This window comes from Oerskovia sp. Root22, assembly GCF_001429135.1.
Lineage (GTDB): Bacteria > Actinomycetota > Actinomycetes > Actinomycetales > Cellulomonadaceae > Oerskovia > Oerskovia enterophila.
This window is the reverse complement of the sequence record NZ_LMIL01000014.1, coordinates 1-115,343: the sequence shown is the minus strand read 5'-3', so window position 1 is coordinate 115,343 and position 115,343 is coordinate 1. Positions and strand designations below refer to the sequence as shown.

The window sequence follows — 115,343 nt, the reverse complement described above, 5'->3', positions numbered from 1 at the left end:
GGAAGTTCGCGTCGGACTCGGTGACGGCGGTCGAGGTCGACTGCCAGCCGAACAGCGAGGCGTCGTACTGGTCCTGACCGGTGCCGAGCAGGGTGCCCCACTCAGCGGCCGGGCGGCCCGTGTCGACGATCTCGAAGCCGGCCTGCGAGGCGGTGTCCGTGATGAGCGCGAGCTCGTTGACGCGACGCGCGTTCTCGTTGTTGTACGCGAAGCGGACCTTGACCGGGGTGGTCACGCCGGCCTCGGCCAGAAGCGCCTTGGCTGCCTCGATGTCTGCGTCCGGCTTGAAGTAGTCCGAACCGTTCTCGGCGACCATCTTGTCGTAGTTGGGCGAGCCCGGGATGAGGATCTGCGAGTTGCGGACCTCGGCGTCGGGGTTCAGCGGGACGATCAGGTTGTCGACGATCGTCTGGCGCGGGATGGAGAGGAGGAAGGCCTGGCGGACCTTCTTGGCCTTCTCGGCGTCGCCGCCGTACGCCGCGGGGTCGAACGGGCCACCGTTCTGGAAGACCAGGTCGACGTGCTCGAACGTGCCCTCGACGCTGTTGTTGGTCTCGATGCCGGGCAGGGCCTCGAGGGCGCTGCGCACGTCTGCCGAGGCCTGCGGCCCGATGAGGTCGACCTCACCGTTCTGGAGCGCCTGGACCTGGGCCATCGGGTCGTCGATGTAACGGACCGTGATGGTCTCGACCGAGGCCTTGTTCTTGCCCTTGAAGTCGGGGTTCGCCTTGAGCGTCAGGTACTGGTTCTCGACGTACTCGTCGAGGAGGTACGCACCGTTCGAGAGGGTCAGCGCCTTGTCCTCGGGCATCGAGGTGAACTCGAAGCCCTTGTTCCAGAAGGTCGCGATCGGCGAGAGCTGAGCGACGTCGCCGTTCACGATGGCGTCGCGCAGGGCGTCCTTGGCCTTCTGAGCGTCCTCGATGCCGAGCGCCTTCTGGCCGACCACGTGCGCCGGGACGAACTGGTTGGTGAAGTTCAGGGCCCAGTCACCGAACGGCTTGTCGTACACGAAGGTGATCGACTTGCCGTCTTCGCTGATCTCCGGGATCGCGCTGATGAGCGAAGAGCCGGGGGTCGTGCCGTCGAAGTAGACGCCCGCGTCCAGGGCAGCCTGGTTGGAGACGTTGCCCTCTTCGTCGTACTCCGCCTCGACGTTGTTGTACTTGGCCGAGGTGGCGACCCACTGGAGCAGGATGTCCGTCGCGTCGAACGCGGTGCCGTCGGACCACTTGGTGTCGTCCGCGACCGTGTACTTGACCGTCAGCGGGTCGTCGGAGACCTTCTCGTACGTGCCGAACGAGGAGTCCTCGACCAGGTCGAGGTTCTCGTCGTAGTAGTTGAAGCCCGAGTTCAGCATGTAGCCGATGACGGCGTTCTGCGTCGCGTTGCCGTTCGTCGAGCTGAGGTTGAGCTCGTTGAGCGGTGCTTCCCAGGCCACGGTGACCGCGGACTCCTGGTTGATGCCTGCGTCGTCAGTGCTCGCGTCGTCGGAAGTGCCGCCGCATGCGGTCAGCACCAACGCGACCGAGGCCACGGCCGCGGTAACGGCACTTGTGCGCCTGATGTTCAATGTTCCTCCTCAAGGGGATGGCGACTCCCTTGCCCCGAAGGAACGCGCGGGGTGACCCGCAGGGCGTCCCTCGGCGGCGTCGTCAGGGAAGCCCACCATGGTTTGGGGCAACGGTACCGACCAAGATGGGCGACTTCACCCGGTTGCGCCTTTCGGGCAGCCGATCGTTACCGAGTTGATACTGGCCGGTACGGTCCTGTTTCCATCGTGATACCGGGAGAAACCGGTACGTAACACCCTGGACACGAAGAACGGGCACCTGCCGTGTCTCACGATACGGCGGCACGCGTCCCACGGACGGGCAGTGTGACCGGTCTCTCGGAGACCTCGGTCACGCTCCGCACCAGCGGCCCACGAGAGGCAGGAGCTCGTCGCCATAGGCTCCTCGTCGTGACCATGCCCCCTCCGGCGACAGCCGCCCTCCCCGCCCGGACGCTGCGCACCGCCTCGATCATCGTCCTCGCCTTCGCGGCCGTGCTCCTGCTGTTCGGCCTGAGCATGCTCAGGGCCGCGCTCGGACCGGGCCTGGAGGCCAGAGAGCTCGTCGCGTCGGGGCAGTCGGGGACCGTGACCGATGCCCGCGTGCACTCCTGGTCCGCGGACCAGCAGATGCACAGCTCGCTGGAGCTCACGTTCACCGGCACCGACGGAGAGCGGCTCGTCGCCGAGACCGACCACCGGCCGGAGTACGTCCGCGGTCGGTCCGTCACCGGGTGGGCCGACGAGTTCCAGGGGAAGGACCAGCTCATCGGCCGGCCTGTCACGTACCTGCTCGGCGACCCGCCGACCGTCGAGCTCACGAGCGAGCTGCCGGCCCTCGCGTCCGGCGGGTGGGGCTTCCCGCACTTCCTGGGACTGGCGTTCGTCGTGATCGGCTGCGGCGCCGCCGTGGGCGGGCTGATCAGCCTGCGCCGTGCCCGGCGGCGGATGGCGCTCGAACTGTCCTGAGCTCGCCGCGCACGAGGAGGCAGACCAGGTACCGGTCGGGCCGGACGCATCGAACGGGCTAGAGAACCTTCTTGACCACGCTCGACTTCAGCTGCATCTGCCCGAAGCCCGGCACCTTCGCGTCGATGTCGTGGTCACCCACGCCGTCGGAGATCAGCCGGATGCCGCGCACCTTGGTGCCGACCTTGACGACCCCGCCGCCCGCGCCCTTGACCTTGAGGTCCTTGGCGATCGTGACGTCGTCGCCGTCCTCCAGCGGATTGCCGACGGCATCCTTCACGACACGTGCGTCTGGCGCGTCGGCGTCGTCGGTCTCCTCGACGCTGCCGGGCGCCCACTCGTGGCCGCACATCGGGCACACCAGCAGCGCGCCGGACTCGTACGAGTAGTCGCTCGCGCACGAGGGGCACGGGGGCAGCTGATCAGACATTGGACCTCCAGGTCGTCGTGTGTCGTGGAATCGGCCTCGAGCCGACTCTCGTTCCTCGTCGAGGCGTGGGTGCGTCGAGCCGGGACTAGCGTGCGTCGCGCCGCCGGCGTGCACGCTCGAGCTCGGCGGCATCCGACATCCACGGGCCGTGCTGGTCGAGCCCGGCGCAGCCGCCGCGGACGAAGGCGCTCACCACGGTCCGGTACCCGCTCATCCCGTCGACCAGACCGTACTCGACCCGGTACTCCGGTTCCGCCCTGCCGACACCCTTGCGCAGCGTCGTGACCCGGGCGATCGAGTACGCGTAGAAGTGGAGCTGGATCCCTTCGCCCATCGTCTCGTCCTCGATGGTGAACACCTCGTTGTCCGAGGCCGACCGATCACCGACGAACTCCCAGAACTCCGCGTCGGCAGTGCGTGGGTCACCCTGCTGCCACCGCTTCTCGACCTCCTTGTCGTCCGTGAACGTCAGCTTCGTCCTTCTCGCGCCGGCATGGTCGCCCAGCACCACGGCTTCGTCCTCCACGGGCAGGTCCCGTGTGCGGTCCGCGACCTCCGAGCACATCAGGAAGCTCACGGTGCGTACCGCGTCGTCGACGAGCTCAGGGTGTGCGCCCCGCACCGCGGCCTCGACCGCCTCCGCCACGCGGTCCCACTCGCGCTTGTCCGTGGCACGCCTTCCCCGTCGCGGGTCGAGGCCGATCCGCATCCCGGAGCTCGCCTGCTCCGCGGTCGCGATCACGCGCATGACCTCGGAGAGCAGCGCAGGGTCGACGGCGTCCGGAAGGCGTCGCGGGATCGTCGCACCGTGCGGGTACTGTCCGGTGAAGCTCAGGATCGCGGCGTCGAGCGGGCCGAGGACCACCCCACGCCCGGCTCGACGACGGTCCGCCGAGTACGCCTGCGCTCGTCTCCCGTCGGGCGTCTCCGACGCCCCGCGCATCGAAGCGCAGACCTGACCGCGCTCGAGCAGATCGATGTGGGCCCCGTGCGCGACGAGCCGGCTCCTGTCCCACGGGATGCGCTCGAACAGCGCGTCGACGTCGGCGGGCAGCGAGAGGAGGACCGGGTCCAGGAGCGCGACAGCGGCGTCCTCGTCGAGGCGCCCCCGGGTCCCGGCCGCGTCGCAGAACGGAAGGACCGCGCTCCACAGCAGCAGGTGTCTCGCCAGGTCCTCGCGGATCACCGCCAGATGGGCTTCCCCGATCGGGAACGTGAAGGTCCGCGGATCGTGGTTGGCGTCGGCCCCGGCAGCGAGCATCAACCTCAGCTCGCCGTCCTCCCGGATCACGGTCGGGATCCAACCGCTCGCGCGCGTGAAGACGACGTCCCTCATGACCACTTCTCGAGCTCGACGTCGAGGCGTTCGTCGGTACGCACCCAGACCTCACCTGCGGCGGCCCCGGCCGCGGCATCGACCCGCTGGAGCCCGAGGAACGTGATCAGTCCGAGCAGCTCGGCTCGATCTGCCGGGGCATCGTCGAGAGCGTGCGCATCGAAGAAGACGTAGAACTGGTCGCTCGGGTCGACGATGCCCGAGTCTCCCCAGATCCGAGCGACATTCTCGATCGCCTCGGCTTCGGTCGTGATCGCCGCGGCGCGGGCGGCACCGCGAGCCTCCGGTGACGCGTCGAGGTCGTCGAGCTCCGGGAGCCACTGGCCGAAGCGGTCCAGGCCGGCATACCCGTTCTCGAAGAACAGCATGGCGCTCGGCAGGTAGCGATGGGGCCCGTCGACCGTGAGGTGCTCGCTCCGGGCCCGTCCCGTCACCTCGCTCCGCGCGATCACACCTCGACCGGGCATGAGCACCAGGCGTTGGCCTGCCGGCTCGTCGTCGACGGTGTAGGTGTCGGACTCTCGACCTCTGAAGAACGCAGAGAACACGACGTAGGCCTCCTGCGGGTCACCCACGGAGACCTCGTGGTCGTTGCCGTCGCCGACGCCGAAGACGAACTGCTTCGGTCCCGGGTGGTACGGGCGGGCCATGGCTGTCCTCCGTCGTCGTTCGTGCGGTCCCCACCGCCGTCGTCGAGCCGGCGCCGGGCCGGGCCGGCGCCGACCTGGCCCGGCCCGGTCCGGGCTTCCGAGCGACTACACGTTGAAGCGGAACTCCACGACGTCGCCGTCGACCATGACGTAGTCCTTGCCCTCGATGCGGGCCTTGCCCGCCGCGCGGGCCGCCGCGACCGAACCGGTCTCGACGAGGTCGTCGAACGAGATGACCTCGGCCTTGATGAAGCCGCGCTCGAAGTCGGTGTGGATGACGCCCGCCGCCTGCGGCGCGGTCCAGCCCTTGCGGATGGTCCAGGCACGCGACTCCTTGGGCCCGGCGGTCAGGTAGGTCTGCAGGCCGAGCGTGTCGAAGCCGACGCGCGCGAGCTGGTCGAGCCCCGACTCCTCCTGGCCCGTCTCGGCGAGCATCTCGGCCGCTTCCTCGGGCTCGAGCTCGGCGAGCTCGGACTCGAACTTGGCGTCCAGGAAGATCGCCTGGGCCGGCGCGACGAGCGCGCGCAGCTCGTCCTTGCGGGCCTCGTCCACGAGCCCCGCGTCGTCGGTGTTGAAGACGTAGATGAAGGGCTTGGCCGTCATGAGCTGCAGGCTCGCGATCTCGGCCAGGTCCAGGCCCGCGGCAGCGGCGCCCTGGAACAGCGTGATCCCCTGCTCGAGCAGGGACTGCGCCTTCTGCGCGGCCGCGACCAGGACGGGGTCGCCCTTCTTGATCTTGACCTCCTTCTCGAGGCGCGGCAGCGCCTTCTCGAGGGTCTGGAGGTCGGCGAGGATCAGCTCGGTGCTGATGGTCTCGATGTCGTCCGCAGAGTCCGTGGACCCCTCGACGCGGATCACGTCGGGGTCGTCGAACGCACGGGTCACCTGGCAGATCGCGTCCGCCTCGCGGATGTTCGCGAGGAACTTGTTGCCGAGGCCCTCGCCCTCGCTCGCACCCTTGACGATGCCCGCGATGTCGACGAACGAGACCGTCGCGGGGAGGATGCGCTCGCTGCCGAAGATCTCCGCGAGCTTGTTCAGCCGGGGGTCCGGGAGGGACACCACACCGACGTTCGGCTCGATCGTCGCGAACGGGTAGTTCGCTGCGAGGACCTGGTTGCGCGTCAGGGCGTTGAAGAGGGTGGACTTGCCGACGTTGGGCAGGCCGACGATGCCGATTGTAAGAGCCACGGGGCCTGAGTCTACGGGAGCGGCGCACGGGCCCGCTCGCGCTCTCGGTGACCCGCTGCCCGACGGCGTCGCCCACCCGGGTGCGCGCGTGCAGGACGGCGCGTGCGCACCCGGGCGAGAGCCGGCGTCGGGCCTGCTACTTGTAGCTCATGACCTGCTGGAGCAGCTCCGGCCCCCGCTGGTCCACCAGGCGGCCGCCCCAGCGCATGCCCAGCACCAGGAAGAGCCCACCCAGACCGATCCCCACGACCAGCGCGAGCCAGCCCCACACCGCGTCGCCCGTCAGGACGTTCGTGAGCGCCAGGCCAGCCGCCGGCAGCGACAGCGCGAGGAGCACGAGCATCGTGATCATCTGGGCGAACATGGTCGCCATCGCGGCCCCCTGGGGCGACTTGAAGGGGCTGTCCCCCGGCTTGGGCACCGGGTAGAGGAGCCGCGCCGAGACCACGCTCGACACGCCGAGCCCCGTCGCGAGCACGCCCAGGCTCAGCCCGACCGTGGCGACCAGGAGGTCCCACCGCCCCGTGAAGGCGACCGAGACGACCGCGAAGACCGTCACGACCGGGACCCCCAGCACGGCGGCCGCGAGCACACGACCCGCACGGTCCGCGAAGCCCGTGACCCCGGACGAGAGCTGCGTCCAGAACGCCGTGTGGTCGTAGGCGATGTCCGCCGAGATCGCGAACCCGAACGTGAACGCCGTGAGCGGCCCGAGCACGAGCATGAGCTCGCGGAACCCGTCACCGCCGTCGATCCCCATGCTCGAGCCGACGAACCACAGCAGGACCGGGAGCAGCGGGACGACCGCGATGGACCCCGAGTAGCGCGGGTCGCGGAACCAGTACGTGAGGCATCGCGCTGCGACGGCCCCGACCGGGGTCGCCGGGAAGCGGTCGAACCAGCCCAGGCCCTTGGACTTGCCCGCGCTCGCACCGCCGCGCGGGGCGACGAGCGCCTTGGCGAGCGCACGGTCCCACACGACCCACGCGAGCGCCACGACGACCACGGCGATCGCGAGCCGGGCGAGCGCGAGGCCCCAGGCGCCGTCGGCGACCGCGGACGCGACGGCCCACGGCGCCCCGAACGGCGTCCAGCCCAGGACGGCCGCGATGACCGGCAGGACGTCCTGACCGCGGGCGATCGCCGCGGTCGCCCAGCCGATGAGGGGGCCGGCGAGCATGAGCGGCACGAACGCCGCGATCGACAGGACCTCGCGGTAGCGACGCGAGTCGAGCAGGGGCGCGAGCGCCGTCGTGGTCGCGCGCGAGCCCACGACGCACATCGCGACCGCGAGCAGCCCGCCCACGACCGCGGCGAGAGCCGCGACGGGAGAGCGCCACCACGCGAGCGTCGTGCCGAGAGAGACCAGGAGCGTCACGACGCCCGGGATGCCGACCAGGCCCGCGACCGCGAGGCCCGCGAGGAGCTGACGCTGGGGCACCGCGAACGTCACGAAGCGCTGCGGGTCGAGCGTGGCGTCCACGCCGAACGCGAACAGCGGCACGACCCACCACGCGATGACCACGACCGAGCCGACGATCGTCACGATCTGCCCAGCGGTCTCCGGGGCCGTGGTACCCAGGACCGCGAGCCCGATCAGCGCCATGGTCGCGATGCCGAGCCCGTAGAGGATCCCGAGGGCCAGGCCGATCGTCTGCCACACGCTCTTCTTGAGCGTGTTGCGCATGAGCGTGAGCTTGAGCCTTACGAGGTGCGCAACCACGACAGCCCCTCCGTGGTGTGACGGCCGCCGACGAGGTCGACGAAGCGGTCCTCGAGGCTCTGGCCCGCGCGGACCTCGTCCACGGTGCCCGCCGCGAGCACGTGCCCGCCCGCGATGACCGCGACGTGGTCGCACATGCGCTGGACCAGGTCCATGACGTGCGAGGAGACGATCACGGTGCCGCCGCTCGCGACGTACCCGTTGAGGATCTCGCGGATGTTGGCCGCGGAGACCGGGTCGACGGCCTCGAACGGCTCGTCGAGCACGAGCAGGCTCGGCGCGTGGATGAGGGCCGAGGCGAGCGCGATCTTCTTGGTCATGCCCGCCGAGTAGTCGACGACGAACGTGTTCGCGTCGGCAGCCAGGCCCAGGGCCTCGAGGAGGTCCGCGGTGCGCTCGGCGACCGTCTGCCGGTCCATGCCGCGCAGCAGGCCCGCGTAGGTGATGAGCTGGGCGCCCGTGAGGCGGTCGAACAGACGCACGCCGTCGGGCAGGATGCCGAGCATGCGCTTGCCCTCGAGCGGGTTGGCCCACAGGTCCAGGCCGTGCACGTGGACCGCGCCGAAGTCGGGGCGCAGCAGACCGGTGGCCATGGACAGCGCGGTCGTCTTGCCCGCGCCGTTGGGGCCGACGAGCCCGTAGAACGATCCGGCCGGGACGTCGAGGTCGATCCCGGCCACTGCGATCTTCTCGCCGAACTTCTTCCACAGCCCGCGCACCGAGAGCGCGGGGGCCGCGGGCCCCTGCGTCGACGGGGCCGGGGGCGCTGCAGGGGCGAGCACAGGTGCGGTCGGGGCGGACGCCTCGGGGTGTCCGGGAGCGCCGTGCGCTCCCGTCGTCCCAGGGGTCGCGGGTGGGAACTGGTCGCGGGGCTCAGGATCGTGGGCCATACGGACAAACGTAGCGGAGCCGGGCCGCCGCTCCCCCTGTGAAATGTCACTACTTTCGAGGTGGGAGGCTCGTCCGCAGGCCCGACGGCGTCGCTCACCGGTCCTGTCGGTGGCACCTGGCAGAGTGCGGGCATGGACAACGCCTTGCCGTGGTTGATGCTCGTCGTCGGGCTCCTCGTGGGTGCCCTCCTGGGGTGGTTCGCGCGGCGGTCCGCGCCCGACTCGGGACGGGAGGAGATCGGTCGGCTCACAGGCCTGCTGTCCCAGGCGCAGCAGGAGGCCGCGCGCGGCGCCGGGCTCGCCGAGCGCCTCGCGGCCGAGCGCGAAGGGTTCGAGCGCCAGCTCCGCACCGAGCGCGAGGGGTTCGGACGTCACCTCGCGGGCGTCGAGCGAGCAGCGGACGAACGGTTCGACATCGAGCGCGCCAACCACGAACGGGCGATCGAGGAGCTGCGCGCGGGCTCGGAGAAGAGGCTCGGCGAGATCCGCGGCGACCAGGCCCGCCTCGAGGCGCAGTTCGAGGTCCTGGCCCGCAAGGCCCTCGCGACCAGCAGCGAGCAGTTCCTCACCCAGGCCGAGGAACGCTTCAAGCGCAGCCAGCAGGTCGGCGAGTCCGAGCTGGCCAAGCGTGAGCAGGCCGTCCAGCAGCTCGTCGAACCCCTGAGCAAGGCCCTCGACCAGGTCAAGGCCGAGGTCACGGCCGCCGAGCAGGCCCGTCGGGAGGCGCACGGCACGCTCACGGAGCAGGTGCGCAGCATGCGCCTCGACTCCGAGGCCCTGCGCTCGGAGACGGCCCAGCTCGTCACGGCCCTGCGGTCCTCGCAGGTGCGCGGGGCGTGGGGTGAGCTCCAGCTGCGCCGCGTGGTCGAGGCCGCGGGCATGATCCCGCACGTCGACTTCATGGAGCAGGACCAGGTCAGCACCGACGACGGCGCGCTACGCCCGGACATGGTGATCAAGCTCGCGGGCGGCAAGAACGTCGTGGTCGACGCCAAGGTCGCGTTCCTCGGCTACCTCGACGCCCAGCAGACCGCCGACCCTCGGGTGCGTGCAGAACGCCTGGCCGCGCACGCCCGCCACTTCCGCAAGCACATCGACGACCTGGCGGGCAAGCGGTACTGGGACCAGTTCAGCCCCGCCCCGGAGTTCGTGGTCATGTTCGTCCCCGCCGAGTCGTTCCTGTCGGCCGCGGTCGAGCAGGACCCCTCGATCCTCGAGTACGCGGTCGCCAAGAACGTCATCATCGCGGCCCCCATGACCATGATCGCGCTGCTGCGGACCGTCGCGTACGCGTGGCGCCAGGACGCCCTCGCGGCCAACGCCCAGCAGGTGCTCACGCTCGGCAAGGAGCTGCACGGTCGCCTCGCCGTCATGGGCAGCCACCTGGCCAAGCTGGGACGGTCCATCCAGGGCGCCGCCGAGTCGTACAACAAGACGGTCGCGTCGCTCGAGACCCGCGTCCTCGTCAGCGCCCGCCGGTTCGCCGACCTCAACGTCGTGGACGAGGACCTCGAGACCCCCGCCCCGGCCAACCCGCAGCTGAGCGCCGTGAGCGCCCCCGAGCTCCTCGCCTCGGTCAACGAGTCGGTCGTCGCGCTCGACGAGCTGAGCGGCCCCTCGGGTACGGGCGCGGAAAATGGCCCGCGCAGCGACAGCGGGACCGGCGTCCTCGACGCGGGCATGCTCGGGACGATCAACGGGCCCGGGCGGCACGAGCGCGACCGCGGGGCCGACGCGTCCTGACCCGCAGCGCGACCCGGGACACCGCGAGGCGAGCGTCCCGTGCCGTCGGCCTCCGCATGCCGTGAGCGGCACGAGCGGTGAGCGTCGCAGGGTGGGCGGCACGGTGCCGGACGCACCCCGGTGAGCGGCGCCGTCGGGCCGGACGACGAAGGCCCGCCCCCGGCATCGGGGGGCGGGCCTTCGTGCGGCTGCTGCGTGCGGCCGGAGCCTCGACGGGTCAGACGGGCTCGACCGAGAGCGACGTACGGTTCTCGCGGCGCGGGCGCGCAGGCGCGTTGCCCGCGGCCTTGAGGTCCGCGCGCAGCTCCTTGGGGAGGGAGAACATGAGGTCCTCGGTCGCGGTGCGCACCTCCTGGACGTCGCCGTAGCCGCGCTCGGCCAGGTACGCCAGCACGTCGTTGACGAGGATCTCCGGGACCGAGGCCCCCGACGTCACACCGACCGTCGTCACGCCCTCGAGCCAGGACTCGTCCATCTCCTGCGCGCGGTCGATGCGGTACGACGCGTCCGCGCCGGCGCCCAGGGCGACCTCGACCAGTCGCACCGAGTTCGACGAGTTGGCCGAACCGACCACGATCACGAGCTCGCACTCGGGGGCGAGCTTCTTCACCGCGACCTGACGGTTCTGCGTCGCGTAGCAGATGTCGTCCGACGGCGGGTTCTGGAGCGTCGGGAAACGCTCGCGCAGGCGGTCGACGGTCTCCATGGTCTCGTCGACCGACAGCGTCGTCTGCGAGATCCAGACGACCTTCTCCGGGTCGCGGACCGTGACGTTCGCGGCGTCGTCGGGCGAGTTGACGACCTGGACGTGGTCCGGCGCCTCGCCGGCCGTCCCCTCGACCTCCTCGTGCCCCTCGTGACCGATCAGCAGGATGTCGTAGTCGTCCGCCGCGAAGCGCACGGCCTCCTTGTGCACCTTGGTGACCAGGGGGCACGTCGCGTCGATCGTCTGGAGGTTGCGCTGGGCGGCGGCCTCGTGGACGGCGGGCGAGACCCCGTGGGCCGAGAACACGACGCGCGCGCCCTCGGGTACCTCGTCGGTCTCGTCGACGAAGACCGCGCCCTTGTCGCTCAGCGACTCGACGACATACTTGTTGTGGACGATCTCCTTGCGGACGTACACGGGGGCGCCGTAGTGCTCGAGCGCCTTCTCGACCGCGATCACGGCGCGGTCGACTCCCGCGCAGTAGCCGCGGGGGGCGGCGAGGAGGACACGCTTACCAGTCGGGGAAGTCACCCCACGAGTCTAGGCGACGGGCCCCCGGGGCCGGGCCGTGCGGGTGGGTCGGCGTGCGGTCCGGGCCAGGTCCTGGCAGCAACTCCACAGGATCCCCACGGGTCGGCGCGCACACGGTGGCCCTGTCAGTCCCATGAGGCAGTCTTGACCCGTGACCGACCGACCCGCCGACACCGCCGACCCCACGAGCCCCGCCCCGCCGCCCGCGCTCCCCGCCCGGGCCCTCGACACGACCGCGGAGAACCCGTGGCCCGTCCGGCTGCTGTCGAGCAAGATCACGGCCTACATCGACAAGATGGCCCCCGTCTGGGTCGAGGGGCAGGTCGTCCAGCTCAACCGTCGCCCCGGTGCCTCGATGGCCTTCCTGACCCTGCGGGACACCGACGCCGACATGTCGCTCCCGGTCGCCGCCCTCGCCAAGGTCTTCGAGGCCGCGAGCACGCCGCTCACCGAGGGCGCGCACGTCGTCGTCCACGCCAAGCCGGTCTTCTGGCCCAAGCGCGGGTCGTTCCAGCTCCAGGCGAGCGAGGTGCGCACGGTCGGGATCGGCGAGCTGCTGGCCCGCATCGAGCACCTCAAGCGGGTCCTGGCCGCCGAGGGCCTGTTCGACGCGGCCCGCAAGGTCCCGCTGCCCTTCCTCCCGGCGGTCGTCGGCCTGGTGTGCGGCCGCGAGTCCAAGGCCGAGCACGACGTCGTGGTCAACGCCCGCGCCCGCTGGCCCCAGGTGCGCTTCGAGATCCGCGAGGTCGCGGTCCAGGGCACGGGCGCCGTCGCGCAGGTGAGCGCAGCGATCGCCGAGCTCGACGCGCGCCCCGACGTCGACGTGATCGTGGTCGCGCGCGGCGGCGGCGCGGTCGAGGACCTCCTGCCGTTCAGCAACGAGGCCCTGGTCCGGGCCGCGGCGGCCTGCCGCACCCCGCTCGTGAGCGCGATCGGCCACGAGACCGACACCCCGCTCCTGGACCTCGTCGCCGACTACCGCGCCTCGACCCCCACGGACGCCGCCAAGCGCATCGTGCCGGACGTGGGCGAGGAGCGTGCGCGCGTCCTGCAGGCCCGGTCCCGGATCCGCGCCGCGATCACGCACCAGCTCCAGCGCGAGCAGTCCCGTCTGGACAGCGCACGCTCGCGCCCGGTGCTCGCGGCCCCCGAGACCATGATCTCGACGCGCGAGCAGCAGGTCCTCACCGCGAGGGACCGGGCCCGGCGCTCGCTCGACGCGATCCTGCTGCGCGCGCACGGCGAGGTCGACCGGCTCGCTGCCCAGGTGCGCGCCCTGTCCCCCGCCTCGACGCTCGAGCGGGGCTACGCCGTCGTGCACGGACCGGACGGGGCGATCGTCCGCTCCCCCGACGACGTGAGCCCGGGCGACGCGCTGCACGTCCGCCTCGCCCAGGGCGCGATCGACGCCACCGTGCGCTGAGACCGTCCGGCCACCAGCACCACCCCGCCCCACCAGACCAGCCCAGCCCAGGAAGGCCCACCACCATGACCACCACCCCTCCCCACGCCGACGTCGCGGACCTCACCTACGAGCAGGCCCGCGACGAGCTGGTCCAGGTCGTGTCGCGCCTCGAGGCCGGCGGCGAGCCGCTCGAGGCCTCGCTCGCGCTGTGGGAGCGAGGCGAGGCCCTCGCGGCCCGCTGCCAGGAGTGGCTCGACGGCGCCCGCGAGCGCCTCGCGTCGGCACGCGCTGCAGACGCCCCGTCCGCGACGGGCGGGGCCTCCGAGGCGACCGAGGACGACTGACCGGTACCGCTCAGGCGCTGGCCTTCTGCGCCTGAGCGTCGGCCTGCGCCTGAGCCCGCTCGAGCGAGGCGCGCCGGTCCTCCTCGTTCTCGCGGTCGAGCCGGTCCACCTCGTCCTGGTCGTGCGTGAGATTCTCCCCCGTCTCGGGGTCGAAGACCATCATCTTGTCGGGGTCGAACCAGAGCTCGGTCGTGTCACCGTCCCGCACGCGCGACGCCGAGTCGAGCGCGACGACGAACTGGGTGCGCAGGCCCTCCCCGTCGAGCTCGCGGTCGAGCTCCTCGAGCTGCTCGGCGACCGACGCGTGCATCTCGAACGGCACGTAGGCGTAGAGCTCGGCGCCGAGCCACTCCGTCACGTCGATCTGCGCGTCGAACGTCCGCCCCCGGTCCTTCTTGGTCGGGTCGACCAACCGCGCGTCCTCGAAGTGCTCGGGGCGCAGCCCCACGATCACGAGCTCGCGGCCACCGACGGCGCTCACGATCCGCTCGGGCATGTCGAACGTCCCGAACGGCAGCTCCATGCTGTCCCCCGAGACCTGCCCCGGGAGGAAGTTCATGGGCGGCGACCCGATGAACCCCGCGACGAACAGGTTGACGGGCTGCTCGTACAGGGCCCGCGGGCTCGCGAGCTGCTGCAGCTCCCCCTTGCGCAGGACCGCGACACGGTCGCCGAGCGTCATGGCCTCGGTCTGGTCGTGGGTCACGTACACGGTCGTGGTCGCGAGGCGGCGCTGGAGCCGGGCGATCTCGGTGCGCATCTGCCCGCGCAGCTTGGCGTCCAGGTTGGACAGCGGCTCGTCGAACAGGAACGCCTTGGCGTCCCGCACGATCGCGCGCCCCATCGCGACACGCTGTCGTTGCCCACCCGAGAGGTTCGCGGGCTTGCGGTCCAGGTGCTCGCGCAGCTCGAGCAGGTCCGCGGCGTGCTCGACCTTCTCGCGGATCTCGGCGTCGGTGAACTTCCCCTTGGTCAGGCGCAGCGGGAACGCGATGTTCTCCCCGACGGTCAGGTGCGGGTAGAGCGCGTAGTTCTGGAACACCATCGCGAGGTCGCGGTCGCGGGGCGCCTTCTCGTTGACGCGCTGACCGTCGATCATCAGGTCTCCCGAGGTGATGTCCTCGAGGCCGACGATCATGCGCAGCAACGTCGACTTCCCGCAGCCCGACGGGCCGACGAGGATCACGAACTCCCCGTCGGCGATGTCGATGCTCACCCCGTTCACGGCGGGGAACCCGTCGCCGTACTTCTTGACGATGTCCTTGAGGGTGATCGACGCCATCAGGTCTCTCCTCGGTCGGGGGTCGGGCAGCGAAGGGTTCGGGGGCGGGACGGGGTCTCACGCGGGTGCCCGACGGCGCCGCGCACCGCCGGGAGAGATCGCACCCGCGCGCGGCGCGCCGTGCGCAGGGTGCGGCGACCGCTCGGGGCGGGCGGCGCCGTCGGGCCGGTGGCTCTGCTCATCCCTTGACCGCCCCCTGCGTGAGTCCCGAGACGATCTGGCGCTGGAACAGCACCACGAGGATCACCACGGGGATCGTCACGACCACGGCAGCGGCCGAGATCGCGCCCGTCGGCTCCTCGAAGTACGACGCCCCCGTGAAGAACGCGAGGGCAGCGGGCACCGGACGGGCCGCGCTCGTCGACGTCAAGGAGATGCCGTAGATGAAGTCGTTCCACGCGATGAAGAACGCGATGAGCGCCGTGGTGAACACGCCGGGCGCCGCGAGCGGCACGATGACCTTGCGGAACGCCTGCCAGGGCGTCGCGCCGTCGACCTGCGCGGCCTGCTCGAGCTCCCACGGGATCTGGCGGAAGAACGCCGCGAGCGTCCAGATGGCGATCGGGAGCGTGAGCGACAGGTACGGGATGATGAGCCCGAGCCACGTGTCGTACAACCCGATGTTGCGCCACAGGTTGAACAGCGGTGTGACGATCGAGACCACGGGGAAGATCGACACCCCGAGCGCGGTCGTGAGGATCAGCCGCTTGCCCGGGAAGTCGAGGCGCGCGATCGCGTACGCGGCGAGGGTCGCGAGGACCACCGCGATGGCCGTCGCGATGAGCGAGATGCCCACCGAGTTCCGCAGGGCCGACAGGAAGAGCTCCTGCGCGGACCCGCTCGAGGACAGGATCTGCCCGTAGTTGTCGGTGCTCCACTGCGGGGGCAGGAACGTGCCCGAGTTGATGTCGCTCGGACCCTTGAAGCTCGTCATGAGGATCGAGACGACCGGGAACAGGGCTCCGACGAGGACGACGATCGTGATGACGGCCCACCACACGCGGGCCCGGGTGCTCAGGACGCTGCCCATCATCGCTCCCCTCTCGCGCCGGCCAGATCCACCTTGAAGAGCTTGATCGCGACGAAGCAGATCCCGATCACGCACAGGAACAGCAGGACCGAGATGGCCGAGCCCATGCCGATCTGGAGCTGGCCGATCGAGGTCCGGTACGCCAGCAGGGACAGGACCTCGGTGTTGTTCGCCCCGTTGGTCATGATGAAGACGTTGTCGAAGATGCGGAACGCGTCGAGCGCGCGGAACAGCACGGCGACCATGATCGCGGCCTTCATGTTGGGCACGATCACGCGCGAGAAGCGCTGCCAGGCCGTCGCCCCGTCCACCTTCGCGGCCTCCTCGAGGTCTCCCGGGACCTGGGCGAGGCCCGCGAGCAGCAGGAGCGAGATGAACGGCGTGGTCTTCCAGACCTCGGACGCGATGATGACGAACAGGCTCGTGCCCTGGTGCGCGAACCAGTTGAGGTCCGGCCCGATCCCGGGCACCCAGTCGAACCAGCTGTTGACGTACCCCGAGGTGATGTCGAACGCGTAGAACCACGCGAACGCCGAGACCACGGTGATGATCCCGTAGGGCACGAGGATCGCGGTGCGCAGCAGCCCACGGAGCCGCCTGATCGCGCGGTGCATGACCAGCGCGAGCGCGAAGCCCAGGACGAGCTCGACCACCACGGAGACGACCATGATGAAGAACGTCACGGCGAAGTCTCGCCACCACACGGGGTCGGTGAGGATCACGACGTAGTTGCCGAGGCCCACGAACGAGCGGTCGTCGGGGGCCGTGAGCTTGTAGTTGAACAGCGAGTCGTAGAAGGCCTGGAGGATCGGGTAGAGCGTCACGGCCAGCATCACGACGAACGCGGGTCCGGCGAGGTACCACCCGAGGCGGGCCTCGGCCCGGGCCCGGTCGCTGCGCGCGGCCCTGGCCTTCTTGTCGGGTCCGCGGTCCGCGCCGGGCGCGGGGTCCGGCGTGGGCCGGGCCGGGTGGGCGCCCCGGGTCTCGGTGCTCACAGGAGTCGCTCCCCTCGCAGGACGGCGGTGATGAAGTCGGTCGACTTCACGGGGGTACCGTCCTCGGTCACGCTCGACGGCGGGTACCAGGTCTGCTGCAGACCCGTCGAGACCTCGTTGTAGAACGGGGTCTGCGGCCGGGGTGCGGCCTGCTCGAGCGACTGCCGGATCACGTCGTACATGGGATAGGCCTCCTGCACGGCCGGGTCGTCGTAGGCCGTCGTGCTGGCCGCCGGGTTGCCGTCCGACACGAAGTACGCGGCCTGGTTCTCGGGGGTCACGATGCACTGCGCGGCCTCGTAGGCGAGGTCGGTGTGGTCGCTGAAGGCCCCGACGCCCAGGCTGATGCCGCCATAGGGCGGACGCGTGTCCTTGCCCTCGACGGTCTGCGGGTAGAGCGTCCAGCCGATGTCGTCGAGCAGCGACTGGTCGAGCGAGCCCGCCTCGACGCCGCCCTGCGTCGAGGACCAGACGAACGGCCAGTTGACCATGAACGAGCCCTTGTCCCCCTGGAAGAGCGTGAGCGAGGCCGACTCGTCGGCGCTCGGCAGGCCCGGTCCGCCGACGCCCGACGTCCCGATCTCACCGATGATGCGGGCCGCGTCACGACCCGCGTCGGTCTCGAGCCCGAGCTTCAGCTCGTCCGCGGGGGCCTCGGGGTTCTCGAGGATCTGACCGCCCGCCGACGCGACGAGGGCGTTGATCCACACGGTCAGCGACTCGGCCTTGGCGCCCTGGACCGCGAGGTACTTGTCCTGGGACTGCGCGGCGTCGATGAGCTGGTCCCAGGTCACGGGCTGAGCGAGGTCGAGCCCCGCGGCCTCGGCGACCGACTTGCGGTACCAGAGGAGCTGGGTGTTGGCCCAGAACGGGATCGCGACGAGCTCTCCCTTCCACGTCGAGCCGTCGATCGCGCCCTGCACGACGTCTGTGGTCGCGGCCGTCGCGACGTCCTCCGGCACGGGGGCGAGGAAGCCCGCCTCGGCGAGCTCGGGGATGAACGGCGGGTCGAGGCTCATCAGGTCGATCGACGAGTCCTTCGCGGCGAGGCGCCGCGCGAGCTGCTCGCGCTGGGCGGCGGCGTCACGCGGCAGGAGGGACGTCTCGATCGTGTAGGCGCCCCCTGCCGCCTCGGTGCAGGACGCCGCGATCGCGGCCTGTCCTCCGTTGTCCGGGTTGATGTACCAGGTGAGCACGGGCGGGCCGGAGCCCTCTCCCGTGCTGCACGCGGCGAGCGGCACGACGGTCGCGACAGCGAGTGCCGCGGCGAGTGCCCGGATGCGTCGGTGCACGGTCTCCCCTTCGTCCAACGGGCGCTGCGCCGTGCCCGTTCTCGGTTGGTTCACTCCTCCCAGGGCTACACCGTTCCCGGACGACTCGCCACAGGAGGGACATTCCGATGGGCCGTCGAGCCGCTCGTCCGAGGGCCCGACGGCGCCGCTCGCCCGCGCGGCCGGGTCGCCGTGTCCACGGCGAGGGTCGGATCGTGAACACCGCCGACGGGACAGGCCCCCATGAGCGAGCATGGAGGTTGTGACCACGACTGAGACGACCGAGCAGACCCCACCCGCGCTGACCCCCGCCAAGGCCTGGGCCATGCTCCGCGACGGGAACGGGCGCTTCGTCCGCGACGAGATGGAGCACCCCTCGCAGGGTGCCGCTCGGCGGGCGGAGCTCAGCGTCGCGCAGCACCCGCACACCGTGATCTTCGGCTGCGCCGACTCGCGTGTCGCCGCCGAGATCATCTTCGACCAGGGACTGGGCGACGTGTTCGTCGTGCGGACCGCGGGTCACGTCCTGGACACGACCGTGATCGGGTCGATCGAGTACGGGGTCAACATCCTGGGCACGCCGCTCGTGGTCGTGCTCGGCCACGACAGCTGTGGCGCGATCGCCGCCGCGGCCCACACGCTCGCGACCGGCGAGCAGGCCGACGGGTTCGTCCGTGCGGTCGTGGACCGGGTCATCCCCTCGATCGTCAACATCACGAGCAGCACGGGCAGCCTCGCGACCCTCGACCCGGACACGCTGCGCCGCGAGCACGTGCGCCACACGGTCGACATGCTCCACGGCTACTCGGCAGCCCTGGCCGACGCCGTGGCCGAGGGTCGGCTCGCGATCGTCGGCGTCGAGTACACGCTCGCGGACGGCCGCGCCCGGCTCGTCGAGGTCGTGGGCGACGTCGAGGACACGCCGGACGTCTGAGCGCCCGACTCCCGCACCGGAACCGGCCCGCGCGGGTGACGTGCAGCACGCACCCACCCCGCGGCCGGGTTCGAGATCACCCGCGCTCGTGCGGCACCATTAGCCCCATGACTTCTGCCGACGCTTCCGACTACCGCATCGAGCACGACACCATGGGTGAGGTCCGCGTCCCCGCGGCCGCCCTCTACCGCGCGCAGACGCAGCGCGCCGTGGAGAACTTCCCGCTGTCGGGCACTCCTCTCGAGCGCAGCCACATCGAGGCCCTCGCTCGTGTCAAGAAGGCCGCCGCGCGCGCCAACGCCGAGCTGGGGGTGCTCGACGAGGACGTCGCGGCCGCCATCGTGGCCGCCGCCGACGAGGTCGCCTCGGGCGCGCACGACGCCCACTTCCCGATCGACATCTTCCAGACGGGCTCCGGCACGTCGTCGAACATGAACACCAACGAGGTCCTCGCGACGCTCGCCACGCGCTCGCTGGGCCGCGAGGTCCACCCGAACGACCACGTCAACGCCTCGCAGTCGTCCAACGACGTCTTCCCGACGTCGGTGCACCTGGCCGCGACCGCGGGCGTCGTGCACGACCTGATCCCGGCCCTGACGCACCTCGCGGAGGCCCTCGAGGCCAAGGCGACCGAGTTCGCGACGGTCGTCAAGTCGGGCCGCACGCACCTCATGGACGCGACCCCGGTCACGCTCGGCCAGGAGTTCGGCGGGTACGCGGCAGCCATGCGCTACGGGATCGAGCGCCTCGAGTCGGCGCTCCCCCGTGCGGCCGAGGTCCCCCTGGGCGGCACGGCCGTCGGCACGGGCATCAACACGCCGGCCGGCTTCCCGCAGCGCGTCATCGCGCTGCTGGTCGAGGACACGGGCCTGCCGCTGACCGAGGCGCGCGACCACTTCGAGGCGCAGAGCTCGCGCGACGGGCTCGTCGAGCTCTCGGGCGCGCTGCGCACCATCGCGGTCTCGATCACCAAGATCTGCAACGACCTGCGCTGGATGGGCTCGGGCCCCAACACGGGCCTCGGCGAGATCTTCATCCCCGACCTGCAGCCGGGTTCGTCGATCATGCCGGGCAAGGTCAACCCCGTCGTCCCGGAGGCCGTCCTCATGATCGCCGCGCGCGTGATCGGCAACGACGCGACCGTGGCGTGGGCCGGCGCGAGCGGCTCGTTCGAGCTCAACGTGCAGATCCCGGTCATCGCGCTGGGCGTGCTCGAGTCGATCCGCCTGCTCTCGAACGCGTCGGTCGTCCTCGCGGACAAGACCGTCACGGGCATCACGGCCAACGTCGAGCGTGCGCGCGCGCTCGCGGAGTCCTCGCCGTCGATCGTCACGCCGCTCAACCGCGTGATCGGCTACGAGGCGGCGGCCAAGGTCGCCAAGCACTCGGTCAAGCAGGGCATCACGGTCCGCGAGGCAGTGATCGACCTGGGCTTCGTCGAGCGCGGCGAGGTCACCGAGGCGCAGCTCGACACGGCGCTCGACGTCCTGTCGATGACGCGCCCGCCGCAGGCGTGACCCTCCAGAACGACTGAGGCAGCGGCGCCCTCGGGACGCGTGCCTCGGCGAGGACGACGGACGGCGTGGGCCGGGTGACTGCACCCGGCCCACGCCGTCCGTCGTTGCTCCGTCCTCCGATGCCGGACGCCCTGTCCGCGGCGGGGCTGGGCAGGGCAGGGCCGGCTGCAGCAGGGGCCGAACCACGGGCCCGCCACGCCAGGCTCAGTACTCGACCGGGTCCACCCGGCGCAGCACGATCGCGAGCAGCTCGGCGAGGCGCTCGCGCTCGTCGTCGGTGAGCCCGTCGAGCGCGGCACGTTCGCGGTCGAGCTGGGCGGGGAAGAGCTCGTCGACGAGGCGCTCACCCTCCTCGGTGAGCGATAGCAGCACCCCGCGCCGGTCGCGCTCGACGACGGTCCGCTCGACCAGGCCCTCGCGCTGGAGGTGGTCGAGCCGCTTGGTGATCGAGGCGCCGGGCGCGCGCGTGATGGTCGTGACCTCGCGTGCGCGCAGTGGCCGCCCCGCGCGCCGCAGGGCCGTGAGCACCTCGAGCTCGGGCCGGGTCAGGGACCGCTGCGCGAGGGCGGCGTCGCTCGCCTCGGCCAGGAGCGCCGCGATACGGGTGATCCGGCCGATCGAGTCGGCGGGCGACACGTCGACGTCGGGCATCTGCTCTGCCCACTGCTCGCGCAGGCGCTCCACGTAGTCCACGGGACCAGCGTAGTGCCCGGCCCAATTAGTTCACTAGTGAAACATCTGCGAACGAGGCGTATCCTGGACGGGATGCCACTCTCCTCGTCGACCGCCACCGTCATGCCCGCCCACGCCACCACCGAGCAGCACTCACCCGACCAACGCACCCCGGTCCGCACCGCCGCGCGCGAGGTCCTCGACCCCGCGCACCTGCGGGCCGCCCTGCGCCTCACCTCGGTCGACGCGACCCTCGCGGCAGCCCTGCGGTGCGGGGCGAGCGTCGCGCTCACGCTCGTCCTCGCCGCGACGAGCGGTCACCAGGAGCTCGCGGGCTTCGCGGCCCTCGGCGCCCTGACCTCGCTCTACGGCCGGTTCGACCCGTACCGCCGTCGCGCCGCGCTGCTCGCGCTGGTCGGCACGACCATGATCGGCTCGATCCTGCTCACGACCGCGGTCACGGCCGCGGGCGCCCCCGCCGCGGTGACGCTCGGGATCGTCGCGCTGCTCGCCGGCGGCATGACCGCGCTGTGCCAGCTCCTGCGCACGGGCGCACCCGGCGCCACGATCGTCGTCTTCGCCGCGGGCGCGGGCCTGGCGGGATCACCCGCGTTCGCCGACCTGGCCCCGCGAGGCCTCGCCGCGCTCCTGGGCGTCGTGGTCGCCTGCGTCGTGTGCCTGGCAGGATTTCTGGTCCGGCCGAGCGGTCCGGCACGGCTGGCGGTGCGGCGCGCGACGCTCGCCGCCGAGGCCGCAGCCCTCGCACCCGACGACCGTGGCGCCGTCGGGCGGGCACGGGACGCCGTGGCCCTCGCCCGGACCGTCCTCGCCGACGACGCCTCGCACGGCCGCACGCGCGTGACCGCGCTGCGGCTCGCCGACGAGCTCTCCGGCGCGGCCGGGACGCCCGCCGACCTCCCCTCACGCCTCTCGTTGCGCGCGACCGCCCGCGCGTCGCTCACCGACGGAGGCTGGGGTCTGCGCGCGGCGCGCGTGACGCTCGCAGCGGCCGCCGCGGCGGGGCTCGCGCAGGTCGCCGGGTTCGGGCACCCGGCCTGGGCCGCGATGGGCGCCACCGCGACGCTCCAGGGCACGACGACGCAGCACGCCGTGGTCCGTGCGCTCCAGCGGGCGCTCGGCACGGTCGCGGGCGCCCTGATCGCGTGGCCGCTGCTCGACGCGCACCTCGGCTTCTGGGCGACCGCGGCGCTCGTCGTCGTGCTCCAGGTCGTGACCGAGATCGTCGTGGGGCGTCACTACGGCCTCGCGATGCTGACCATCACGCCCATGGCCCTGCTCATGACGTCGCTCGGCGGGTCGGGCGAGGGCATCGCGCTGGACCGGGCCCTCGACACCGCGGTCGGCGCCCTGGTCGGCGTGCTCGCCGTGGTGCTGGTCCACGCGCGGAGCCGTCCGGCAGCACCCCTCGCCGGAGATGCCGCGGTCTGAGCCAGGGGCTTCGAGCCTAGGCTCGCACCCGGCGCTCGATCTCGTCCTGCACCTCGTCGAAGAACACGGTCTTGGCTCGCGTGTAGTCGTCGTAGTCGCCGTCCTCCGCGTGCTCGCGAGCCAGCCGGCTCTTGAGGCGCTCGTACTGCGCACGCCGGCGCGGGTCGTCGCGCAGGAGGTCCCGGAGCGCGACGGTGTACGCGCCCCAGGGCGAGTCGGACCGCCGGACGTGCAGGATCGCGGCGGGCACGGCCGAGACGAAGAGGGACTTCCTCCAGAGGGTCTCGTCGTCGCGTCCCGTTCGCCCTCGCGGGAGATCGAACGTGACACCCGGGGAGTCGGGCCTGCTGCCGTGCGCCTGACGGAAGGTCGTCGACCCGAGGGCGTGCGCCCAGTCCTCGACAGGAAGCAGCACCGGGACACGCACCTGGAGATCGAGGAAGGGCTTGGCGGCGAGCCCGGGGACCGCCGTGGACCCGATGTGGTCGTAGCGCATCTCGTCCGCTCCCTCGAGGGGAGCGAACGCACGACGCACGTCCGCGAGAAGGGCCGCGGCCCGCTCGCCCCACGCCGGGTCCGAGGGGACGAGGACCGCGGGACTTTGCTGACCTGTGCTCATCGCACCGAGTATGCCGGTCGACGTCGGAGAGCCGACCTTCGGACGGGCCCGAGCGAGGCATCGTGCACGGTCGTGGCCCCCGGTCCGTGAGGACCGGGGGCCACGACGCACCGGATCCGGCGAGGTCAGACCTCGATGCTCTCCAGCATCTCGGTCACGAGCGCCGCGACGGGAGAGCGCTCGGAGCGCGTGAGGGTCACGTGCGCGAACAGCGGGTGCCCCTTGAGCGCCTCGATCACCGCGGCGACGCCGTCGTGCCGACCGACGCGCAGGTTGTCGCGCTGGGCCACGTCGTGCGTGAGGACGACCCGGGAGGACTGCCCGATGCGCGAGAGCACGGTCAGCAGGACGTTGCGCTCGAGCGACTGGGCCTCGTCGACGATGACGAACGCGTCGTGGAGCGAGCGCCCGCGGATGTGGGTCAGGGGCAGGACCTCGAGCACGTCGCGGTCCACGACCTCGTCCATGACCTCCTTGGACACGAGCGCGCCCAGGGTGTCGAACACGGCCTGCGCCCACGGGTTCATCTTCTCGGCCTCGGAGCCGGGCAGGTAGCCGAGCTCCTGGCCGCCCACGGCGTACAGGGGGCGGAAGACCATGATCTTGCGGTGCTGCCTCTTCTCGAGCACGGCCTCGAGGCCCGCGCAGAGCGCGAGCGCGGACTTGCCCGTCCCGGCGCGCCCGCCGAGCGACACGATCCCGATCTCCTGGTCGAGCAGCAGGTCGATCGCGATGCGCTGCTCGGCCGAGCGCCCGTGCACGCCGAACACGTCCTGGTCCCCCCGGACGAGCTGCACGTGCTTGTCGGCCGTGACGCGACCCAGCGCGGAACCCCGCGGCGAGTGGATCACGAGCCCCGAGTGCACCAGGAGCGGCTCGGCGGCCGCGACCGTGGCGGCGTCGAGAGCCGAGAGCTCGACCGACTCGTGCTCCCACAGGTCGGCCATCTGCTCGTCGCTCACGTCGATCTCGCCCATGCCCGTCCAGCCCGAGTCGATCGCGAGCTCGGCCCGGTACTCCTCGGCCCGCAGCCCCACGGCGGAGGCCTTGACCCGCATGGGCAGGTCCTTGGACACCACGGTCACGTCGCAGCCCTCGCTCGCGAGGTTGGCCGCGACCGACAGGATGCGCGTGTCGTTGTCGCCCAGGCGGAACCCGGCGGGGAGCACCGTCGGGTCCGTGTGGTTGAGCTCGACCCGCAGCGTCCCGCCGACGGCCCCCACGGGCAGCGGGGCGTCGAGCCGACCGTGCTTGACCCGCAGGTCGTCGAGCATGCGCAGCGCGCTGCGGGCGAAGTACCCGAGCTCGGCGTGGTGCCGCTTGGCCTCCAGCTCGGTGATGACGACGACGGGGAGGACGACGTCGTGCTCGGCGAAGCGCAGCATCGCTCGCGGGTCGGACAGGAGCACGGACGTGTCGATGACGAAGGTACGACGGGCCGCGGAGGTCGCGGGGTCGGGGCTCGTCGGGTCAGGGGACGCGACGCCCGTGACGTCGGGTGCAGCTCCAGAAGCAGAGGCGGTTCGGACCACAGCAGGCTCCCTCCGGCGCGCGGCGCCGTTCTCGCTGGGTGGGGCAGGCGACCGGCCGACGGATGGCCGGTGCCGGCCCTCCTGCGCGGAGCAGAAACTCCATCGGATGGCCTCCCGGAGGACGACGTGTGTCGTCCGTCACGCTCGAAACTACGCCCGTGAAGTTCGGCCGTGTCGACCTGACACGCCGCGCGTCCGAGATGTCACCTGCCGTTCACGCGAGCAGGGCTCGCCCACCCCCTGGGACGGGGCGGGCGAGCCCCGGGGGCCCGACGGCGGCACGTGCGCTCCGCCGTCGGGCACCGTCCGCGAGTGCTCAGTCCGCGTGCGCGACGTGCGTCGCGCGCATGGCGAGCGCCGCGACGAGCCCGATCACCAGGACCGCCGACGTGACGAGCAGCGTCTGCCCGACCGCGACCGAGAAGCCCTGGTGCAGCGCGGTCGTGGCGGCCTCGCGGATCTGCGCCGCGGCCTCGGGCGGGATGCCGGCGGGCAGCTCCATGGCCTGGGCTCCCCCGGTGAACGCCCCGCCGGCCGACGCGAAGCCGTCGACGAACGGCTGACGCAGGTCGGCGGGCAGGCCCGCCGCGGCGTCGCGCGCGGCCGCGGGCAGGGTCGCCGAGAGCCGGCTCGTGAGGGTCGCGACGATCGCGGCCGAGCCGATCACGCCGCCCACCTGGCGGAACGTGTTGAACGCGCCCGCACCGGCGCCCGCCGTGCGGTGGTCGAGCCCCGAGGTCGCGAGGTTCGCGAGCGGCGAGAACACGGCCCCGGTCCCGATCCCGAACAGGGTCATGGGCGCGACGATGGACAGGGTGCTCGCGTCGGGCGTGATCGCGACGCTCAGCCACACGACCGAGGCGGCGAGCAGCGCGAAGCCCGTCGCGACGACCCACTTGGCCGGGATCCGGTCGGACAACCTGCCGGCGAACGGCGCCACGACGCCGGACACGAGCGATCCCGGCAGGTTGATGAGCGCGGCCTCGATCGGCGAGAGCCCCAGGATCGACTGCAGGAAGATCGTCAGCGGGAAGAAGATCCCGATCATCCCGAACGACACGGCCATGCCGGACACGTTCGCGAGCGAGAAGTTGCGCGAGTGGAACAGCGTGAGCGGCAGCAGGGCGCGGTCGCCCAGGTGCCGCTGCCACAGCACGAACGCCGCGAGCACCAGGACGCCCAGGCCGATGATCGACCAGATGGTGAGCGGTCCCACGACGGTGCCCCAGTGGTAGGTCTCGCCCTCCTGCAGGCCGAACACGAACAGGAACAGGCCCACGATCGAGAGCGCGACGCCGATCATGTCGAAGCTGCGCTTGTTGGTGGGAAGCGACGGCAGGCTCCGCAGCGCCAGGACGAGAGCCACGACGCCCACGGGGATGTTGACGAAGAAGATCCACTCCCAGCCCCAGGTCTCGACGAACACGCCGCCGAGCAGCGGGCCCGCGATGGTCGCGACGCCCGCGACCGCTCCCCACAGACCCATCGCGGCCCCGCGCTGGCGCGGCGGGAAGACGCGCGTGATCATCGACATGGTCTGCGGGGTCATGAGTGCCGCGCCGACGCCCTGGACCGCGCGCGCCACGATGAGCATCTCGACCGATCCCGACAGCCCGCACCACAGCGACGAGAGCGTGAAGACCACGAGGCCCAGGACGAACACGGGCTTGGGGCCGAACCTGTCACCCAGGCGCCCGGCGAGCAGGAGGAGCACCGCGTAGCTGAGCAGGTAGGCGCTGTTGACCCAGCCCACCGCGGTCAGGGTCGTGTCGAACGTGTCGACCAGCGTGGGGACCGCGATGTTCACGATCGTGGTGTCGACCATGATCATGAAGAAGCCCAGGCACAGCGCGGGCAGGATGCTCCACGGGCTGCGCCCGCCGAGGTCGACGAGCGGTGGTCCGGCAGGAGCACCGGCCGGCGGGCCCGCGGGCGCGTCGGCGGGGGCGGGTGGCGTGGCGGGGTCCGTCCGGGTGCCGGCCGTCGGCAGGCTCCCGGAAGAGGGTGGCGTGGTCATGGGTGGTCCTCGGGGCTCGGAGAGGTGCGGGGGTGTGCGAGAAGGCTGCGCGAGCAGCGGTACCGGCGTGACGCCGGCGGCCCGTCAGGGCACGTGATCCGTCGCTGCCGCGTGCGAGCGGGCGGCAGCGAAGTCACGGAAGGACTGCGGGACGGACTCGTCCCAGTCCAGGGCTCCGGAGTCGAGGTCGGCGAGCAGGCCGTCGAGCCAGGCCAGCTCGGACTCGATCCGGTGGATGTCGTACTCGACGTCGAGCAGGAGGCGACGCGGCAGCCCGTGGTGCCGGACGACGTCGTACCTGCTGGTGTAGGAGGCGAGCTCGTCGGCCGTCGCGGTCCGGCGGGCACGCAGCGCGTCGACCGCGCTCTGGCGGTCGATCGCGTGGGCCTGGGACAGGGCGAGCGGGAAGCACGGGTGCTCGCGCCGGGGGTGACCGAGGAGCAGGGCCGTGCGGTCCGCGAACGCGTCCCGCCCGGCGTCCGTCAGCCGGTACGTGGTCCGCTGGGGCCGGTTGCCCTCGCGGTCGGTGCCGACCACCTCGACGTACCCGTCCGCCGCGAGGCGGTCCATCGCGTGGTAGACCGAGCCCGGCGTGATGCTCGCGAGCCGGTCGTCCCCGCGCTGCTTGAGCGTCTGGTGGACCTGGTAGGGGTGCATGGGCTGCTCGTGGAGGAGCCCGAGGAGGAGGAGAGCGGCGGCGGACAGCTCCTTGCGTGCCATGCTCTCGCCTCCTGACGGCGGTTCGTTCGTTCGTTCGTCGCTTGGTTCGGGCGGCCGGGCGGGCCGTGATGGTCGGCGGGGCCAACCGACCGACGGGCCGGGCGCTCGCGCCGAGCGCTCGGACGCGTTCGCTCCCCCAGGAATATTCCCGTCGGAATATACGCCCAAGCGACCGCCGGGTCGAGAGAGAAGCCCCCGCCGTGGGGCACGTCACGCGCCCGGGACGTGGTCCGCCGAGGTAGAGGGCCGGCGTCGAGGTAGAGGGCACGAACCCTCTACCTCGACGGCCGGCCTCCACCTCGCGTTACATGGCCCGACGGACACGACAGAGGTGCTCGACTGCTGCCGAGGTGTTGACTACTCCCGCCACCGCTCGCGGCACTAGGCTCGGTCGGGCGGGTCGTGCGAGCAGGCCGGGCGGCATCGCTGCAGGTCACAGCACACCCGACGGCCGCCCACCAGCGGCGTCGGCGCGGCGGCAGGCACACGCGGCGGCAGGCACAGCCCGCCACCGGAGCAGCACCGGGGCGGTATCAGAGCAGTATCGAGAACGAGCTCGACACGAGGAGACGCATGGACACGGCAGCGGGCACGTCATCGGCACCCGAGCAGGCACGAGGTCCGGTCGGCGAGACGACGGCGGGCGCCGCCCTGCCCGGCTTGATGCCGGGCCCGACAGCCCGCTCGACGACGGGCGGAACCTCGCCCCTCTCGCCCCTGGTCCCGCTGCCCGGCGGCACCTACCGGCGGGGATCGACCGATTTCTACCCCGACGAGGCCCCGGTCCACGAGGTCACGGTCGGCCCGTTCGAGATCGAGCAGCACCCCGTGACCAACGCGCAGTTCGCGGCGTTCGTCGACGCGACGGGCTACGTCACGGTCGCCGAGCGCCCGCTCGACCCGGCCGACTACCCGGGCGTCGCGGTCGAGGACCTCCAGCCGGGGGCGCTCGTCTTCACCCCGACCGCGGGCCCGGTGAACCTCTCCGACTGGCGCCAGTGGTGGCGCTGGCAGCCCGGGGCCCGGTGGAGCGCACCGCACGGCCCGGGCAGCTCGATCACCGGGCGCGAGGACCACCCGGTCGTGCAGGTCTCGTTCGAGGACGCCCAGGCGTACGCGGCGTGGGCGGGCCGGTCGCTCCCGACCGAGGCCGAGTGGGAGTACGCGGGTCGCGGCGGGCTCGACGGCGCGCGGTTCGCCTGGGGCGACGAGTACCGGCCCGACGGCGAGCTGCTCGCGAACCACTGGCAGGGCTCGTTCCCCTACCGGAACACGGGCGCGCGGGGCTGGGTGGGCACGAGCCCTGTGGGGACGTTCCCCGCGAACGGGTTCGGGCTCGCCGACATGACGGGCAACGTCTGGGAGTGGACGTCGTCCTTCTACACCCCCAGCCACGCGGCCGACGCGCGCACGGCCGAGGAGGTCGCGGCCGCGCGCGACGCGCTCACGATCGAGATCCCCGCGTGCTGCGCGCCGAGCACGGGCGCGGCCATGGCAGCGGCCCACCCCGCCCCGCACGACCCCCTGGGCAGCCGGGCGACGGTCGAGGGGGCCGGCGACGCACCCGCCGACTCCTCGGACGCGCTCGCGGCCGCGAGCGCCGAGCCCGGCTCGGCGATCCCTCGCAAGGTCCTCAAGGGCGGGTCGCACCTGTGCGCACCGGAGTACTGCCTGCGCTACCGGCCCGCGGCTCGTTCTCCCCAGGCGGTCGACACCGCGACGAGCCACATCGGCTTCCGCTGCGTGGTCCGCCCGCCCGTGGCGGTGGCGCCGAGCATGCCGGCCTCGACGCGCAACCTGCTGGGCTGAGGCGTGGCCGGGTCCGGTGTCCCGTCGGCCTGCGCGGTGCTGCTGCGCGGGGTGAACGTGGGAGGGGGCCGCAAGGTCCCCTCCGCAGACCTGCGCGCGGTCGCGCAGGACGCGGGGTTCGCGGACGCGCGCACGCTCCTGAACAGCGGGAACCTCGTCGTCTCGCCGGGGACGTCGGGAGCCTCGGGGCCCGACGACGTCGCGCGCCTCGTGCGCGCGGGGCTCGCCCGGCGCCTGGGGCTGGACGTCGACGTGCTCGCGCTGACGGGCGCGGACCTCGAGCGGGCGGTCACGGCGAACCCGTTTCCCGAGGCCGCGAGCCAGGACCCGTCGCACCTGCTGCTGACGTTCTACCCTGCGGCACCTGATCCCGAACGGGTCGCCGCCCTCGACCCGCTGAGCTACGGGGTCGAGCACATGGCGTGGTCCGGGCCTGTCAGCTACACCTGGTACCAGGGCGGTGTCGGGACCTCGAGGCTCACGCCCGCGGTGCTGCTGCGGGCGGTCGGGCTGTGGGGCACGGCGCGGAACTGGAACACGGTGACCAAGCTCGCCGGGCTGGTCGCCGAGGCGGGCTGACGGCCTCAGGCGCGGCGCTCGACGCCGACCGCCCCCGTGGGGGCAGCCGGGGAAGCCGGTCGCCAGTGCTGGGCGGCCCCGTCGTCCCGTACGACGACCCCGATCGCCGCAAGGTCTGCTCGCAGCGCGCGGACGTGGTCGGTCTTTCCCGCGTCCATCAGGCCGGCCCGTGCCCGCAGGAGCGCGTCGGCGCCCGTGGGAAGCCCCGGGTCGCCGATCTCCCAGCGGCGGTAGGCCGCACGGAACGGGTCGCCGGTCTCCCGCCAGGGCCACCCGTGGCTCGTGAACGCCTCCCGGACCTTCGCGAAGGGCAGGTCCGCGGGCCACCGACCGACCTCCCGCTCGCCTGCGAGGAGGACGATCTCCTGGTCCTCGACGTACACGTCCGTCACGTCGGACCGCCCGAGGGTCTCGAGGGTGTCCTTGGTCCTGAACCCGGCCCCCGTGGACGTCACGGCGATGCGCCCCATGGTCTCGACCAGGTGCTGGGCGAGGACCGCCCCGAGGAGAGCGCCCAGGATCCCGAGCCCGACGACCGTGCACGCCCCCCACCTGTCGGCGAGCGTGTCGACCGACCGGGCGATGCCCTGCCACGGCGCCCACGACAGACCGGCCATCCAGGCCGCGAGCCAGCGCAGGCCGACCCCGGCCACGGCGCCGAGGACCGGGAGGACGACGCGGAGGAACAGCGTGTCGGCGGACGAGCACCCGACGACGGTCTCCTCCGGGGTGCCAGGAGGGACGTCGGGCTCGGGCCGGTCGGAGAGTTTCTCGTACACCTGTCCATGCTCCCGTGGGCGAGGTGTCCGAGACATCCCCCTTTCGGCGGACCTGTCGCCCGCCGAGGTCCACCTTCCGGCGTCCCCGGGCGATCCCACCGTCCTCCTTCAGGACCGTCCACCGAGAGCCGGCCCAGACCGACCGAGCCGCTCGACCGGTAAGATGGGAGGCTGGTGTGCCGGGAAGTCTGGTCGGCGTGACGTCGACGACCCCTCAACCGCAGGAGACCTGTGAGCACGCACGAGCAGCACACCCCCACCCCGGACGACTCCCCTCGCACGAGCGACGCGACCCCCGGCCCGGCGACCGCGGACGGTGCGACGAACCTCCCGGCGAGCGCGTCGCCGTCGGGCAGCCAGAACCCCGCCCCCGCTCCCCTGCCGACGACGCGCCCCACCGCTGCGCAGCGCTGGAAGCGCTGGGTCACGCGCGAGACCACGGGCGGTGCGCTCCTCATCGGGGCCGCGATCATCGCGCTCGTGTGGGCCAACTCGCCCTGGCGTGCGGCGTACTTCGACCTGTCCGCGCTGACGTTCGGTCCCGAGGCGCTGCACCTCGACCTGTCGCTGTCCACGTGGGCCGCCGACGGGCTGCTGGCCATCTTCTTCTTCGTGGTCGGCGTCGAGCTCAAGCAGGAGTTCGTCTCGGGCTCGCTGCGCAACCCGCGCCAGGCCGGGGTGCCCATGCTCGCGGCCGTGGGCGGCATGGTCGTGCCCGCGATCCTCTACGTCACCGTCGCGCTGTGGGGCGGGGGCGCCGACGCGGTGCACGGCTGGGCCATCCCGACCGCGACCGACATCGCGTTCGCGCTCGCGGTCCTCGCAGTGTTCGGCCGCGGGCTCCCGACCGCGATCCGCACGTTCCTGCTCACGCTCGCCGTGGTCGACGACCTGCTCGCGATCGTCGTCATCGCGGTCTTCTACACCGAGACGCTGCACTGGGCCCCGCTGGGCCTGGCGCTCGTGGGCGTCGCGCTGTTCGCGTTCCTGGTGCGCCGACGCCGGACGCACTGGTGGCTCCTGCTCCCGCTCGCGTTCGTCGTCTGGGCCCTGGTCCACGCGTCCGGGATCCACGCGACCGTCGCGGGCGTGCTCCTGGGCTTCACGGTCCCGGCCGTCGTCCTGTTCGGCGAGAAGTCCTCGCGCACGCACCAGTACGAGCACGTGGTCCGGCCCGTCTCCGCGGGGATCGCGCTGCCGATCTTCGCGTTCTTCGCGGCCGGCGTCTCGCTGGTCGACGGCGGCGGGGTCGGCGAGATGATCGGCCAGCCGGTCGCGATCGGCATCATCGTGGGGCTCGTGGTCGGCAAGGGCATCGGCGTGCTCGGCGTCACGGCGCTCGTGACGAGGCTGACGCCGCTGCGCCTCGCCCCCGGTATCGGGGTGCGCGACCTGCTGCCCGTGGGCCTGCTCGCCGGGATCGGGTTCACGGTCTCGCTGCTCATCGCCGAGCTGTCGTTCCCCGACTCCGAGCACACCGAGTCGGCCAAGGCCGCGGTCCTGCTGGCGTCGGTGATCTCGGCCCTGCTCGCGGCCGCCGCGCTGCGCTGGGACGCGCGGCGCAAGCGCTCGAACGACATGAACGAGGACGGGCTGCCCGACGACGTCTCGACGTACATCGGCGACGCGGCCGACGACGAGCGCTGAGCAGGGCCCTGGCAGGGCGAGTGGGCCGGAGGGCCGGAACCGCAGGCGCTCCGTCCCCCGGCCCGTCGGGCCCGTCCGGCCCCCGGCTCGTCCGCTTCACCCGGCGCCCGGTGGCGCGAACCCACCAGCCCCGTACGATCGCACCCGTGCAGCCAGACGTCACGCAGAAGCCCGAGAACGCTCCGGACGCCGGCGCGCCCGAGGTCGCCGAGGCCGTCGGCCAGGCCGAACCTGCCGGGCCGACGGACGAGCCCGGCGCGCGCTCGACCACGCCCGACGGCGAGCCGGGCGCCCGGCCGTCGCGGCGCCGTCGGGCGTGGGCGTGGCTCCAGCACTACGCACGGCGATTCTCCACGACCGGGCTCGTCCTCGCCCTCCTGTTCTTCTGCTACTCGCTCACGCCCTCGCTCATCCCCCGCGCCTGGTACTACCAGGCGCTCATCACGGGCATGAGCATGGTCGGCGGGTACGGGATCGGGGCGTTCGTCGAGTGGTTCGCCCTCAAGGTGGGCCTGCGGATCCGCTGGAGCCCGCGCGTGAGCCGGATCGCCTGGTGGGTCCTGGGGGCCGCGACGATCGTCCTCGTGCCGCTCTTCCTGGTGCTCGGCGCGCGCTGGCAGCACGAGCTGCGCGCCCTGTTCGGCATGCCCGAGCAGGCGCCGGCCAACGACGTCGCGGTCGTGTTCGTCGCGGTCCTCATCGCGATCGGCGTCCTGCAGCTCGGCCGCGCGCTGCGCCGCGTCGCGCAGTGGGTGAGCCTGCTGGTCGACAACATCATGCCCAAGCCGATCGCCCGCTTCCTGAGCGGGGTGATCGTCGCGGTCGTGGTCGTGCTGCTCTTCAACGGCGTGATCTGGGCCGGGGCGCTGCACATGCTCAACAACGTCTACGCGAGCGCCAACGAGCAGATCGACCCGAAGCTCGCCCCGCCGACCTCGCCCGACCGGTCGGGCTCGCCCGAGTCCGGCTCGTCCTGGGAGTCTCTCGGCGCCGAGGGGCGCCGGTTCGTGGCGCTCGGCCCCACGCAGGCCGAGCTGACAGAGTTCGCGGCAGGCGGCGACGTGATCGACCCGGCAGACGTCCAGGAGCCCATCCGCGTGTACGCGGGCCTCGACCCCGAGGGCGACCTCGACGCGACCGCGCAGCGCGTGGTCGACGAGCTCGACCGCACGAACGCCTGGGACCGCTCGGTCCTGGTCGTGGCCACCACGACCGGCACGGGCTGGGTGGACCCCGGCATGAGCAACTCGCTCGAGCTCATGCACGGCGGCGACACCGCGATCGCCTCGATGCAGTACTCGTACCTGCCGAGCTGGATCAGCTTCGTCGGTGACCGGAGCACCCCGCCGAACGCGGGCAAGGCGCTCTACGAGGCCGTGTACGAGGCGTGGTCGAAGCAGCCCGAGGACTCGCGTCCCCGGCTCATGGCGTTCGGGATCTCGCTCGGCTCGTTCGGCGCGCAGGGCGCGTTCAGCGGCCTGCAGGACATGACGACCCGCACGGACGGCGCCATGTTCGTGGGCACGCCCAACTTCACGCCCAACTGGACCGACTTCACGACCCACCGCGACGCCGGCTCGCTCGAGTACTCGCCCGTGTACGAGGAGGGCGCACAGGTCCGGTGGGGCACCGAGGTCTCGAGCGCGGCCAACATCTGGTCCGTGCCCGGCACGTGGGAGACCCCGCGCGTCGTGTACGTCCAGCACGCGTCCGACGGCGTCACGTGGTGGTCCCCCACGACGCTGTGGTCCGAGCCCGACTGGATGCGCGAGCCCCACGGGCCCGACGTGCTCGACGCCGTCGAGTGGCGACCCGTCGTGACGTTCTGGCAGCTCACGGGCGACCTGTTCGTGGCCGCTGCCTCCGACATCCCCGCGGGTCACGGGCACGTCTACTACCTCGAGTACGCCGACGGCTGGTCGGCGCTCAATGCCCCCGACGGCTGGGACGAGGACGAGACCCTGCGCCTCAAGGAGCAGATGCTGACCAAGCAGCCGGCCGCGTCGAGCTCGACGGGCTGAGGCACCCGCTCCCCGCGCCCGACGGCGGCGCGCACCTTCTCGGGGAGGGTGCGCGCCGCCGTCGTCGTTCCTGGGCGAGCACAGGTCAGGCGCGAGCGACGCCCGCGCGCGCCGACGGCAGCGCCCCCGCGACCACCAGCGCGACAAGACCCACGACGGCGGCGAGCCCGAAGGCCACCGAGAACGGGGTCGTCGAGGAGACGGTCCCGCCCTGGACCACGGCCCCCGCCAGGAGCGCGGTCGTGACCGGGGCCGCGACGGCCGACCCGACCGTGCGCAGCACCGCGTTGAGCCCCGTGGCGGCCGCGACCTCGTCGGCCGGCGAGAGCATCGTCACGAGCTGCGCGCACACCGCGAACCCGATCCCGTTGCCGAGCCCGAGGAGCGTGAAGAACACCAGGACGGACCACATCTCGCCCGGCCAGACGGCCAGGCCCGCCCCCGCGACGGCCATGACCAGGACGGCCGTGATCGCCAACGACTTGGCGCCGAAGCGGATGCTCAGCGCCGGAGCGACGCGCCCGCCCACGAACACCAGGACCGCGCTGGGGAGCAGCACCAGACCGGTCTGCGTGACCGTGAGTCCCGACCCGGCGCTGGGCTGCGCCTGGAGGATCAGCGGCAGGCTCACGTAGAACACGTAGGGCACGAACCCGAGGGCGAGGGTCAGGACGCTCGTGATCACGAGCGACCGGTTGCGGAACGTGCGCACGTCGACCAGGGGCGCGGCCGACCGCAGCTCGACCAGGACCAGCACGGCCAGGGCGCAGATCGCCGCGAGCCCGACGCCCCAGGTCAGCGGCGACGTCCACCCCCACGACCGGCCCTGGGAGACCGCGAGCAGCAACCCTGCGAGACCTCCCGCGAGCAGGATCGTCCCCGCCCAGTCGGTGCGCGCCGCGCGTCCCGCAGGACGGACGCGTGCCGCCGGGACCCAGGCAAGAACCATCGCGAGCGCGACGAGGACCAGGGCCGCGGTCGACCAGAAGAGCCAGTGCCACGAGAGGGACTCGACGATCAGACCACCCAGGACCAGCGCGACGCCCGCCCCGACGCCGACCATCCCGGACAGCCACCCGAGGGCGGTGACCAGGTGCCGCCCGTCGAGCGACCGGCGCGAGATCGCGAGGGCCAGCGGGAAGGTCGCGGTGCTCACGCCCTGGACGACGCGCGCCGCGAGCAGGACGCCCAGGTTGGGTGCGAGGCCCGCGGCCACGGTCGCCGCGGCGAAGACGACGAGCGTGACGACGAGGACCCGACGGTGCCCGTAGCGGTCGCCGAGCGAGCCGACGACAGGGGCGAGCACGGCACCCGCGACGAGGAAGGCCGTGAGGATCCATCCCGTCCCCTGCGGCCCCGACCCGAGGGCCTCGCCCAGCGTCGGGAGGGCCGGCACCAGGAGCGTCTGCATGAGCGAGAAGGCCAGGACCGCGGTCGAGAGGGCAAGGATCACCAGGGCCGGCCTGGCCCGCACTCCCGAGCCGCTCTCTCCGGGCGGGGCCGACGGCGCCGTGGCCGTGGCCGTGGCCGTGCCGGGAAGGGTGGCGGTGGACGTGGGGGCAGGACGGGTCACGGGCACGGCTCTCGGTCGATGGCCGGCGGACCGGCAGCAGATGGAACGGAACGGAATCTCCGTTCCGTTCCAAAATAGCATCCACGACGGCTACCGTGAAGGCATGCCTCCGGACCCGACCTCGCCGCCGCTCGCCGGTCGCAAGCGCGAAGCCCTCGCCAACGACCGCAACGTGCTGGTCGCAGCGCGCGAGGTCTTCTCCCTCCACGGTCCCGAGGCGACGATCGCGCAGGTCGCCGAGCGGGCAGGCGTCGGCGTCGGGACGGTCTACCGGCGCTACAGCACCAAGAACGCCCTGGTCCGCGCGCTGCACGTCGCGGCGATCGACGAGCTCGCGCAGATCGCGCGCGAGTGCGCCCACGAGGCCGGCACCGCGGAGGTCGCCGCGACGGGTGCCGTCGAGACCTTCCTGCGGCGGCACATCCTCGAGTCGTTCGGCCCGCTCATCATCTCCTCGGGCGAGCACCCGCCCGCGACGCCCGAGGTCGACACCGCGTCCGCCGCGTTGCACGGGGCGCTCGAGGAGCTCCTGGCGGTCGACCGCGAGGCCGGCCTCGTGCCGGCCACCCTCACACCGGCGGACCTGATGCTGCTCATCACCCACCTGCGCCCGCCCCTCCCCCTGCCGCGCGAGCAGGCCGACGCCCTCCACCTGCGCTATCTCGGCGTGACGCTCGCCGGGCTCGCGCAGGCCGCCGCGTCAGCGGGTTCCCCGGCGACCGCCGCCTCCGAGGCCCTTCCCCCGGGCCCCTCGTGGGAGGACTGGCTCGCGATGTGGAGCGCGCGCGACACCGGGACCACCGCGGGAGACTGAGCCGCGACCCCGTCGACGAACAGCTCGACGGCCGCGTCTCCCCCAGCCGCCACGAGCCGCTCCGGGAGGTCGGCCAGGCCGTCGACCTGCTCGACGTGGCGAACGCCCGGCGGGACGCGCCCGGCGAGGACCGCGAGCGCCACCTCGGCCGCGACCAGCCCGGTGACCCTCCCCTGGCCCGACGCGACGAGCGACACCTGCGCCGCACGGTCGCCGTCGCGGGCCGTGGCGGCGAGCGCGAACCGGTCGCCGCCCACGCGCACGGCACCGAAGACCGCCGCGAGCGCGCGCCGCCCGCGCGCGCCGCGGAACGCACGCAGCACGCCCGAGCGCCGCGCCCCGAACAGCGCCGCCGTCAGCACGCGGGAGTCGAGCGCGAACCGGGTCGTCACCCGGGGCACGTCGAGCGTGCGGCGCAGGGCGTGCTGGTCGGAGAAGTCGAAGGGGTGGACCGTGCGCCGCCCGAGGGCGGGCAGCAGGACCTGGCGAGGACCGCCGTCGGGCCGTGGTCCGACCAGGCCGTCGACCGTCCAGCGGATCGCGTCCGCGCCGTGCGCCTCGCCCCCGCCGAGGACCACCGCGACGTCGATCTCCTGGGCACCGCCGACCAGGTCGTGCGCACGCCGGGCGAGCAGGTTCGTGAGCCCAGGTGCGACCCCCACGCTCAGCACGGCCGCGGCGCCCGCCTCGCGGGCGACCTCGTCGAGGAGCTCGGTCGCCTCGAGCTGGCCGCGGGACGCCGAGACGTCCACGAGCGACACGCCCCGCGCGAGGCACGCCCGGGCCACCCGGTCGTCGCCCGGTTCGACGGCCAGGACGACGAGGCCCACCCCGACGAGCGCCGCGTCGAGGGTCGCGGGGTCCGCGAGGTCGACCCGTTCCGCTCGGGGCGAGCCGATCCGGCGCGCCGCCTCCTGCGCCGCGGCGAGGCTGCGCCCGGCGGGCACCACCCGGCCGGCGACGGCCTGGGCGAGCCGTGCGCACACGACCGAGCCCACCGCACCGTAGCCACCGATCACGAGCACGTCCCGTGCATTCACTAGAGTCATGCTCTAGTGAATATCACTGTAGTCTAACTACAGTCAATCGTCCCCGAGGAGTCCCCATGCCGCCCACCCGCGCCGAGAAGGCCCGCGCGACGCGCACCCGCATCCTCGACGCGGCGCACGAGCTCTTCGTCGAGAACGGCTGGACCCGCACCTCGGTCGAGGACGTCGCCCGGGCCGCCGGCGTCGCGACGCAGACGATCTACTACACGTTCGGCACCAAGCACGCGCTCTTCAAGGAGCTGCTCGACGTGCGCGTCGCGGGCGACCACGACGACGTCGCGACGCTCGACCGGCCCTGGGTGCGCGAGGTGCTGGCCGAACCCGACCCCGCACGCCACCTCGCCCTGCACGCCGCCGGCGCCCGGGCCGTCCTGGACCGCGTCGCCCCGCTGCTGCGGGTGCTGCGCGACGCCGCGCCCGGTCTGCCCGCCCTGACCGACCTGTGGGCCGCGAACCAGGAGCAGCGGCGGACCGTCGCCGCGACCCTGACCGCCGCGCTCGCCCGCAAGGCGACGCTCCGGACCAGCACCGAGGCCGCGGCCGACGTGACCCACACGCTGCTCGGCCCCGACACCTACGGGACGCTCGTGCTCGACCTGGGATGGTCCCCCCAGGCGTGGCAGGACTGGGCCGCCGACGCGCTCGCGCGCCAGCTCCTGGCGTCGTCCGACGCGTCGGGCACGGCGGGTCGGTGAGCGCCGCTGCACGACCGCCGCACGGGAGCCGCCGGGCTCTCGGGCCACCGACGCTCCCCTGCTAGGGTCGACCGTATGAGCCACTCGTCGACCGTCATGATGCGCCCCACCCGGGGCCCTTCGTGATGCGCTGACCGCGCTCGTCACCACCCAAGGCCTCGCCGCAGCGAGGCCTTTCGTGTGTCCGGGCCCGGTGCGGTCGAGGCGTCCGTCGAGGCACCCGCCGAGGTGCCGCAGTCCCCGAGAGGACCTTGCGCCATGACCGTCCCGCCCGCACAGCCCACGCCGGCCGGCAGCACCGCACCGCCCGCCGGCCCCACCTTCTACGTCACGACCGCGATCCCCTACGTCAACGGCGACCCGCACCTGGGTCATGCGCTCGAGCTGGTCCAGACCGACGTCCTGGCTCGCCACGCACGCCTGCGCGGGCGGCCGACCCGCTTCCTGACCGGCACCGACGACCACGCCCTCAAGAACGTGAGCGCCGCCCGCGCTGCGGACCGTGAGGTCGGGGGGTTCGTCGCCGAGCGCGTCGAGGACTTCCGCGCCCTGCGCCCCACGCTGTCGTTGTCCACGGACGACTTCCTGTCGACGTCGTCCGACCCTCGTCACCGGCCGGGCGTCGAGGCTCTGTGGCGTCGCTGCGCCGAGGCCGGCGACTTCCACCGACGCTCCTACGAGGGCCTGTACTGCGCGGGCTGCGAGCAGTTCTACACCCCCGACGAGCTCGACGCGTCGGGCCGCTGTCCGGAGCACGTGCCCCTGCCCGAGCGCGTCGTCGAGGAGAACTGGTTCTTCCGGCTGTCCCGCTACGGCGACCGCATCCGTGAGGAGATCGCGACGGGGCGCGTGCGCATCAACCCGGCCGCCAAGCGCAACGAGGTCCTCGCGTTCGTCGACGCCGGGCTCGAGGACTTCAGCGTCTCGCGGCCCGCAGCCCGTTCGGACGGGTGGGGCGTCCCCGTCCCGGGCGACCCCTCGCAGGTGGTGTACGTGTGGTGGGACGCGCTGACCAACTACGTCACCGCGCTGGGCTACGGCTCGGACCAGGCCGACCCGGGCGCCGCGGACGACTACCGCACCTGGTGGTCCGGCGGCGACGAGCGCGTGCACGTGATCGGCAAGGGCATCACACGTTTCCACGCGGTGTACTGGCTCGCGCTCCTGCTCTCGGCGGGCGAGCCGCTGCCCACCACGATCCACGTGCACGACTACGTCACGGCCGGTGGCGCCAAGCTCGCCAAGTCCGCGGGCACCGCGGTGCACCCCGTCGGGCTCGTGGACGCCTACGGCACCGACGCGCTGCGCTGGTGGTTCGCGCGCGAGGTCCCGCTCCTGGGCGATGCCGAGTTCACGACCGAGCGCCTCGTCGCGCGGCACGACGACGAGCTGGCCCACGGCGTGGGCAACCTGGTCAACCGCACGCTCACGCTCGTGCACCGGTTCCGGGACGGCGTCGTACCCGCGCTCCCCCGCACCCGGGCGAGCGCACCCGACGAGCTGGGCTCCGCCGTCGGGCAGGTCGCCCCTGCCGTGGACGCGGCCCTCGCGGACGCGGACCTGCGGACCGCGACCGGGGCCGTGTGGCGCATCGTCGACGCGGCCAACCGGTACGTCAACGCCGAGAAGCCGTGGGAGCTCGCAGCCCGCGAGCGCGCCGGGGACACGGACGCGGGTGGACGACTGGACGAGGTGCTCGCGCGGCTCGTCGAGGCGTGCCGGGTCGTGGCGGCCGAGCTCTCGCCGTTCGTGCCCGACGGCGCCGCGCGGCTCCGCGAGCAGCTCTTCCCGGCCGCGGCGGCAGGTGGGCAGGGGGTCGGCGACGACCGGGTCGGCACCCCCGACCCGGTCTTCCCGCGCCTGGGCTGACCCGCTTCCCGCTGGGTGCGGAGCCGCCCAGGCGCGGCACGCCAGGGCGCACGACACCTGCTCCGCACCCGGCGGGCGGTTACCGCAGCGCCGGTGCGTGCGCCTCCAGGAACCGGTAGACCTCGGTCTGGTCCACCCCGGGGAACGCCCCCACCGGCATCGCGGCGAGCATGCTCGCGTGGGGGCGCGCGCTGGGCCACGACTGGTCGCCCCAGCGCTCGGTCAGCGCCAGGGGCGGCCGCCGGCAGCACGACTCGTCGGGACAGCGCGAGACCGTTCGCTCGCTCGTCTCGCGCCCCCGGAACCACTTGACGTGCGCGAACGGCACGCCCACGCTCACCGAGAACTGGCCGTCGTCGGAGTCCTGGACGCGCGACGTGCACCAGTAGGTGCCGGTCGGGGTGTCGGTGTACTGGCTGAACGGGCTCAGGCGGTCCTCGACCGCGAACACCGTGCGCGCGGTCCAGTTGCGGCACACGTACTGGCCCTCGACCGCGCCGAGCGGGTCCGCGGGGAAGCGCACGCCGTCGTTCTCGTAGGCCTTGTGGATGATCCCGGACTCGTGGATCTTCATGAAGTGCACCCCGATGCCCAGGTGCGTCGTGGCGAGGTTCGTGAACCGGTGGGCCGCGGTCTCGTAGGAGACCGAGAACGCGTCGCGCAGGTCCTCGACCGAGATCTCGCGGGCGTCCTTGGCCTCCTTGAGGAGCTTGACCGCGTCCCGCTCGGGCAGCAGCAGCGCGGCCGAGAGGTAGTTGGCCTCGACGCGCTGGCGCAGGAACTCGGCGTAGTCGCGCGGTTCGTGGTGGCCCAGGACGTGCGACGCGAGCGCCTGGAGCAGGGCCGAGCGCGGGTCGCTCGAGGCGCGCGTGCCCGTGCTCGGCAGGTACACGCGGTGGTGGCGCAGGTCGATGACCGAGCGGGTCGAGTGCGGCAGGTCGTGCACGTAGTGCAGCGAGAAGCCCAGGTGCGTCGCGAGGTCCGCGGCCACGCGCTGCGACATGGGACCGCGGGCGTGCCCGACGCCGTCGAGCAGCTCGCGCGCGGTGGTCTCGAGCTCGGGGAAGTGGTTGTCCTGGGCTCGCATGGTCGCGCGGAGCTCGGTGTTCGCGCGGCGCGCCTCCTCAGGGGTCGCGGCCCGCTCGGTGTGCAGGCGCTCGAGCTCTCGCTGGAGGCCCACGATGGCCTCGAGCGCGTCGCTCGGGAGCGACTTGCCGACCCGCACCGCGCCCAGCCCGAGCGAGGCGAACAGCGGCCCGCGCTGCGCACGCTCGAGCTCGATCTCGAGGGCCGCCCGGCGCGTGGGCGGCTCGGCCGAGAGCAGGTCCTCGACGCTCGCGCCGAGCGCGCGGGCGATGGCCTGGAGCTGCGAGAACTTGGGTTCGCGTCGCCCGTTCTCGATCACGGACACCTGCGAGGGTGCGCGCCCGATCGCGGCTCCCAGGTCGTCGAGCGTCATGCCCTTCTCGGTGCGCAGGTGCCGGATGCGGCGGCCGATCGTCAGGGCGTCGGCCTCGTCCTCGACGGCCAGCGTGCCGCCGAGGGGGCCGCGGTTCTCGCGGGGCGGCGCAGCGATCTTCTGCGCCGGGCCAGGGTCAGTTGCCATGACTGAGGGTGACACACGTCACTCCTTGCGCACAACAGAAGAACTCGACTTCTTCTACGAAAGAAGTCCTTGTGGACCCCTTGCGCGGCGAAGGAAGGTCGTTCCACGGCCATCGCTCACCCCGAGCGGCGACCGGAACGAGTACCACCGCACGCAACGAAGCTCTGGAGGCACCCCGTGACCACCCCGCCCATCATCAGCCGTCGCTCCGAGAACGAGTACGCCACGCCTCGCCCGGCGTCCGCGGCCTCCCGGACCGAGGCCGTCACGGCCCCCGTCTCATCCTCTGTCACCTCCCCGGCACGGGCCGGCGACCAGCGCCAGTCCGCGGCCGACCTCGCGCTCTCCTGGTCGACCGACCCTCGCTGGGCCGACGTCCAGCGCGACTACACGGCCGAGGACGTCGTCGCCCTGCGCGGCTCGGTGCGCGAGGAGCGCACCCTGGCCCGTCGCGGCGCCGAGAAGCTGTGGGACCTCATCCACACCGAGGAGTGGGTCGCCGCGCTCGGCGCCATGACCGGCAACCAGGCCGTGCAGCAGGTGCGTGCGGGCCTCAAGGCCATCTACCTCTCCGGCTGGCAGGTCGCGGCCGACGCCAACCTGTCGGGACAGACCTACCCGGACCAGTCGCTCTACCCCGCGAACTCGGTCCCGGCCGTCGTGCGCCGCATCAACAACGCGCTCCTGCGCGCCGACCAGATCGAGACCGCTGAATCGCCCCTCGGGACGCCCGAGCGCGACTGGATCGCCCCCATCGTCGCCGACGCCGAGGCCGGCTTCGGCGGCGCCCTGAACTCCTACGAGCTCATGCACTCGATGATCGAGGCCGGCGCGGCGGGCGTGCACTGGGAGGACCAGCTCGCGTCCGAGAAGAAGTGCGGCCACCTGGGCGGCAAGGTCCTCATCCCGACCTCGCAGCACATCCGCACCCTGAACGCGGCCCGCCTCGCCGCCGACGTCGCGGGCGTCCCGACCGTCATCATCGCCCGCACCGACGCGCTCGCCGCCGACCTCATCACGTCCGACGTCGACCCCCGCGACCAGGAGTTCCTCACGGGCGAGCGCACCGCCGAGGGCTTCTACCGGACGCGTCCGGGCATCGACACGGTCATCTCGCGCGGCCTCGCCTACGCCCCGTACGCCGACCTCATCTGGGTCGAGACGGGCGAGCCGGACCTCGAGCTGGCCCGCCGGTTCGCCGAGACCATCCACGCGCAGTACCCCGACAAGAAGCTCGCGTACAACTGCTCGCCGTCGTTCAACTGGAAGAAGCACCTCGACGACGCCCAGATCGCGAGCTTCCAGAAGGAGCTCGCCGCGATGGGCTACGCGTTCCAGTTCATCACCCTGGCCGGCTTCCACGCCGTGTCCCACTCCATGTTCGAGCTCGCCCGCGGGTACAACGACCGCGCGATGAGCGCCTACGTCGAGCTGCAGGAGGCCGAGTTCGCCTCCGAGGTCGACGGCTACACGGCCACCCGCCACCAGCGGGAGGTCGGCACCGGCTACTTCGACCGGGTCGCCACGGCTCTCAACCCCGACAGCGCCACCCTCGCGCTCGCCGGGTCCACCGAGACCGCCCAGTTCCACTAAGCCTTGCCCGCCTCGCCGAGGGAGAGGTCTCGCGTCGAGGTAGAGGGCTCCAGCCCTCTACCTCGACCACTCCCCTCTACCTCGCGGCACAGACCATCGGAGCCCGCCATGACCAGCACCCTCACGACCCACTCGTCCGGCCCGACGACGTCACGCACCTCGTCCGACCGGCCCACCTCGGCCGGTCAGCACCCCGGCCACCACCAGGGGCGCGACGACGACGCGCGGCGCGCGACGCCGTCGGGCACCCTGGACGTCACCGGACACCTGGGCTCGCGCTACCGCGAGATCCTGACCCCCGAAGCCCTGGACTTCCTCACCGCGCTGCACGACCGCTTCCTGGCCGCCCGTCACGGGCTGCTCATGGACCGCCAGCAGCGCCGCCAGGACGTGGCCGACGGGATCGACCCCGACTTCCGCGCCGCGACCCGGCCCGTGCGCGACGACCCGTCGTGGCGCGTCGCCGGCTCGCACGGGGCTCCCGGCCTCGAGGACCGGCGCGTCGAGATCACCGGCCCGACCGATCCCAAGATGGCGATCAACGCCCTCAACTCGAGCGCCAAGGTGTGGCTCGCCGACCAGGAGGACGCGTCGTCGCCCACGTGGCGCAACGTGATCGAGGGCCAGCTCGCGCTGCACGACGCGATCCGCGGCACGCTCGCGTTCACGTCCCCCGAGGGCAGAGAGTACGCGCTGCGCTCGACCGAGCTGACCGACCTGCCGACCATCGTGTTCCGGCCCCGCGGCTGGCACCTGATCGAGAAGCACCTGCGCTACGTCGACCGCGCGGGCGTGGCGGTCTCGGCCTCGGCGTCGCTCGTGGACTTCGGGCTGTACTTCTTCCACAACGCGCGCGAGCTCGTCGAGCGCGGTCGCGGACCGTACTTCTACCTGCCCAAGCTCGAGGGCTACCGCGAGGCGCGGGTCTGGAACGACGTGTTCGTGTTCGCGCAGGAGTACCTGGGGATCGAGCAGGGCACGATCCGCGCGACCGTGCTCGTCGAGACCCTGCCCGCCGCGTTCGAGATGGAGGAGATCCTCCACGAGCTGCGCGACCACTGCGCGGGGCTCAACGCGGGCCGCTGGGACTACCTGTTCTCGGTCATCAAGTCGTTCCGCACGCGCGGGGACCAGTACGTCCTGCCCGACCGCTCGCAGGTGCCCATGACCGCCCCGTTCATGCGGGCCTACACCGAGCTCCTCGTCGCGACGTGCCACAGGCGCGGGGCGCACGCGATCGGCGGCATGAGCGCGTTCATCCCCGACCGCCGCCGACCCGACGTGACCGAGAAGGCGTTCGAGCAGGTCCGCGCGGACAAGCGGCGCGAGGCCGGCGACGGGTTCGACGGCACCTGGGTCGCGCACCCCGACCTCATCCCCGCGGCGCGTGCCGAGTTCGACGCCGTGCTGGGCGACCAGCCGCACCAGGTCTCGCGGCTGCGCGACGACGTGAGCGTGGGGCAGCACGAGCTGCTCGACATCGGGTCGGTGCGCCGTGCGGGCGCGACGGTCACCGCGGCCGGGCTGCGGTCCAACGTCTCGGTGGGCGTGCGGTACATCGAGTCGTGGTTGCGCGGCGTGGGCGCCGCGGCGATCGACCACCTCATGGAGGACGCCGCGACGGCCGAGATCTCCCGCTCGCAGGTGTGGCAGTGGATCGCGTCCGGGACCCGTACCGAGAACGGCGTGCCCATCACGCGGGCCCGCGTCGAGGCGCTGCTCGCCGAGGTCGTCGACGACCTGCCGCGCGGGGACGGCAACCGGGTCGACGAGGCCGCGCACGTGTTCCGTGCCGTCGCTCTCGCCGAGGACTTCCCGACGTTCCTGACCATCGGGGCGTACTCGCAGTTCCTGGTCGGGTCGGCCGTGGACGGGCCGCGCGAGGGCTGACCACCTGAGCGCGGGCCGGTGCTTGCGGGGCGGGGGGCTGGGGGCTCGGTGGGCCGAGTGCCCGCGGGTGCCGAGTGCCCGCGGGTGCCGAGTGCCCGCGGGTGCCGAGAACGAGGTTGTGGTCGTTATCGAGGGGATAGCGACCACAACCTCGTTCTCGTGTGCGCGGAACCTCGTGCTCGGCACCACCAGCACCAGGACCCGACCCTGCCCGACCCGGCTCAGACCCGGCTCAGACCCGGACCCAGACCCAGACCCAGACGGCAGTCACGCTCGTTCCGGGGCACCACGGGCGCCAGCCTCCGCCGGTCGACCCTCCGACGTCCTGGCCTGCACGGATACCCCTGGCGCGCAGCCGCCCCCAGGTGGGATGATCCGGGCGCGCGGCGCGCGAGCTGCCGAGCGACACCCTTCCCGGACCAGCCGGTCCCGTCGCACCGTGGAGCATCCGTGAGTGACCTGTTCGCCCCGCCCTCGTCCCCGCACCCCGAGTCCGGAGCCGGCACGCCCGCCGGGCCCGTACCGCCAGCACAGCAACCGCCGACGACGCAGCTACCGCCGACCTCGGCACCGGCACCGCAGCAGCCGCCGGCCCTGGTCCCCCCAGCCGCCCCCGCTCCGCCGAGCAGCCCCGCCCAGCCTCCGGCGAGCGCACGGACCACCACCCACCCGGACGTCGCCCCGGGCATCCCCCCGTCGGGCAGCAGCCCGTACCCCGGGCAGGTATCACCCCTCTCGACCGCACCGGGGGCGCCCAATCCGTACGGTCCCCCGCGCCCGCATACCCCGAGTCACGGAGCCGCGGGCTTCCCGGCGGACGGGACGGCCAGGACGCCGGGCCCCTCGCGCGTCCTGGTCGGGGTGCTCGCGGGGGTCGCCGGCCTGCTGATCGGGGGCGTCGGCGCGACCGCGGTGACCCTGGCCGTGGTGGCGGGCAACGAGCTCTTCGCCGACGCTGCGGCCGAGCCGTGGTCTGCCGGTCCGGCCCCCGACGAGGAGGAGGCGTGGGACGGGCACGGCGACGACCAGGTCGCGGGCGAGGACGGCGGGACGTTCGACGACCCGTGGGCGCTCGAGGGCGAGGTGTACACCGACGAGTGGTCGGTCCTGCTCGAGATCCCGCACGAGGCGACCGCCGAGATCCTCGCGCACAACGACGTCAACGTGTCCCCGGCCGACGGCATGGAGTACTGGATCGTCCCGGTCGACGCGATGTACCTCGGGCCGTCGAGCACGGTGACGGCCCACGGGTCGATCGACCTCTGGTTCGTCGACCGGGACGGCAACGAGTACACGGAAGGCTGCGGCGACGTCCCCGACTCCCTCGTCGGCACGGGCCTGATCGGCACCGACGACTCGGCCCAGGGCAACGTCTGTCTCGAGGTCCCCGCAGGGGCGGACGGCCTGTGGGTCCTCGCGGTCGACGACTACATGCCGGTCCACCTGTCCACCGACGTGGCGATCACCGAGTCCTGAGGCACCGCGCTCCTCGAGGGCCGGGCGTCACCACGCGAGCGCGTCGCGCAGCTTGTCCTCGAGCCGTGCCGACAGGGCCAGGTCGTCGCGCACCGCGGTGCGCTCGGCCACGGCGCGGCGCGGGCTGCTCGTGATGATGCCGTCGACGCCGCTGCGGAGCTGGGCCCGCATCGCGGCCGGTTCGTTGACGGTCCACACGTAGACGTCGATCCCGGCCGCACGCGCCTCGGCCCGCACGCGCGTGGTGTCCGACGACTGCTCGATCGCGACGAAGTCGACGGGCAGGACCCCGAGCGGGCCGCGCAGGAACGGGACGACGTACCCGACCGCGATCTCCGGGCCGAGCGCGTGCACCTCGTCGGCCTGCTCGGGGTAGATCGACTGGACCAGGTAGTCGTCCGCGACGCCGTGCGCCCGCAGGAGCGCGACGACGTCCGCGACGAACGTCGGTGTCTCGTGGCCGTGCGCCTTGAGCTCGACCAGGAGCGGCACGTCGAGCTCCTGGGCGCGCTCGACGAACTCCTCGAGCGACGGGATGGTCGCCTCGAACCCGCCCTGGCGGATCGTCGTCGAGGTCAGCTCGTCGAGAGTCATGGTGTGCACGGCGCGGTCGGAGCCCGCGAGGCGCCGCAGGGTCAGGTCGTGGAAGACGACGAGCCCGCCGTCAGCGGCCTGGAGGACGTCGAGCTCGACGTAGTCCGCGTCGAGCGCCGCGGCGGACTCGAGCGACGCGATCGAGTTCTCGACGCCCCCGCCCGGGTCGCCGCGGTGCGCGATCACCGCGCCGGGCTCCTCGCGCGCGAGGGTCGTCATGGCTCGGGTGTTGGCCGCGGTGACCGCGACGAGCACCAGCACGGCCGCCAGCCCGACGGCGGCGCGCACCCCGCGCGGCCGGCTCGCCCAGCCGCTCCCGAGGACGGGCGGCACCTGCCCGGGCGACGAGGCGTCGCCGACGGGAGCTGCGCCGTCGGGCAGCGACTCGCGCCGCTCCCCCGCGACCACGACCACGACCTGCGCGAGCAGCGCCGCGACGAAGCCCACGAGCACGAACCCGACCACCTGCACGACCGTGAGCGTCACGCCCGCGACGACCGGCGCGGCGCCGGGCGCGGCCAGGTCGGCGACGCGCGTGGGGACCAGCGCGAGCATCACGATGCCCGCCGCGACCACGACCACGCCGAGCGCGACCACCGCGAACGTGCCCAGGAGGCGCGGCCAGAGCCCGCGTGTCGCCCGCCAGCTCGCGGCCATGGAGCCGGACACCGAGGCGTCGGACGTGAGCAGGAACGCGAGCGTCAGCACCAGTCGCAGGTTCAGAAACAGCACGCCCGCGAGGAACGCGAGGTAGACGTAGACGCCGCCGTCGAACTTGAGGAGCTCCCCGACGACGAACTCCGGGATCGCGATGCCGCGCACCAGGAACGCCGCGGTCCCGAAGTTTCCGACCGGAACGAGCACGAAGAAGTAGCCCACGAACAGCAGGAGCTGGGGGCCGAGGAGCTTGCGGCTCGTGCGCGCGAGGTCGGCGCCCACGGCCCGCGCCGAGACAGGCTCGCCCGCGCGCAGCCGGGCGCCGATCGCGAGGAACGCGCCCTGCTGGCACAGGACCACGACCGACGCGACGAGCGCCACGACCAGCAGGAGGAGCACCGCGACCGGGCTCGACAGGACGCGCAGCACGTTGAGGTGCGTGAGCGCGCCGGCGCCCGCGGCCGCGAGCGCCACGTCGAACAGCCACACCATGAGCGGGACCGCGACGAGCGCCGCCGCGCCCTGCAGGAGCAGGACCGCCCCGAGGTACGTCGGCAGGTGCGCGCGGACCGTGCGCGCGGCGGGTCCGAGCAGCGCGGTGCGCTGCGGTCGGTCGCGGGCAGAGCGCCGCGCGGCGTCGCCGTCGAAACGCGGCATGCCCGAGCGGGCCGGGGAAGTGCGGGGGGCGGTCGGACGGGCGGCTGGTGGCACGAGCGAAGCCTACGGTCGCGTGGGAGGGCGGTTCGTACCGCGCACCACCTGCGCGGGCGAGTTCACCCGGGCGACGTGTAGGTGATGCGCGTGGCCGGGAGCCCGGCGGTCGCGACGCCCTGCGCCCGGACGCCGCCGCGGCCGCCCTCTCCCGCGCCCACGACGAGCTCGGCGACGGTCGTGAGGACGATCAGCGGGAGCAGCAACGGCAGCGCGACGAAGCCGGTCGCGGCCGCGCCGAGCAGGCTCCCGACGGCGCCGGGCACCCACCGTGGACGGCTCCCGTCCGGGGCGGGTCGGCTCTCGACGCCGAGCAGCACGGCCTGGACGAGCAGCGCGGCGGCCGCGCCCCCTGCGACGGTCCCGGCGCCCAGGACCCACGGCGTCCCGGCTCCGGCGGCGCCCAGGCAGAGCGCCGCGAGCCCCGCGACCACGGACAGCAGGAACGTGATCGCGAGACCGAGGTGCCCGAAGAGCCGGACCGCGGCCCACATGAGCAGGCGACGCACGGCACCCGTCCCCGACTGGCGCAGCGTCTCGCGGAAGAGGTGGTCGGCGTCTCGGCGGGCCGCTCGACGAGCGCTCGCCGGGGCGTCGGACGTGGCGAGCTCCCGCGAGGCCGCGTCGTGCAGGATCGCCGGGAGCGTCTGGCGGCCGTAGCTCGCGATCACGCCCCACAGCGGCATGGGTACCGACGCGAGGTCGGTCACGAGTCCCGCGGGCACGGTCTGCTCGACGCTCGCGCGCCGCCAGACCGGGCCGTCCGCCGTCTGCTCGTCGGCGGGCCGCGAGCTGTGGCCGAACGCGGTGAGGACCTCGAACCACACCTTCCAGCGGCCCGTCACGGGGAGCTGGCGCAGGTCGACCGTCGTGGCTGTGGTCCACCGGTCGGGGTCGTCCGGGAGCGGGGCGAGAAAGGGCACGGTGCTCCCTCAGCCGGCGGGGACGAGCGCCGGGACCTCGGGCGCGGGTGGCGCCACCTCGTTCGTCACGCCATACGGCACCAGGACGCTCGCGACCTCGCGCGCCACGGGGTCGAGGTGCCCGCGCTGGTCGTCGAAGAAGATGTGCGGCCGCAGGACGCGCAGCACCCGGCCCTTGTCCGCGCCGCCCAGGAAGAACGCGTCGTTGACCGTGACGCCCCACGAGCGCAGCGTGTTGACGGCCCGCTCGTGCGAGGGCGCGCTGCGGGCCGTCACGATCGAGACGCGCACGCGGGGACGGTAGCCCGGGTCCTCGGCGACCCGTTGCTCTTCGCGTCGCTGGATGGTGCTCAGCGCGCGCAGGAACGGGAGGATCGGTCCAGCGTGGTGCTCGGTGATCTTGCGCGCGCTCTCGTACTGGTGGAACTGCTCGAGCCCGCCCGACTGGAAGATGCGCTCGGCGCTGTCGTCGGCGAGCACGCCGTCGAAGTCGAACGCCACGCGCAGCTCGCCGACCTCGGCGTCGGCGGTGCTCTCTTCGGAGATGTCGGCGGTCGCGTCGCCCATCACGGCCACCCCGGTCGCCATGGCCGCCTCGACCGTCTGGACCGCCGGCTCCACCGTGACCGGTGCGTCGCCCGGGGCGACGCGAGCGTGGGGCGTGCGCTGCGCCGTCGGGCCGGACGAGGCGCCCTGCCCGACGGCGGCGCTCCCCAGGACCTGCCCGGCCGGGTGTCCCAGCGTGGTCGCCGTGCGCACGTCGCCCGCGTCGCCCGAGAGGAACAGCGAGATGTTGAGCGCGGGGATGTACGCGTAGGGCGCGACGCCCTGCGTGAAGATCGCCCGGCTGATGGGCAGCCCGTGGGCCGCGACCGAGCTCATGACGCGCAGGCCCGTGGACGGGTCGTTCTTGGACAGGATGAAGACCTCGACCAGCGGGTCGCCCGCGGCGGGAGACAGGTCGTTGAGGCTCAGGAGCCGCTGGACGAACTCGAACGCGACACCGGGCCGGAGCATGCGGTCGCGGTACCTGTCCTGGTAGGCCTGGTAGGCGTCGATGCCCTGCTCGTCGAAGACGCGTTGGGACGTCGAGAGGTCGAACAGCGCGCTCGAGGCGACGCCGACGACGAGCCGGTGGTCGAGGTCGTAGGGCGGCACGGGCGCTCCTTCGGGACGGGCGGGGCAGGCTGGGCAGGCGGGAGCAATCGGGGCGCGCGGCGCGTCAGGCGGGTTCAGGCAGGCTCGGGCGGGCGGCGCACCTGGTCGTGCGGGTGGCGGCGCGAGTACCGCTTCACGCACTCCTTGCACATCGGCATGGTCGGGAGGCGCTCGGCCTCGCGCGGGGTCATCTCGCCGATGACCTTGGCCCCGCACAGCCCCCGGTCGGGGTGCACGATGTGGCCCCACTCGGACTCCCACCGGTAGCCGAACCGGTAGGGCGGGCGCACCTGGAACTCGCGCACCTGCGGGGCCGAGCGCAGGGCTGCAGCCTTGTCGAGCGTCTCCTCGCCGTATCCCTGCGGCTGACGCTGGCACACGTGACGCACCCGGAACGGCATGGTCGGCGAGTACGCGAGCTGCGTCCCGGGCACGGCCCCCCGGTTCGACGTCAGGAACCAGCGCACCTCGTCCCCCGCGTGGGCGCTGCGGACCTCGTCGAGCGCGAAGGCCCGACGACGGCCGTCGTAGCACGGCAGCCACTGGACGTCGGCGCCGCACTGCTCGCAGCGACCGACCCGCACGCCGCTCACGCGAGCGGGCTCGGGGTCTGGACGTGCATGCTGCCTCCGGCGGGTGATCGGTACGGGCGGACCGATGACACCCTACGTCCCGCTCACCACCCCGGCCGTCTACCCCGTGACCGCGAAGAACCCGTGCGCCCCGCGCTCGGCGTCGATCATGGCGTGGGTCACGAACGGGTAGCGCCCCGCCTCGGGGAACGCGAGCTCGACGAAGCCGCCCTGGGCGACCGCGAGCCCCAGCACCTGCGACCCGCCCGCCTCGGCGTTGCCGGGACGCAGCCGGTAGGCGCCCTCGCTGAACACCGTGTCGAACTGGCCGCCCACGACATGGAACGCCGTCCCCCGGTTGGGGCCCGCCGCGAGCACCCACACGCGCACGCGCTCGCCCACCCGGGCCGGGAGCGGCGCCGCGTCGTACTGGTTGGCGTAGCCGTTGAAGGCCACGACGTCGGGATCGCCCGTCGCGAGCCGGTCCATGTCGACCTCGCCACCCTGCTGTCCGAGGTAGTACTCGGACTGGACGAGCAGGTACTCGCGGTCGACCGCGGGCAGGTCCGGCGGGTCGATCACGACCGCGCCGAACATGCCGTTCGCGATGTGCGCGGACATGGGCATGGTCGAGCAGTGGTACATCCACACCCCGGACATGGTCGCGGTGAACGTGTAGGTGAGCTCCTCGCCCGGCGCGATCGTGCGCATGGGCCGGTCGGGGGCGAGCGCCCCGGCGTGGAAGTCGATCGAGTGCCCGATCGTGCCGTCGTTGACCAGCGCGATCTCGAAGCGGTCGCCGACCTTGCCGCGCAGCGTCGGACCGGGGGCCGTGCCGCCGAACGTCCACAGCGTCTGCGTCACCCCGGGCGCGACCTCGGTCACGAGCTCGGAGACGGCGAGCCGCACGCGGTGCACGGTCTCGGCGCTCGCGGGCGCGAGCTCGGCCGGACGCGCCACGAAGTCGTCGCCCGGGGCCGCCATGAAGTCCAGGTCCGTCGCGGCGCTCGGGGCGCCCGACGCGTCGCCCGAGCCCACCGGGCCGTGGTCCATGCCCGCCATGCCGTCGTGCTCGGCCTCGCTGTCGCTGCCGGCGCCGGCGCCGGCGCCGGCTCCGGCAGGGTCGGCACCGCCGTCGGCCAGGCTCGTCCCGCCCACAGAACCGCCCACCGGCTCGATCGTCAGCACCATGCCCATCTGCCGGTGGCCCACGATGCTGCACCACCCGTCGACCGTGCGGCCCACGACCCCCACCTCGAACGTCTCGGTCGCCCCCGGGGCGAGCCGCCCGCTCGTCGCGCCCGTGTCGAGCACGAGGTCGTGGACCGTGGAGTCGGTGTTGGTCACGACGAGCACCAGGGTGTCCCCGGCGGGCACCTCGATCGTCGCGGGGTAGAAGCGCATGTCGCGGGCCTCGACCTCGACGGTCGTCGTGCGCCCCGTGGGCACGACGACACCCGACGCACCGGCCTCGGTCGGCGAGGCTCCCGTCCCGGTGCCGAGCGCGGCCGGGTCCAGGGCCACGCCGCCCGCTGCAACCAGGAGCAGGACGCTCAGCGCGGCCACGGCCAGCCCCTTGCGACGCGGTCCGGTCACGGCCTCCACGGGAGGCCCCTGGCGGGCGTCGACGGACCGCGCGCGCAGGTCCTGCCCCAGGGCGTGGGCCGCCGCGACGTCCTCGGCGGTCGGTGGCACGAACGGCGTGCGCCGGGCCCGGCGGTGGACGCGCAGGGCCCCGACGAGCAGCGGGAGGAAGGCCACGAGCGCGCCGAGCGCGGTCAGCGACGCGAGCACGTGCACCAGGCTCGGCGCGGGCAGGACGAAGAGCGCGAGCGCTCCGTCGAACAGCACGACCCGCAGCACGGCCCCGCGTTCGAGCACGGCCGTGGTCGAGCGCACCGCCGCGGGACCGCCGCCCAGGACCACGGGCACCAGGTAGGTCAGCGCCCCGAGCAGGACCTGGGCCGCGAAGCCCGCGACGAGCGGCACGGTCACGATCCCGACCCGTGCGGCCGCTGTCTCCCACGTCCCGCTCAGCGCCAGGACGCCGACCAGCGTCGCGAGCGACCCCACCAGCCAGGCCAGCGCGCAGGCCGCCGACCACGTCGCGAAGGTCGCGGGCGGACGCCGTCGGGCCGCCGTGACCATGGGCCGCACCGAGACAACGATGCCCGCGAGGTACGTCGCCAACCCCACGGCCGCGACGGGCGGCGAGGCCGCCAGGACCGCGGCCACCCCGCCCGCCAGGCCAACCAGCATGAGGGCGAGCGTCGTGCGCGCGGCGCGGGGAGCGTCGTCGGCCATCTTCGTCCGCAGCATGGTCGGCCACAGCGTCATGAGCGTGCCCATGACCGTGAGGCCCACGAAGCCCAGCAGGTTGAAGCCCGCGTGCGCGAGCACGACCCGCGTGCGCCACCCCTCGTCGAGGCCGCGCGCGAGCGTCGCACCGAGCCCCGCCCCGAACGGCAGGAGCCAGGCCGCCGCGACGTAGAAGCCCACGCAGATCGCGAAGCGGGCCGCGAGCGCCCGCCGTGACTGGAGCCACAGGGCCGTGCCGTGGGCCGCGACCGCGACGCCCACGCCGACGGCCCCCACGAGCGTCACGACCCACGTCGCCGTGACCATGCCCGCGACCGTCGCGGCGACCGCGCCGTTGAGCAGCACCAGGCGCGCGACCTGCCAGCGCCGCGAGGCGGGCGTGATCCGGCGGCGCAGGAGCGCGTCGGTGAAGTGCTGGCTCCACACGCAGATCGCGTTGGTCACCGCGCCGAGCAGCAGCAGGTGCACGAGCAGCCAGGGCGACGCGGAGATCCACCGGTGGCCCACGGCGACGACCACGGTCGCCAGGAGCCAGGCGACCACGGGGGCGTTGGCGCGCAGGTGCCAGGCGGAGCGGTCGGTCAGGGGCCTCAGGGGCGCGGGAGGCGCAGCCGGGGACAGGTCGAGCTTCACGGAGCGGTCTCCTCGAGCAGGGAAGGCGTAGGCCCGACGGCGTCGCGCGGCCGCGTCCCGGGGGCGGGCGCGAAGCGCGCGCGGATCCCGACCCCGAGCATGAGCACCACGAACGCGAGCAGCGCGGCGACGTTGAGGATGCCGCCGACCTGGTGGGCCACGGGCAGGTCCCGGGCGTCGCCCAGCCCCAGGCGGACCAGCAGGCCCAGGTGCAGGAGCGACGCCGGGCCGTACATCAGGGGCGTGTACGGCAGCCGCACGCGCAGCACCGCGGGCAGGATCACGGGCGCGTGGGCCATGATCATCGAGATCGTGAAGCCCAGGAAGACCGCGTGGATCACGGCGTCGTACCCGGGCCCCGTGACCTGGCGCCCCGCGAGGAGCCAGATCGCCCCGGCGACCGCGAGCCACGCGTACGCCGCGAGCAGGCACGCCGCCATGTAGCGCGCGAGCCCCGTCGAGCGGACGGTGCGCCGGGCGACGTCGTGCACCGCGAGCCAGCCGCACAGCACCAGGACGGCCGCACCCAGCAGGACGTAGCCGGCAGCGGGCCACAGCAGGGTCGCCACGCACCCCACCGCGAGCGCCCAGCAGACCCACAGGATCAGGCCCGCGCCCCGGCCGAGGAACGCGATCCGGGCGAGCTCGAGCCGCTCGCCCGCGATCGTGGTCACCACGAAGCACGCGAGCCACGGCAGCACGTCGGCGACGCCCACGCCGCCGAGCCACAGGAGCGCCCCGCCCGTCGCGAGCAGCGCGCCGACGAGCTGCACGAGGACCGCGTCGTCGTGCTGGCGCCGCCACAGCGGGACGTAGACCAGGCACAGCGCGCCGCAGCCCGCGACGAGGAGCATCTGGCCCACTGCGAGCGGGGCCGGGCTGAGCAGAGCCAGCGCGCCTGCCCCCAGCAGCCCCGGGGCCGCGAAGCCCCACCGCGTGCGCAGCGCGACGGCGCGCTCGAGAGCGATCACCGTGCCGACGAAGCCCAGGACGAGCAGCACGCCGTGGATCTGGGGCAGGCGCTCGGTCGTGAGCGGGGCCGGCAGGCCGAGCAGCAGGAGCGCCGCGTCGAGCCCCGCGAGGAGCGCGAGGCCGGCCGGCAGCACGAAGACGACGCGGCGCATCAGCGGTGCGAGCTGTCGGCGTGGCCGGGGGTGCTGGTGGCCTCGGCCTCCGGCACGGGCCGGTCCAGGGTCCCTTCCGGGGGTCCGTCCGCGGGGCGCAGGTGCAGGCGGCACGCGCCCGGCTCGGCGAAGGGCAGCAGGGACGTCCCCTCGCGAGGGGCCCCCAGCCGCTCGAGCGCTCCCTGCGCCAGGCCGAGGTGCACCGCGCACACGACCTCGGGGTTGCGGTACGCGGCCTCGAGCAAGGGGCAGCGGGTCAGCGCGACCGAGGCCGCGTCGTCGTCGGGCCGAGGGGCGAACCCCAGGCGATCCAGCAGGTCGACGACCTCGTGGCGCGCGGCGCTCGCGGCGTCATCAGCACCTCGGCCGGGTCTCCCCTTCTCGGGGGCCCCTGGACCGTCGCCCGCGCTGCCCGGGTGCCCGACGTCGTCGGGTCCCCCGCTGGACTCACTGCGCGCGTCCGGCGCGCTCTTCCCGCGCCCTGTGCCACCCACGCTCGCAGGGTGCGAGGCGCCGTCGGGAACCGTGCCCGGACCCGAGACGTCTCCGACGAGCTCCGCGCCCCAGGCGCGGCCCGCGGCGAGCGCGTCGCCCACGGGGTCGGCGCTCGACCGGGCGATCTGGGCCGCGAGCGCCGAGGCCAGGCCCGCGTACTCGGCGGCTCCTGCGGTCGTCGGCGACTCGGTGACCGCGGCGTAGAGCCGGGCCGGGCGGCCGCGGCCGTGCGCCGGGGCGCTCTCGCTCGTCGCGAGCCCCGCCTCGACGAGGCCCTCGAGGTGCTCGCGCACGGTGTTGGTGTGCTGGTCGAGCGCGGTCGCGACCGAGCTGACCGAGCAGGGCTCGGGCTGGGACGCGAGGACGTCGAGGACCGCGAGCCGGGCCTTCGAGAGCCGCGCGGGGCGGACCGCGCGCCGCACGAGCGGCGGGCCGTACCCGGGGCGCGGGGGCGCGGGGTGCTCTGCCCGTCCAGCAGGCTGCGTATTTTCCACGGAATAAAGTGTACTAATGTTTGGCGCGTTGGAGAACCACTCCCACCGCTCCCGGAGGTCTCACGTCATGAGCAGCATCGTCCTGGCCACGTCGGCCGAAGACTCACGCGCCGTCGAGGCCGTCGTCGCCCACCACACCGAGATGAACGGGACCCTCGGGCTGCTCGTCGAGGCGCTGGTCCAGGCCGTCGAGTCCGGCACCGCCACGACCGGCGCCCACCGCCGCCTCGTGGACTGGACGCGGACCGACCTGCTGCCGCACGCGCTCGCCGAGGAAGCCGCGATGTACCCCCACGCGCACCGCGACGAGCACGCCCGGCTCCTGGTCGACGCGATGATCGCCGAGCACGGGGTGATCGGCGAGCTGGTCGACGCCCTCGACCGCGCGACCACCCCCGTCCGCGCCGCAGCCCACGCCCGCGCGCTCCAGGTGCTCTTCGAGACCCACATGACCAAGGAGAACGAGCAGATCCTGCCGCTGCTCGCCCTGTCCTCCGACGTCTCGCTCGCCGGCGTCCTCGACGGGATGCACGAGCTGCTCGGCGGGCACTCCCACGGGGAGGCCGGGGAGGCTGCGGCGGGTGGCGAGCCGGGCGGCGCCTGCGGCTGCGGCGGCGGTGCCGGGGGCTGCGGTGGCGCCTCGGAGGGGGTGGCCGCGGCGGCCATGGATGATGCCCCCGCCGAACCCGCAGGCCACTCGTGCGGCTGCGGCGGGCACGACGACGCCGGCAACCTCCCGGTGCTCGACGCCCGCGCGGTGCCGCACGCGATCCGGCACGCGACCATCTTCGGGGCGCTCGAGGGCGTCGCGCCCGGCGCCGGCATGGTGCTCCTCGCCCCGCACGACCCGCTGCCGCTCCTGGCGCAGGTCGACGCACGGTGGCCGGGCACGTTCGCGGTCGACTACCTCGAGCGCGGGCCCGAGACCTGGGCGCTGGCGTTCACACGCTGACCTCAGCTTGGTTGTCAGAAGCGCACCGGGGTATGCCCAGGCGTGCTTCTGACAGCTTGGCTGGTCGTGTCGACCCGGTAGCCTCGGCACGGGAAGAGGCAGCCGCGCCGGGAGCGTCCGGCCCTCTCACCACGGTCGACGCCACGCACCCACGCGCGGATGACGGCACCGCAGCCGAGGAGGACATCGTGACCCACCAGCCTGGCTGGTACCGCGACCCGTACGCCCCGCAGCGGGTGCGCTGGTTCGACGGGCAGCAGTGGACTCAGCACTCGCAGCCTGTCCAGGCCTCGCCGTCTCCACCTTCCCGGAAGCTGAGCACGGGTTCGATCGTGCTGATCGTGGTGGGCGTGATCCTGCTCCTGTGCGCGATCGCCGTGATCGTCGCCGGTTTCGCCTTCGTGGCGTACATGATCCAGGGGGTCGTCTGCGGAGAGAGCCCGCACTACTGCACGTGACCGGGAGGTCGTCGTCGACGCCCCGAAGAGCGAGATGGATCCGGCTCCCCTCTCGCACCGACCGCGATCAAGACGAGCAGCGATCGAGCTGCGGCCAAGGGGGGTTCACGGTGGCGTGACGGCCCCCGTTGGCCGCATCTCGAAGTAGCCTGGTGGGGCGAACCGAGCTTCTTCACGGCTCGCTGACCGCGAGGCTCGACGGGACCCGACAGGGGCCCTGTCTCGCCGAGCACGAGGTTGTGGTCGTTCCGGGCACCGAGACGACCGCAACCTCGTACTCGGCGACCGACCGGGCAGTGCCTGGCAACCGACCCGCACCGGTGGCCCCCGCAGGGCCGCAGTGCCACGATCGGTCTCATGGTCGCGAATGGCGAGGGATGGACCGAGGGAACCGTCGACGTCGAGGGGCACCCCGTGTTCTACCGGCGCAGCGCCGACGTCCCTGACGCCCTGCCGATCGTCCACGTGCACGGCTTCGCGATCTCCGGCTCATACCTCATGCCCACGGCCCGGGTGCTCGCCGCGCGGGCCACGAACGTCGTCCCCGACCTGCCGGGATACGGCAAGAGCGAACGGTGGGACTACACGCTCGGGATCCCTGCCCTCGCGCACGCGCTCGTCAAGATCCTCGATGCCCTCGGGCTCGAGAAGGTGGTCCTGGTCGGCAACTCGATGGGCTGCCCCATCAGCCTCGAGGTCGCCCACAGCGCTCCGGACCGGGTCGAGCGCATCGTGCTCGTGTCCCCTGCCGGGGGTGTGCACAACCAGGGCCTCGGGCGGGCCATCCGGCAGCTCGCAGCCGACGGTCCGCGCGAGAGCCGGCAGATGGCGCGCGTGGCGGTCCCGGACTACGTGAAGTTCGGGCCGATCAACACGTTCCACCTGTTCAGCGAGCTGACCCGGTTCCCCTCGCTCGAGCGCATCATCACCTCGTCCGTGCCCACGCTCGCGGTCATCGGCAGCAGGGACCCGCTCATGCCGCCGCCTGCGCGCGTGCGGGAGGTGGGACGCCTCGCGGGCGACAACACCACGGTCGCCCTCATCGAGGGGGCCGCGCACGCGATCAACTTCAGCCACCCCGGTGAGCTCGCGCACGTGATCGGGTCCTGGTTGGACGGCGTCGAGATCGTCGACGACCCGGACTCCCCCGGCCTGACCCGCGTCCTGCAGCTCCCCCGCGACTGACCGCCCGCGGAAAGCCCTACGCCCCGACGATCCGTTCGAGCAGCAGCGCGTGCAGCCGGGGGTCGGCGAGCGGGCGGAAGTGGCCGGCGGTGTCGAGCACGACGTCCTGCGCGCCGTCGAGGAAGCTGCCCGCGGGGATGTGCGGGTCCCACCGGCTGTGCACCGAGGTGATGCGCTCGTTCACGGCCCGCTCGGCGGACAGCGCCACGATCGTCGCGTCGTTCGGGATGAACGCGCGGACCGCGGGCGCGACGAACCAGCGCGCGTAGGCCGAGCCGGCGAAGGGCGTGTTGATCGCGATCATCGACGCGATCCGGTCGTCGGGGTCGTCGCGCACCATCGCGAGCTTGCCGATGAGCCCGCCCTTGCTGTGCGCGACGACGACCACGTCCCGCAGGTCGTGCTCGCGGACGTAGCGGCCGAGGACGGCGGCCCCGGCGGCGACGGGCCGGCGGTTGTCGCCGAGCTCGGGGAGCACGTGGACGGCCACGCCGTGCTCGTGCAGCAGGGTGGCGAGCGGCAGGAGGAAGTGCCACGACTCGTACACGCCTGGGACGAGCACGACGGGCGGACCGACCGGCTGTGCCGGGGCGCGCAGGTCGTCGGGGTCCACCCGGGACGTGATGCCCGCGGCCTGCCAACGGAGCACGCTGGCGTAGTCGAGCACGCGCCACCAGGTGCGTCGCAGGCTCAAGCTCGGACGCACCCCCTCGACTCCGCTCCCACCCCGCACGGCTCTCCCGTCGTCGTCACGTCAGGTCACCGTCGACGTCGGCGGCCCCACCCGATCCTGACGCCTCAGGCGCCGAAGCGCGCGTTCGTCGGCACGACCTGCTTGCCCAGAGGCAGGAGCGAGACGGGGATCATCTTGAGGTTGGCGATGCCCATGGGGATGCCGATGATCGAGACGAACAGCGGGATCGAGGTGATCACGTGCCCGATCGCGAGCCAGATCCCGGCGAAGATCACCCAGATCACGTTGCCGATCGTGGAGAACGCGCCGGCCGTCGGCTTGTCGACCACCGTCCGCCCGAACGGCCACAGCGCGTAGCCGGCGATGCGGAAGCTCGCGATCCCGAACGGGATGGTGATGATGAGGATGCAGCAGATGATGCCGGCCAGGACGTAGCCGAGCGCGAGCCAGAGGCCCGCGAAGATCAGCCAGATGACGTTGAGGATCGCGTTCATGCCCCGATTCTCCCCCAGCCCGGCCACGTGGTCGGGCCGGCCGCGCCACACGACGGGCGCAGCCCCGCGACGGCCCGGCCCACGGCACGCCGCGACCGGTCCGCCCGGGGCGCGCGACGCCGTCGGGCAGGGCTCTCCCCGGCCCGGCGCGCGCCCGCCGAAAACTAGACTGCTCGCGTGTCCTCCCACCGCTCCGCCCCCGGCGACTCCCCTCTCGGCACGACCCCGACCATCGCCGACCGCTACGCCGCGGTCCGCGCGCGCATCGACGCCGCAGCCCTGGCCGCGGGCCGGACCCCGGAAGAAGTGCAGCTCCTCGTCGCGACCAAGACGCAGGACGCCGCGGCGGTCCGCGCGGTCGTCGCCGCGGGCGCGACGCTGATCGGCGAGAACCGCGTCCAGGAGCTCGTCGCCAAGGCCCCCGACCTCGCCGACCTGGTCGCGGACGGCTCCGTCCGGGTCCACATGATCGGGCACCTGCAGCGCAACAAGGTCAACCAGGTCCTGGCCACGGCCACGGGTGTCGAGTCGGTCGACTCGCTCGCGCTCGCCGAGGCGCTCGCGAGCCGCTGCGCGCGCGAGGGCCGCACGCTCGACGTCATGGTCCAGGTCAACGTGTCGGGCGAGGAGTCCAAGGCGGGGGTGGGGCCCGACGACGCCGCGCACCTCTCCCGTCAGGTCGCCACCCTGGAGGGTCTTCGCCTCACGGGGTTCATGACGATCGGGGCGAACTCCCCCGACACCGCGCTGGTGCGCGCCGGGTTCGAGCGGCTGCGCGAGATCCGTGACGAGGTGCTCGCGAGCGGCGCCCCGGGGACGGGAGAGGCGCGCGAGCTGTCGATGGGCATGAGCGGCGACCTCGAGGCGGCGATCGCCGAGGGCGCGACGATCGTGCGCGTGGGGACCGCGGTGTTCGGGGCACGGGCCGTCACCGCGCCCGTCGGTTGACGGGCCTGCAAGCCCGGCCCGCCGGCGAGGCCGACCGGCCCGTACCCCCGGCCGTCCGTCCGTCAGGACTGCCGTCGATCCCGTCGACGGACGGGGCTGTTCACCACGACCGGTTGCCGCCATACTCGTCGTCGTCCTCGGACGCGCCCGCCCTGCCTGTGGGTCGGGCGCTCGGCCACGACGAACGGAAGACCATGGCCTCCACGCTCGACCTCCACACCTCCGCCCACCCGGACGCGGCGCGCGACATCGCCCACGCGACCCTCACCGAGGCGGGCGTCCGGCTCACCCCGACGGGCACGCACAGCGCCGACGGCGAGCGGGGCACCCGCTGGGTCACCCTGCTGTTCGGTGCGTTCGCGGGCAAGGCCAGCCAGCACCTGAAGATCCAGGTCAGCACGTTCGCGCTCGGCGACTCGGGCTCGATCGTGCGGGTCTCGCTCGTGAGCACGGGCATCGCGGCCGGTGCGATCGGCGCGGCACGGGCCCAGACGATCATCACCGAGCTCCAGGCGCAGGTCGCCGCGGCGCTGCCCGCTGCGGTCCCTGCGGCCGAGCCCCGGTAGGGACGACGGATCCCGGCGGTCGAGGTCGACCGCCGGGATCGGCGCGCACAGCAGTCAGGCGCTCGGGCTCGTCCGGCGCACGCCCCGGGCGGCCTCGGTCCTCAGGCCCCCAGCAGCTCGAGCGCGCGGCGCACGCCGGGCGCCCCGGCCCCGCGCAGGGCCTCGCGCGCCTCGTCGACCCCGACGCCGGCAAGCAGCATGACGAGCGCGACGTGGATCTCGCCGCCGGCCCGGTGCAGGGTCTGCTCGCACTCGTCGGTCTCGAGCCCCGTGGCCTGGACGAGCATGCGCACGATCCGGGCGCGGAGCTTCTGGTTGGTCGGGCGCACGTCGATCATGAGGTTCGAGTAGGTCTTGCCGAGCCGGATCATGGTCGCGGTCGAGAACGTGTTGAGCACGAGCTTCTGCGCCGTGGCGGCCTTCATGCGGGTCGAGCCCGTGACGACCTCGGGGCCCGTGTCGAGCAGGATCGCGACGTCGACGCGCGACGCGAGGCGCGCCTGCGGGTTGGCGCTCACGAGCACGGTCGCGGCGCCGCGCTCGCGAGCGACGTCGAACGCGCCGCCCACGTAGGGCGTGCGGCCGCTCGCCGCGAGGCCCACGACCAGGTCGCCGGAGCGCACCTCGTCGGCGTCGGCGCGACCGAGCTCGACGTCGTCCTCGGCCCCCTCGACCGCGAGCATCATGGCGCCCGCGCCCCCGGCGAGGTGCGCCTCGAACCACTCCTCGCCCACGCCGTAGGTGGGCAGCAGCTCGACCGCGTCGAGCACGCCAAGGCGGCCCGAGGTGCCGGACCCGAAGTAGTGGACCTTGCCACCGCCGCGCAGCGCGGCCACGGCCAGGTCGACGGCCGCGGTGATGCGGTCGGCCTCGGCACGCACGGCGTCCGCGACGCCCGCGTCCTCGTCGGTGATGCGCCGCACGACCTCGGCCGTGGGGAGCAGGTCGATGTCCGTGGTGCGCGGGTTGCGCTCCTCGGTCGGCGACGCGAGCCGGAGCACCTCCTGCCAGTCCTCGGCGGCGGAGGCGTGCCCGGCCGAGAGGTCCCCCTGGGTGGCGGGGCGGGTGTCGGTCATCGGTGCGTTCCCTTCGGCATCGGGGCGAGCCCGAACGGGGTGTTGGCCAGCACGAGCCGGCGGATGGGCCCGGTGAACGCGGGCCAGATCAAGGGGGTGGGCGGGGTGAGCGAGCCGAGCACGGTCGCGCGGCGCGCCCCGGTCGAGCGTCGACGCTGCTCGCCCTTGGCGGTCCCGGCGACCCCGTGGGCCGACAGGAAGCCGAGGAGCGCGAACAGGTACGCCTCCTTGGCGTCGATCGGCATGCCGAGCTGGTCGGCCGTGAGGAGCTCGCACCCCTCGGGCAGGTAGGCGCGCAGCCGTGCGAGGAGGGTCGGGTTGTGCGCCCCGCCGCCCGAGACGACGACGCGACGCACCTCGCGCTGCGGGTCAGCCTCGCCGAGGGCCGGGTCGCGCGGGGCGCCGTGCCCGGCAGCAGCCTGCGCGACCGAGAGCAGGCCCTCCGCGATGGTCACGGCGGTGAGCTCGGTGAGCGTCGCGACGAGGTCGGCCCCCGTGAGGTCGGGGCGGACCGCGGCGAGCTTGCGCGGCACGTAGGTCGCGTCGAACAGCTCGCGACCGGTCGACTTGGGCGCCTTGGCCGCGAAGTACGGGTCGTCGAGCAGCGCGCGCAGCGCGGCCTGGTCCACTGTCCCGGTCGCACCCAGGGCACCGTCCCGGTCGTACGGCTCTCCCGTGAGCTGGCGCATCGTGAGGTCGATGAGGCAGTTGCCGGGCCCGGTGTCCCACCCGGTCACGGGTGCCTCGACCTCGCCGACGAGCGTGACGTTCGCGATCCCGCCGATGTTGAGCGCCGCGCTGAGCCCGGCCGGCGCGCCGTCCGGGGACTGCGGGTCGCGCCCGAGCCAGAGCGCGTCGAGCACGCTCACGAGCGGCGCGCCCTGCCCGCCCGCGGCGATGTCCGCGACCCGGAAGTCGCTGATGACGGGGCGGCGGGTGCGCTCGGCGATCCAGGCGGCGTTGCCGAGCTGGAGGCTGCCGTGCGCACGGGCGCCCACGACCCAGTGGTAGAGCGTCTGCCCGTGCGACGCGACGAGGTCGACGTCCCCGCCCGCGACGTCGTCGATGGCCTGGCGCCCGGCGCGGCCGAACTCCTGCCCGATGAGCGTGTCGAGCTGCGTGACCTCGCCCATGTCGACGGGGGCCGGCGGCAGCGCCTTGAGGATGCGTTCGCGCAGCGCGGCGGGCCACTCGTACTCGGTGTGCCCCAGCGGGCGCATGCGCAGGACCCCGTCGGGGCCCAGGTGGAAGTCGGCGGCGGCCGCGTCGATCGCGTCGACCGACGTTCCGGAGGACAGGCCGAGGACGATCATCGGGGCACCTCCGCGGTGGTGGTGGTCAGCTGCCCGACGGCGGCGCGCGCGTTGGCACGCCCGGTGCCGCACGCGACGACCACGGTGGTCTCGTCCCCGAACCAGGCGGGGACGGCGTCGGGGAACCCGGTGTGCACCGCGACGAGCCCGGGGCGCGCGGCACGCAGGGCGTCGAGCATGGCGGCCTCGCGGCTGCCGGGGACGGGTTCGCGCGTGATCACGACGAGGGGACGGACGGGGTCGCCGGCGGGCCGGGCCGTCGAGACCGCGGCGAGAGTCGCCTCCCACCCGGCCGGGTCGGAGAAGACGTGGACCTCGGTGCCGGGGAACGTCGCACGGAGCGCGCTCTGGACGTGCTGGGCGGTGCGCCCGGCCGCGTGGTCGAACCGCTGGCGCAGGTCGATCACGTCGGGCGCGGGCCCGGAGGGGTCGAGGCGTGCGAGAGGTCCGTGCGTCCGCACGGCCCGCTCGGCGGCCTCCTGCCCGACGGCGGCGAGCGCCTCGAGCGCGGCGGTCGCCTCGGTCGGGCCGCACGTCGCGCCCGTGGACGCCTGGAGCTCGCGCACCCGGCGCACCGTGCGCGCCGTGCGGGCCGCGGACTCGAGCAGGCGCTCGACCGTGACCCGGCCCTGCTCGACGGCCGCGAGGAGCGCGCTCTGCGCCTGGCGGAACAGCTCCTCGTCGTCGCGGCCTACCGTCGTGCCGAGGCACAGCAGGTCGGCGCCTCCCTCGATCGCCTGGACGGCGACCTCGCCGATCCCGTCGGCTCCCTTGACGGCCCCCATGTCGAGGGCGTCGGTGATGATGGGCCCCTCGAAGCCCAGCTCGCGCGCCACGAGGGCGGCCGCGGGCTCGAGCGAGACGGGCCGCGGGCCGATCGCCGGGACCAGCAGGTGCGCGGTCATGATCGAGTCGATCGCGACGTCGGGCTCGAAGGCCCGGACGAACGGTGGCAGGTCGCGCTCGCGGATCGTCTCGAGCGGGTCGTCGACCACGGGCAGCGACAGGTGGGAGTCCACGTCGGTCGCGCCGTGACCCGGGAAGTGCTTGCCGCACCCCCCGACCCCGGCGCGGTGCAGGCCCTGCACGAACGCGGCCCCGTGCCGGGACACCAGGTCGGGCGTCGCACCGAACGCGCGCACGCCGACCACGGGGTTCTCGGTCCGGGAGTTGACGTCGAGCACGGGCGCGAGGTCCAGGTCCACGCCGGTCGCCGCGAGCAGGCGGCCGAGCGCGAGCCCGACCCGCTCGGTGAGGTCCACGTCGTCGATCACGCCGAGGGCCGCGGCCCCCGGGATGCTCGACCCCGTGGCGGCCTCGAGCCGGCTGACGTCCCCGCCCTCCTCGTCGATCGCGATCAGCAGGTCGGGCGCGGCCTCGTGGAGGCTCGCCGAGAGCCTGGCCGTCGTGGCGACGTCGGGCGTGTTGTACGCGAAGTAGATGACGCCCGCGAGACCTTCCTCGCAGGCCGAGAGGAGCCAGGCCGGGGCGTCCGTCCCCGTGAAACCGGGGAGCAGGACGCCGTTGACGGCGCGCAGCGCGTCGTGGTGCACGGTGGTCATCCCTTCACCGACCCAGCGGTCAGGCCGGAGGACAGGTTGCGCTGCACGAGGACGAAGAAGACGATCACGGGCAGCGTGATGAGGGTCGAGGCGGCCATGACCGCGCCCCAGTCGGTCGTGTTCTCGCCGAAGAACTTCTGCAGGCCGATCGGCACGGTGTACTTGGCCGACTGCTGCAGGAAGGTCAGGGCGAAGATGAACTCGTTCCAGGCGGTGATGAACGAGAAGACGCTCGTGGCGACGACGCCCGGAGCGACGAGCGGCAGCAGGATCTTCCAGAACATGCGACCCCACGAGGCGCCGTCGAGGTACGCGGCCTCCTCGAGCTCGACCGGGACGGCCGCGACGAACCCGCGCAGCATCCAGATCGCGAACGACAGCGAGAAGGCGATGTAGACGATCGTCAGACCCAGGAGCGAGTTGAGCATGCCGAGGGTGCGCATCTGGAGGAACAGCGGGATGACGAGGGCCTCGAGGGGCACCATCTGCACCATGAGGACGAGCACGAGGATCGACTTGCGGAAGCGGAACGTGAAGCGGCTCACGGCCACCGCGGCGAGCAGCGCGAGCACCGAGGAGAACACGACGGCGCCGATCGCCACGACGATCGAGTTGCGGAGGTACTGGCCGAACCCGCCGTCGTCGATCACGGTCACGAAGTTGTCCCACGTGACGCCCGCGGGCAGGATCCGTGCCCCGCGGGTCGCGGCCTCGGGGTCGATCGCCGAGGAGAACATCCAGTAGGCCGGGAACAGCGCGAAGACGAGCAGCGCGACGATGCCCACGACCTTGCCCGCGGTGGGCAGGGGGCGCTTGCGCGCCTTGGTCCGCAGGACCTGCGGGGCACGCTCGTCGGCCGTTCCACCCGCCGTGCGGTCTCCAGCGCGCGGGGTGCTGGACGGGGTACCGGTCAGGGCGCTCACAGCTCCTCCTCCTTGAACAGGGTGCGCATATACACGACGGTGATCCCGAGCAGGATCAGGGTGAGCAGCACGGCGATCGCCGAGCCCATCCCGTACTTGCCCTGCGCGAAGGACTGGATGTACGACCACACGCCGAGGTTGAAGACCTCCTTGTTGCCGCCGTTGCCGCCCGGCATCAGGTAGATCTGCGTGAAGACCTTGAAGTCCCAGATGGTCGACAGGATCGTGACGACCGCGAAGACGGGGCGCAGGATGGGCGCGGTGATGGCCCAGAACCGGCGCCAGGGAGTGGCACCGTCCATCATCGCGGCCTCGTGCAGCTCCTTGGGGATCGTCAGCAGGCCCGCGAGGACCGTGATCGCGACGAACGGGAAGCCGTGGTGCACCACGTTGAGCGTCGCGATCGCGTAGAAGCTCAGGCGCTCGGTGAACCAGTTGGTGGTCGCCGGGTCGATCAGCCCGACCGAGTCGAGCACCGAGGAGACCAGACCGTTGAGCGGGTCGAAGATCCAGATCCACACGTAGGTGCCGGTGATCGCGGGCACGGCCCAGGCGACCATGATCGCGGTCGAGCAGATCGTGCGCCAGAACGTCCCGAGGTTGTTGAGGAACAGCGCGACGGCCGTGCCCAGGACGACCGTCAGCACGACGCACGCGACCGCGAAACCGATCGTGTTGGGCAGGACGACGGTCCACAGGAACGAGTCGCCGAAGATCGCGGCGTAGTTGTCGAACCCGATGTAGTTCGACTCTCCCGAGGCGATCTGACGCAGGCCGTAGTCCTGCAGCGAGATCATCACGACGCGGACCAGGGGCCACAGGAGCAGGATGCCGAGGACGGCGAGCGCGGGGGCCAGGAGCAGCCAGGGGCGCAGCGGGGACTTGTGGCCGAGCAGGCCGTGCATGCCGGAACGGCGGCGCGGGGTGGACGAGGGGGCCGGGGCCGGGGCCCGGCGCGTCAGCTGGTCGGCCGACGCGCCGGGAACCGAGTGCAGATCTGCCATGGGTTCGTCAGGACCCGAAGGTCTCGTTCATGTCGGCGGCCGCGGTGTCGGCGGCCTCCTGCACCGTGGCGCTGCCCGAGAGGATCGACTGCAGCATGGTCTCGAGCGTCTTCTTGCCCTGGATCTGGCCGTAGAGCGGCGTCACCGGGACCGAGGCGCCGGCCTCGACCATCTGCTGGGCGAACGGCGCGACGAGCGGGTCGTTCTCCTCGATGACCTTCTCGAGGAGCGAGGTCTGACCCGGGAAGTAGCCGGACTGGTTGCCCCACTCCTCGGCGAACTTGCCCGTGGTCATCATCTCGACGAACTCCCACGCGAGGTCCTGCTTCTCGCTGGCCGCGAAGACGCCCAGGTGCGACCCGCCGAGGAACGAGTCCGACAGCCCGTCGGTCTCGCCCGGGATCGGGAACGCGCCGATCTTGTCGGCCATGTCCGGGACGTCCGTGAGGATCTTGCCGGGGGTCCAGCTGCCGGAGATCATCATGCCGACGTTGCCCTGCTCGAAGTTGGAGAGGAGGTCGGTCTCCTTCCACGTCGTGGCCGCCGCGGTGGACAGACCCGCCTCGGTCGCGAGACCGGTGTAGAACTCGAGGCCCTTCACGGAGTCCGCGGAGTTGATCTCGGACTTCCAGGTGTCACCGTCCTTGACGGCCAGGTCACCGCCTGCACCCCAGATGAAGGGCATGGCGCCGTACTGGCTGTCGCCCGCGATGGGGAAGGGGATGAGGCCGGGGTTCGCGGCCTTGAGCGTCTCGGCCGCGGTCTGCAGCTCGGCCCAGGTCGTCGGAACCTCGATACCGGCCGCCTCGAAGAGGTCCTTGCGGTAGATGACCGAGCGCACGCCCGCGTACCAGGGCATGCCGTACTGGGCGCCGTCGAGCGTGCCCGACTCGACGAGCCCGGGGACCAGGTCCTCCTCGAGGCCCGCGTCCTTGATCTTGTCCGAGAGGTCGGACAGTGCGCCGACGTCGGCGAACTCCCCGGTCCACGTGGTGCCGAGCTCGGCGACGTCCGGCGTGGTGTTGCCCGCGATGGAGGTCGTGAACTTGTCGTGGGCGCTGGCCCACGGCTGGAACTCGATCTGGAGGTCCGCGCCCGTCTCTTCCTTGAAGGCGGTGGTGACCTCGTCGAAGAAGGCGTCCCCGTCGGGGTTGGTGCCCTCCATGATCCAGACCGTGAGGGTCTCGCCGGAGTGGTCGGCGGCGGCTGCGTCCCCCGTGCTCTCGCCGCTGCTGCTGTCCCCGCCGCCACACGCGGTGAGGCCGAGCGCCAGGAGGAGTGTGCCCGTGACGGCCACCGTGCTGCGTCGCTGCATGCCGTGACTTCCTTTCTGGTCGGCTGCCGCGTCGCGGCCAGCCGTTCGTCCCTGCGGACCTGATCGTTCGCGGGGCACCGGATCCTCGGGCCCCTTCGACTCTGAAACAAACTTACATCAGGTTGGGTGTTCGTGAAGATTACCGCCACAACCGGGCAGAGGGAAGCCGGTCGCGAAGTTGTGACACGTTCTTAACCTGGACGTCGCACGGGGGCGCGCAAGGGCGCACGGCGCCCCGGTAGCCACGCGGGCGCGCAGTGCACGGGCTCGCGCTGCAGCGCACACGCGACAGCCAGGACAGGCGGGAGCCGCCGGGCCGCCCGGCACGCCGCCGCCCAGCCCCTACCGCGTCACGGCACGCGCGCGGTCCACTCCGGGGTCCCGAACTTGGTGCGCACGAGCTCCTCGGCCTGCGCCCGCTCGTCGGGCGTGACGCCACCCTCGACCGTGCGGTACCGCGAGCGGAAGTGGGCCTTGAACGCCTCGATGACGTCCTCGCGCGCCATGCCGGTCTGCGACCGCAGGGGGTCGACGCGCTTGTTGGCACTCTTGGTGCCCTTGTCGCTCATCTTCTCGCGGCCGATGCGCAGGACCTCGAGCATCTTGTCGGCGTCGATGTCGTAGGCCATGGTCACGTGGTGCAGCACCGCTCCCCCGCGCAGCCGCTTCTGCGCGGCCCCCGCGATCTTCCCGGCCGGCGACGCGATGTCGTTGAGCGGCTTGTAGGTCGCCTCGACACCGACGTCGGCGAGCGCCCCCAGCACCCAGTCGTCGAGGAACGCGTAGGACCGCTCGAAGCTCAGCCCCTCGACGAGCGAGGCGGGGACGGTGAGCGAGTAGGTGATGGTGTTGCCCGGCTCGACGAACATGGCCCCGCCGCCCGAGATGCGCCGGACCACGGTGATGCCGTGCTTGTCGGCCCCTGCGGGGTCGACCTCGTTCCGGAGCGACTGGAACGAGCCGATGATGACGGCCGGCGCGCCCCATTCCCAGATGCGCAGCGTGGGGCCGCGCCGCCCTGCGTCGAGCTCCTCGGTCAGCACCTGGTCGAGCGCGAGGTGCATCGCGGGCTGCTCGGGGCCCTCGTGGATGATCTCGAAGACGTGGTCGTCCCAGCCGGTCGCGTGACCGAGCGCGCGGCGCACCGCGATCGCCACTGCCTCGGGAGAGAACCCGACCATGGTGATGTCGTCGGTCAGGACGGACTCGACGGCTCGGGTCAGGTCGGCGACGGTCGAGGTCTCGGGCAGCCCCGTCAGGGCCGCGTTGATGTCCTCGAGGGCGTCGTCGGGCTCGAGGAAGAAGTCGCCGCTCAGCGCGACGCGTGACAGCCTCCCGTCGTCCGTCTCGACGTCGACCGCCACGAGCTTGCCACCGGGAACCTTGTACTCGCCTCTCATGGTGACCACGGTACGTCGCGCGACGCACGCCCTGCCCCACCGCGGGCCCCCACGACCACCCAGCACCCGTGACGTGAACCACAAGGAGGAGTAGCCTCCAAGCAGCACCGCACCGCGGGCCCGAGGCGCGCTCGGCACGGAGTTCCCCGACACCTGTGGAAGTTTTCTCCGCAGTCCCGTCCTGTTCTGAAATTTCATGCCAGAATGAGGCGTGACCTGGACGCCGGACGTCGACCCCGCCCGCACCGAGAGCCGCGCGCACCCCCTCGCGGCGTCCTCGGGACCTCCACGCTGGCTCGTCGCGATCGACGTGGGCGGCAGCGGCAGCAGGCTCGTCGCGACCAGCGTGCCGTCCGGCGCCCGGCCGGACGCGGCCCACCCCCCGGTCGCCCCCGGACACGCAGCGCACCGCACCGAGCTCACGGGGCGCAGCGTCGCGATCGGCCCGGACGGCAGCGACGTCGCCGACGTGGTGCGCGACCTGTGCGCGTCGTTCGTCGCGGCCACGACCGGGTCCCACGGCGCACCCCCGGTCGTCGCCGCGGCCGCGGTCGGCGCGACGGGCCTCGCCACGCTCGTCCCGGACCCCGGCACGGTGCACACCGCGCTCCGCACGACCCTCGCGGCGGACCGCACGGCCGTCGCGGCCGACGCCCTGACGGCCCACCTGGGCGCCCTGGGCGGGCGCGCGGGGGCCGTGGTCGCGGTCGGCACGGGTGCGATCGCGCTGGGCACCGACCTCCGCCACGTCTGGCGTCGCACCGACGGCTGGGGGCACCTCCTGGGCGACCTCGGGTCGGCCTCGTGGATCGGCGCCCACGGGCTGCGGGCCGCCCTCGCGGCCCACGACGGCCGCGCGACGGGTGGCTCGCGCCCGCTCCTCGCCGCGGCGCAGGCGCGGTTCGGCCCCGTCCCGACCTGGCCCGTCCAGCTCTACACACGCCCCGACCGAGCACAGGTGCTCGGTTCCTTCACGCCCGACGTCGCCGCTGCCGCCGCGGCGGGCGACCCCGCGAGCGTCCAGATCCTCACCGAGGCGGGCCGCCACCTGGCCGAGACGCTCGCGGCAGCGCTCGTCCCCGGCCTGCCGCCGCTCGCCGCGGCCACGGGCGGGGTCCTCGCGGCCGGTCCGTCTCTGACGGGCGCCCTCTCGCGCCGGTTCGCGGCCCTGCGCCCCGACGCCGAGCTCGTCCCGTCCGCGGGCACCCCGCTCGACGGCGCGCTCCACCTCGCCAGGCTGCTCACCGAGGGCACCGCGGCGGGCGGCGCGGCCGCTTCCACCGCACCCGCCGCTCCCCTCGTCGCCCACGCTCCGTGGCTGAGCCTCGGCGACGAACCCCCTGTTCCCGCACCGTCCACGACCACACCGATCACAGGAGATCCGACATGACAGGTGACGGACTCGTCCGCATCCGACAGGCGCTGCCGACGCTGCGCCCCGCCGAGGCCCGGATCGCCGAGGCGGTCCTCGCGGACCCGACCGCCGTCGTCGGGTCGACGATCAACGAGCTCGCCGCGCGCGCGGGCGCCTCGCAGGCGACCGTCGTGCGGTTCTGCCGGGCGATCGGCTACGCGGGCTACCCCGAGTTCCGGATCGACCTCGCCCAGGCGACGTCGCGTCGTGAGATGGAGATGGAGCGCTCGAACGTCGCGCACGGCGAGATCAACGAGACGGACACGGCCGAGGACGTCGTCGCGAAGATCGCGTTCCACGAGGCCCGGACCATCGAGGAGACCGCGCGCATGCTCGACCTCGCGGCGCTCGAGCAGGTCGCCGCGGCCGTCGCGGCGGCGCCGCGGGTCGACGTGTTCGGCGTCGGGTCGAGCGGGCTGACGGGGCAGGACCTCGCGCAGAAGCTCCAGCGCATCGGGCTCGTGTGCTTCGCGTCCCCCGACCCGCACCTCCAGCTCCAGTCGGCCGCGCTGCTCGGCCCGGGCGCGGTCGCGATCGGGATCTCGCACAGCGGGCAGACGGTCGAGACCAACCACGCGCTCGGCATCGCGCACCGGCGCGGGGCGACGAGCGTGGCGATCACCAACTTCCCCGAGTCGCCCCTCGCGCAGGAGGCCGACGTCGTGCTGGGCACCACCGCACGCGAGACGCAGTTCCGCTCGGGCGCGCTGTCGAGCCGCATCGCTCAGCTCGCGGTCGTCGACTTCCTCTTCGTCCGCGTCGCCCAGCGCCTGTACGACCAGACGAGCGCCAACCTCAAGGCCACCTACGACGCGGTCCAGCCCCACCGGCTGGACGGAGAGCGCAAGGCACGAGCATGACGACCGTCTCCGCCGCCACGACGCGGGCTCTCGAGATCCGCACGGACCTGCTGACGCGTGTCGCCCAGGCCCACGACGCGTCGCACTACCTGCTGCGCCCCGAGGCGGTCGCGCGCGCGCAGGACGTGCCCGACGTCGTCGCCGCCTTCGCCGAGGCCCGTCGCCGCGGGCTCCCGGTCACGTTCCGCTCGGGCGGGACGAGCCTGTCGGGCCAGGCGTCGGGCGCGGGCCTGCTCGTCGACACGCGCACACGCTTCACGCGCGTCGAGGTGCTCGACGACGGCGCACGCGTGCGCTGCCAGCCGGGCGTGACGCTGCGCTCGGTCAACGGGCGGCTCCTGCGCCACGGGCGACGCCTGGGCCCCGACCCCGCGAGCGAGATCGCGTGCACGATCGGTGGCGTCGTCGCGAACAACTCCTCGGGCATGGCGTGCGGCACGGTCGACACCGCGTACCGCACGATCGAGTCGATGACGCTCGTCCTGCCGAGCGGCACCGTGCTCGACACGGGTGCGCCGGACGCCGACGAGCGGCTGCGTGCGCTCGAGCCCGCGCTGCACCGCGGCCTGGCCGGGCTCCGCGACCGGGTCCGGGCGAGCGCGGCCATGCGCGCGACCATCGCGCACCAGTACTCGATGAAGAACACCATGGGCTACGGCGTCAACGCCTTCGTGGACCACGAGTCGCCCGTTAAGATCCTCGAGCACCTGGTGGTGGGGTCCGAGGGGACGCTGGCCTTCGTGGCCGACGTGACGTTCCGGACCGTGCCCCTGCTCCCCGCGGCCTCGACCACGCTCCTGGTCTTCGACGCGCTCGAGCAGGCGACCGAGGCGCTCACGACCGTCACGGACTCGGGCGCGCGGGCGATCGAGCTGCTCGACGCCGCGTCGTTGCGCGTCGCGGCGGCCGACCCGCTCGCCGACGCGTCCATGCGGGCCTTCGCGACCGCGACGACCCAGACGGCGCTGCTCGTCGAGTACCAGGCCACGAGCGCCGCGGGGCTCGAGCCGTTCGAGGAGGCCGCTCGGGCCGTCGTCGGCTCGCTCGACCTCGCGACGCCCGCCGGGCTGACGCGCGACCCCGCTGCCCGCGGACGGCTGTGGCGCGTCCGCAAGGGCCTGTACACCGCGGTCGCGGGAGCCCGCGCCCCGGGCAGCACTGCCCTGCTCGAGGACCTGGTCGTGCCGGTCCCCGACCTCACCGCGACGGTCCGCGACCTGGGCGGGCTCTTCGCGCAGCACGGCTACGACGACGCCGTGACGTTCGGGCACGCCAAGGACGGCAACCTGCACTTCATGATCACCCCGCGCCTGTCCGACGACGGCGAGCTCGACCGCTTCGCGGCCTTCACCGAGGACATGGTGGGCCTGGTGCTCGGCCGTGGCGGCTCGCTCAAGGCCGAGCACGGCACGGGCCGCATCATGGCGCCGTTCGTCCGGCGGCAGTTCGGCGACGACCTGTACGCCGTGATGCGCGAGGTCAAGGCCCTGTGCGACCCCGAGGGCATCCTGAACCCCGGCGTGCTCCTCACCGACGACGACGAGGCGCACCTGCAGCACCTCAAGCTCGTGCCGCCCGTGGGGACGGCCGCGGCGGGAGACCTCGCGGCCGTCGTGGACCGGTGCGTCGAGTGCGGGTACTGCGAGCCCGCGTGCCCGTCGCGGACCGTCACGACGACCCCCCGGCAGCGCATCGCTCTCCTGCGCGAGATGGTCACGGCCGCCCCGGGCGAGCTCCGCGAGCTCGAGCGCGCGTACGAGTACTCCGCGGTCGACACGTGCGCGGTCGACTCGCTGTGCGTGACCGCGTGCCCGGTCGGGATCGACACGGGCAAGGTCATGAAGGTCCGGCGCGCGCAGCGCCACGGGGTCGTGGTCCAGCGCGCCGGGCGCGTGGCCGCCGACCACTGGGGTGGCGCGGTCACAGGCCTGCGCGGAGCGCTCGGCGTGGTCGACCTGGTGCCCACGCCCCTGGTCACGGCCGCGTCGAAGGTGGGGCGCGCGGTGCTGGGCGACGACGTCGTGCCGCTCGTGGGTCCCGACCTGCCGGGCCCGGGGCCACGCCGGGTCTCCCCCGGCGACCGTCCGGCGCACGGACCGGCGAGCGTCGGCGTCGAGGCAGCTGCCGGTGCGAGCGTCGTCTTCTTCCAGTCGTGCATGGGCTCGCTCTTCTCGCCCGCGGAGGCCTCACCCAGCCCGGGCGGCGTCGGGCCGGCGTTCCTCGCGCTGTGCGAGCGCGCCGGGATCTCGGTCGCGATCCCCGAGGGCGTCGAGGGCCTGTGCTGCGGCACGCCCTGGGTCTCCAAGGGCCTGACCGACGGGGCCGCGGCGATGGCCGAGCGGACCTTCGACGCGCTCTGGGCGGCCACGGACAGCGGCCGCCTGCCCGTGGTCTCGGACGCGTCGAGCTGCACGCACGGCCTCGAGGGGGTCGGCTCGCACCTCGTGGGCGAGGCGCGCGAACGGTTCGAGCGGCTGCGCGTGCTGGACGCCGTGACGTTCGTGCGGCACGACGTGCTGCCCGCGCTCGAGGCGACCGGGCTCGACCCTCGGACGACGGGCAGCACGCTGGCCTCGCTCGTGCTGCACCCCACGTGCTCGTCGATCCACCTGGGGGTCGTCGGCGACCTCGAGGCCGTCGCGCGCGCGGTGGCCGACGACGTCGTGCTCCCGCTCGACGCGGGGTGCTGCGGCTTCGCGGGCGACCGCGGGATGCTCCACCCCGAGCTGACGGCCGCGGCGACGCGTGCCGAGGCCACCGAGGTCGCGGCCCACGCTCGTGAGCACGGCCGTGCGGACGCGTACGCGTCGAGCAACCGGACGTGCGAGATGGGTCTGAGCCGGGCGACGGGCGAGGACTACGTGCACGTCGTCGAGCTGCTCGAGGCCGCGACCCGCGCCTGACCGTCGCACCCCCGACGTGCCAGAGGGAGCGTGACCCGGAGGTCACGCTCCCTCTGACACGTGATCGCGTACGCCCGGAGTCAGGGCGCAGGCTGCTGGTTCAGCGCGGCTGCACGTCCGCGTGGATCAGCCCGTAGATCGCGGAGTCCGTCAGCGCCTCCCAGGCCGCCTCGATGAGGTTCGGTCCGACGCCCACCGTCGACCAGGAGGTCGCCCCGTCGGTCATCTCGATGAGGACGCGCGTGATGGCGTCCGTGCCCTGCTCGGTGTCGAGGATGCGGACCTTGAAGTCGATCAGCTCGAACGCCTCGATCTCCGGGTACACGCGTCGCAGGGCGAGCCGTAGCGCGTGGTCGAGCGCGTTCACGGGTCCGTTGCCTTCGCCCGTCTTGACGATGCGCTTGCCACCGGCATGCAGCTTGACGGTCGCCTCCGCCGTCGCCTCGGTGCCGCGCCCCCCGGCCCGCTCGACGATCGTGCGCCAGCTCTCGACCCGGAAGAACTGAGGCCGCTCGCCCGCGATCTCCTCGCGCAGGAGCAGCTCGAACGAGGCGTCGGCCGCGTCGTACGTGTACCCGCGGGCCTCCGCCTCCTTGACCCGGTGCGTCACGCGCGAGAGGACGTCGCCCTGGTCCGACAGGTCGAAGCCCATCTCACGGCCCTTGAGCTCGATCGAGGCGCGGCCCGCCATGTCCGAGATGAGCATGCGCATGTCGTTGCCGACGAGCGTGGGCTCGATGTGCTGGTAGAGGTCCGGGTCGACCTTGATCGCCGAGGCGTGCAGCCCGGCCTTGTGGGCGAACGCGCTCGCCCCGACGTACGGCTGGCGCGCGTACGGAGAGATGTTGGTGATCTCGCTGATCGCGTGCGCGATGCGCGTGGTCTCCTGCAGTCCGCCGTCGACGAGAAGCGTGCGCCCGTGCTTGAGCTCGAGGTTCGCGACGACCGTGATGAGGTCCGCGTTCCCGGTGCGCTCGCCGTAGCCGTTGACCGTCCCCTGGACGTGCGCGGCGCCCGCGGCCACGGCCGCGAGCGAGTTCGCGACCGCGCAGCCCGAGTCGTTGTGCGCGTGCATGCCGAGGAGGGCGTCGCCGGCCTGGGCGAAGAGCCCGTCCGGGATCCCGACGGCGTCGCGCAGCTCCGTGACGATCTCGCCGACCCACTCGGGCAGCATGCCGCCGTTGGTGTCGCACAGCGCCACGACCTCCGCACCGGCCGCGAACGCCGCCTCGACCGCAGCGCGCGAGTAGGCCGGGTCGAACCGGTAGCCGTCGAAGAAGTGCTCGGCGTCCAGGACCACGCGGCGCCCCTCGGCCACGAGGAACGCGACCGTGTCGGTGATCATGGCGAGGTTCTCGGCGCCCGTGGTCCGCAGCGCCCGCTCGGCGTGGCGGATGTCGGACTTCGCGACGAGCGTCACGACGGGCGCCTGCGACGCGACGAGGGCGAGGACCTGCTGGTCGTCCGCGGCCTTGATCCCTGCCTTGCGCGTGGCGCCGAAGGCGGCCAGGACAGCGTTCTTGAGCGTGAGCTCCTTGGCCGCGCGCGAGAAGAAGTCGGTGTCCTTGGGGATGGCCCCGGGCCAGCCGCCCTCGATGAACCCCACGCCCAGCTCGTCGAGCAGGGGGGCGATCGCCAGCTTGTCGGCGACCGAGAGGTTCATGCCCTCCTGCTGCGCACCGTCGCGCAGGGTCGTGTCGTAGACGTGGAAGGTCGAGGATGCGCTCGCTGTGGCAGGAGCTACGGGGTTCACCTGGGAAGTCATCGTGCCGCTCTCTGGGGAGAATCTCGGGGTCCAGCGGTGCCGCCTGGGCGAGACCACTCTAGGTGGATCAGGGCGGGACGCTTCCGCGCGCCACCGGTTCCTCCTCGTTCCCACGCGCCGGGCGGTCGCTCTCGTGAAGCTCGTGCCCGGCGCTTCGAAGCCCGACGGGGGTGGTGTCAGGCAACAAAAAAACCCCCCGAGGGTGCGGGAGGTTTGCGCGTCCGGTGTGATGTCCGGGCGCGCTACTCGATAATGAGGTGGGAGACGAGGTGTGTCACAGAACACATGCTGCCACAGCAGCCGCGAGGATGGAACGGTGTCCACGGACTGAGCACCCCGACCAGTGAGCGCCCGGAACGGCAGCCTGCAACGACAGGAGACGCATCATGAGCGACCCGAACTTCCCGCCCCGCCCGAACGTCCCGCAGCCCGGCCATCCCCAGGGCGTGCCGCCGGCGATCCCGCCCGTGGTGCCGCCCGACCCGCGCGCCGACTACCCTGCGCCGCACGAGCCGGTCAACCCGGCCGACCCGCGCCTCGCGGTCGAGGTGGGCCGCTTCTGGGCCGGGGCAGCCGCCACGGCCCTGGTCGCCGCGCTCATCGGCCTCGTGGCGGTCATCATCCTCGAGCGCATCTTCTCGTTCACGCTCGTGCCGCCGCCGGACATCTTCACGACCGGCTCGCACCAGGCGGCCTTCGCGATCGACGGAGCGATCCTGGCCCTGCTCGCGGCGGGCCTGCTGCACCTGCTGATCCTCACGACGCCCCGGCCGCGGGCGTTCTTCGGCTGGATCATGGCCCTCGTGATCGTCGTCATCACGGCGCTGCCGTTCGCCTGGACGTCGGACGCGACGTCGGCCGCGCTGTCCGGGCTCGTGAACCTGCTGATCGGGGTCGCTGTCTGGTCGCTGCTCGCGGGGGTCGCGGGCAGGACGATCGTGCGCCGGGCGCTCTGAGCCCCCGATACGCCGCGTGCGGGGCAGCTCTCGCCGACCGGCGAGAGCTGCCCCGCACGCGGCGGGACGTCGGCGACGGACCTCAGGCCAGGCGCGTCATCCAGCCGTGGCGGTCGGCCGCACGGCCGTTCTGGATGTCCGTGAGCTCGCCACGGATCGCCAGCGTGAGCTCGCCCGCGCCGCCGTCGGCGATCGTGTGGTCGAAGTTCGACCCGCCCAGGCGACCGATCGGGGTGACGACCGCCGCGGTGCCGCACGCGAACACCTCGGTCACGGCCCCCGACCGGATGTCGGCGAGGAGCTCCTCGAGCGGGATGCGACGCTCGTTCACATCGTGCCCGCGGTCGGTGAGGAGCTGGATGATCGACGAGCGCGTCACGCCCTCGAGGATCGAGCCCGTGAGCTCGGGCGTCTCGACCGAGCCGTCCGCCTTGACGACGAACACGTTCATGCCGCCGAGCTCCTCGAGGAAGGTGTTCGTCGACGAGTCGAGGAAGCAGACCTGCTCGAAGCCCTTCTCCTGGGCGAGCGTCTGCGGCAGGAGGCTCGAGGCGTAGTTGCCGCCGCACTTGGCGTCCCCCGTGCCTCCCGCGCCGGCGCGGCTGTACTCGCGGTCGACCCAGATCGAGACGGGCTTGACACCCCCCGAGAAGTACGGGCCCACGGGCGAGGCGATCACGAGGTACTCGGCCTCGAGCGAGGCGCGCACGCCCAGGAACGACTCCGAGGCGTACATGAACGGACGCAGGTAGAGGCTCGCCTCCTCGCCGTCCGGGACCCATTCGATGTCGGTGCGCACGAGCGCGGTGATCGAGCCGATGAAGTCGTCGACCGAGAGCGCGGGGAGCGCGAGACGGTGGGCCGAGCGGGCGAAGCGGGCTGCGTTGGCCTCGGGACGGAAGGTCCACACGGACCCGTCCTGGTGCCGGTACGCCTTGAGACCCTCGAAGATCTCCTGGGCGTAGTGCAGGACCGCGGTGGCAGGGTCGAGCTGGAGCGGACCGTACTTCTCGATGCGGCGGTCGATCCAGCCGTCGGTCGCGTTCCAGCTGATCCGGGCCATGTGGTCCGAGAACACGGTGCCGAACTTCGGGGCGGCGATCGCTGCGGCCCTCGCCTCGGGAGAGGTGGGGGTGTCCGAGGGGCGGATGTCGAAGAGCGCGACGAGGTCCTCGGCCGAGGAAGCGGGCTGCGCTGTGAGGGGGGAAGTCATGTCATGGGCCTTTCACCTGGCGACCCGGGTGGGTTCCTCGCCTAGTTTTCCATGACGGAGCGCCTCGTGGCGCCCGCAGGGCGGGCGAGAACTCCCGGGTCGTCGAAGAGGACGTGGGAGCGGTGAGGACGGCAGAGGGTGTGCGCCGCCGCCCGACCCCCACATGGGGGACGAACGGCGGCGCGACGGCGTGTCGGGGACCGATCAGCCGGCGACGCGGGCAGCGAGCTCGCGCCCTACCTCGGCCGTCGACCGTACTCGGCTCCCCCGCTCGGCGAGGTCCGCGGCGACCGCGGCCTCGACGCGCTGCGACTGCTCGGTCAGGCCGAGGTGGTCGAGCAGCATCGCGACGGACAGGACCGTGGCGGTGGGGTCCGCCTTGCCCTGGCCCGCGATGTCGGGGGCCGAGCCGTGCACCGGCTCGAACATGGAGGGGGCCGTGCGGTCCGGGTTGATGTTGGCCGAGGCTGCGAGGCCGATGCCGCCGGTGATCGCGGCGGCCTGGTCCGTCAGGATGTCGCCGAACAGGTTGTCGGTGACGATGACGTCGAATCGCGACGGGTTCGTCGTGAGGAAGATCGTGGCGGCGTCCACGTGCAGGTAGTCCGTGGTGACGTCCGGGAACTCGGCGTTGACGGCCTCGACCGTGCGACGCCACAGGTGACCGGCGTGGACCAGGACGTTGTGCTTGTGCACGAGCGTCAGGTGCTTGCGGGGGCGTGCCTGGGCGCGGGCGAAAGCGTCGCGCACGACGCGCTCGACGCCGAACGCGGTGTTCACGGAGACCTCGGTCGCGATCTCGTGCGGCGTGCCGACGCGCAGTGCGCCGCCGTTGCCGACGTACGGGCCCTCGGTGCCCTCGCGGACGACGACGAAGTCGATCTCGCCCGGGTCCGCCAGCGGGGACTTCACACCGGGGTACAGCTTGCCCGGGCGGAGGTTGACGTAGTGGTCCAGCGCGAAGCGCAGCTTGAGCAGCAGGCCGCGCTCGAGGACGCCCGACGGCACCGTGGGGTCGCCGATCGCGCCCAGGAGGATCGCGTCGTGGGTGCGGATCGCCGCGAGGTCCTCGTCGGTGAGGGTCTCGCCGGTCGCGTGCCAGCGGCGCGCACCCAGGTCGAAGGGGGTCGTGGAGACCTTGACGTCGGAGCCCGTGAGAGCCGCCTCGAGGACCGCGAGGCCCTGCTCGACGACCTCGATGCCGATGCCGTCTCCGGCCACCACTGCCAGTTCGATGTTGCGCGTCATGCGATGAACGCTACGCCCGGGCGCCAGTCCTCGGGACGCCCATCTCACGCCTCGAACGCTCCGCACCGCGCGATCCGCGGCCTTCCGCGCCTCGCAGCACGGCAGCGCGCCTGGATGCGCTCTCAGCCGATCGGCAGCTTCGTCACACAGTCGATCTTGGTGTATGGCCGCCCCTTGGCGTCGATCGACGTCCCGCCAGAACCATAGGCTCGGCAGCCCGTGTACCCGTCCTTGCCACCCGACGAACCGGAACCGGTCGTCGCGGACCCGCCGCCGGTCGAACCGTTCGCGGCAGAACGATCGGCAACCGCCTTGTCGGCCGCAGCGCGTTCGGCTGCCGCCCGCTCGGCTGCCACCGCTGCGAGTCGCTGCTCCTCGGCGACCCTCGCGGCTTCCACCTCTGCCGCGATCCGCTGCTCCTCGGCGACTCGGGCCGCTTCCGCCGCGAGTCGCTCCTCCTCGGCGAGCCGGGCCGCCGCTGTCGACGCGATCAACCTCTCGACCTCGGCACCAGCGGCAGCGCGCCGGTCGACCAGGCGGCCGAGCACCGCGGTACCGGCCATCGACCTCGCCAGCGGGTTCCCGTCCCCGGCAAGCACACGATCGACGACCCCGCCCGCCACGGCCAGGGCTGACAGCGTCGCACCGTAGGCATTGATCTCTTCAAGGGTCGCCCCCGCCACGGGTTCGGCGGTGGCGGCCGCTGCGACCTGCGCCTCGAAAGAGGTGACCTGACCAGGCAGGGTGCAGGTGGTCTCCGACGAGTACAGCCCGACCCCTGCTTCCTCGGCCTCGGCCCGCGCCTTGTCCACCTCGGCGAAGAAGCGTTCGTTGGGTTGGACGAGGATTGCGTCAGCGAGCCCCGCGCGTGCCATCTCGGCGTTGACGAAGGTCTCGTCGGTGAAGACGCCGGCCAGCTCTCGACCGTAGGAGTCCGTCCGCTCCTCGTCGTAGGCGAGGCCGACCGCCGTGCCGACCGGGAGCAGCCGGGCGAGGTGTTCGGCAGCCTCAGGACCGAGGCACTCGACGGCCTGGTCGGGATCGACCGACTCGGGGGCATCGATGTTGAGAAGCCGCACACGCCGGCTCTCTCCGTCGACCAGGACGTCGATCGTGTCCCCGTCGACGATCCGCTCGACGGTCGCCTCGGTGTGCGGCGCCGACGACCGGCACCCGCTCAGGGACACCGCGACCGTTGCGAGCGCCACGGTGAGGCAGAGGGCCCGCCGACACGAGGAAGGAGACTTCACGATGACGTCCGTTCGCGAGGGAGGAGGGCTACGGTCAAGAGTCCGAGACGGGGCGAGGCCCCGGGCCGCCTAGCACTCGCAGCCGACCCCAGGTCTCAACTTGCACAAATCGCCAGAGTAGGTAACTCTTAGGAAACTTTCCTAAGACGCCGGCAGAGAGGCCGAAAGACGTGTCCCGCACGCACATCCCGGGGACACCGGGACTGCTCCGCACGATCAACGACCGCGCGGCGCTCGAGCTCCTGCTCGACACCGGCCCCATGACGCGGTCCCAGATCGGCGACCTCACCGGCGTCTCCCGCCCTACATCCTCCCAGATCGTCGCCCGCCTCGAGGCCGCTGGGCTGATCGAGGCGACGGGAGCGGTCCAGGGCGCGCGGGGCCCGCAGGCCGTCATGTACGCCGCCCGCACGGACGTCGTCGTGGGCCTGGCTCTCGACGTCCTCCCGACGGGAGTGCGGGCGAGCGTCGTCGATGCCCGCGGGAACGTCCTCGGCTCCGCCGACGTCCCCACGTCCGCGGAGCGCACCGCGGTCCGCGACGTCCTCGCCGCGTGGGACGCGGCCTGCTCGGACGCGGGCGTGCCGGTCGAGCGCGTCGGCACGATCGTGGCCGGGGTCCAGGCCGCGGCCGACCCGGTCAGCGGCGACCTCTGGCTCGTGGGCGACCTGCCGGGGTGGCCCCTGCTCGGCGTCCGCACCCTCCTCGAGGAGGAGTTCGGCGTCCCCGTCCGGATCGAGAACGACGTCAACCTCGCCACGATCGCCGAGCGCGACGCGGGCCGACGCACCGAGAAGAGCTTCTCGCTGCTCTGGCTCGGCGGTGGCATCGGCCTCGGCACGCTGATCGACGGGTCGCTCCACCACGGCGCGACCGGGGCTGCGGGCGAGCTCGGCTACCTGCCGGTCCCCGTGACGGTCCGCGAGTACGACGACCACTCGATGAACCTGCAGGACCTCGTGGGCGGTCGCCGCTTCGAGGAGCTCGCCGCACGGTACGGCGTGCCGGGCACGACGTACGCCGAGGTCCTCGCGGCCATGGCCGCCGAGCCCGACAGCCCCGCGGTCGTGGCGCTCGTCGAGGACTTCGGGCGTCGCGTCGCCGCCGTGGTGCAGCCGGTCGTCGCGGTCGTCGAGCCGCACCTGCTGGTGCTCGGCGGCCCCACGTGCATCGCGGGCGGGCAGCGGCTCGCGGACGCGACGCGCAGCCACCTTCTCGACACCGAGCAGGGCGTGGCGCCCATCGCTCCGACGCTGGTGCCGGTCGCCCCCGTGCTGCGCGGGGCCGAGGCCGTCGTCGCGGCCGACGTCCGCTCCCTCCTGCTCGACCGGGTCTCGCTGCACCTCGCGGACCACGGCGCACCGCCCGTCACGTCTTCGGCGGTCCGCCCCAGCACGACGACCGGCGCCCTCGCGCCCTCGCACTCGGGGTAGTTCCTCTCACCTGCCCCGACGGGTGGTGGTCGCGGCCTGGGACGGCGACCACCACCCACCCTCACGCAGCCGTCGCCGGCCTGGCCCGACGGCGGAGCGCGCCTCTCGCCGTCCGGTCGCCGAGGAATCGGCTCACCCCAGCAGCGCGCGTACCTCGGCGGCCGTGGTCGCCCGCCCGTAGTCGGCGAGCTGGAACGACTCGGCGTACTCCCCTACGGGGTCGAGGCCCGCTGCGGCGACCGCCGCGCGCACCTCGGGCTGGGTGCACAGGTACGGCGCCCAGTGCTCGAGCACGAACTCCCGCTGCCCCACGGGGTCGCTCGCGGGCGGCACCTGGTCGAGCAGCCCGCGCTGCCAGGGCGCGAACTCCAGGAACTGCGAGGCGTGAGCCAGGCAGGCCCGCAGCTTGGCCTCGATCGTGCTGCTCACGTCCACCACCACGTCGTGCCGGTGGTGCGCGAGCGCGTCGTGGTCCGGCATGAGCAGGCACACGGGTGGGGTCTCCAGCGCAGGGACGCGGGGCACGACGTTCGCCAGCCCGACGACGGAGACCGCCTCGCGCACGAGGCGTCCGGCCGCGCGGTTGTCGAGGTGGCCGGGGCACTCGTCGTGGAACGTGACGACCAGGTCCGCCTGCCAGCGGCGGATCCTGGCGACGACCTCACGACGGAGCGCGATGCTCGGCACGAGCTCGCCGTCGTGCTCGTCGAGGATCTCGTACTCCTGCACGCCGAGCTCGCGCGCCGCGGCGAACGCCTCGACCGCGCGTCGGCGCGCGAGGGCCTTGCGCGGAGTCGACCAGTGCCCGGCGTCGCCGTTCGTCAGCGACAGGAACTTCACGCCGTGGCCGGCCAGGGCGAGTCGTGCGGCGATGCCACCCGCGTACTCGTCGGGCTCGTCGGGGTGCGCCGCGACGACCAGGACGCGCAGCCGGTCGGCGAACAGGCCCGGGGCCCCGTGCGGTTCCGGTGGGGTCATCGCGGACGCGGGAACCGCAGCTCGAAGCGCTCGCAGACCACGGGCATGTCCTCGCGGAACTCGTGGTCGACCAGGACCCTCGTGAAGTAGTCGCGGTGCCCGGCACGCCACGCCTCGAGCGACCGGTCGTCCTCGCCCTCGGCCGCCGCGAAGTCGGCGTCGACCTGGTCGAACGGCACGATCTCGACGGACGTGGTGCGGATCAGCGCACGCGGGTGGCCGTCGCCGTCCAGGATGATGGACAGCTCGCCGACGGCCGGGACGGGGGTCTCCTCGTCGTACTCCCAGTGCGAGGACGAGGTCGCGGTCTTCTCGCCCGAGAGCACTGCGTGGAGCAGCCCGTCGGCGAGCTCCGGGTTGTCGCCGAACGACCACGCGGGGGGCGGCACGGTCGCGGAGACCCCGAACCCGGTCACCACGCCCACCTTGCCCTCGCCGGCGCGCACCCGCGCGGTCTCCCAGAACTCCAGGAGCTCTGCTGCTCGCGGGTCCTCGCTCGTACCGGCGCTCGTGCCGTCTGCCCTGCGGTCGATGTCGTCGCTCATGCGTCCATGGTGGACCACGGAACGCCGGACTGCCCGTCTTGTCGCACTTTCACCGGCGGATGTCGCACAGATTCCACCCGGCCGACCGTCTCGCCCGACCAGTACGTCCCCTTGGCGAACCGGCACGGCCCCCCGGCGCGAGCACCTGTCGTCCTGGCGGACCGACCCGTCACCCTCAACCGAGCCCCGCCGCCCCCCGCACGACCACGGACGGAGCCGCGACCCGAGCTCCCGAGGAGGCACCGCCGTCGGGCACCCGCGCGCGCACGGGCGACCCGACAGCACAGAGGCGGGCGGCGCCTGCCGCGCGATCGTGGTCGGGTCTGGCGGGAGGCCGCCAGGCCGGATGAAGATCGCGCGGTAGGTGCCGCCCGCCTCGAAGGTGAGCCACTCACCCCGCGTGAAGCGAGGCGAAGGTCAGCGACCGACCGAGCCCTCGGTGTAGTCGTCGTCGCCCGACTTCGCCCACGCGAACATCCCGCGCAGCTCGCGGCCCGTGGCCTCGATCGGGTGCGCCTCGCCCTTGGCGCGGAGCTCCTTGAACTCGGGGGCGCCCGCGTCCTGGTCGTCGATGAAGCGCTTCGCGAACGCCCCGTTCTGGATGTCCCCGAGGACGGCCTTCATGTTCTCCTTGACCCGCGGGTCGATCACGCGGGGGCCCGAGACGTAGTCGCCGTACTCGGCCGTGTCGGAGACCGACCAGCGCTGCTTGGCGATGCCGCCCTCCCACATGAGGTCGACGATGAGCTTGAGCTCGTGCAGGACCTCGAAGTAGGCGATCTCCGGCTGGTAGCCGGCCTCGGTGAGCGTCTCGAAGCCGTACTGGACGAGCTGCGACACGCCGCCGCACAGGACGGCCTGCTCGCCGAACAGGTCGGTCTCGGTCTCCTCGGTGAACGTCGTCTTGATGACGCCGGCACGCGTGCCACCGATCGCCTTCGCGTACGAGAGCGCGATGTCCCACGCCTGGCCCGACGCGTCCTTCTCGACGGCGATGATGTCGGGGATGCCACGGCCCGCGACGAACTCGCGACGCACCGTGTGGCCCGGCGCCTTGGGGGCGACGAGGATGACGTCGACGCCCTCGGGGGCCTCGATGTAGCCGAAGCGGATGTTGAAGCCGTGCGCGAACGCGAGCGTCTTGCCCGGAGCCAGGTTCGGCTTGATCTCGTCGTTGTAGATCGAGCGCTGGTGCTGGTCCGGCGCGAGGATCATGATGAGGTCGGCCCACTGGGCGGCCTCTGCGACCGTCTTGACCTCGAAGCCCTCGTCGGTCGCCTTGGCGATCGACTTGGAGCCTTCCTTGAGTGCGATGACGACCTGGACGCCCGAGTCGCGAAGGTTCTGCGCGTGCGCGTGCCCCTGGCTGCCGTAACCGACGACCGCGACCTTCTTCTGCTGGATGATCGAGAGGTCGGCGTCGTCGTCGTAGAAGAGCTCTGCCACGGTGTTACTCCTTGGGTTCTTGAGGTGGTGACGAACACGATAGTTCGACGCCGGTGGGCGACGTGGGGGTGTCCACCGGCGGGGGGACTGGGTCAGGCGGACCGGTGGGCGCGGTCGAGCGCTCGGTCGGTGATGGAGCGGGCGCCGCGGCCGACGGCCACGGTGCCGGACTTGACGATCTCACGGACCCCGTAGGGCTCGAGCGCACCGAGGAGGGCGCTCAGCTTCTCAGGGGTGCCCGTGGCCTCGATCGTCACGGCGTCGGGGACGACGTCGACGACCTTGGCGCGGAACAGCTCGACGACCTCGAGGACGCCCGTGCGGTTGGCGCCGTCGGCACGGACCTTGACGAGCAGCAGCTCGCGCTGGACCGACGAGGCCTGGTCGAGCTCGACGATCTTGATCACGTTGACGAGCTTGTTGAGCTGCTTGGTGACCTGCTCGAGCGGGTTCTGGTCGACGTCGACGACCACGGTGATGCGCGAGATCTCCTCGTGCTCCGTGGGGCCCACGGCGAGCGAGTGGATGTTGAACGCGCGCCGGGCGAACAGGCCCGCGACGCGCGTGAGCACGCCGGGCTTGTTCTCCACGAGCACGGAGAGGGTGTGACGGGACATGGTTGCGGCTCTCCCCGGTCTCAGTCTTCGCGGTCCCACGCGGGCGAGATGCCGCGTGCGTACTGGATGTTGTCGTTGCTGACGCCCGAGGCGACCATGGGCCACACCATCGCGTCGCGCGAGACGTTGAAGTCGACGACGACGGGACGGTCGTCGATCTCCATGGCGCGCTTGATGGCCGCGTCGACCTCGCTCTTGGACTCGACCCGGATGCCCTCGCAGCCGTAGGCGTCGGCGAGCTTCACGAAGTCCGGCACGCGCTGGGTACCGCGGCCCGTGTGGAGGTCGGTGTTGGAGTAGCGGGACTCGTAGAACAGGGTCTGCCACTGGCGGACCATGCCGAGCGAGGAGTTGTTGATCAGCGCGACCTTGATGGGGATCTCGTTGATCGTGCAGGTCGCGAGCTCCTGGTTGGTCATCTGGAAGCAGCCGTCGCCGTCGATCGCCCAGACGGTCTTGTCGGGCTGGCCGACCTTGGCGCCCATCGCGGCCGGGATCGAGTAGCCCATGGTGCCGAGGCCGCCCGAGTTGAGCCACGTCTTGGGGTGCTCGTAGCGGATGAACTGCGCGGCCCACATCTGGTGCTGGCCGACGCCCGCGACGTAGATCGAGTCGGGGCCGGAGATCTCGCCCAGGCGCTGGATGACGTGCTGGGGCGCGAGGTGACCGTCCTCGGGCTCGGAGTAGCCGAGCGGGTAGGTCTCGCGCCAGTCGTCGATCTGGTGCCACCAGGCACCCAGGTCCGGCTTGCCCTTGACAGCGTGCTCGCGCTCGAGCTCGGGCACGAGGTCCGTGAGCACCTCGCGCAGGTCGCCCACGATCGGGACGTCGACCTCGCGGTTCTTGCCGATCTCTGCCGGGTCGATGTCCGCGTGCACGGTCGTGGCGTTCGGGGCGAAGCTCGACAGCACGCCGGTCACGCGGTCGTCGAAGCGTGCGCCGAGGGCGACGATGAGGTCGGCCTTCTGGAGCGCCGCGACCGCGGGGACGGTGCCGTGCATGCCGGGCATGCCGAGGTTCTGGGGGTGCGAGTCGGGCAGCGCGCCGCGAGCCATGAGCGTGGTCACCACGGGGGCACCGGACAGGTCCACGAGGCGGCGCAGCTCGGCCGAGGCGCCCGAGCGGATCGCGCCGCCGCCCACGTACAGCACGGGGCGCTTGGCCGTCGCGAGCAGGCGCGCGGCCTCGCGGATCTGCTTGGAGTGCGGCTTGGTCACGGGGTGGTACCCGGGCAGCTGGAGCTCCTGGGGCCACGAGAACGTGGTGCGGGCCTGCATGGCCGACTTCGCGATGTCGACGAGGACCGGCCCGGGGCGCCCGGTCTGGGCGATGTGGAAGGCCTCGGCGATGACGCGCGGGATCTCGTCCGGGTCGGTCACGAGGAAGTTGTGCTTGGTGATCGGCAGGGTGATGCCGACGATGTCCGCTTCCTGGAAGGCGTCGGTCCCGATCAGGGACGCGCCGACCTGGCCCGTGATCGCCACGAGCGGGATCGAGTCCATGTTGGCGTCGGCGATGGGCGTGACGAGGTTCGTCGCGCCGGGGCCGGACGTCGCCATGGTCACGCCGACGCGACCGGTCGCGTGGGCGTAGCCCGATGCCGCGTGGCCGCCGCCCTGCTCGTGACGCACGAGGATGTGACGGAGCTTCTTGGAGTCCATGAGCGGGTCGTACGTGGGCAGGATCGCGCCGCCGGGGATGCCGAAGACGACGTCGACACCGGCTTCCTCGAGGGAGCGGACGATCGACTGCGCGCCCGTGACCTCCTCGGGCCCGACGACGGAGCTCACCGCACGCTCGCCGGGCACCGCAGCGCGGGCTCGGCTCTCGGGGCGGGCTGCGACGCTCGCGGGGGACGGGGCTGGCTTCGGCGCCGCGGCCTCGCCGGCGGGCGCGGGCGCGCCCTGCGTCGGCGGTGCCGGGTGGGGACCCTGGACCATCGGTATCTCCTGTTTCTCGGTGGCGGCTGGCTGCCACCGGCTGGATCGAGCTCACCGTGGTGGTGCTGGTACTGCTCTTGCTGCTGGTGCTGCTCTCCGTGCTGTGCGGTCGCGGTGTGGTGCGACGAGGTGGCCGCTTCCGGGGCGGGGTGTGCCCGGAGGGAGGGGCCGTGACAGTCGTGGTCGTGACATGAAAAAACCCCTCGTACCCGGTGAGGGCTCTTCGAGGGGTGAGCGCGCTGACGAGACCTGGTTGCGTGGCCTCAGCCGGCGCGCTCAGGAAGTACTACGAGAAGGATCGTCTGCACGTTGTGCACACTACGCCCTTGCCCGAGGGATGTCATGCGTCGAGCCGGACGTCTCAGGGAATGGGACGTCCGGCCCGACGGCGGTGGCCCGCCCGGGTGCGACGGGGCTCCTCCCGGCGGTCCGGGACGGGCTCACGACCTCCTGAGGACCACGCCTTCCCAGGCGCGCAGCACACCGGCTCGGCGCGCGGCCGCGTCGTCGTGCGTCGCGATCAGCACCTCGGCGCCCTCCCAGCCGGCCAGGACCTCCGGGGGAACCTCCTGCTCGGCGCCGCCCACGTTGACCAGGACGAGCAGCTCGTCGCGCGACGCCGTGCTCGCGGCGGACGCGACGCCGTCGGGCCCCTCTGCGGGCGCGGGCAGGTCGAGCGTGCGCGTGAACGCGTAGACGGCCTCGTGGTCGGGTGCCAGCATGTGGAAGTCACCCAGGGCCACGACCGGGACGTCGTGGCGCAGCGCGACCAGGCGGCGGTAGAAGTGGAAGACCGAGCCGTCGTCGGCGCGCTCGGCCTCCGCGTTGATCGTGACGTGGTTGGGGTTGACCGCGAGCCACGGCGTGCCCGTCGTGAAGCCCGCGTGCTCCGACGCGTCCCACTGCACGGGCGTGCGGGCGTTGTCGCGGCTCATGGCGCGCAGCGCGACGAGCATCTGCTCCTCGGTCGCGACGCCCGCGTCGACCAGCTCGTGGAAGTGCCCCAGGGACTCGATGTCCTGGTACTGGTCGATCGACGTGAAGCCCGCGTTCGTCATCCCGAGCTCCTCGCCCTGGTAGACGTACGGCGTCCCGCGGTGCAGGTGCAGCAGCAGCGCGAGCGCCTTGGCCGAGGCGACGCGGTGCTCGCCGTCGTCCCCGAACCGCGACACGATGCGCGGCTGGTCGTGGTTGTTCCAGTAGAGCGAGTTCCAGCCGCGCTCCGCGAGCCCCACCTGCCAGCGTCCGAACGTCGCCTTGAGGTCGGTCAGGCGCAGGGGCTTGACGTCCCACTTGCTCGATCCGTGGTCGATCCCCACGTGCTCGAACTGGAACACCATGTCGACCTCGTGGCGCTCGGGATCCGTGAAGAGCACGCCGTCCTCGATCGTGACGCCCGGGGTCTCCCCCACCGTCAGGAGCTTCTCGGGCCGCCCCGCGAAGACCTCGCGGTGCATCTCCTGCAGGAACTCGTGCACCCGCGGACCGCTCGTGTAGTACGGGCTGCCGTCGCCGTACGCGCCGTAGTGGACCTCGCCGTCGGGCAGGCCCGGGACCTTGCTGATGAGGTTGATGACGTCCATGCGGAACCCGTCGACGCCGCGGTCGAGCCACCACGTCATCATGTCGTGGACAGCCCGGCGCACGTCCGGGTTCTCCCAGTTCAGGTCCGGCTGCTTGCGCGAGAACAGGTGCAGGTAGTACTCGCCCGTCGCCTCGTCGTACTCCCAGGCGGGGCCTCCGAAGAACGACCGCCAGTTGTTGGGCTCCGCCCCGGGCGTGCCGGGCTCCATGCCCTCGCGGGCGGGGCGCCACCAGTACCAGTCGCGCCGGGCGTCGGTGCGCGAGGCGCGCGACTCCCGGAACCAGGCGTGCTCGTCCGAGGAGTGGTTCACCACCAGGTCCATGACGACCCGCAGGCCCCGGTCGTGCGCCGCGGCCAGCAGGCGGTCGAAGTCCTCGAGCGTCCCGAACATCGGGTCGATGTCCTGGTAGTCGCTGATGTCGTACCCGTTGTCGTCCTGCGGCGAGCGGTACACGGGCGAGAGCCACACGACGTCGACGCCCAGGGCCACGAGGTGGTCGAGCCGCTGCTCGATCCCGTTCAGGTCGCCGATCCCGTCGCCGTCCGAGTCCTGGAAGGACCGCGGGTAGACCTGGTAGACCACCGCACTCGTCCACCAGGGCGGCTCTCCTGTGGACCAGCCGCCGACCGGTCGCGGGGCAGGGGCAGTGGTCGGTTCCGTCGATGCACTCACGTCGTCGAGCCTCTCACCGCTCCCGGTGGGGTGCGCGCCGGGACGCGCCGGGCGGCCCCGACGTGTCCCCGGCGGCGGCGAGAACCGCAATCGCGTAGGAACGGAGGCCCCGCACCAGGCACCATTGACCCATGACCACCACCATCGAGCGGCTGACCGCCGACCTCACCACCGCCATGAAGGCCCGCGACGACTTCGCCAAGAACACCCTCCGCCAGGTCATCGGCGCCGTCCGCACCGCGGAGAAGTCCGGCTCCGCGGCGCACGAGCTCAGCGACGCCGAGGTCCAGACCGTCCTGGCCGCCGAGGTCAAGAAGCGCCGCGAGAGCGCGCAGATCTACCTCGACGCCGACGCGCCCGAGCGCGCCGAGAACGAGACCGCGGAGGCGGACTTCATCGAGAAGTACCTGCCCGCGAGCCTCACGCCTGCCCAGCTCGACGCGCTCGTGGCCGACGCGATCGCCTCGACCGGCGCCTCGTCCATGAAGGACATGGGCAACGTCATGAAGACCGCGACGGCCGCCGCGAGCGGCATCGGCCGGGTCGACGGCAAGGCGCTCTCGCAGGCCGTGCGTCAGGCGCTCGCCGCGCTCTGAGTGCCGGCCCGCTCCGGCTCGGTCGACCGGGCGACGACCACCCTGGGCTGGCAGGAGCAGGCCGCGAAGTGCGCGTACGCACGACCGTCCCGGACGACGACGCGATCCGCGGAGGGACCTGCGGAGTCGGCGGCAAGACCCCTCGAGACCGCCTGATGGCGAACGGCGGGGGTCTTGCCGTCATGCACTACTTGCTGTCGACGTGAGCGACCGGATCGTTGCTCTCAATGAATGCAGTGCGGACCGCAGGCCAGCTGGTCTCATCGACGTTCAGGGCGGTCCGAAGGTACGCAGTGCTCATCCGCTGAATGATGGCGACCCTCTCCGGGTTCTCGTCGGTGGTCTCGGCGACTTCGTGCCCGACGATCCCTCCCAGCGAGTGCTCGGCTCCGTGGAAGGTGAGGAGGTCGGTGGCGCCGGGGCTGCAGGTATAGGCGTCGGTGAACCAGTCGGGTCCGCGGCTGGACATCGTGGACTGGTCGTGGTCGCCGGCGATGACGAGGGTCGGCGTGGTCAGCTCCTGGAACGAGGGGCGCATGAACGGGAAGTTCGCCTGTGCGAACGGGTGCAGGTCATCGCCACCGACGCCGGTCGCGGCGAAGAGAATGCCTGCCGCGACACGATCGTCGGACATGTCTTCGCCGACCTGGCCCGATTCGTCGAAGATCCGTGCACCGAGGAGCGACTGCGCGGTCTGTCCACCCCAGGAGTGACCGGTAGCGGCAACCTGGCTGCGATCGATACGGCCGGCGAGCCCTGGCACGGCGGCCTCGATGGTGTCGATCTGGTCGAGGATGCGTGCGAGATCCGCGATCCGCTCGGTCCAGATTCTCGGAAAGACGGGGTGGTCGAACCCGAAGCCGTTCCGGCGAGAGTCCAGGTGCGTGGGCTGGATCACGACGAACCCTCGAGAGGCCCAGAACGCGGTGAGCGGCGCGTACCCGTCGAGGTTCCATCCGTTGCCGTGAGAGAACAGCACCACGGGCAGGTCTGTGCCGGTCTCTGGTGCCGAGACACGCACCTCCAGCGGGACCGGTCTGCCCGGCGCAGACAGTGCGATCGGAGCGACCGACACGACCGGCCTCCCGGCACCGATGATGCCGTCCAGCGTGCTGACGATTGATGAAGTCATGAGAAGTACCTCTCCGAGGAGCTGCGCTCTGCGATACTGGTTATCGGAGCAACGTTCCGCAACGTTACGGAACGTCGCTCCGTAATGCAAGGGCGTGCGATGGGAAGGTGTGAGGACGAAGCCATGGTTGACGCCGAGAGGGAGCAGTCGCACGGCGCGCGACCCCAGCAAGCGGGCCGTCCGCGTCGAGATCAGCAGGTGCTGCTCGACGCGGCTGCAGCAGTGTTCGTGACCTCCGGCGTCGACGCTCCGGTGCGGGAGATCGCGGCGAAGGCTGGCGTCGGTGTGGGGACGATCTACCGTCACTTTCCGACGCGTCCCGAGCTGGTGGTGGCGGTGTACCGGCACCAGGTCGAGGCATGTGCCGATGCAGGCCCACGACTGCTCGCGGAGAGCGCGACACCCGAGGCGGCACTGCGGGCATGGGTTGCCCTGTTCGTGGAGTTTCTCGTCACCAAGCACGGGCTCGCTGGCGCACTGCAGGGAGACGGCGCTGGGTCCGACGCTCTGCATGCCTACTTCGTCGGACGCCTCGTGCCGGTGTGCGGCGTCCTCCTCGAGGCAGCGCTCGAGTCCGCAGGCAGAGCTCAGCCGGTTGATGCGTACAACGTGCTCAAAGGCATCGGCAACCTCTGCATCGGTGCCGCGAACGACGCCCGCTACGACGCCACCGTCCTCGTGCAGCTTCTCGTATCGGGTGTGCTCAGCCCAGAAGCTCGCTGACCCCGACCTCTCGCCTCCGCGCGCGGAGCACGACGGGAAGCGCTGCGAGAACACGCCACTCGCTGCCGCCGTTCGCGGGCAGGCGCGGAAGGGCTGAGCCCCGGGCCCCCGCCCTCACCACACCTCCGCGCCCACGAGCGACGTGGCCCGCGGCTCGACCCCCAGGACCTCGCGCAGCACCGTCAGGTCGTAGGTCCGCTCGACCGCGAGGTGGCTGACCGCGTACCGCGTGAGCCGCGGCGGCTCGGTCCGTCGTGTCCAGCGCGAGAGAGCCTCGGCGCACGCGGCGAGCACCCACCCGGGGCGCGCCGGGATCCCGGCGAGCGTGACGTCGTCGTGCCCTCTGCGGCGCAGGAGCTCGACCAGGACCTCGCCCAGCACCACGGGCTCGGCGTCGGCGACGTTGACGACGAGCGCCCCGCCGCCCGGCAGGTCGACCGTCGAGGCCGCGAGCGCCGCGTCGACCAGGTTGTCGACGTGCGTGAGCGACTGGGGCGCAGTCCCGTCGCCGACCAGGACGAGCCGTCGCCCTCGGACCGCTGCCTCGATGCGCGGGAGCAGCGTGGTGTCGCCGGGGCCGTAGACGGCGTGCGGGCGCAGGATCACGACCGGTCCACGACCGGGGGTCCGGGCGTCGGCGACGAGCACGCGCTCGGCCGCGGCCTTGGTACGGCCGTAGGCGTTGAGGTAGCGGTCGACGGGGGCCTCGTCCTCCTTCCCACGGACCGTGGGCGTGTACGGGTCGTAGACGCTGCCCGAGGACACGTGCACGCACCGGGCCGCGGGGAACGTGTCGCGCACGGCACGCGTGCCCTCGACGTTGGTCGTCCAGGCGACGTCAGGTACCGCCCAGTCGGAGACCGCGGCCCCCGCGTGCACGACCACGTCGAGCGCGGGCGGGTCGTCGAGCGGGCCCGCGGCCAGGTCCCACGTCCGGTGCTCGGCCCCGTCGACGTGCGCATCGCGTCGCGAGAAGGTCCACACGCGGTGCCCGTCGGCCACGGCGCGGCGGGCGACCGCTCCCCCGACGAATCCCGAGGCCCCCGTGACCCCGATCCGCAGGCTCACGTGGTGCTCGCGCTCGCCCCGGGCGCCGCGCCTGCGAGGTGATGGGCGGCCGCACGGGACAGGGCCGCGCGGTCGGGCTTGCGGCTGCGCCCCGCGAGGGGCAGGCGGTCGGCGTGCAGCACGTGGTCCGGCAGCGCGCCGTGGTCGAGCACGCCCGGCAGGGCCGCGCGCACGGTACGGACGAGCGGGTGGTCGCCCGTCAGGACGGGCCCCTCCCCCTGCCCGACGGCGGCGCTCACTGCGGGCGCGAGGGCTGCGCCCGTCGCGGGGGTCGCCGGTGCCGCGGCTGCCGAGGACGTGCGCGGAACCTGCGCTCCTTCGGCGTCGACACCACCCGAACCGTCACCGTCAGGGTCGCCGGCTCGGCGAGGGTCCCCCGTGCCGGGCCCGCCCTCGGTGCTCGACGTCACGACGAGCACCACCTTCTCGTCCCCGTCGTCCTGGAGGACCCCCACGAGCGAGGCCTCGCCGACCCCGGGCAGCGCAGCCAGGCGCGGCTCGAAGAGTCCGGGGTAGATGTTCACGGTGCCGCGGATGATCATGTCGCGCGTGCGCCCGACGAGCACGATCCGTCCCCGCTCGTCGAGGTAGGCGAGGTCTCCGGTGCGGTGCTCGGTCACGGGTGGCTGCCCGCCGTCGAGGTGCGACAGGTATCCCGTCATGAGCGAGGGACCGCGCAGCACCAGCTCTCCCACGGGAGGGTGCAGAGCCGGGACCGGCGCTCTCCCGGGGGCGGAGCCGTCCTCGTCCGGTTCCACGGCGCTCGTGTCGATGGTCGCCTCGATCCCTGCCAGCGGGAGCCCGACCAGGTCCCCGTCGCCCGCGTGCGCGAGCTTGTCGTCGGCCTCGACGACCGCGACCGGGAGGATCTCGGTCGTGCCGTAGACCCCGATCCATCGCGTGCCCGGGAGGAGGCGGCGCGCGCGGTCGAGCAGGGGGCGCGTCACCGGGGCGCCCCCGACGAGCGCGACCTGCGGGCCACGCGCGGGGGCCCGTCCCGACTCGACCGCGTCGAGCAGGAGCGTGAGGTCGGCGGGCACGAGGTACGTCCCGGCCTCCCCGGCTGCGTGCCGGGCGAACGTCACGACGTCCTGCCCCGGGGTGCCCGGCGGGACGGACCACGTGCCGCCCGCGAGGAGGGCCGGGATCCCGAGCAGCATCTGGTCGGTGTGCACGACCCCGCCCGGCTCGAGGGAGAACGCCTCGGCCAGCAGCGCGCACCCGGAACCCAGCGAGCCCACCGAGTGGACCACGGCCTTGGGGTCGGAGGTCGTGCCGGACGTGAAGACCACGAGCGCCTCGGCGTCGAGCGGCAGGTCCGTGACGGGGGGCGCGCCGGCGACGAACCGGCGACGCCCGCCTCGGTGGCGCCCCGTCGCGAGCGAGCGCGCGGACAGCGAGTGGCCCGGGACCCCAGGCAGGCGCCTGCCCGAGTGGACATGGCGCAGCGGCAGGCTCGCGTAGTCCGGCAGCAGGAGGCCACGCGACCTGGCCACGTGCCGCAGCGGACCGCGCGAGATCGCGTAGAGCAGCGCCTCGGTCATGGCCCAGCGAGGGTCGGCCGCGGTCACGCGCGCCCCGAACAGCTCGGGGGTCGAGCCCGGGTCGACGAACACGATGACGCCCCCGAGCCGCACGACCGCGAGCGCCAGGACGATCCCCTCGGGCCGGGGCCGGACCGAGAACAGCACGCGGTCCCCCGCGCGCAGCCCCTCGCGGTGCAGGGCGTCGGCCGTGGCCTCGACCCGGCGCAGCAGCTCCCTGTACGTCAGCTCCTCGCGCACGTGGTCGTTCGGGACGCGATCCGCACGCACCCGGTGGATGGGTCGCGACCACCAGCGCAGCGCCACCGCGTCGCCGAGCCCTCCCCGCGCGTGCGCGCCGATGGTCTCGATCAGGTGCTCCGTCGTCGGGCCGTTCATGCCGTCTCTTCCCCTGTTCCGCGTGCTGCTGGCTGCTCGCCGCCCACCGGGCGCGCCTCGATCTCGAGGCGCCGGTAGGACGGGATGAGGACTCCCCGCGCGACCTCGCGGTCGGTGACCGCGAGCGTGCGACCCGCCGCCGCGAGCGGGCGCAGCGCGTCCAGGACCGCGCCCACCTGGGCCATGGCGAGCGGCATGCCCAGGCAGAAGTGCGGGCCCGCGCCGAACCACAGGTTGCGCAGGACGGGGTCCGCGTCCTGGTCGGGCGCGAACGGCCCACCCGCCCGGCAGCAGGTCACGGTCGCGATCACGACCCGCTCCCCGGCCCGCACGGGCACGGCGCCCACGCGGTGCGCCGAGCGGACCGACCGCAGCATCGCGGGCGTCGGGACCGTGACGCGCAGCGCCTCCTCGACGACCCGCCCGCGCAGCGGGTCGCTCGGCTCGGCCTGCAGCAGGCGGTCCGTCCAGCCCGTGTCGGTCGCGAGCGCGACCAGGCGCGGCGTGAACGACTGGATGGTCTCGGTGCCCGTCATGACGAACGCCCCGACGGCTCCGAGCGCCTCGCGCTCGCTCAGGCCCAGGCCGCGCATGCGCCCGGGGACCGTCGAGGGGTCGCCGTCGCGGTACGCCGCGCGGGCGGGCTCGCTCAGCCGGTCGAGGACCTCGCGCGCGTAGCGGACCTGGGTCGGGGTGAGGCGGCGCCGGTGCAGGCGCACGAGACCGACGACGGACTGGGCCGCGACCATCGCGTCGCGCACCGCGGCGTCCGTGGGCGGTAGTCCGGTCATGCGGCAGATCACGGTGCCCGCGAGCGCCCCGACCTCGCTCACCAGGTCCACGGTCTCGCCCGCGAGCAGGCGCGGCGCCAGCGTCCCCAGCGAGGCCCCGGCCTCGGTGGCCGTGAGCTGCGCGACCGAGCGCGGGGTGAAGAGCCCCGAGAGCGCCCGCCGCAGCGTCGCGTGGTCCTCGCCCTCCATGTTGAGCAGGACCGACGGGCCCAGCACGGGGGTCCACAGGTCCGAGGGCGCTCCCGGGCCGACCTTGGAGAAGTGCTCGGTGTCGAGCAGCACCTCGCGGGCCGTCGCGGCGTCGTTCACCACGACCCCGAGCCCCGGGACGCGCACGACCGGTCCGCGCCGGGCGAGCGTGCGGAACGCCGGGTAGACGAGAGGGTGCGCGCCGCGCTGGACGCGCTCCTCCCAGCGGTGGGCGGCGCGGGCTGCGGCGTCCTCGGCCGAGGCCGGGCGGCCCCTCCGCACCGTCGACGGCGCCGTCATCGGATGTCCACGACCTCGGGCTTGTAGCGGTGGTCGGCGTACCAGCCCAGGGTCCGCACGAGCCCCCAGGCGTGCGCACGACGCGTCGAGGCCCGCACCACGACCTCGGGGTGCGCCCCGTAGGCCGACGTGAGGCGCCGCACCTCGTTGACCAGGGCGCGGTCCTCGTGGAGGTCCTCGATCGCGGTGCGCGGGAAGCCGCCCGCACGCTCGTAGAGGTCGGCGCTGATCGCCATGTTGCACCCGGGCGCCATGACGTACGGGCCGAGGTAGGACGGGTCCTGGTTGCCCGGGCGGAACCTCCCGAACGTGCTCGCGAGACTCACGGCCCCCGAGAGGACGGCCTGGCGGACGCGCGAGACGGGCAGGTCGTCGGTGCGCGCCACGATGCGCCCGGCCACGAGGTCGTGCCCGACGGCGAACGCCGCCTTCACGCGGACCGTCCAGTCCGGCGGGGGGACGCAGTCCGCGTCGGTGCGCGCGAGGTGGGTCGCCCCCGCGGCGATCGCCGCGCGCATGCCCGTGTCCGCCGCGGCACCCGTGCCCTTCTGATCCTCGGTCACGAGGCGCCAGCGCGGCTCGTCCCAGTCGGCGATGGTCGTCCGGACGAGGTCCGGGGTGCCGTCGGTCGAGCCGTTGTCGACCACGACCAGGTCGAAGTCACGGTCCTCCTGGGCGCGCAGGGCACGCAGCGTCGTGAGGATCCCGTGCTCGTGCGCCTCGTCGAGGGCGGGGACGACGACCGCGAGCCGGACCGGGGGCGCCTCGTGGGGCGCACCGTCCGCCCCGGGCACGTGCGCGCTCACAGCCGGACCGCCATGGCGCCGATGCTGATCCCGCCCGCGAGACCGACCAGGAGCACCACGTCCCCGGGCCCCACGCGGCCGTTCTCGAGCGCGGTCACGAGCTGGAGCGGAAGCGTCGCGGAGGCGACGTTGCCGTGCTCGGCGACCGTGACGATCGTGCGGTCCTCGGGCAGGCCGAGGGCTTCGTGGACGTCGGCCAGGTAGGCGACCGCGACCTGGTGCACGGCCACGAGGGCCACGTCGTCCCACGTGAGGCCCGCGCGCACCAGCGCGTCGAGGATCACGCCGGGGCCCAGCGCCAGGAAGGCGTCCCGCAGACGCGACCCGTCGATCTCGAAGTAGGTGCGGTCGAGGTCACGCGGGAACGCCGTGCCCCCACCGGGGAGCATGCCGACGTCCCAGTGGCTCGACTCGGCGCCGAACGCGCTCGCCAGGATGCCGCGCGGCCTGTCGCCGCACGCACCGCTCCCGTCCGCGGACCCGAGCCGGTCAGCGGCCCCGGCCACCGGCTCCGACCCCTCGCCGTGCCCCGGCGCGCGCTGGACCAGGACCGCCGCGCCGGCGTCGGACATCGTGTACCCCGGGGCCGACAGCAGGTAGGTCGCCCGGTCCGGGACGTCCCACCGGACAGCGCGCGAGGGTGCTTCGCCGCACGCGACCAGGACCGTCGCGTACCTGCCTGTCGCGACGAGGGCCTCCGCGACCTCGATCGCGTTGAGGACCGAGTTGCACGCGTTCTTGACGTCCATGACCGGGGCGCGGACGCCCAGCTTGGCCGCGACGATGTGGCTCGTGGCGGGCTCGACCATGTCCTGGCTCGCGGAGGCGAAGATCAGCAGGTCGACGTCCGCCACGTCCAGGCCCTGAGCCGCGAGCAGCGTGGCCGACGCGGCGACCGCGAGGTCCGAGGCGTTCCAGTCGTCCGGCAGGACGTGGACCTGCTGCACCCCGGTCAGGCGCGAGACCATCGGCAGGCGCGGCACCGCGCCCGGTCGGCTCGACCGGGCGAGCGCACGCTCCGCGTCGGCCACCTGGACCGTGCGCTCGGGCAGGTGGACGCTCACCCCGGCCAGGACGGCGGCAGGAGCCGAGGCGATGGTCGGTCGGGCGCCCGAGGGGCGCACGGAGAGGTCGGCGAGGATCGGCACTCGCGACAGCGTAGCCACGGAACCGGCGTCGTCGGGGGTTTTCCACGGGTGAGAACTCCCCATCCCGCGGGTGGCCCCCGATGCGTCAGACTGTCGGGCATGCTTCCCACGACCCGCCACGAGGTGGACCTCCTGCGCAGTGCCCGACCAGGCATGGCCGCCGTGCTGCTCGGCGGTCACCTCGCGCGCCGGCTGCCCGGCCCGCCCCTGCGCAAGGTGCCCGGGCTCGGCTGGGTCACGGCAGACCCGGTCGTCGCCCGCACGGTCCTGGGCGACCACCGCTCGTTCACGATCGTGGGCGAGGGCGGGGTCGGGCACCTGTGGGCGCAGATCCTCGGCGACTGGGTGCTCGACCTCTTCGACGGCCCGGGCCACCACGACCTGCGCTCGCGCTCACGCGAGCTGTTCACCGAGGGCAGCTCGGCCGAGCTCGTCGACGGGGCGTGGTCGGGGCCGCTCGCCGACGCCCAGACCGCGCTGCGGGAGGGAGCGACGGTCGACGTCGCACGGCTGGCCCGCGTGCTCGTGGGCCGCATGATGATCTCGCTCCTCGGAGTGCCGGCCCCCGTGGACCGCGCGCCGGGCACGGAGGCCTGGCCCACCGACGACGACGCGCTCACGGTCTTCGAGACGGGCGAACGCCTCGCGACGATCGCCCTGGGCAGCGCAGGCTCGACCCACCTGTCCCCCGGACAGGTCGTCGCGGCCCGCGAGATCGTGGCCGAGCTCACGCGAGGGGTGCCCGCAGGCTGGCGCGACGCCCCGGGCGACACGCTCCTCGGCCGGTGCCGCGAGCTGGGGCTCGGCCTCGAGGAGACCACGGGGCTCGCGTGCCTGCTCATGGTCGCGGGCACCGAGACGTCGGCCTCCGCGATGGCCCGGACCACCGCTCTGCTCGTCGACACGGGCGAGCAGCACCGTCTCCTGGACCTGATGCGCACCGACGCCGAGCGCGAGGCCGCGGGACAGGTCCGTGGCCCCGGGGAGCCCGACGCGGTCGAGAACGCCGTGCGCGAAGGGCTGCGGGTCACGAGCCCCGCCTCGGTCATCGGTCGGGGCGTCGCGGCCGACGTCGAGGTGGCAGGCCGCCGGCTCGCCGAGGGCGAGCGCATCATGATGCTCGTATGGAGCGCGAACATCGGCGCCGGCCCGTTCCGCGCCGACCGCCCCTACGTGCGCGAGAGCCGCCAGCTGTGGTTCGGGGCGGGCCGCCACCTGTGCCTGGGCGCGGCCCTGGCCCGCGCGGAGATCGGTGCGCTGCTGCGCACGCTGTGGGGAGACGGCGAGAGCCTGCGGATCGTCTCGCGCAGCGCGCAGCGCGAGGTCCTCATCCCCTCCTACCGGACCTTGGTCGTGGCCCGGGCGTGAGGTCACCGCACCGCGGCGCGCCCGAGCGGGAGGCGGCCTGAGGTCATGCTCCCCCGTTGCGCGTCGGACGACTCTCGCGCCGGACGATCGCTCAGTCGCGCCCGCGCCAGGTGCACAGGCACGCCTCGTTGCCCTCGACGTCCGCGAGGACCCAGAACGCCGGCGCCCGCCGGTCGGAGACGAGGTGCCCGCCCGCGGCGATGGCCGCGGTCACGCGTGCCTCGACCTGGTCGTGCGGGACCGTGACGTCGAGGTGGATGCGGTTGCGCTGGGGGCGCGGCGCATCCATCTGCTGGAACCAGACCGGTGGCCCGTACCCGGCCGCGTCCCCCAGACCCAGCCCCTCGTCCTCCTCGGGCCCGTCGACGTAGCCCAGGACGGCCTTCCAGAACGGGCGCACCGCAGGCCTGTCCAGCGCGTCGATCGCGACCTCGACCTCGATCAGGCCGTCGGTCTCGGCGGGGAGGTCGAGCTCCTTGGCCGCCAACGAGATGCGGCGGGCCAGCGTGAGGTCCCGCTTGCTCAGGCCACCCACGTCGTGCGACGACGTCCGGACGGTCACGGTCGCGTAGCGCAGGTCGACGTCCGGATGGTGGTTCATGCCCTCGGCCAGCTCGCCGATCGCGTCGACCAGCTCGACGCCCGCGGTGAACGAGCCCGTCCGGAACCGGGTCTGCGCCGTGCCGAGCAGCACGCGCCAGTCCTCCACCCCGTCGCTGTCGTGGAACTGTCTGGCGGTGATCTCGTCGCTCATGGCTGCTGCTCCGGTGCGGTGTCGCGCGGACGGGGACCCTGCGGAACGTCGGGGCGAGCCGGGCGTCGCGGGCCCCCGCTGGTCGGACCAGCGACGTCCCGAGGCGAGCGTTCCTCGTCCAACTATCCCGCAGCCCGGGGCGCGTCGCCAGCACGCGCGCCCAGCGCACCGAGCGCGTCGCCTACTCGAGGATCGCGCCGCGCGAGGCCGACTGGACGAGCTTGGCGTACTTGGCCAGGACCCCGCGCGTGAACTTCGGGGCGAGCGGCGCCCAGCCCTCCTTGCGGGCCTCGATCTCGGCCTCCTCGACCAGCAGGTCGAGCGTCTTGCGTGCGACGTCGAGCCGGATCCGGTCGCCGTCGCGCACGAACGCGATCGGTCCGCCGTCGACCGCCTCGGGCGCGACGTGGCCCACGCACAGCCCGGTCGTCCCGCCCGAGAACCGTCCGTCCGTCAGGAGCAGCACGGTCTTGCCGAGGCCCGCTCCCTTGATGGCTCCCGTGATCGCGAGCATCTCGCGCATGCCCGGCCCTCCCTTGGGCCCTTCGTAACGGATCACGACGACGTCGCCGTCCGTGATGGTCCCGTCCTCGAGGGCGTCGAGCGCCGCGCGCTCGCGCTCGAACACACGGGCCGTGCCCTCGAACACGTCCGAGTCGAAGCCCGCTGACTTGACCACGGCCCCCTCGGGCGCGAGCGAGCCGCCCAGGATGGTGATGCCGCCCGTGTGGTGGATCGGGTTGTCGAGCGCGCGCAGGATCTTGCCGTCGGGGTCGGGCGGCGCCAGGTCCGCGAGGTTTTCACTGACCGTCCGGCCCGTGACCGTGAGCGCGTCGCCGTGGATCAGCCCGGCGTCGAGCAGCGCCTTCATGACGACGGGCACGCCGCCGATGCGGTCGACGTCGTTCATGACGTACCGGCCGAACGGCTTGAGGTCGCCCAGGTGCGGGACCTTGGCGGCGACGCGGTCGAAGTCATCGAGCGTCAGCTCGACCTCGGCCTCGTGCGCGATCGCCAGCAGGTGCAGGACCGCGTTGGTCGAGCCGCCGAACGCCATGACCACGGCGATCGCGTTCTCGAACGCCTCCTTGGTCATGATGTCGCGCGCCGTGATCCCGCGGCGCAGCAGCTCCACGACGGCCTCGCCCGAGCGGTGCGCGAAGTTGTCGCGGCGGCGGTCCGCCGAGGGCGGCGCGGCCGAGCCGGGCAGCGACATGCCCATGGCCTCGGCGACCGAGGCCATGGTGTTCGCGGTGTACATGCCGCCGCACGCGCCCTCGCCCGGGCAGATGGCCCGCTCGATGCGGTCCAGGTCCCCCTTGCTCATGAGTCCGCGCGAGCACGCGCCCACGGCCTCGAACGCGTCGATGAGCGTGACGTCCTTCTCCGTGCCGTCCTCGAGCTTGACCCAGCCGGGCATGATCGAGCCCGCGTAGAGGAACACGCTCGCGAGGTCGAGGCGCGCGGCGGCCATGAGCATGCCCGGCAGCGACTTGTCGCAGCCCGCGAGCAGCACCGACCCGTCGAGCCGCTCGGCCTGCATGACGGTCTCGACCGAGTCGGCGATCACGTCGCGCGACACGAGCGAGAAGTGCATGCCCTCGTGACCCATCGAGATGCCGTCGGACACCGAGATGGTGCCGAACTGCAGCGGGTAGCCCCCTCCCGCGTGCACGCCCTCCTTGGCCCCCTGCGCGAGCCGGTCGAGCGACAGGTTGCACGGGGTGATCTCGTTCCAGGAGCTCGCGATGCCGATCTGGGGCTTGACCCAGTCGTCGTCGCCCATCCCGACGGCGCGGAGCATGCCGCGCGAGGCCGTGGCCTCGATGCCGTCGGTCACGGTCCGGGAGCGGGGCTTGATGTCGATGTCGTCGCTGGCCATACCCGAGTATCTCCTCGCGGGTGAGGTGCGGCCACAGCGCGCGTGGCGTCCCGCGTCGATGGCCCCCGTGCGGCAGGATGCCGCGATGATCACGACGCACCCCGCCCCACGCCGCCCCGGTCCGTCTCAGAGCGGAGCGCCCTTGGCCTCCTGGCGCGGCGCCGCGCTGGCCCCGGCCGTCGCGCTCGTCCTGGTCTCCACGGCCGCGTGCTCGGGCTCGACCGAGCCGCCGACAGCACCGGCGACGACGACCGTCCCGGAGACGACCGCCGACGTGTCACCCGAGGCGACAGCTGGTACGGACCCGGCGGCCCCGGCGGCCCCCGAGGCCGCGCCGGAGCCCGACGACGCCGGCGAGTCCCCCGAGGCGAGCTTCCGCGCCTGGCTCGCCGCGAGCCGTGCACCCGCGGTCGAGACCGCCTGCGGGTACATGTCCCCCGCGCTCGTCGACCGGATGGTCGCGGAGATGACCGCGCAGGGGTGGCCCGGCATCACGGACTGCGCGTCGATGATCACGACCACGGCCGAGCTCTTCGCCGCGGTCGGCGACGTCGCGGAGGTCGAGATCGCAGTCCGCGAGGAGCGCCCCGACGCGACCGTGCTGTCCGTCGCCTACGCGAGCGGCGACTGCGGGTCGGCCGTCATGGTTCCCGAGGGCGCGAGGTGGATCATCACCGAGCAGTCCGAGGAGCAGTGCTGACGGGTTGCCCCTGACGCGACGACGGGCCCGCCCCCTCCTGGGGGCGGGCCCGTCGTCGTGCGGGCGGGCGGCTCAGCGGCGCTTGAGCAGCGACACGTCGCGCACCGCGCCGCGGTCGGCCGACGTCGCCATCGCGGCGTAGGCCTGCAGCGCGGGCGAGACGTAGCGGTCGCGGTCGACGGGCTGCCAGGGGTTCTCGCGCGCCTCCATCTTGGCGCGACGCTCGGCGAGGACCTCGTCGGGCACGTTGACGCGGATGAGGCGCGTGTCGACGTCGATCTCGATCTCGTCGCCGTCCTCGACCAGGCCGATCACGCCACCGGCCGCGGCCTCGGGCGAGACGTGGCCCACCGAGATGCCGCTCGACCCGCCCGAGAAGCGGCCGTCGGTGATGAGCGCGCAGACCTTGCCCAGGCCACGGCCCTTGATGAAGGACGTGGGGTAGAGCATCTCCTGCATGCCGGGACCGCCTGCGGGGCCCTCGTAGCGCACGACGACCACGTGGCCGGGCTCGACCTGCTTGGTGAGGATCTTCTCGACGGCCTCGTCCTGCGACTCGCAGACGAGCGCCTTGCCGACGAAGTGGAACACGTCCGGGTCGACGCCCGCGGTCTTGAACACCGCGCCGTCCTCGGCGAGGTTGCCGCGGAGCACGGCCAGGCCGCCCTCGACCGTGTACGCGTGCTCGAGGTCGCGGATGCAGCCGTCGGCCGCGTCGGTGTCCAGGTGGTCCCACCGGTTCGACGTCGAGAACGCCTGCGTGGTGCGGACCCCGCCGGGGGCCGCGTGGAACAGCTCGACGGCCTGCTCGGTCGCCTTGCCTCCTCGGACGTCCCAGTCGTCGAGCCACTCGCGCAGCGTCGGGGTGTGCACCGACGTCACGTCGTGGTCCAGGAGCCCGGCGCGGTCGAGCTCGCCCAGGAGCGCAGGGATGCCGCCCGCGCGGTGCACGTCCTCCATGTGGAAGTTCGGGTGGTTCGGCGCGACCTTGGACAGGCACGGGACCTGGCGGCTGATGCGCTCGATGTCGGTCAGGTCGAAGTCGATCTCGCCCTCCTGCGCAGCGGCGAGGATGTGCAGGACCGTGTTGGTCGAGCCGCCCATCGCGACGTCGAGCGTCATGGCGTTGGCGAACGCGGCCTTGGTCGCGATGTTGCGGGGCGCGGCCGAGTCGTCCTCCTCGTCGTAGTACCGGCGCGCGAGGTCGACGATCGTGCGGCCGGCCTCGAGGAACAGCTCACGGCGGGCGGAGTGCGTCGCGAGGGTCGAGCCGTTGCCGGGAAGGGACAGGCCCAGGGCCTCGGTGAGGCAGTTCATCGAGTTCGCGGTGAACATGCCCGAGCACGAGCCGCACGTGGGGCACGCGGCCTCCTCGACCTGCGCGAGGGCCTCGTCGCTGACGTTGTCGTCCGCGGCGTAGTTGATCGCGTTGACGAGGTTTAGGCGCGTCGAGGCCACACCGTCGGCGACGACGACCTTGCCCGCCTCCATGGGGCCGCCCGACACGAAGATGACCGGGATGTTGAGGCGCAGCGCGGCGTTGAGCATGCCGGGCGTGATCTTGTCGCAGTTGGAGATGCACACGATGGCGTCGGCGCAGTGCGCGTTGACCATGTACTCGACCGAGTCCGCGATGAGGTCGCGGCTGGGCAGCGAGTAGAGCATGCCCGCGTGCCCCATCGCGATGCCGTCGTCGACCGCGATGGTGTTGAACTCCTTGGAGACGCCGCCGGCCTCGCGGATCGCGGACGCGACCAGGTCGCCCATGTCCTTGAGGTGGACGTGGCCCGGTACGAACTGCGTGTACGAGTTCGCGATCGCGATGATCGGCTTGCCGAAGTCCTCGGAGCCCATGCCGGTGGCGCGCCAGAGCGCGCGGGCTCCGGACATGTTGCGGCCGTGGGTGGACGTCCGGGAGCGCAGGGGGCGACTCATGGCGGTTCAGCTCCTTCACGTGGTGCTGCGGCCTGGGAGGTGACCGCTCGGACACACTACGCCCGCCCTGGACCCCGCAGGTCGGGGCGTCCGGCTCGTGGTCCACACCAGGGGCAGCGCTTCCACGACGGCCCGGATGTGCAATCCCCCTACGTAGCACCACCGATACGGGAAAACCCGTCAATCTGCCCAAAAGGTTGCAGGGGACTTCACCCGGGTGGTTAGTTGACAGGGCTGCTCGGGCCCCACCACCACTGGCCTGCAGAGGCCGATCCCCTCGCCCACGAGGGGACCGCGGTCCCCGCCGGCAGCACCTCGTCCCGCACCCCGGCGCCCCGCGCCTTCCGACGGACGACCCATCGACCAGGGAGACCAGCCCCATGAGCCAGGCCACCGCTGCACCGACCCGGAACCCCCGCTCCACACCCGCCTCGGCCGACCCCACGGACGCCCCGGGCACGACCCCGAGCCCTGTCGTCACGCTCGCAGCAGCCCGCCGCGCGCTGGCTGTCCTGCGCATCGCGATCTCGCTCGTGTTCCTGTGGCCCGTGCTCGACAAGACCTTCGGCCTGGGCTACGCGACCCCTACCGAGCGAGCGTGGCTCAACGGCGGCTCCCCGACCCAGGGCTACCTGTCCTCGATCTCGGGTCCGTTCGCCGACACGTTCGGCGCCCTGGCGGGCCCTGTGACCGACTGGCTCTTCATGCTCGGCATGGGCGCGACGGGCCTCGCGCTCCTCCTGGGAGTCGGGACGCGCGTCGCCGCGGTCTCGGGCACGCTCCTCATGGCGCTGCTGTGGGCCACGACGTGGCCCGTGGCCGCGGGCTCCACCAACCCGGTCGTCGAGGACCACGTCGTGACCGCGCTCGTCGTGATCGTCGTGGCGCTGACCCGGGCGGGCAGCACGTGGGGGCTGGGCGGGGTCGCCGAACGCGTGGGCGTGCCGGCCTGGATGCGCTGAGGCGACCTGTCGCCCGTCAGGCCCGACGGCGTCTCGCGCCCGACGGCGTCACGCACCCGGGCGCGTGACGCCGTCGGGCGCGTGGCTCGGTTCGTTCCGCCGGGGCGTCCCCGCAGCGTGGCACCGCCGGCTACCGTCCACCGCTAGTGCGCGGGCGACGCCGCCTCCTGCGCGTCCGCGTGGCGGATGTGGCGCGTGACCCACGGGGCGAGCGCGAACAGGACCAGCGCGAACGCCATGGTGATCGCGCCGACGATCCCGAAGTAGGCGGTGTCCGACGCCCCCTGCGTGACCTGGACGATCTGGGCCGTGATGGCCTGCCCTGCCGCGGGGGCCAGGAACCAGAGCGCCATGGCCTGGCTGCGGAACGCCTTGGGCGCGAGCAGCGTCGTCGCCGCCAGCCCCACCGGGGACAGGCACAGCTCGCCGAGCGTCTGGATGACGTACACCGAGACCAGGACCCAGGCTGGGGCCTTCTCGTCCGCGAAGATCGCCGACGCGGCCGAGAGCCACACGAACGAGAGGGCCGCGAGCGTCAGTCCCATCGCGAACTTCACGGCCGTCGGCGGGCGGTCCTTGGTCTTGACCCAGATCCACGCGAACACCGGCGCCAGGACCACGATCGAGAACGGGTTCACGGACTGGAAGAACGCGGGCTCGATCGCGATGCCGAAGAACGAGAGCTCGGTGCGGTTCTTCGCGAAGCTCGACAGCGTCGTGGCCGCCTGCTCGAAGATCATGAAGAACAGCATGGCCGCAACGAAGAGCGGGATGTACGCCGTGAGCCGCGAGCGCTCGGGGGCCGTGACCTTGGGCGAGCGGAACATCACCAGGAAGTAGGCGATGGGCGCCGCGAACGCGACGTAGGACAGCGTGTCGATGAACGTCGAGATGCCGAACGCACCCGACACCGCCCAGGCGATGAGCGTCGCGACCACGAGCCCCGCGAGGATGAAGAGGCCGATCCGGACGAGCTTCGGGTACTCCTCGCGCGTGAGCGGGTTGGGCACCGAGTCCCCCGCACCGCCCAGGTACTTGCGCCCCGCGACGAAGAACACGAGTGCGATCGCCATGCCGACCGCCGCGACCGCGAAGCCCGCGTGGTACCCCCACTGCCGGTTGACGAACCCGACGATGATCGGCGAGAGGAGCGAGCCCAGGTTGATGCCCATGTAGAAGATCGAGAACGCCGAGTCGCGGCGCGGGTCGTCGCGCGAGTACAGCTCGCCCACCATCGAGGACACGTTGGGCTTGAGCAGCCCGGTGCCGAGCGCCACGAGCGCGATCCCGAACATCGAGAACCCGGCGCCCGGGATCGTCAGCGAGACGTGCCCCGCCGCGATGACGATGCCCCCGTACAGGACCGAGCGCCGCGAGCCGATGACCCGGTCCGCGAGCCAGCCTCCGACGACCGACAGCAGGTACACGCCCGTGCCGTAGATCGAGACCAGCGCGAGCCCCGTGACCTCGTCGAGGGCCAGCCCGCCGTCAGCGATCGAGTCCGTCAGGTAGAAGAGCAGGATCGCGCGCATCCCGTAGTAGCTGAACCGTTCCCACAGCTCGGTGGTGAACAGCGTCATGAGCCCGATCGGGTGACCGAAGAACGCGTGGTCGCGCGGGACCCGGCCGGCGGCAGGGGCCGCCTCGGCCTCGAGCCGGGGGTCCGGGAGGTCGGGCTGGACGGGCCGCTCGTCGTTGCCGCTCATGGATCGATGCTGCCACCGGCCCGTGGCCGTGGCGACTGGTGGCGGCCCGTGCGCGCGGGAGGAGCGACCCCGGCTAGCGTGGGCGGATGCCCTCCCCTGCACCGACCGTCCTGTGGTTCCGTCGCGACCTGCGCCTGGCCGACAACCCGGCCCTGGGCCAGGCCGTGGGCGAGGCGCGCGCGGCGGGGAGCGACGTCGTCGGGCTCTACGTCCTGGACCCCGCGCTCTGGGCGTCGGCCGGGCCCGTGCGCCAGGCCTACCTCGCCCGCAGCCTGCGCGAGCTCGACGCCTCGACCGGAGGCCGGCTCGTGGTGCGCCACGGCGACCCGCGCGAGGTCGTGCCCGCGGTCTGCGCCGAGGTCGGCGCGCGCTCGGTCCACGTCGCCGCGAGCTACGAGCCCTACGGGCGTCGCCGGGACGACGCGGTCGAGGCGCTCCTCGCGGAGCGCGACGTGAGCCTGCAACGCACGGGTTCGCCCTACGCGGTCGCGCCGGGGCGCGTCCGGACGCGCGGCGGGACGCCCTTCCAGGTCTTCACGCCGTTCCGGTCGGCGTGGCTCGAGCACGGCTGGCGGGCCCCCGCTCCCCTGCCCGACGACGTCGCGTGGGCAACGCTCGCCTCGGACGGTCTCCCGGGCGCGCCCGAGGCGGGGGCGCGGCTGCCCGCTGCGGGCGAGGCCGCGGCCCTCGACCGCTGGCACGCGTTCCTGGCCGACGGCCTCGCCGACTACCCGACCGATCGCGACCGGCCCGACCTCACCGGGACCTCGTACCTCTCGCCCGCGCTCAAGTGGGGCGAGATCCACCCCCGGACGCTGCTCGCGGACCTCGCGTCGGCGGTGCGCTCGGGGTCGGTGCCCGAGGACTCCGCCGCGACCTACCGCTCGGAGCTCGCGTGGCGCGAGTTCCACGCGGACGTGCTGTTCCACCACCCCGGGGCGGTGCGGCGGTCGCTGCGCACCGTGGTCCCCGAGGACGCGTGGGCCACGGGCGCCACGGAGGACGCGCTGCTCGCCACGTGGTGCGAGGGCCGCACGGGCTACCCGATGGTCGACGCCGGGATGCGCCAGCTCCTCGGCACGGGGTGGATGCACAACCGCGTCCGGATGCTCGTCGCGTCGTTCCTCGTCAAGGACCTGCACGTGCGCTGGCAGCGCGGGGCCGAGCACTTCATGGCGCACCTCGTCGACGGCGACGTGTCGCAGAACCAGCTCAACTGGCAGTGGGTCGCGGGGACCGGGCGCGATGCCGCGCCCTACTTCCGGATCTTCAACCCGGTCACGCAGGGCCTGACGTTCGACCCCGACGGCGCCTACGTGCGCGAGTGGGTGCCCGAGCTGCGCGGCATCACCGGCAAGGCCGTGCACGAGCCGTGGAAGGTGGCCGGCGCCGCTCCCGGGTATCCCGAGCGGGTCGTGGACCACGCGGTCGAGCGCAAGGTGTCGCTCGCGGACTTCGAGCGGGGCCGGCAGTGATGCCCGGAGACGTCAGGACGAGCGCGACCCGGAGGTCGCGCTCGTCCTGACGGCCCGTGCCCGGGCGGGTGCTGGTGCTGCTGGTGCTCAGAGCCCGGCGCGGAACTCGTCCTCGAGGATGCTCATGACGATCGCGTCGGCCCAGCCGTCGCCGTCCCGGAACGCGTCCCGGAGCCGGCCCTCCTCGCGGAAGCCCAGCGACTCGTAGAGCATGCGAGCCCGAGGGTTGATGCTGAGCACGTCGAGGCTCACGCGGTGCAGGTGCGGCCCCTCGGGGTGGTCGAACGCGAAGCGCAGGACCTCGAAGATCGCCTCGCGCCCGTAGCCGCGTCCCCGGTAGTTGGGGAGCAGGGCAAGGCGGAGGTTGGCCGAGAGCGCGTGCTCGTCGATGTCGTTGAGCACGATCTCGCCGAACATCTCGTCGCTCACGAGCTGGCCGTCCCGCTTGGCCGGCGAGGTGACGGCCCAGTCGTAGCGACCGTCCCGGTCGCTGACCGTGGCCGCCCACTGCTCGATCTGCTCGCGCGTGAACTCGGCCGTGGTCCCCGTGAGCCGGTTCGACTCCGGGTCCTGCACGGACTCCCACATGCGCTCGGCGTCGCGCGCCTCGATGGGTCGCAGGCGCATCATCTCGCCGTAGAGCTCCGGTCCGCGTGTCACGCGACCACCTCCGTGGTGCTTCGGGGCACGGATCAACCGATCCGCTCGATGACCAGCTCGCGGACGCGCCCGGCGTCGGCCTGGCCCTTGGTGGCCTTCATGACCGCTCCGATGATCGCACCGATGGGACCCATGTTGCCCGAGCGAACCTTCTCGACGATGTCGGGCTGGGCCGCGAGGGCTGCGTCGATCGCCTCGAGGAGCGCGCCGTCGTCCGAGACGACCTCGAGCCCGCGGGCGACGACCACGGCCTCCGGGTCGCCCTCGCCCGCGAGGACACCCTCGAGGACCTGGCGGGCCAGCTTGTCGTTGATGCGGCCCGAGTCGACGAGCGCCTGGAGCTGGGCGATCTGCGCGGGCGTGACCGCGATCTCGGCGAGCTCGGTCTCGCTCGTCTTGGCGTAGCGGGCGAGCTCGCCCATCCACCACTTGCGTGCGGCCGCGGGGCTCGTGCCGGCCGCGACGGTCGCCTCGATGAGGTCGAGCGCACCGGCGTTGACCACGTCGCGCATCTCGGCGTCGGCGTAGCCCCACTCGCCCTGCAGGCGGTTGCGGCGAGCGACCGGGAGCTCGGGCAGCGTGGCGCGGATCTGCTCGACCCAGTCACGGCTCGGCGCGACGGGCACCAGGTCCGGCTCCGGGAAGTAGCGGTAGTCCTCGGCGTCGGACTTCACGCGACCGGCCGTCGTGATCGAGGTGTCCTCGTGCCAGTGGCGCGTCTCCTGGATGACCGTGCCGCCCTCGTCGAGGACGGCGGCCTGGCGCGAGACCTCGTAGCGGACCGCGCGCTCGATCGAGCGGAACGAGTTCACGTTCTTGGTCTCCGTGCGCGTGCCGAGAGGCGACTCGGGGGTCGCGCGCAGGGACAGGTTCACGTCGGCACGGACGTTGCCGCGCTCCATGCGTGCCTCCGAGACGTCGAGCGCACGGAAGATGTCGCGCAGCGTCTGGACGTACGCGCGAGCGACCTCCGGGGCACGCTCGCCCGCGCCCGTGATGGGGCGCGTGACGATCTCCACGAGCGGGATGCCCGCACGGTTGTAGTCGACGAGCGAGTACTCGGCACCGTGGATACGACCGGTCGCACCACCCACGTGGGTGTTCTTGCCGGCGTCCTCCTCCATGTGCGCGCGCTCGATGTCGACGCGGAAGATCGTGCCGTCCTCGAGCTCGACGTCGAGGTAGCCGTCGAACGCGATGGGCTCGTCGTACTGCGACGTCTGGAAGTTCTTGGGCACGTCCGGGTAGAAGTAGTTCTTCCGGGCGAAGCGGCAGGACTCGGCGATCTGGCAGTTGAGCGCGAGCCCGATCTTGATCGCGTACTCGACGGCCTTGCCGTTGACCACGGGCAGCGCACCGGGCAGGCCGAGGCTCACCGGGGTCACCTGCGTGTTGGGCTCGCCACCGAACTCGACCTCGGCCGCGCAGAACATCTTGGTCCTGGTGCCGAGCTCGACGTGCACCTCGATGCCGATGACCGGGTCGTAGCGGTGGACGGCCTCGTCGTAGTCGACCAGGTCCACGGTTGCGTGTGCGCTCATCGCGCGACCTCCAGCTCCGGGGCCTTGGCCAGCAGCGGCCCGCCCCACGTGTTCTCCAGGGCGGCCTCGAGAGCGGCGCCCACGCGGTACAGACGGTCGTCGGCCTTGGCCGGCGCGAGGATCTGGAAGCCGACGGGCAGGCCGTCGTCCGAGAGACCGTTCGGCAGCGACATGCCCGGGACGCCCGCGAGGTTGGCGGGGATCGTCGCGACGTCGTTGAGGTACATCGCGAGCGGGTCGTCGAGCTTCTCGCCGAACTTGAACGCCGTGGTGGGGGCCGTCGGGGAGACCAGGACGTCCGCCTGGGCGAACGCCGCGTCGAAGTCGCGCTGGATGAGCGTGCGGACCTTCTGCGCGCTGCCGTAGTAGGCGTCGTAGTAGCCCGCCGACAGTGCGTACGTGCCGAGGATGATGCGGCGCTTGACCTCGTCGCCGAAGCCCTGGCCGCGGGTCGCGGACATGACGCGCTCGGCCGTGATGGGGCCGTCCTCGGGCTCGACGCGCAGGCCGAAGCGCATGCCGTCGAACTTGGCGAGGTTGCTGGACGCCTCGCTCGGCATGATGAGGTAGTAGGCGCCGAGCGCGTACTTGAAGTGCGGGCACGAGACCTCGATGATCTCTGCGCCTAGCGACCGCAGCAGGTCGAGCGACTCGGCGAAGCGAGCGCTCACGCCCTCCTGGTAGCCCTCGCCGGAGAGCTCGGAGACGACGCCGACCCGCAGGCCGCGGAGGTCACCGATCGCGCCCTGGCGGGCCGCGTCGACGAGCAGCGGGAGGTCCTCGTTGATCGAGGTCGAGTCGCGGGGGTCGTGTCCGCCGATGAGCTCGTGCAGGAGCGCCGAGTCGAGGACGGTTCGTGTGACGGGGCCCGCCTGGTCGAGAGAGGACGCCATGGCGATGAGGCCGTAGCGGGACACGCCGCCGTAGGTGGGCTTGACGCCGACCGTGCCGGTCACGGCGCCCGGCTGACGGATCGAGCCGCCGGTGTCCGTGCCGATCGCGAGCGGGGCCTCGTAGGCGGCGACGGCCGCGGCCGAGCCACCGCCCGAGCCGCCGGGGATGCGGTCGAGGTCCCACGGGTTGTGGGTGTTGCCGTACGCCGAGTGCTCCGTGGAGGAGCCCATCGCGAACTCGTCCATGTTGGTCTTGCCGAGGATCGGCAGGCCCGCGGCGCGGATGCGCTCGACGAGCGTCGCGTCGTACGGAGGGATCCAGCCCTCGAGGATCTTGGAGCCGGCCGTCGTCGGGAGACCCTTGGTCACCACGACGTCCTTGACCGCGATCGGCACGCCCGCGAGGGGGTGCAGGTCCTCGCCCGCGGCACGGCGCGAGTCGACGTCGCGAGCCGTCGCGAGGGCGTCCTCGGTGCTCACGTGCAGGAACGCGTGGACCGCCGTGTCGACGTCACCGATGCGGTCGAGGTGCGCCTGCGTCGCCTCGACGCTGCTCACCTCGCCAGAGACCAGGTGCGCGGCGAGGTCCGCGGCACTCAGCCGCGTCAGGTCGTTCGTCATCATTCCTCCCCGAGGATCTGCGGGACGCTGAAGCGTCCGTCTTCGCTGGCCGGTGCTGCGGCGAGGACGTCCTCGACGGGCAGGGGCGGCACGGGGACGTCGTCTCGGAAGACGTTGGTCAGCGGGAGCGGGTGGCTCGTGGCGGGGACGTCAGGAGTGGCGACCTCGCTCACCTGGGCGATCGCATCGACGATGACGTCGAGCTCGCCGGCGAGGCGGTCGAGCTCCTCGGGCCGGAGGTCGATGCGGGCCAGCACGGCGACGCGCGCGACCTCATCACGGGAGATGGTGGACATGGTCGCCAGTCTAGTGCCCGGCGGCCACGCCTACGGGGGCGTCCGGACCGGCGTGGGTGAGATGACGCACCGCGCCCCACCGCCGCGCCTCACCGCGCGCACCCACTCTCTCGGGGAGTTGTCAGAAGGTGGGCGGGGTATGGCCCGGTGCAGTTCTGACACCTGGTCGGGGTGGTGGTGTTGTCAGAAGGTGGGCGGGGTATGGCCCGGTGTGGTTCTGACACGTGGTCGGGGTGATGGTGTTGTCAGAAGGTGGGCGGGGTATGGCCCGGTGTGGTTCTGACACCTGATCGGGGTGATGGTGTTGTCAGAAGGTGGGCGGGGTATGGCCCGGTGTGGTTCTGACAACGGGGCTCTGGGTACAGAAGTGCCCCGGGCACAGGTGTGCTCGGGGCTGGGTGTTTGGGGGTATGCCAAAGGCCCACCCCGTGTGGGGTGGGCCTTTGGTGAATGGTTGTCCGGCGGCGACCTACTCTCCCACCCCGTCTCCAGGGCAGTACCATCGGCGCAGAGAGGCTTAGCTTCCGGGTTCGGAATGGGACCGGGCGTTTCCCTCTCGCTATGACCGCCG

The 115,343-nt window shown here is 72.8% G+C and carries 93 protein-coding genes, 1 rRNA gene and 1 pseudogene (1 of these 95 running past the window's edge); 33 read left to right on the top strand and 62 right to left on the bottom strand.

Features of this window, described 5'->3' with window-relative positions; translation table 11 throughout:
* A protein-coding gene (locus ASE15_RS20015) for an ABC transporter family substrate-binding protein (RefSeq protein WP_235534607.1) crosses the window boundary here: on the bottom strand, window positions 1-1,519 show its 5' portion. Its footprint begins 275 nt before the window's first position; the window shows 1,519 of its 1,794 coding nt (coding positions 1-1,519); its start codon is at window positions 1,517-1,519; its stop codon lies off the left edge, out of view.
* A gap of 444 nt (window positions 1,520-1,963) precedes the next feature.
* Between ASE15_RS20015 and ASE15_RS20010 the strand changes: the two genes are divergently transcribed.
* Window positions 1,964-2,521: a hypothetical protein gene (locus ASE15_RS20010; protein ID WP_157257730.1), complete on the top strand. Its 558-nt coding sequence runs from the start codon at window positions 1,964-1,966 to the stop codon at window positions 2,519-2,521.
* Between the two features lie 58 nt (window positions 2,522-2,579).
* Here the strand turns inward: ASE15_RS20010 and ASE15_RS20005 are convergent, their stop codons facing one another.
* The 6 genes from ASE15_RS20005 to ASE15_RS19980 form a co-directional block, all read right to left on the bottom strand.
* The gene (locus tag ASE15_RS20005; RefSeq protein WP_056765499.1) at window positions 2,580-2,951 is read right to left on the bottom strand and encodes a zinc ribbon domain-containing protein YjdM; all 372 of its coding nucleotides are present in this window, start codon (window positions 2,949-2,951) and stop codon (window positions 2,580-2,582) included.
* Between the two features lie 85 nt (window positions 2,952-3,036).
* A complete protein-coding gene (locus tag ASE15_RS20000) occupies window positions 3,037-4,287 on the bottom strand; it encodes a DUF6357 family protein (RefSeq protein WP_056765552.1) in 1,251 nt (416 codons plus the stop codon).
* Complete coding sequence (locus tag ASE15_RS19995) at window positions 4,284-4,937, bottom strand: hypothetical protein (protein ID WP_056654565.1); 654 nt, start codon at window positions 4,935-4,937, stop codon at window positions 4,284-4,286. The genes ASE15_RS20000 and ASE15_RS19995 overlap by 4 nt, the downstream gene beginning before the upstream one ends.
* Before the next feature lie 105 nt (window positions 4,938-5,042).
* Window positions 5,043-6,128, bottom strand: a complete 1,086-nt coding sequence (gene ychF, locus ASE15_RS19990) for a redox-regulated ATPase YchF (protein WP_030152107.1) — start codon at window positions 6,126-6,128, stop codon at window positions 5,043-5,045.
* A gap of 136 nt (window positions 6,129-6,264) precedes the next feature.
* Complete coding sequence (locus ASE15_RS19985) at window positions 6,265-7,851, bottom strand: hypothetical protein (RefSeq protein ID WP_056654563.1); 1,587 nt, start codon at window positions 7,849-7,851, stop codon at window positions 6,265-6,267.
* A complete protein-coding gene (locus ASE15_RS19980) occupies window positions 7,833-8,741 on the bottom strand; it encodes an ABC transporter ATP-binding protein (protein ID WP_082609171.1) in 909 nt (302 codons plus the stop codon). Before ASE15_RS19980 ends, ASE15_RS19985 begins: the two co-directional genes overlap by 19 nt.
* 132 nt (window positions 8,742-8,873) lie before the next feature.
* Between ASE15_RS19980 and rmuC the strand changes: the two genes are divergently transcribed.
* Complete coding sequence (gene rmuC / locus ASE15_RS19975) at window positions 8,874-10,484, top strand: DNA recombination protein RmuC (protein ID WP_235534606.1); 1,611 nt, start codon at window positions 8,874-8,876, stop codon at window positions 10,482-10,484.
* Between the two features lie 217 nt (window positions 10,485-10,701).
* Here rmuC and ASE15_RS19970 read toward each other — a convergent pair whose 3' ends face one another.
* A complete protein-coding gene (locus ASE15_RS19970) occupies window positions 10,702-11,721 on the bottom strand; it encodes a 4-hydroxy-3-methylbut-2-enyl diphosphate reductase (protein ID WP_056654561.1) in 1,020 nt (339 codons plus the stop codon).
* A gap of 151 nt (window positions 11,722-11,872) precedes the next feature.
* Here ASE15_RS19970 and xseA point away from each other — a divergent pair, with 151 nt between their 5' ends.
* Window positions 11,873-13,144 (top strand): exodeoxyribonuclease VII large subunit, encoded by a 1,272-nt coding sequence (gene xseA, locus ASE15_RS19965; protein WP_056654560.1) that lies wholly within the window; start codon window positions 11,873-11,875, stop codon window positions 13,142-13,144.
* Window positions 13,145-13,209: 65 nt separating this feature from the next.
* Entirely contained in the window at window positions 13,210-13,470 is a 261-nt protein-coding gene (locus tag ASE15_RS19960) for an exodeoxyribonuclease VII small subunit (RefSeq protein WP_056654559.1), read from the top strand.
* Between the two features lie 10 nt (window positions 13,471-13,480).
* Here ASE15_RS19960 and ASE15_RS19955 read toward each other — a convergent pair whose 3' ends face one another.
* From ASE15_RS19955 to ASE15_RS19940, 4 genes are all read right to left on the bottom strand, one after another.
* The gene (locus tag ASE15_RS19955) at window positions 13,481-14,752 is read right to left on the bottom strand and encodes an ABC transporter ATP-binding protein (RefSeq protein WP_056654557.1); all 1,272 of its coding nucleotides are present in this window, start codon (window positions 14,750-14,752) and stop codon (window positions 13,481-13,483) included.
* 178 nt (window positions 14,753-14,930) lie between these two features.
* The gene (locus ASE15_RS19950) at window positions 14,931-15,785 is read right to left on the bottom strand and encodes a carbohydrate ABC transporter permease (RefSeq protein ID WP_056765496.1); all 855 of its coding nucleotides are present in this window, start codon (window positions 15,783-15,785) and stop codon (window positions 14,931-14,933) included.
* The gene (locus ASE15_RS19945) at window positions 15,782-16,777 is read right to left on the bottom strand and encodes a carbohydrate ABC transporter permease (protein WP_082609169.1); all 996 of its coding nucleotides are present in this window, start codon (window positions 16,775-16,777) and stop codon (window positions 15,782-15,784) included. Before ASE15_RS19945 ends, ASE15_RS19950 begins: the two co-directional genes overlap by 4 nt.
* Window positions 16,774-18,069, bottom strand: a complete 1,296-nt coding sequence (locus ASE15_RS19940; protein ID WP_056765494.1) for an extracellular solute-binding protein — start codon at window positions 18,067-18,069, stop codon at window positions 16,774-16,776. Before ASE15_RS19940 ends, ASE15_RS19945 begins: the two co-directional genes overlap by 4 nt.
* Window positions 18,070-18,301: 232 nt before the next feature.
* On the opposite strand from ASE15_RS19940, the gene ASE15_RS19935 reads away from it, so the two are divergent.
* Entirely contained in the window at window positions 18,302-18,982 is a 681-nt protein-coding gene (locus ASE15_RS19935) for a carbonic anhydrase (RefSeq protein ID WP_056654548.1), read from the top strand.
* Between the two features lie 107 nt (window positions 18,983-19,089).
* The gene (locus ASE15_RS19930; RefSeq protein ID WP_056654545.1) at window positions 19,090-20,499 is read left to right on the top strand and encodes an aspartate ammonia-lyase; all 1,410 of its coding nucleotides are present in this window, start codon (window positions 19,090-19,092) and stop codon (window positions 20,497-20,499) included.
* Between the two features lie 204 nt (window positions 20,500-20,703).
* Here ASE15_RS19930 and ASE15_RS19925 read toward each other — a convergent pair whose 3' ends face one another.
* A complete protein-coding gene (locus tag ASE15_RS19925; protein ID WP_056654543.1) occupies window positions 20,704-21,192 on the bottom strand; it encodes a MarR family winged helix-turn-helix transcriptional regulator in 489 nt (162 codons plus the stop codon).
* Window positions 21,193-21,264: 72 nt separating this feature from the next.
* Between ASE15_RS19925 and ASE15_RS19920 the strand changes: the two genes are divergently transcribed.
* Window positions 21,265-22,620, top strand: coding sequence for an FUSC family protein (locus ASE15_RS19920; RefSeq protein WP_056765484.1), 1,356 nt, complete (start codon window positions 21,265-21,267; stop codon window positions 22,618-22,620).
* A gap of 16 nt (window positions 22,621-22,636) precedes the next feature.
* Here the strand turns inward: ASE15_RS19920 and ASE15_RS19915 are convergent, their stop codons facing one another.
* The 4 genes from ASE15_RS19915 to ASE15_RS19900 all read right to left on the bottom strand — a co-directional run bounded on the left by ASE15_RS19915 (window position 22,637) and on the right by ASE15_RS19900 (window position 27,508).
* Window positions 22,637-23,239: a GrpB family protein gene (locus tag ASE15_RS19915; RefSeq protein ID WP_056765469.1), complete on the bottom strand. Its 603-nt coding sequence runs from the start codon at window positions 23,237-23,239 to the stop codon at window positions 22,637-22,639.
* 125 nt (window positions 23,240-23,364) lie between these two features.
* The gene (locus ASE15_RS19910; RefSeq protein ID WP_056654600.1) at window positions 23,365-24,624 is read right to left on the bottom strand and encodes a PhoH family protein; all 1,260 of its coding nucleotides are present in this window, start codon (window positions 24,622-24,624) and stop codon (window positions 23,365-23,367) included.
* A gap of 463 nt (window positions 24,625-25,087) precedes the next feature.
* A complete protein-coding gene (locus ASE15_RS19905; protein ID WP_082609166.1) occupies window positions 25,088-26,788 on the bottom strand; it encodes a DHA2 family efflux MFS transporter permease subunit in 1,701 nt (566 codons plus the stop codon).
* Window positions 26,789-26,872: 84 nt separating this feature from the next.
* The gene (locus ASE15_RS19900) at window positions 26,873-27,508 is read right to left on the bottom strand and encodes a PadR family transcriptional regulator (RefSeq protein ID WP_056765459.1); all 636 of its coding nucleotides are present in this window, start codon (window positions 27,506-27,508) and stop codon (window positions 26,873-26,875) included.
* A gap of 663 nt (window positions 27,509-28,171) precedes the next feature.
* Between ASE15_RS19900 and ASE15_RS19895 the strand changes: the two genes are divergently transcribed.
* Complete coding sequence (locus ASE15_RS19895; protein ID WP_056765549.1) at window positions 28,172-29,317, top strand: formylglycine-generating enzyme family protein; 1,146 nt, start codon at window positions 28,172-28,174, stop codon at window positions 29,315-29,317.
* 3 nt (window positions 29,318-29,320) lie between these two features.
* Window positions 29,321-29,896 carry a DUF1697 domain-containing protein gene (locus ASE15_RS19890; protein WP_056765456.1) on the top strand — a complete coding sequence of 192 codons (576 nt, stop codon included), beginning with the start codon at window positions 29,321-29,323 and terminating at the stop codon, window positions 29,894-29,896.
* Window positions 29,897-29,901: 5 nt separating this feature from the next.
* Here the strand turns inward: ASE15_RS19890 and ASE15_RS19885 are convergent, their stop codons facing one another.
* Window positions 29,902-30,675 carry a hypothetical protein gene (locus ASE15_RS19885; RefSeq protein WP_056765453.1) on the bottom strand — a complete coding sequence of 258 codons (774 nt, stop codon included), beginning with the start codon at window positions 30,673-30,675 and terminating at the stop codon, window positions 29,902-29,904.
* 378 nt (window positions 30,676-31,053) lie between these two features.
* Here ASE15_RS19885 and nhaA point away from each other — a divergent pair, with 378 nt between their 5' ends.
* Entirely contained in the window at window positions 31,054-32,322 is a 1,269-nt protein-coding gene (nhaA, locus tag ASE15_RS19880; protein ID WP_056765542.1) for a Na+/H+ antiporter NhaA, read from the top strand.
* A gap of 146 nt (window positions 32,323-32,468) precedes the next feature.
* Complete coding sequence (locus ASE15_RS19875; RefSeq protein ID WP_082618639.1) at window positions 32,469-34,343, top strand: alpha/beta-hydrolase family protein; 1,875 nt, start codon at window positions 32,469-32,471, stop codon at window positions 34,341-34,343.
* An 85-nt stretch (window positions 34,344-34,428) separates the two neighbouring features.
* On the opposite strand, the gene ASE15_RS19870 is transcribed toward ASE15_RS19875, so the two are convergent.
* Window positions 34,429-35,916 carry an MFS transporter gene (locus ASE15_RS19870; RefSeq protein ID WP_200960593.1) on the bottom strand — a complete coding sequence of 496 codons (1,488 nt, stop codon included), beginning with the start codon at window positions 35,914-35,916 and terminating at the stop codon, window positions 34,429-34,431.
* A 40-nt stretch (window positions 35,917-35,956) separates the two neighbouring features.
* On the opposite strand from ASE15_RS19870, the pseudogene ASE15_RS21645 reads away from it, so the two are divergent.
* Window positions 35,957-36,214: pseudogene (locus ASE15_RS21645) on the top strand (helix-turn-helix domain-containing protein); the annotation flags it as partial.
* 359 nt (window positions 36,215-36,573) lie between these two features.
* Here the strand turns inward: ASE15_RS21645 and ASE15_RS20555 are convergent.
* On the bottom strand, window positions 36,574-37,779 hold the full coding sequence (locus ASE15_RS20555) for a saccharopine dehydrogenase NADP-binding domain-containing protein (RefSeq protein ID WP_082618636.1): 1,206 nt from the start codon (window positions 37,777-37,779) through the stop codon (window positions 36,574-36,576).
* Between the two features lie 56 nt (window positions 37,780-37,835).
* Between ASE15_RS20555 and ASE15_RS19855 the strand changes: the two genes are divergently transcribed.
* Together ASE15_RS19855 and ASE15_RS19850 are read left to right on the top strand one after the other, a co-directional pair.
* A complete protein-coding gene (locus ASE15_RS19855; RefSeq protein ID WP_056765447.1) occupies window positions 37,836-38,474 on the top strand; it encodes a TetR/AcrR family transcriptional regulator in 639 nt (212 codons plus the stop codon).
* A gap of 258 nt (window positions 38,475-38,732) precedes the next feature.
* Window positions 38,733-40,343 carry a methionine--tRNA ligase gene (locus ASE15_RS19850; RefSeq protein WP_082618635.1) on the top strand — a complete coding sequence of 537 codons (1,611 nt, stop codon included), beginning with the start codon at window positions 38,733-38,735 and terminating at the stop codon, window positions 40,341-40,343.
* Window positions 40,344-40,422: 79 nt separating this feature from the next.
* Here ASE15_RS19850 and ASE15_RS19845 read toward each other — a convergent pair whose 3' ends face one another.
* Window positions 40,423-41,949, bottom strand: coding sequence for a helix-turn-helix domain-containing protein (locus ASE15_RS19845; protein WP_082618634.1), 1,527 nt, complete (start codon window positions 41,947-41,949; stop codon window positions 40,423-40,425).
* Window positions 41,950-42,126: 177 nt separating this feature from the next.
* Here ASE15_RS19845 and aceA point away from each other — a divergent pair, with 177 nt between their 5' ends.
* From aceA to ASE15_RS21005, 3 genes are all read left to right on the top strand, one after another.
* On the top strand, window positions 42,127-43,542 hold the full coding sequence (gene aceA / locus ASE15_RS19840) for an isocitrate lyase (RefSeq protein WP_235534598.1): 1,416 nt from the start codon (window positions 42,127-42,129) through the stop codon (window positions 43,540-43,542).
* Between the two features lie 108 nt (window positions 43,543-43,650).
* Window positions 43,651-45,432 carry a malate synthase A gene (gene aceB, locus ASE15_RS19835; RefSeq protein ID WP_082618633.1) on the top strand — a complete coding sequence of 594 codons (1,782 nt, stop codon included), beginning with the start codon at window positions 43,651-43,653 and terminating at the stop codon, window positions 45,430-45,432.
* Between the two features lie 861 nt (window positions 45,433-46,293).
* Window positions 46,294-46,908 (top strand): hypothetical protein, encoded by a 615-nt coding sequence (locus ASE15_RS21005; protein ID WP_056654528.1) that lies wholly within the window; start codon window positions 46,294-46,296, stop codon window positions 46,906-46,908.
* A 27-nt stretch (window positions 46,909-46,935) separates the two neighbouring features.
* Here ASE15_RS21005 and ASE15_RS19825 read toward each other — a convergent pair whose 3' ends face one another.
* The 7 genes from ASE15_RS19825 to ASE15_RS19795 all read right to left on the bottom strand — a co-directional run bounded on the left by ASE15_RS19825 (window position 46,936) and on the right by ASE15_RS19795 (window position 56,588).
* Complete coding sequence (locus ASE15_RS19825; protein WP_157277296.1) at window positions 46,936-48,870, bottom strand: glycerophosphodiester phosphodiesterase; 1,935 nt, start codon at window positions 48,868-48,870, stop codon at window positions 46,936-46,938.
* 62 nt (window positions 48,871-48,932) lie between these two features.
* The gene (locus tag ASE15_RS21290; protein ID WP_056765439.1) at window positions 48,933-49,793 is read right to left on the bottom strand and encodes a DUF1353 domain-containing protein; all 861 of its coding nucleotides are present in this window, start codon (window positions 49,791-49,793) and stop codon (window positions 48,933-48,935) included.
* Window positions 49,794-49,802: 9 nt separating this feature from the next.
* Window positions 49,803-50,951, bottom strand: a complete 1,149-nt coding sequence (locus ASE15_RS21640) for a 5'-nucleotidase (RefSeq protein WP_056765436.1) — start codon at window positions 50,949-50,951, stop codon at window positions 49,803-49,805.
* A gap of 74 nt (window positions 50,952-51,025) precedes the next feature.
* Window positions 51,026-51,544 (bottom strand): hypothetical protein, encoded by a 519-nt coding sequence (locus tag ASE15_RS19810; RefSeq protein WP_056765433.1) that lies wholly within the window; start codon window positions 51,542-51,544, stop codon window positions 51,026-51,028.
* Between the two features lie 99 nt (window positions 51,545-51,643).
* Window positions 51,644-54,475: a multicopper oxidase domain-containing protein gene (locus ASE15_RS19805; RefSeq protein WP_235534596.1), complete on the bottom strand. Its 2,832-nt coding sequence runs from the start codon at window positions 54,473-54,475 to the stop codon at window positions 51,644-51,646.
* Complete coding sequence (locus ASE15_RS19800) at window positions 54,472-55,599, bottom strand: hypothetical protein (protein WP_082618631.1); 1,128 nt, start codon at window positions 55,597-55,599, stop codon at window positions 54,472-54,474. Before ASE15_RS19800 ends, ASE15_RS19805 begins: the two co-directional genes overlap by 4 nt.
* Entirely contained in the window at window positions 55,599-56,588 is a 990-nt protein-coding gene (locus ASE15_RS19795) for a metalloregulator ArsR/SmtB family transcription factor (protein WP_082618630.1), read from the bottom strand. The genes ASE15_RS19800 and ASE15_RS19795 overlap by 1 nt, the downstream gene beginning before the upstream one ends.
* Window positions 56,589-56,655: 67 nt before the next feature.
* Here ASE15_RS19795 and ASE15_RS21900 point away from each other — a divergent pair, with 67 nt between their 5' ends.
* The 3 genes from ASE15_RS21900 (at window position 56,656) to ASE15_RS19780 (ending at window position 59,183) form a co-directional block, all read left to right on the top strand.
* Complete coding sequence (locus ASE15_RS21900; protein ID WP_056765428.1) at window positions 56,656-57,540, top strand: DUF2249 domain-containing protein; 885 nt, start codon at window positions 56,656-56,658, stop codon at window positions 57,538-57,540.
* Window positions 57,541-57,728: 188 nt separating this feature from the next.
* Window positions 57,729-57,998 carry a DUF2510 domain-containing protein gene (locus ASE15_RS21105; RefSeq protein WP_056654509.1) on the top strand — a complete coding sequence of 90 codons (270 nt, stop codon included), beginning with the start codon at window positions 57,729-57,731 and terminating at the stop codon, window positions 57,996-57,998.
* A gap of 357 nt (window positions 57,999-58,355) precedes the next feature.
* A complete protein-coding gene (locus ASE15_RS19780) occupies window positions 58,356-59,183 on the top strand; it encodes an alpha/beta fold hydrolase (RefSeq protein WP_056654507.1) in 828 nt (275 codons plus the stop codon).
* A 16-nt stretch (window positions 59,184-59,199) separates the two neighbouring features.
* Here the strand turns inward: ASE15_RS19780 and ASE15_RS19775 are convergent, their stop codons facing one another.
* Together ASE15_RS19775 and ASE15_RS19770 are read right to left on the bottom strand one after the other, a co-directional pair.
* On the bottom strand, window positions 59,200-59,877 hold the full coding sequence (locus ASE15_RS19775) for a triacylglycerol lipase (RefSeq protein WP_235534594.1): 678 nt from the start codon (window positions 59,875-59,877) through the stop codon (window positions 59,200-59,202).
* 104 nt (window positions 59,878-59,981) lie between these two features.
* Window positions 59,982-60,371: a YccF domain-containing protein gene (locus tag ASE15_RS19770; protein WP_056765422.1), complete on the bottom strand. Its 390-nt coding sequence runs from the start codon at window positions 60,369-60,371 to the stop codon at window positions 59,982-59,984.
* Between the two features lie 177 nt (window positions 60,372-60,548).
* Between ASE15_RS19770 and ASE15_RS19765 the strand changes: the two genes are divergently transcribed.
* Both ASE15_RS19765 and ASE15_RS19760 read left to right on the top strand, forming a co-directional pair.
* Window positions 60,549-61,319 carry a YggS family pyridoxal phosphate-dependent enzyme gene (locus tag ASE15_RS19765; RefSeq protein WP_082618628.1) on the top strand — a complete coding sequence of 257 codons (771 nt, stop codon included), beginning with the start codon at window positions 60,549-60,551 and terminating at the stop codon, window positions 61,317-61,319.
* A gap of 194 nt (window positions 61,320-61,513) precedes the next feature.
* Window positions 61,514-61,885, top strand: a complete 372-nt coding sequence (locus tag ASE15_RS19760; protein WP_056654500.1) for a hypothetical protein — start codon at window positions 61,514-61,516, stop codon at window positions 61,883-61,885.
* Between the two features lie 101 nt (window positions 61,886-61,986).
* Here ASE15_RS19760 and ASE15_RS19755 read toward each other — a convergent pair whose 3' ends face one another.
* The 7 genes from ASE15_RS19755 to ASE15_RS19725 form a co-directional block, all read right to left on the bottom strand.
* On the bottom strand, window positions 61,987-62,961 hold the full coding sequence (locus tag ASE15_RS19755) for an N-acetylmuramic acid 6-phosphate etherase (protein WP_082618627.1): 975 nt from the start codon (window positions 62,959-62,961) through the stop codon (window positions 61,987-61,989).
* Window positions 62,958-64,274 (bottom strand): anhydro-N-acetylmuramic acid kinase, encoded by a 1,317-nt coding sequence (locus ASE15_RS19750; RefSeq protein ID WP_056654498.1) that lies wholly within the window; start codon window positions 64,272-64,274, stop codon window positions 62,958-62,960. The genes ASE15_RS19755 and ASE15_RS19750 overlap by 4 nt, the downstream gene beginning before the upstream one ends.
* Window positions 64,271-65,836, bottom strand: coding sequence for a glycoside hydrolase family 3 N-terminal domain-containing protein (locus ASE15_RS19745; RefSeq protein WP_056765416.1), 1,566 nt, complete (start codon window positions 65,834-65,836; stop codon window positions 64,271-64,273). Before ASE15_RS19745 ends, ASE15_RS19750 begins: the two co-directional genes overlap by 4 nt.
* Window positions 65,833-66,669: a carbohydrate ABC transporter permease gene (locus ASE15_RS19740; RefSeq protein ID WP_369800654.1), complete on the bottom strand. Its 837-nt coding sequence runs from the start codon at window positions 66,667-66,669 to the stop codon at window positions 65,833-65,835. Before ASE15_RS19740 ends, ASE15_RS19745 begins: the two co-directional genes overlap by 4 nt.
* 86 nt (window positions 66,670-66,755) lie before the next feature.
* Window positions 66,756-67,763, bottom strand: coding sequence for a carbohydrate ABC transporter permease (locus tag ASE15_RS19735; RefSeq protein ID WP_056654494.1), 1,008 nt, complete (start codon window positions 67,761-67,763; stop codon window positions 66,756-66,758).
* Window positions 67,764-67,770: 7 nt separating this feature from the next.
* Window positions 67,771-69,078: a sugar ABC transporter substrate-binding protein gene (locus ASE15_RS19730; protein ID WP_056654492.1), complete on the bottom strand. Its 1,308-nt coding sequence runs from the start codon at window positions 69,076-69,078 to the stop codon at window positions 67,771-67,773.
* A gap of 350 nt (window positions 69,079-69,428) precedes the next feature.
* On the bottom strand, window positions 69,429-70,478 hold the full coding sequence (locus tag ASE15_RS19725) for a biotin/lipoate A/B protein ligase family protein (RefSeq protein WP_056765522.1): 1,050 nt from the start codon (window positions 70,476-70,478) through the stop codon (window positions 69,429-69,431).
* A gap of 211 nt (window positions 70,479-70,689) precedes the next feature.
* Between ASE15_RS19725 and ASE15_RS19720 the strand changes: the two genes are divergently transcribed.
* Genes ASE15_RS19720 through ASE15_RS19710 form a run of 3 tightly spaced genes read left to right on the top strand, consistent with a single transcriptional unit; the run spans window position 70,690 to window position 75,655 of the window.
* Window positions 70,690-71,868, top strand: a complete 1,179-nt coding sequence (locus ASE15_RS19720) for an N-acetylglucosamine kinase (RefSeq protein ID WP_056765414.1) — start codon at window positions 70,690-70,692, stop codon at window positions 71,866-71,868.
* The gene (locus tag ASE15_RS19715; RefSeq protein ID WP_056654487.1) at window positions 71,865-72,752 is read left to right on the top strand and encodes a MurR/RpiR family transcriptional regulator; all 888 of its coding nucleotides are present in this window, start codon (window positions 71,865-71,867) and stop codon (window positions 72,750-72,752) included. The genes ASE15_RS19720 and ASE15_RS19715 overlap by 4 nt, the downstream gene beginning before the upstream one ends.
* The gene (locus tag ASE15_RS19710; protein WP_056765412.1) at window positions 72,749-75,655 is read left to right on the top strand and encodes an FAD-binding and (Fe-S)-binding domain-containing protein; all 2,907 of its coding nucleotides are present in this window, start codon (window positions 72,749-72,751) and stop codon (window positions 75,653-75,655) included. Before ASE15_RS19715 ends, ASE15_RS19710 begins: the two co-directional genes overlap by 4 nt.
* A gap of 100 nt (window positions 75,656-75,755) precedes the next feature.
* Here the strand turns inward: ASE15_RS19710 and cimA are convergent, their stop codons facing one another.
* Window positions 75,756-77,420, bottom strand: coding sequence for a citramalate synthase (gene cimA, locus ASE15_RS19705; protein WP_056654484.1), 1,665 nt, complete (start codon window positions 77,418-77,420; stop codon window positions 75,756-75,758).
* Between the two features lie 386 nt (window positions 77,421-77,806).
* Here cimA and ASE15_RS19700 point away from each other — a divergent pair, with 386 nt between their 5' ends.
* On the top strand, window positions 77,807-78,376 hold the full coding sequence (locus ASE15_RS19700; protein ID WP_056654483.1) for a hypothetical protein: 570 nt from the start codon (window positions 77,807-77,809) through the stop codon (window positions 78,374-78,376).
* An 82-nt stretch (window positions 78,377-78,458) separates the two neighbouring features.
* Here the strand turns inward: ASE15_RS19700 and ASE15_RS19695 are convergent, their stop codons facing one another.
* From ASE15_RS19695 to ASE15_RS19685, 3 genes are all read right to left on the bottom strand, one after another.
* Window positions 78,459-79,589, bottom strand: a complete 1,131-nt coding sequence (locus tag ASE15_RS19695) for a branched-chain amino acid aminotransferase (RefSeq protein ID WP_056654480.1) — start codon at window positions 79,587-79,589, stop codon at window positions 78,459-78,461.
* A gap of 204 nt (window positions 79,590-79,793) precedes the next feature.
* Window positions 79,794-80,837, bottom strand: a complete 1,044-nt coding sequence (locus ASE15_RS19690; RefSeq protein WP_056654478.1) for a 3-isopropylmalate dehydrogenase — start codon at window positions 80,835-80,837, stop codon at window positions 79,794-79,796.
* A gap of 122 nt (window positions 80,838-80,959) precedes the next feature.
* The gene (locus ASE15_RS19685) at window positions 80,960-82,045 is read right to left on the bottom strand and encodes a thermonuclease family protein (protein WP_056654477.1); all 1,086 of its coding nucleotides are present in this window, start codon (window positions 82,043-82,045) and stop codon (window positions 80,960-80,962) included.
* 212 nt (window positions 82,046-82,257) lie between these two features.
* Between ASE15_RS19685 and ASE15_RS19680 the strand changes: the two genes are divergently transcribed.
* Complete coding sequence (locus ASE15_RS19680; RefSeq protein WP_056765410.1) at window positions 82,258-83,520, top strand: ROK family transcriptional regulator; 1,263 nt, start codon at window positions 82,258-82,260, stop codon at window positions 83,518-83,520.
* 132 nt (window positions 83,521-83,652) lie between these two features.
* On the opposite strand, the gene ASE15_RS19675 is transcribed toward ASE15_RS19680, so the two are convergent.
* The 6 genes from ASE15_RS19675 to ASE15_RS19650 form a co-directional block, all read right to left on the bottom strand.
* Entirely contained in the window at window positions 83,653-84,498 is an 846-nt protein-coding gene (locus tag ASE15_RS19675; protein ID WP_056654468.1) for a PIG-L deacetylase family protein, read from the bottom strand.
* Complete coding sequence (locus ASE15_RS19670; protein WP_056654466.1) at window positions 84,495-85,043, bottom strand: ASCH domain-containing protein; 549 nt, start codon at window positions 85,041-85,043, stop codon at window positions 84,495-84,497. The genes ASE15_RS19675 and ASE15_RS19670 overlap by 4 nt, the downstream gene beginning before the upstream one ends.
* A 417-nt stretch (window positions 85,044-85,460) precedes the next feature.
* Entirely contained in the window at window positions 85,461-86,489 is a 1,029-nt protein-coding gene (gene ilvC, locus ASE15_RS19665) for a ketol-acid reductoisomerase (protein ID WP_056654464.1), read from the bottom strand.
* 92 nt (window positions 86,490-86,581) lie between these two features.
* On the bottom strand, window positions 86,582-87,106 hold the full coding sequence (gene ilvN / locus ASE15_RS19660; protein WP_056654462.1) for an acetolactate synthase small subunit: 525 nt from the start codon (window positions 87,104-87,106) through the stop codon (window positions 86,582-86,584).
* A gap of 20 nt (window positions 87,107-87,126) precedes the next feature.
* Window positions 87,127-89,046 carry an acetolactate synthase large subunit gene (locus tag ASE15_RS19655; RefSeq protein ID WP_056654460.1) on the bottom strand — a complete coding sequence of 640 codons (1,920 nt, stop codon included), beginning with the start codon at window positions 89,044-89,046 and terminating at the stop codon, window positions 87,127-87,129.
* A 440-nt stretch (window positions 89,047-89,486) separates the two neighbouring features.
* Window positions 89,487-91,304, bottom strand: a complete 1,818-nt coding sequence (locus ASE15_RS19650; RefSeq protein WP_082618626.1) for an alpha-glucosidase — start codon at window positions 91,302-91,304, stop codon at window positions 89,487-89,489.
* Window positions 91,305-91,435: 131 nt separating this feature from the next.
* Here ASE15_RS19650 and ASE15_RS19645 point away from each other — a divergent pair, with 131 nt between their 5' ends.
* The gene (locus ASE15_RS19645; RefSeq protein ID WP_056654456.1) at window positions 91,436-91,900 is read left to right on the top strand and encodes a GatB/YqeY domain-containing protein; all 465 of its coding nucleotides are present in this window, start codon (window positions 91,436-91,438) and stop codon (window positions 91,898-91,900) included.
* A 187-nt stretch (window positions 91,901-92,087) separates the two neighbouring features.
* Here ASE15_RS19645 and ASE15_RS19635 read toward each other — a convergent pair whose 3' ends face one another.
* Window positions 92,088-93,032 carry an alpha/beta fold hydrolase gene (locus tag ASE15_RS19635; protein WP_056765395.1) on the bottom strand — a complete coding sequence of 315 codons (945 nt, stop codon included), beginning with the start codon at window positions 93,030-93,032 and terminating at the stop codon, window positions 92,088-92,090.
* A 123-nt stretch (window positions 93,033-93,155) separates the two neighbouring features.
* Here ASE15_RS19635 and ASE15_RS19630 point away from each other — a divergent pair, with 123 nt between their 5' ends.
* Window positions 93,156-93,755 (top strand): TetR/AcrR family transcriptional regulator, encoded by a 600-nt coding sequence (locus ASE15_RS19630; protein ID WP_056654450.1) that lies wholly within the window; start codon window positions 93,156-93,158, stop codon window positions 93,753-93,755.
* Between the two features lie 114 nt (window positions 93,756-93,869).
* Here the strand turns inward: ASE15_RS19630 and ASE15_RS19625 are convergent, their stop codons facing one another.
* Genes ASE15_RS19625 through ASE15_RS19605 form a run of 5 tightly spaced genes read right to left on the bottom strand, consistent with a single transcriptional unit; the run spans window position 93,870 to window position 99,979 of the window.
* Window positions 93,870-94,823, bottom strand: a complete 954-nt coding sequence (locus ASE15_RS19625; protein WP_235534592.1) for an NAD(P)-dependent oxidoreductase — start codon at window positions 94,821-94,823, stop codon at window positions 93,870-93,872.
* The gene (locus ASE15_RS19620) at window positions 94,820-96,745 is read right to left on the bottom strand and encodes a class I adenylate-forming enzyme family protein (RefSeq protein WP_056765392.1); all 1,926 of its coding nucleotides are present in this window, start codon (window positions 96,743-96,745) and stop codon (window positions 94,820-94,822) included. Before ASE15_RS19620 ends, ASE15_RS19625 begins: the two co-directional genes overlap by 4 nt.
* Window positions 96,742-98,025: a cytochrome P450 gene (locus ASE15_RS19615; protein ID WP_200960592.1), complete on the bottom strand. Its 1,284-nt coding sequence runs from the start codon at window positions 98,023-98,025 to the stop codon at window positions 96,742-96,744. Before ASE15_RS19615 ends, ASE15_RS19620 begins: the two co-directional genes overlap by 4 nt.
* Complete coding sequence (locus ASE15_RS19610) at window positions 98,022-98,831, bottom strand: glycosyltransferase family 2 protein (RefSeq protein ID WP_056765388.1); 810 nt, start codon at window positions 98,829-98,831, stop codon at window positions 98,022-98,024. Before ASE15_RS19610 ends, ASE15_RS19615 begins: the two co-directional genes overlap by 4 nt.
* Window positions 98,828-99,979, bottom strand: coding sequence for a 3-oxoacyl-ACP synthase III family protein (locus ASE15_RS19605; protein WP_235534591.1), 1,152 nt, complete (start codon window positions 99,977-99,979; stop codon window positions 98,828-98,830). Before ASE15_RS19605 ends, ASE15_RS19610 begins: the two co-directional genes overlap by 4 nt.
* 99 nt (window positions 99,980-100,078) lie before the next feature.
* Here ASE15_RS19605 and ASE15_RS19600 point away from each other — a divergent pair, with 99 nt between their 5' ends.
* Window positions 100,079-101,347 carry a cytochrome P450 gene (locus tag ASE15_RS19600; protein WP_056765387.1) on the top strand — a complete coding sequence of 423 codons (1,269 nt, stop codon included), beginning with the start codon at window positions 100,079-100,081 and terminating at the stop codon, window positions 101,345-101,347.
* A gap of 91 nt (window positions 101,348-101,438) precedes the next feature.
* Here the strand turns inward: ASE15_RS19600 and ASE15_RS19595 are convergent, their stop codons facing one another.
* Both ASE15_RS19595 and ilvD (ASE15_RS19590) read right to left on the bottom strand, forming a co-directional pair.
* Window positions 101,439-102,101, bottom strand: coding sequence for a VOC family protein (locus tag ASE15_RS19595; RefSeq protein ID WP_056765385.1), 663 nt, complete (start codon window positions 102,099-102,101; stop codon window positions 101,439-101,441).
* 181 nt (window positions 102,102-102,282) lie between these two features.
* Window positions 102,283-103,983, bottom strand: coding sequence for a dihydroxy-acid dehydratase (gene ilvD, locus ASE15_RS19590; RefSeq protein ID WP_056765373.1), 1,701 nt, complete (start codon window positions 103,981-103,983; stop codon window positions 102,283-102,285).
* Window positions 103,984-104,068: 85 nt separating this feature from the next.
* Between ilvD (ASE15_RS19590) and ASE15_RS19585 the strand changes: the two genes are divergently transcribed.
* Entirely contained in the window at window positions 104,069-104,683 is a 615-nt protein-coding gene (locus ASE15_RS19585; protein ID WP_157277295.1) for a hypothetical protein, read from the top strand.
* Window positions 104,684-104,755: 72 nt separating this feature from the next.
* Here the strand turns inward: ASE15_RS19585 and ilvD (ASE15_RS19580) are convergent, their stop codons facing one another.
* Entirely contained in the window at window positions 104,756-106,618 is a 1,863-nt protein-coding gene (gene ilvD / locus ASE15_RS19580) for a dihydroxy-acid dehydratase (protein ID WP_056654436.1), read from the bottom strand.
* A 380-nt stretch (window positions 106,619-106,998) separates the two neighbouring features.
* Between ilvD (ASE15_RS19580) and ASE15_RS19575 the strand changes: the two genes are divergently transcribed.
* Entirely contained in the window at window positions 106,999-107,580 is a 582-nt protein-coding gene (locus tag ASE15_RS19575) for a DoxX family membrane protein (protein ID WP_056765367.1), read from the top strand.
* 143 nt (window positions 107,581-107,723) lie between these two features.
* Here the strand turns inward: ASE15_RS19575 and ASE15_RS19570 are convergent, their stop codons facing one another.
* Complete coding sequence (locus ASE15_RS19570) at window positions 107,724-109,286, bottom strand: peptide MFS transporter (protein ID WP_082609150.1); 1,563 nt, start codon at window positions 109,284-109,286, stop codon at window positions 107,724-107,726.
* A gap of 86 nt (window positions 109,287-109,372) precedes the next feature.
* Here ASE15_RS19570 and ASE15_RS19565 point away from each other — a divergent pair, with 86 nt between their 5' ends.
* Entirely contained in the window at window positions 109,373-110,761 is a 1,389-nt protein-coding gene (locus tag ASE15_RS19565; RefSeq protein ID WP_056765364.1) for a deoxyribodipyrimidine photo-lyase, read from the top strand.
* A gap of 87 nt (window positions 110,762-110,848) precedes the next feature.
* Here ASE15_RS19565 and ASE15_RS19560 read toward each other — a convergent pair whose 3' ends face one another.
* The 5 genes from ASE15_RS19560 to rrf all read right to left on the bottom strand — a co-directional run.
* Window positions 110,849-111,421 carry a GNAT family N-acetyltransferase gene (locus ASE15_RS19560; protein WP_082609149.1) on the bottom strand — a complete coding sequence of 191 codons (573 nt, stop codon included), beginning with the start codon at window positions 111,419-111,421 and terminating at the stop codon, window positions 110,849-110,851.
* Window positions 111,422-111,453: 32 nt separating this feature from the next.
* Window positions 111,454-112,962 carry an Asp-tRNA(Asn)/Glu-tRNA(Gln) amidotransferase subunit GatB gene (gene gatB, locus ASE15_RS19555; RefSeq protein ID WP_056765362.1) on the bottom strand — a complete coding sequence of 503 codons (1,509 nt, stop codon included), beginning with the start codon at window positions 112,960-112,962 and terminating at the stop codon, window positions 111,454-111,456.
* Entirely contained in the window at window positions 112,959-114,476 is a 1,518-nt protein-coding gene (gene gatA / locus ASE15_RS19550; protein WP_056654430.1) for an Asp-tRNA(Asn)/Glu-tRNA(Gln) amidotransferase subunit GatA, read from the bottom strand. The genes gatB and gatA overlap by 4 nt, the downstream gene beginning before the upstream one ends.
* Window positions 114,476-114,772 carry an Asp-tRNA(Asn)/Glu-tRNA(Gln) amidotransferase subunit GatC gene (gatC, locus tag ASE15_RS19545; protein WP_030152198.1) on the bottom strand — a complete coding sequence of 99 codons (297 nt, stop codon included), beginning with the start codon at window positions 114,770-114,772 and terminating at the stop codon, window positions 114,476-114,478. Before gatC ends, gatA begins: the two co-directional genes overlap by 1 nt.
* Window positions 114,773-115,228: 456 nt before the next feature.
* Window positions 115,229-115,343: ribosomal RNA gene (gene rrf, locus ASE15_RS19540) — 5S ribosomal RNA — on the bottom strand; the annotation flags it as partial.

What these genes read in the sequence shown, in the direction of transcription:
- ASE15_RS20005 (WP_056765499.1), bottom strand. Translation starts at nt 2,951, where the DNA reads ATGTCTGATCAGCTGCCCCCGTGCCCCTCGTGCGCGAGCGACTACTCG.
- ASE15_RS20000 (WP_056765552.1), bottom strand. Translation starts at nt 4,287, where the DNA reads ATGAGGGACGTCGTCTTCACGCGCGCGAGCGGTTGGATCCCGACCGTG.
- ASE15_RS19995 (WP_056654565.1), bottom strand. Translation starts at nt 4,937, where the DNA reads ATGGCCCGCCCGTACCACCCGGGACCGAAGCAGTTCGTCTTCGGCGTC.
- ASE15_RS19980 (WP_082609171.1), bottom strand. Translation starts at nt 8,741, where the DNA reads ATGGCCCACGATCCTGAGCCCCGCGACCAGTTCCCACCCGCGACCCCT.
- rmuC (WP_235534606.1), top strand. Translation starts at nt 8,874, where the DNA reads ATGGACAACGCCTTGCCGTGGTTGATGCTCGTCGTCGGGCTCCTCGTG.
- ASE15_RS19960 (WP_056654559.1), top strand. Translation starts at nt 13,210, where the DNA reads ATGACCACCACCCCTCCCCACGCCGACGTCGCGGACCTCACCTACGAG.
- ASE15_RS19955 (WP_056654557.1), bottom strand. Translation starts at nt 14,752, where the DNA reads ATGGCGTCGATCACCCTCAAGGACATCGTCAAGAAGTACGGCGACGGG.
- ASE15_RS19950 (WP_056765496.1), bottom strand. Translation starts at nt 15,785, where the DNA reads ATGATGGGCAGCGTCCTGAGCACCCGGGCCCGCGTGTGGTGGGCCGTC.
- ASE15_RS19935 (WP_056654548.1), top strand. Translation starts at nt 18,302, where the DNA reads ATGGAGGTTGTGACCACGACTGAGACGACCGAGCAGACCCCACCCGCG.
- ASE15_RS19930 (WP_056654545.1), top strand. Translation starts at nt 19,090, where the DNA reads ATGACTTCTGCCGACGCTTCCGACTACCGCATCGAGCACGACACCATG.
- ASE15_RS19920 (WP_056765484.1), top strand. Translation starts at nt 21,265, where the DNA reads ATGCCACTCTCCTCGTCGACCGCCACCGTCATGCCCGCCCACGCCACC.
- ASE15_RS19915 (WP_056765469.1), bottom strand. Translation starts at nt 23,239, where the DNA reads ATGAGCACAGGTCAGCAAAGTCCCGCGGTCCTCGTCCCCTCGGACCCG.
- ASE15_RS19910 (WP_056654600.1), bottom strand. Translation starts at nt 24,624, where the DNA reads ATGCTGCGCTTCGCCGAGCACGACGTCGTCCTCCCCGTCGTCGTCATC.
- ASE15_RS19905 (WP_082609166.1), bottom strand. Translation starts at nt 26,788, where the DNA reads ATGACCACGCCACCCTCTTCCGGGAGCCTGCCGACGGCCGGCACCCGG.
- ASE15_RS19900 (WP_056765459.1), bottom strand. Translation starts at nt 27,508, where the DNA reads ATGGCACGCAAGGAGCTGTCCGCCGCCGCTCTCCTCCTCCTCGGGCTC.
- ASE15_RS19895 (WP_056765549.1), top strand. Translation starts at nt 28,172, where the DNA reads ATGCCGGGCCCGACAGCCCGCTCGACGACGGGCGGAACCTCGCCCCTC.
- ASE15_RS20555 (WP_082618636.1), bottom strand. Translation starts at nt 37,779, where the DNA reads ATGACTCTAGTGAATGCACGGGACGTGCTCGTGATCGGTGGCTACGGT.
- ASE15_RS19855 (WP_056765447.1), top strand. Translation starts at nt 37,836, where the DNA reads ATGCCGCCCACCCGCGCCGAGAAGGCCCGCGCGACGCGCACCCGCATC.
- ASE15_RS19850 (WP_082618635.1), top strand. Translation starts at nt 38,733, where the DNA reads ATGACCGTCCCGCCCGCACAGCCCACGCCGGCCGGCAGCACCGCACCG.
- ASE15_RS19845 (WP_082618634.1), bottom strand. Translation starts at nt 41,949, where the DNA reads ATGGCAACTGACCCTGGCCCGGCGCAGAAGATCGCTGCGCCGCCCCGC.
- aceB (WP_082618633.1), top strand. Translation starts at nt 43,651, where the DNA reads ATGACCAGCACCCTCACGACCCACTCGTCCGGCCCGACGACGTCACGC.
- ASE15_RS19800 (WP_082618631.1), bottom strand. Translation starts at nt 55,599, where the DNA reads ATGCGCCGCGTCGTCTTCGTGCTGCCGGCCGGCCTCGCGCTCCTCGCG.
- ASE15_RS21900 (WP_056765428.1), top strand. Translation starts at nt 56,656, where the DNA reads ATGAGCAGCATCGTCCTGGCCACGTCGGCCGAAGACTCACGCGCCGTC.
- ASE15_RS19780 (WP_056654507.1), top strand. Translation starts at nt 58,356, where the DNA reads ATGGTCGCGAATGGCGAGGGATGGACCGAGGGAACCGTCGACGTCGAG.
- ASE15_RS19770 (WP_056765422.1), bottom strand. Translation starts at nt 60,371, where the DNA reads ATGAACGCGATCCTCAACGTCATCTGGCTGATCTTCGCGGGCCTCTGG.
- ASE15_RS19760 (WP_056654500.1), top strand. Translation starts at nt 61,514, where the DNA reads ATGGCCTCCACGCTCGACCTCCACACCTCCGCCCACCCGGACGCGGCG.
- ASE15_RS19755 (WP_082618627.1), bottom strand. Translation starts at nt 62,961, where the DNA reads ATGACCGACACCCGCCCCGCCACCCAGGGGGACCTCTCGGCCGGGCAC.
- ASE15_RS19750 (WP_056654498.1), bottom strand. Translation starts at nt 64,274, where the DNA reads ATGATCGTCCTCGGCCTGTCCTCCGGAACGTCGGTCGACGCGATCGAC.
- ASE15_RS19745 (WP_056765416.1), bottom strand. Translation starts at nt 65,836, where the DNA reads ATGACCACCGTGCACCACGACGCGCTGCGCGCCGTCAACGGCGTCCTG.
- ASE15_RS19735 (WP_056654494.1), bottom strand. Translation starts at nt 67,763, where the DNA reads ATGGCAGATCTGCACTCGGTTCCCGGCGCGTCGGCCGACCAGCTGACG.
- ASE15_RS19730 (WP_056654492.1), bottom strand. Translation starts at nt 69,078, where the DNA reads ATGCAGCGACGCAGCACGGTGGCCGTCACGGGCACACTCCTCCTGGCG.
- ASE15_RS19725 (WP_056765522.1), bottom strand. Translation starts at nt 70,478, where the DNA reads ATGAGAGGCGAGTACAAGGTTCCCGGTGGCAAGCTCGTGGCGGTCGAC.
- ASE15_RS19715 (WP_056654487.1), top strand. Translation starts at nt 71,865, where the DNA reads ATGACAGGTGACGGACTCGTCCGCATCCGACAGGCGCTGCCGACGCTG.
- ASE15_RS19710 (WP_056765412.1), top strand. Translation starts at nt 72,749, where the DNA reads ATGACGACCGTCTCCGCCGCCACGACGCGGGCTCTCGAGATCCGCACG.
- cimA (WP_056654484.1), bottom strand. Translation starts at nt 77,420, where the DNA reads ATGACTTCCCAGGTGAACCCCGTAGCTCCTGCCACAGCGAGCGCATCC.
- ASE15_RS19700 (WP_056654483.1), top strand. Translation starts at nt 77,807, where the DNA reads ATGAGCGACCCGAACTTCCCGCCCCGCCCGAACGTCCCGCAGCCCGGC.
- ASE15_RS19695 (WP_056654480.1), bottom strand. Translation starts at nt 79,589, where the DNA reads ATGACTTCCCCCCTCACAGCGCAGCCCGCTTCCTCGGCCGAGGACCTC.
- ASE15_RS19690 (WP_056654478.1), bottom strand. Translation starts at nt 80,837, where the DNA reads ATGACGCGCAACATCGAACTGGCAGTGGTGGCCGGAGACGGCATCGGC.
- ASE15_RS19675 (WP_056654468.1), bottom strand. Translation starts at nt 84,498, where the DNA reads ATGACCCCACCGGAACCGCACGGGGCCCCGGGCCTGTTCGCCGACCGG.
- ASE15_RS19670 (WP_056654466.1), bottom strand. Translation starts at nt 85,043, where the DNA reads ATGAGCGACGACATCGACCGCAGGGCAGACGGCACGAGCGCCGGTACG.
- ilvN (WP_056654462.1), bottom strand. Translation starts at nt 87,106, where the DNA reads ATGTCCCGTCACACCCTCTCCGTGCTCGTGGAGAACAAGCCCGGCGTG.
- ASE15_RS19655 (WP_056654460.1), bottom strand. Translation starts at nt 89,046, where the DNA reads ATGGTCCAGGGTCCCCACCCGGCACCGCCGACGCAGGGCGCGCCCGCG.
- ASE15_RS19645 (WP_056654456.1), top strand. Translation starts at nt 91,436, where the DNA reads ATGACCACCACCATCGAGCGGCTGACCGCCGACCTCACCACCGCCATG.
- ASE15_RS19635 (WP_056765395.1), bottom strand. Translation starts at nt 93,032, where the DNA reads ATGACTTCATCAATCGTCAGCACGCTGGACGGCATCATCGGTGCCGGG.
- ASE15_RS19630 (WP_056654450.1), top strand. Translation starts at nt 93,156, where the DNA reads ATGGTTGACGCCGAGAGGGAGCAGTCGCACGGCGCGCGACCCCAGCAA.
- ASE15_RS19620 (WP_056765392.1), bottom strand. Translation starts at nt 96,745, where the DNA reads ATGAACGGCCCGACGACGGAGCACCTGATCGAGACCATCGGCGCGCAC.
- ASE15_RS19615 (WP_200960592.1), bottom strand. Translation starts at nt 98,025, where the DNA reads ATGACGGCGCCGTCGACGGTGCGGAGGGGCCGCCCGGCCTCGGCCGAG.
- ASE15_RS19600 (WP_056765387.1), top strand. Translation starts at nt 100,079, where the DNA reads ATGCTTCCCACGACCCGCCACGAGGTGGACCTCCTGCGCAGTGCCCGA.
- ASE15_RS19595 (WP_056765385.1), bottom strand. Translation starts at nt 102,101, where the DNA reads ATGAGCGACGAGATCACCGCCAGACAGTTCCACGACAGCGACGGGGTG.
- ilvD (WP_056765373.1), bottom strand. Translation starts at nt 103,983, where the DNA reads ATGGCCAGCGACGACATCGACATCAAGCCCCGCTCCCGGACCGTGACC.
- ASE15_RS19585 (WP_157277295.1), top strand. Translation starts at nt 104,069, where the DNA reads ATGATCACGACGCACCCCGCCCCACGCCGCCCCGGTCCGTCTCAGAGC.
- ilvD (WP_056654436.1), bottom strand. Translation starts at nt 106,618, where the DNA reads ATGAGTCGCCCCCTGCGCTCCCGGACGTCCACCCACGGCCGCAACATG.
- ASE15_RS19575 (WP_056765367.1), top strand. Translation starts at nt 106,999, where the DNA reads ATGAGCCAGGCCACCGCTGCACCGACCCGGAACCCCCGCTCCACACCC.
- ASE15_RS19570 (WP_082609150.1), bottom strand. Translation starts at nt 109,286, where the DNA reads ATGAGCGGCAACGACGAGCGGCCCGTCCAGCCCGACCTCCCGGACCCC.
- ASE15_RS19565 (WP_056765364.1), top strand. Translation starts at nt 109,373, where the DNA reads ATGCCCTCCCCTGCACCGACCGTCCTGTGGTTCCGTCGCGACCTGCGC.
- gatB (WP_056765362.1), bottom strand. Translation starts at nt 112,962, where the DNA reads ATGAGCGCACACGCAACCGTGGACCTGGTCGACTACGACGAGGCCGTC.
- gatA (WP_056654430.1), bottom strand. Translation starts at nt 114,476, where the DNA reads ATGACGAACGACCTGACGCGGCTGAGTGCCGCGGACCTCGCCGCGCAC.
- gatC (WP_030152198.1), bottom strand. Translation starts at nt 114,772, where the DNA reads ATGTCCACCATCTCCCGTGATGAGGTCGCGCGCGTCGCCGTGCTGGCC.